Below are 113852 nucleotides of genomic sequence, written 5' to 3' on the forward strand. Positions count from 1 at the left end.
GGCCTGCCCCGCCCCGCCCCGGGGGGGGGGGGCGGCATCGCGGGCCCCCCCCCCCCCCCCCCCCGGCTCAGGAAGTCGGCCCCGCCGACTTTCCACTCCGGCTCGGCGAGGACGCGCCGTCGGGGCCCAGCGCGCGGGCCACCCCCGCGCGGGACGACAGGCCCGCCGAACGGATGGCAGATGGGATCGCCAACCACACTCCCGGAACAGGAAGTCGACCCCGCCGACTATTCACCCCAGCCGGGGCTCGACGGGTGGCATCACGGTGGAGATACGGCCCAGACCGGCAGCAGCACCCGGCCCAGACGTGGGAAGCCGACGCCGTCGAGCTCCCACTCCGGCTGCGGCAGTAGTGGATCCGACTTGCAGCAACAGGGCTCGCCCACCCTGGAGCAGGAAAGTTGGCCCCGCCGACTTTCCACTCCGGCCGGGAACGCGCTAGTAGGGCCCAAAAGCGCTAACCGCTCCCGCGCAGGATGTCAGGCCTGCCGAACGAACGGCAGACCGATCGCCGACTGCACTCCCGGCGCAGGAAGTCGGCCCCGCCGACTTTCCACTCCGGCCCGGCGGGGATGCGCCATCGGGGCCCAAGCATGCGGGCCGACCCCGTGCGGGATGGCAGGCCTGCCGAGTAGACGGCGAGTGGGATCGGCGCAGGAAGTCGACCCCGCCGGCTTTCCACTCCGGGGCGGCGGGGGCCCGGGCGCGTGGGCCACCTCCGCGCGGGATGGCAGGCCTGCCGAGTGGACGGCGGGTGGGATCGGCGCAGGATGTCGGGTCCGCCGACTTTCCGCTCCGGCGCGGCGGGGGCCCGGGCGTGCTGGGGGGCGTAGGAAGTCGATTCCGTCGGCGGCAGCGGGGGCCGGGGGGTGGCTAGGTGTGGGTGGGGGGCCAGGGGGTGGAGTGGTGGGGGTGGAGGGTGGTGAGGGATTCGCGGAGGCGGCGGACGGCGGGGTGGTGGGGGCCGTCGCGGCGTTCGCGTTCGAGGAGGAGTTGGAGGAGCCAGTGCCAGGCGTTCTGGGGGTCTCCGGTGGCGGCGAGGTGGAGGCCGATGCGTTCGCGGAGGTCGTAGGCGCGCTCGGGGTCGGTGTCGAGGCCGGATTCGAGGCGGGCGGTGTGGGCGGCGAGCAGGGCCTGGAACTCGGCGAGGGCTTCGGGGCCGTGGCCGAGGCGGTCGAGGCAGAGGGCTGCGCGGTAGCGGTGGTCGAGGCCCTGGGGGCCGTGTGGGCCGCCGTCCGCGGTGGCGGCGAGGCGCCGGTACTCGGGGAGGGCCTGTCCGGGGTGGCCCTCGTGGAGGAGGGTGCGGGCGTAGATGGAGCGGATGGTGCGCACGAGGGGCGCGTGCTCGCCGAGTTCGGCCTCGGCGCGGGGCAGGAGGTGGGCGGCCAGGCCGAGGACCTCCGGGTGGCGTCCGGCGTCGACCAGGTCGGAGAGGCGGGCGCACTCCGCGCCGAGGTCCGGGCCGGCGGGGACGGCGGGGGGTGCCGGTGGGGCGGGCGGTATGAGGAACGGCCTGGGCTCCGACCGGACCGCCGCCGCCACGGTCGGTGGCTGCGGCTGCGGCTGCGGCTGGTGCGGGTAGCGGAAGGGGCGCGCGGGGTCGGGCAGGGGCGTGAGGCGGGGCTGCGGCGCCTGTTCGGCCGCGGGCAGCAGCGGGAGCAGCCGCGCGTACACGGTCTGGGCGTCGGCGGGGCGGTCGGCGGGCTGCTTGGCGAGGAGGTCGAGGACCAGTCGTTCCAGCGGCTGCGGCACTTCGGGGCGCAACTCCCGCAGCGGGACGGGCGGTTCGTCGACGTGGCGGCGCAGGAGGCCGAGCGCGGTGGGCGCCCGGAAGGGTTCCTCGCCGGAGAGCATCTCGTGCAGCAGGCAGCCCAGCGAGTAGAGGTCGCTGCGCGGGTCGGCGGTGGCGGCGAGGGCCTGTTCGGGGGCCATGTAGGCGGGGCTGCCGATGGGCACGCCGGTGAGGGTCAGGCGGGTGGTCTCGGTGTCGAGGGCGGTGGCGATGCCGAGGTCGAGGAGCACGGTGCGGCCGTCGGCGCGGACCATGACGTTGCTCGGCTTGAGGTCACGGTGGACCACCGGGATGGCGTGGACGGCCGCCAGCGCCCCGCAGAGTTGGGCGGCGACGGCCACCGCGCGCTCGACCGGGAAGGGCGCGTCCTCGGCGATCAGGTCGGCGAGGCTGATGCCGGGGACGCGCTGCATGACGAGGTAGAGCTCGCCCTCGTCCTCGCCCGCGTCGAAGACGGTGACCAGCCCGGGGTGGTCGAGCGCGGCCGTCACCCGGCACTCGCGCAGGAAGCGGCGGCTCAACTCGTCGCCGTGGCGGCGCCGTTCGGTGCTCGTGGCGCCGGTGCCGAACCCGCTGCCGGAGCCGCCGGGCAGCAGGTGTTCGGGGCGGAGCAGTTTGACGGCGACCTCGCGGTGCAGCCGTTCGTCCTGGCCGGCCCAGACCTGGCCCATGCCGCCGTGGCCGATCTTCTCGGCGAGCCGGTAGCGGCCGGCGATCAGCCTGGTGGCGGTCACGAGCCGCCCTCGCGGGCCTGGCGGCGCAGCAGTTCACCGAGTTCGCGCAGGTCGTGGGAGGTCTCGACGGCTGGCGCGGGGGCCGGGGCGGGGATCGGATTCGGGGCCGGAACCGGCGCCGGGGCGCCGTACCCGGGCGCGGTGGGCGCGTACGGCGCGGCGGCCTGCGGTGCGTACGGCGGGCCGACCGGCGGCCCGTACGAGGGGACGACGGCCTGCGGGGCTACGGGTAGGGGGCGGGACTCCCAGACCGTGCGACTGTCCAGGGCCAGGAAGTGCAGGGTCGGCGTCAGCCACAGCACGGCGAGGGTGATCGAGCCGGTGAAGTCGGCGGTCGGGTCGTTGAGGGTGCCCGCGATCCCGAGGGAGACGAAGAGCGTCAGCAGCAGCCCGCAGTACACCACCGCGCCGAGGATGTCGTAGGCCCGTCGGCGCCGGACGGCCAGCAGCAGCGACGGGACGACGCCGAGCAGCCCGAAGGACAGCAGCGGGACGAGCGCGCACACCACCCGGGCGGGCACCCCGAACCGGCCCGGGATCGGGGCCGGGCGGTACGGCGGGCCACCGGGCGTCGGTCCGTACGGCCCGGGGTGCTGCCCTGACATGTGTGCTCCTGAGCTGGAGGGAACCGGCGCCGACCGTCGCGCGGACGGCCCAGCACACGGTACCGCCCGGCCCGGCGGCGCCGGAGGCCTTCGGTCCGCTCGCTGCCGCTCCGACACCGGGCCGATGCCGGAGCGGTATTGAACCGGTGTCAGTCCTCCGGCGGCGCCATGGCGCCCGTCGCCAGCGCGTCCGTCGCGGCCCGGGCGAGGGTGTGGCCGAGGGCGGCGGCCCGGGTGAGGGCGGTGTCGAAGGCGGCGAGGCGGGCGAAGGCCGCGCCGAGGCGCTGTTGGGCGGGGAGCGGGAGGCGGGGCAGTTCGACGCGGCGGATGTCGAGGCGGGCGGTGGTGGTGGCGTGGCTGGCGGCGCGCCGGGTGCCCGCGGTGGAGCGGAACTGGCCGGCCAGGAACTCCGGGTCGAGCGCGGCCGGGTCGGGCCGCAGCAGGTGGAGCTGGCGGCCGAGGGCCGCGCCGACCAGCGGGCCTTCGGCGGGGACGACCAGGGCGGCGCCGCCGCCGAGGGCGGGGACCAGGACGTCGCCCGGCCTGGTCCGGACCTCCCCCGCCACCCCGGTTCCCCCGGCGCCGGAGGCCGTGGCGAGGACGGCACCGGGCAGGGCCCCGGTGGCGAGGTCCTGGTCGGTGATCACCGGGACGCCGCCCGGGGCACCGCCCGCCGGACGGGTGGCGGTGCCGGTGCCGGAGGAGTACACCTCCAGCGCGCCGCTGCGGACCAGCTCGCCCACGGTGACCAGGCCGGCCGGCGCCGCGCCGGCGGCCGTTTGCCCGCCGGCCCCCGGGAGCAGCGTGAGCGGGTCGGCCAGCTCGGCCAGCAGCTCGGCCAACCGGGCGCCGAGGTGCGAGAGTTCGGCCACCCCGCCGAGCCGGACGCCGGGCGGGACGTGCCGGGCCGGGGAGAGGTCGGTCTCGTCGTCCAGCAGGTCGATGGCGGCCATGGTCCGGTGGACGCCGGCCCGGTCGGCGGGGACGGGCAGGCCCTCCCGGGCGGCGAGGTCGAACCCGCGCCAGGAGTCCAGGACGGTCCGGCGCAGCTCGGGCCAGTCCACCTTGTCCCGGCCGCCCTCCGCGGCCGCCGGGCCCGGCGCCCCGACCGACGACCCGGTCGGCGCCGCCCCGGCGTCGACCAGCAGGACCTGCCGGAAGTCGTCGCCCGGCCTGGGGGCGCGCAGCACCCACAGGTGCAGCGGGACGCCGTACGGCGGGGCGGCCCCGGCGGGCAGGGCGATGACGGCGCGCAGGGCGCCGGTGCGGAGCAGCTCGGCCCGGATCCGGCGGCCGGCCCGGCGGGAGGCGACGGTCGGCGGGAGGAGCAGGGCGGCGAGGCCGCCGGGGCGGGTGTGGGCCAGGCAGTGCAGCACCCAGGCCAGTTCGGACTCGCCGCGCGGCGGGACGAGGCCGCCGGGCCAGCGGGTATCGAACTGCAACTCGTCGTGGCCCCAGTCGCGTTCGTTGTACGGGGGCTGGCAGAGCACCGCGTCGAAGGTGTCCCCGGGGTAGCCGTCGGCGCGCAGGGCGTCGCCGGTGCGCAGGTCCAGCGGGAGCGGGCCGGGTTCGTCGGCGGGGGTGTGCAGGGCGAGCCGGAGCCGGGCGAGGGCGGCCGCGACCGGGTCCGCGTCCTGGCCGTAGCGGCCGGTGGTCGGCGGGTGGGCGAGCAGCACGGCGCCGAGGCCGACGGCCGGGTCCAGCACGGTGGCGGGGACTCCGGCGACGGCGGCGAGCAGTTCGGCGGCCTCCGGCGGGGTCGGGCTCAACTGGCGGGTGTTGGCCTCGGCGTGCCGGGTGAGCAGTTGCTCGTACGCGGCCGTCGGCCCGGACTCGGCCGCGAGGGCGGCGAGCAGTCGGGCGAGGTCCAGCTGGGTGCTGCCGAGCAGGACGGGCAGCCGCAGCTCGCGCGGGCCGTCCGGGCCGAAGGCGTGGACGGCGGTGTCGGCGACGGCGCGGGGCAGCGCGGTGGCGAGCCGGCTGTCGGGCTGGTCGGCGAGGTCGGCCCAGTGCCCGGGGGCGCGGTGCAGCAGCAGGAGCACGGCGCCGGCCTCGACCAGCGGGGCGGCGGGGTGGCCGGCCGGGTCGCGCAGGGTGTCGACGAGCTGCCAGACCCGCTCCAGCAGCGGGAGTTCGGCGATCTTGCCCTGGGCGCGCAGCCAGGACCCGACCTCGTCGAGGGCGAAGGTCGGGCTGGCGTCGGTGCCGCCGACCGGGCGGGGGAAGTCGGCGTGGCGGCGGCGCCAGTTGCTGACCGCGGCCCGGCCGACGCCGGCCAGCCGGGCGATCTCGACGGCGGTCACTTCGGGGCGGTCCGGCACGGGAGGGCTCCTTCGGCAGGGCTGTGACCGCACAGCATAGCGAGGAGGGTCCTATTCGGAGTTCACATGTGAACAGAGCTCTTTTGTGAAATGCCGTTGACATGGTTCACGCCCGAGTGGTGTGATCTCTTCGTCGCCACCGGACGGGGGCGACGCCCAGGAAGACCACCGAGCACGGGAGAACAGCCATGTCCGCCACCGCCCGCCGCACCACCACTCGCCGCACCGCCGCCCTGCTCCTGGGCGCCGCACTGGTCGCCCTCACCGCGACCGCCTGCAACTCCACCGGCGGCGCCTCCGTCTCGACCGAGGCGAAGCAGACCGCGGCCGCCACCACGGGGGCCGCCAAGGCCGCCGACGCCCCCAAGGCCCCGGCCAAGATCGGCGACACCATCGCGCTCAAGGGCACGGACAAGGGCAACACCGCCGACGTCACCGCGGTGAAGGTGGTCGACCCGGCCGAGAGCGCCAGCGAGTACCTCAAGCCGGCCGAGGGCAAGCACTACGTGGCGGTGCAGTTCCAGATCAAGGCCACCGGCGCCCAGGCGTACGGCGAGGTCCCGGCCAGCAGCGCCAAGGTCGTGGACACCCAGGGCCAGGCCTACGGCCCGAACCTGGAGGACACCAAGGCCGGCCCGTCCTTCCAGACCCCCACCAACATCGCTCCCGGCGAGACCGGCAAGGGCTTCGTCACCTTCGAGGTCCCGGACGGCACCAAGCTCGACAAGGTCCAGTTCGCCCTGGACAACGGCTTCGCCCCGCAGACCGGCCAGTGGAAGATCGGCTGACCCTGGGCGCACCGTGCACAAGGCGCACCGTGCACAAGCAGAACGGCGGCCCCGGGCAGAGCCCGAGACCGCCGTGAACCACCGCCGCCGTGAACGCCGGCCGACGCAGACCGTCCGCCGACCGGCAGGTGCTACTTCTTCGCCCCCGCCAGGTCGTCGAACATCGCCGACAGGAACTCGGTGCACCAGCCGAGCAGCTCCCGCCCGACCAGAGGCTTGCCGCCGATCCGGCCGGTGCTCGGCCGCGGCACCAGCAACTGCTGGGCCGCCGCCTTGACCTGGCTGCGCGGGTAGAGCCGGTTCAGCCGCAGCTGCTGGGACTCCCGCAGCTCCACCGGACCGAAGCGGACGTTCGAGCCCTGCAGCGTGATGTCCGAGATCCCGCAGCGGCGGGCGAACAGCCGCAGCCCGGCGACCATCAGCAGGTTCTCCACCGGCTCGGGCAGCTTCCCGTAGCGGTCCACCAGCTCGTCCCGGACCTGCTGGATGTCCTCCTCCGAGTTGACCGCCGCGATCGAGCGGTAGGCCTGCAGCCGCAGCCGCTCGCCGGGCGCGTAGTCGTGCGGCACGTGGGCGTCGACCGGCAGCTCGATCTTCACCTCCAGCGGCTCCTCCTCCGGCTCGCCGCCGTTCGCCAGCGACTCGCGGAACTCGGCCACCGCCTCGCCGACCATCCGCATGTAGAGGTCGAAGCCGACGCCCGCGATGTGCCCGGACTGCTCGCCGCCGAGCAGGTTGCCGGCGCCGCGGATCTCCAGGTCCTTCATGGCGACGTACATGCCGGCGCCCATCTCGGTGTGCTGGGCGATGGTGGCCAGCCGCTCGTGGGCCGTCTCGGTGAGCGGCTTCTCCGGCGGGTACAGCATGTACGCGTAGCCGCGCTCGCGCCCTCGCCCGACCCGGCCGCGCAGCTGGTGCAGCTGGGAGAGGCCGAAGGTGTCGCCGCGCTCGACGATCAGGGTGTTGGCGTTGGAGATGTCGATGCCGGACTCCACGATCGTGGTCGACACCAGGACGTCGAACTCCTTCTCCCAGAAGTCGACGACGACCTTCTCCAGCTGGGTCTCCCCCATCTGCCCGTGCGCGGTGGCGATCCGCGCCTCGGGCACCAGGTCCTTCAGTCGGGCGGCCGCCTTGTCGATCGACTCGACCCGGTTGTGGATGTAGAACACCTGGCCCTCGCGCAGGAGTTCGCGCCGGATCGCGGCCGAGATCTGCTTCTCGTCGTACGGCCCGACGAAGGTCAGAACCGGGTGCCGCTCCTCCGGCGGGGTGGTGATGGTGGACATCTCGCGGATGCCGGTGACGGCCATCTCCAGGGTGCGCGGGATCGGCGTCGCGGACATGGTGAGCACGTCCACGTTGGCGCGCAGCTTCTTCAGCTGCTCCTTGTGCTCGACGCCGAAGCGCTGCTCCTCGTCGACGATGACCAGGCCGAGGTCCTTGAACCTGGTCTCGGAGGAGAACAGCCGGTGGGTGCCGATGACGACGTCCACCGAGCCCTCGAACAGCCCCTCCAGGACGGCCTTGGCCTCGCTGTCGGTCTGGAAGCGGGACAGCGCCTTCACGGTGACCGGGAAGTTGGCGTACCGCTCGGCGAAGGTGGAGAAGTGCTGCTGCACCAGCAGGGTGGTCGGCACCAGCACCGCGACCTGCTTGCCGTCCTGCACCGCCTTGAACGCGGCCCGCACGGCGATCTCGGTCTTGCCGTAGCCGACGTCGCCGCAGATCAGCCGGTCCATCGGGACGGACTTCTCCATGTCCGACTTGACCTCGGCGATGGTGGTCAGCTGGTCCGGCGTCTCCGCGTACGGGAAGGCGTCCTCCAGCTCGCGCTGCCACGGGGTGTCCGGGCCGAAGGTGTGGCCGGGCGCGGCCATCCGCGCCGAGTACAGCTTGATCAGGTCGGCGGCGATCTCCTTGACCGCCTTCTTGGCCCGCTGCTTGGTCTTCGCCCAGTCCGCGCCGCCGAGCCGGTGCAGCGTCGGGGCTTCGCCGCCGACGTACTTGGTGACCTGGTCGAGCTGGTCGGTCGGCACGAACAGCCGGTCGCCGGGGTGGCCGCGCTTGGCGGGGGCGTACTCCAGCACCAGGTACTCGCGGGTGGCGCCCTGGACGGTGCGCTGCACCATCTCGACGTACCGGCCGACGCCGTGCGCCTCGTGCACGACGTAGTCGCCGGCGGCCAGGGCCAGCGGGTCGATCGCGTTGCGGCGCCGGGAGGGCATCCGGCGCATGTCCTTGGTGGAGGACTTCTGGCCGGACAGGTCGGTCTCGGTGATGACGGTGAGCTTCAGGTCCTCGTCGACGAAGCCGTGCTCGATGGAGCCGCAGGAGACGTAGACGACGTCCCGGGTGGGCGCCTCGGCGAGGTCGGCGACCAGCCGGGCCGGGATGCCCTCGTTGCCGAGCACCTCGGCCAGGCGGGAGGCTGGGCCGTGGCCCTCCGTCACCATGACGACCCGCCAGTCGGCGGCCAGCCGCTCCTTGGCGTCGGCGATCGCCCGGGCGGTGTCGCCCCGGTAGGCCTCGACGGCGTGCATGCCGAGGGTCAGCGTGTTGACGTCGAACTCCAGCATGCCGTCGACCGTCGACTCGCTGGTCGCGAACGGGCTGACGGACCACCAGGGCAGCCCGATCTCGTCGGCGTGCTCGCGCACCTCGGCGAGCGAGCGCAGCGAGGCGGCGGAGACGTCGATGGCCTCCAGGTCGATCGGCCGGTCGCCGCCGGCCGCCGCGGCCACCCAGGAGGCCTGGAGGAACTCCTGGCTGGTGGCCACCAGGTCGGCGGCCCTGGTCCGGACCCGCTCCGGGTCGCAGACCACGGTGACCGAACCGAGCGGCAGCACGTCGAGCAGCAGCTCCATGTCGTCCACCAGCACGGGGGCCAGCGACTCCATGCCCTCGACCGCGATGCCCTCCGCGATCTTGTCCAGGATCTCGGCCAACCCGGGCTGCTGGACGGCCAGTTCGGCGGCCCGGGCGCGCACCGCGTCGGTCAGCAGCAGCTCCCGGCAGGGCGGCGCCCACAGTCCGTGCTCGGCGATCTCCAACGAGCGCTGGTCGGCGACCTTGAAGTAGCGGATCTCCTCGACGTCGTCGCCCCAGAACTCCACCCGCAGCGGGTGTTCCTCGGTCGGCGGGAAGACGTCCAGGATGCCGCCGCGGACGGCGAACTCGCCGCGCTTCTCGACCAGTTCGACCCGCGCGTAGGCGGCCGCGGCGAGCCGGCGGGCCACCTCCTCCAGGTCGTGCGACTCACCGCGCTGAACGGCCACCGGCTCCAGCTCGGCCAGCCCCTTCACCTGCGGCTGCAGCACCGAACGGACCGGGGCGACGATCACCTGCACGGGCCCGGCCGCCGGGTCGTCCGCCCGCGGGTGCACGATCCGGCGCAGCACGGCCAGCCGGCGGCCGACGGTGTCCGAGCGGGGCGACAGTCGCTCGTGCGGCAGGGTCTCCCAGGCGGGGTACTCGGCGACCGCGTCGGCGGGCAGCAGCGAACGCAGCGAGGCGGCCAGGTCCTCGGCCTCCCGGCCGGTCGCGGTGACGGCCAGCACCGGGCGGCCCCGCTCGCCGGCCGCCTGACCGGCCAGGGCGCGGGCCAGCGCGGCGACGGCGAACGGCCGGGCGGCGGGCGGTCCGACCAGGTCCAGGTGGCGGCGGCCGCCGGCCGCGGCTCCGGTGGCGGTGGCCGCCTCGATGGCCTCGGCGAGCGCCGCGTCCCGCGCGACGACATCGAGCAGTCCGGTCAGACTCATCTGGGGTCTCTTCTTCGTGCCGTGGCTGGTGCTGCCTCCGGGCGGCGGGCAGCCCGCCGGGGCAACGCGAACGGCCCGGCGCGCCGAGCGGCCGGGGGTCTCCAGCCTACGCCGCGGCACCGACGGGCACGCGGCGTACGAGCCGGGCGGGGCCGCGCCGCCCGGGCGACGGACCGCGCGGGGACGAACCGGCGGCCGTACGCGTCGCGCGGCCGGGAGCACGACCGCGGACGAACCACTGGACGGAACACCGGACGGGCCGGTGGGCGAACCGCTCGGGCGCCGGTCCGGACCGGGCTCCGCATCCGCCACGAACTGGACATACTCCTGTCACTGGCCGTCCATGGAGATCGCGCACCATGGTGAATGTGCCCGCCGCACCCAACCGTGGGGGATGGCTGTGGCGGCACTGTCGCACCCCCGATGGGGGTCGGAGGTGCGAGGCCGGGCGACCCTGGGTGGGGGCGCCCGCCCAAGCGCCGGGAACCGTGGCGCCCTTTCCTGGAGGGCGCCACGGGTCTCGGCCTCTTCGCTTTCGCGCGCCGGTGCTCCGCCGCCCCGGACGTCCGCACCCGCCCGGAGCCGGCGCCCGGGCCTACCAGCGGGACAGGTTGATGTCGTACATCATCACCTGGTGCCCCTGGCTGGCGTTGAAGTCGTAGCGCTCCCAGGTGAAGACGGTCCAGGAGCCGAGCCCGCCGCCCAGGTAGGTGATGACCTTGTTGTTGCCCGCGTCGATCCGGTCCACGTTGTAGACGCGCAGGGACATCCAGCCGTCGTTGGCGAAGCAGAGCTGCCCGCTGTAGCCGTAGTTCCAGACCTTCGCGAAATCGTCCCGGTTCCCGCAGTCGACCCGGTCGACGGCCCGGGCCGCGGTCGTCGGCAGCAGGGTCGCGGCGGCGGCCGTCAGAACCGCCAGAACACCCATGCGACGGGCCTTGCCATTTCTGTTCCGGAGCGCGGATCGGGGATTAGTGCGGCGATTCATGTAACCCCTCCATCGATAGCGGCTGGGTTCCCGAGATTTGCATGGCGGGCCTGCACGGCACAGCTGTTTTCCAGCCAAGCCGGTCTTCGCCCAGCGCCCGGGGAACGTACCCGGACGAAATGAGCTATGGTCCCAACACGCTTGCCGCGCTTGAGGATCGGAGCAGAAGCTTGGCACGTCCCGCCCAATTCGGACGATTCACCGCCCTCACCCTCACGGCCGTTCTGTCGGTATTGTCCGCGGGTTGTTCGGACAACTCCGGGAAGGGCTCCGCGGAATCCGCGCCGACCCCGCCGGAGCTCGGTTCGACGGCCGCTCCGGAATCCGGTCGGGGCGGATTGACCGGACTTCCGCTCTCCGCTTATCAGGCCGACGACCGGTCCTCGGTCAAGGAGATCCAGGCCCGGAACGCGCTGATCGTCGGGTGCATGCACCGGGCCGGTTTCTCCGCGTTCACCGGGGACGGACTGCAGGCCGCGCAGCCGCCGGACAACGCGACCGCGCTACCGGCCGGCCCCTGGGGCTACCTCGGCCCCCAGGCCGCCGCGACCCTGGGCTTCCACCCGCCCAAGCGGACGGCCCCCCGGCCGGACCCCGCCCCGGCCGGCTCCGGCGAGGCCTACGACGGCGCCCGGGTGGACTGCGACCGACAGGCCGCCGAGCGGATCGGGTCGCCGCCCGCCGCGGGCAGCCGACTGGTCGACCAGCTGTTCGACGAGTCGACGAAGGCCACCGCCAAGGACGCCCGGGTGGTGGCGGCCACCGGGCGGTGGACCGCCTGCATGACGGCCGCCGGATTCACGGCCACCACCCCGGAGGAGCTGTCGCACCAGTACCAGACCACGCCGGAGGCCACCCCGGCCGAGCTGGCCGCCGCCCGCGCGGACGCCGACTGCACCGCCCGGTCCGGGCTGGCCGGCCTCTGGTTCGCCGTACTGGCCGGCTACCAGCGCCAGCTGATCGACCGCAACGCGCAGGCCCTGACCGCCCAGCAGGAGGCGGTCAGGGCCCAGGACGCGAAGCTCACCGGCCTGATCGCGGGTGAGGCCGGTGGCTGACGGCAAGGGCCTCTCTTTCGGATCTTGGCGGATCAGCGCGCGGCGTTGGGCGCCCGGCTGGGCGTGCCGGCGGATCGTCCTCGTACTGGGCGTACTTGGATGATTCGCCGGTGCGTCCAGGCGGGATGCCCGGCGTCGCGCGCCCGGCAAGATCCGAAAGAGAGGCCCTAGCGGCGGCGGTAGGACACCGTGTTCGGGGGCGCGTAGCCGACGCCGTCGTCCACGATGATGATCTTCGGGATGATCCGGGTCTCCTCGGCGCCCTCCGTGCCTTCCACGCTGGCCGCACCTTCCGCAGCGCCCGCACCGGCCGCGGCCGCCGCACCGTCCCGCCCGGCCACCGGCCCGGGCGGCGCGGCCGGCTTCGGCGGCACCGCGGCCGGGGCGACCGGACCGGTCACCACCGGGTCGGCGGCACCGTCGGCCGCGCCCTCGGCGCCCTTGGCCTCCGCGGCCCTGCCGCCGAGGGCCCGGGAACCGGCCCCGGCACCGCCGACCACCGGCTGCCGCAGCACCGCCGTCGCCCCGGCCTTCGCGCCGGACCCGGCGACGGCCGGACTGTCCGCCGGAACGTCGACCGGAACGTCGACCGGGACATCGGCCGGGCCGTCGACCGGAGCAGCGACCGGAGCAGCGGCGGCAGCCACGCCCGGGGTGCCGGCCGGCGCCGCGGTCCCGCGCAGGTCCGGCAGCGGGATCTCCCCGGTGTCCGCCTCCGAGTCGACCGGCGCCGCATCCGCGACCGCGTCCACCACCGCGTCCACCGGACCGGCCGCCGCGGCCTCGGCGGCCGCCCCGGCGGCGGCCGCGACCAGCCGCTCGGGCTCGATCTGGCCGACCGCCGCGCCGGTGAGCGAGGCCAGGGTGGCCTTGATGTGGTCCAGGTGCTGCTGCACCGTCTCCAGCCGGGCGTCGAACTCGCGCTGCTCGCGCTCGCTCTCCGCGTTGATCTTCTCGGCCTCGCGGCGCGCCTTGTCGACCAGCTGGTCGGCCTTGGCCTGGGCGTCGGTCTCCAGCTGCTTGATCCGGTTCAGCACCGTCTCCCGGTGCTGCTCGGCCTCCTTGACCCGGCGCTCGGCGGTCGCCGAGACGTCCGCGTCCTCGGCGTCGGCCTTGGCCTGGGCCTCGGCGAAGGTCTCGTCGGCCTTGCGGCGCTTGGCGGCCAGCTCGGCCTCGGCGTGCTCCTCGGCCTCGGCGGCGGCCACCCGGACCTTGGCGGCGTAGGCGGTGGCGCCGTCCCGGGCCGCCCGGCTCTCCCCGTCGGCGTCGGAGCGGATGCCCTCGGCCTCGGCCCGGGTGCGCTCGTCGGTGCGGCGGGCGGCGGCGTCGGCCTCGGAACGGGTGGCCGCGGCGTACTCCTTGGCGGCCCGGTCGGCCTCCTGCCCCGCCTCGTACACCTCGTCCCGCAGGTCCTCGGCGAAGCGCTCGGCCTTCTCCTTCACGGCGCCGGCCTCGTTCCGGGCCATCTCGGCCAGTCCGGCGGCCTGCTCGCTGAGCACCTGGTAGTCCGGTTCCGGGGCCTCCTCGGCGGCCTGGCGGATGGCGTCCAGCCTGGTCTCCATCTGCCGGATCCCGGCACCCAGGACGCTCAGCCGTTCCCAGGCCTCGTCGCGTTGCGCGGTCAGGGCGACCAGCGCCCGGTCGACCTGCTCGGGCGCGTAGCCGCGCCGGGCCTGGGTGAAGCCGTACTGGGGGACGGCGTCGCTCATGGGCTCTTCCCCTCGTTTCGCGGGCTGCGGAGCCCATGATCGGACGGACTGGGCGGATCCGGAACCGGTTGGGACACCGGGGCCGAATCCGGTCGTCGTGCGGACCGGAATGCGTCGAGGACGGGACGAATAGACCCATCCTCTTGACCTATTTTGCGCAGATCCGGACGAAACCCCAACGAGGCACAGCTGCCGGGGCATGCCGAAGGGGTCGTTCCGGACACCGGAACGACCCCTCCCACCTGCGGGGATCCGCGACGGTCCGCTACAGCAGGCCGTCCCAGAACTGCTCCAGCAGCACGGCCCACCAGGTGTCCGTGGTCTGCAGGGCCGCCGGGTCGATCGCGGCGAGCTGGGCCTGGAAGTCGGTCGTCCAGCGACCGGCCTGCTCCGGCGTCAGCCCGTACCGCAGCCGCCACATCCGGCCCAGCAGGGCCAGCGCGCGGACGAACTCCGGTACACCGCTGTTGACGAAGCGCGGCGGCTGGCCGGTTCCGTCGACATCCACGGCGACCACGTTCGCGGTGCCGTACTGGACGCACAGCTGACGGCCGTAGTCGTTGCCGAGCACCAGGTAGCCGCCGAAGTCCGCCGCCGCCGGCAGCCCGCGCTCGGCGGCCAGCTCGGCCAGCGTCGGGATCGGCCGGCCCTCCTGCGCCTGGGCCCAGAAGAACGGCCCGAAGTCGCGCGGCAGCCCGGCCCACATCAGCGTCTGCGACACCGGCTCCGGCACGCCCTGGCGGGAGACGGCGCGCTGCTCGTAGCGGAACAGGTTCTGCCCGAAGGCCGTCCCGAGCTCCTGGGCGAGCTCCTGGGGCGGCAGCGGGGGCAGCGCCTGGACCGTCCCCGGCGCGGGCAGCGGAACCCGGAACGGGCGGACCCGCTGGGCCCCGGAGGCCAGCTGGTGCAGCTCGTCCAGGTGGTCCAGCAGCTCGGCCATCCCGGCCTGCCGGGAGGCGTGGTCGCGGCCGTACGGGGCGGTGTGGGTCAGCCGCACGTTCGGCCAGGAGGCCGCGATCATGCGGTTGCAGTAGCCGCCGGGCAGATCACACGACTCCAGCTCGGTGTAGAGCTCCAGCACCTGCTCCGGCGGCACGTTCAGCCGCCGCAGGTCCTGGAGGATCTTCCACTCCGGGTGCGGGGTGCCGGGCTCGCTGCGGTGCAGCAGCTTCTGCTCCGAGCCGTCCGGACCCCGGTAGCTGAGCGCGGCGAAGTAGCCCGGGCCCACTGCGGGCACCCCGGGCGGCACCGGCGCGCCCGGCGGCGGGCCGGTGACCGGGGTCGGCGGGACGACGCCGGGCGCGGCACCCGCGTTCGGGTAGCCGTACCCGGCCGCGGGCGCGGCCGGAGCCGCCGGGCCACCGGGCGGCGGCGGGACGGCGGGGCCGCCGGACGGCGGGGTGCCCGGGTCCGCCGGGCCGCCGAGCAGCGCCGGGTCGATCGCGCTCGCGAGCTGGGTCGCCTCGTACGCCACCCCGGCGGCGGCCGGGGCGGGCGCGCCCTGCGGCGCGGGGGCCGGGGCGTCGCCGGAGCGCAGGCCGGCCGGCGGCGGGGGCGGCGGGGTCGAACCGCCCGACCGGCCACCCGGGCCGGCGGCGGGCGTGCCCTGGCCCGGGGTCTGCCGCAGCCCGGCGGGCGGGGGCGGCGGCGGGGCCGAACCGGAGTTGCGACCCAGCCCTCCCGCACCGGGCGCACCGGTACCGGACGAGCCGCCCGGACCACCGCGCAGCGCGGCCGGCGGGGGCGGCGGCGGAGCCGAACCCGGGCCGCGGCCGAGACCGCCCTGGGCCGCGGCGGCGGGCGGCGCGGCCGGACCGGGGGCGCCGGGCAGGCCGGCCAGCCCGCCGGGCGAGGCCAGCATGGTCGGGGCCTGCTCGACCGGCGCGCCCTGCGGGGCGGGGGCCGGGGCGCCGGGCAGGCCCATCAGGCCCGGCATGGCGCCCGGCGGCGCGAGCAGCGTCGGCGCCGGCTCGGCGGCCGGGGCGGGCACCGGGGCCGGCGGGGCGACGGGCGCCGCGGCCGCGGGCTGGGCGCCCGGAGTCTGGGCATGCGGAGTCTGGGCAAGCGAGGCCTGGGCGATCGGGGCCTGGGCACCGACCGGCGGGACCGGCGGCATGCCGTAGCCGCCGCTGCCCGGGGGCATCAGCACGGTCGCGGCCTCGGCACCGGCCGGGGCGGGCGCCTCGGGCAGGTCCGAACCGGAGGTGCGCAGGCCCTCGGGCATCAGCACGGTCGCCGCCTCGGCACCGACCGGAGCGGCCGGCGGCGTCGGGGCGACCGGCGGCACCGGCGCGGCCGGGGGCAGCGGGGCGGCGAACGGGTCCTCACCGGGCGGCGGCGCCAGCATGGTCGGCGCGTCCCCGGCGGGCCGGTCGGAGACCGGCGGCTCGGTCAGCACCGCGGGCCCCGGCGGCACCGGAACCGGCGCGGACGGCACCGCCGCGGGCGCGACCGGCACCGGCGCGGGCGGCAGGTCAGCGGGCGCAGCCACGGGCGCAGGCGCCGGGGCCTCGACAGGAGCCGGGGCCGGAGCCGCAGCCGCAGCGCCCCCCAGCTTCTCCGCCTCCGCGGCGAGCGCCGCCGCCCCCGCCTCCTGCAGCCACTGCGGCGGGCTGAGCAGGAAGGAGGTCGCCTCCACCGGCCCCGGCGCGGGCTTCGCCGCCCCGGCCGGGTTGGCCGCGACCGGCCGCCCGTACACCTCCTCGAACTGCCGGACCACCTCGTTGACGGGCAGCGCGGGCCACAGCGTGCTGGCGCCCGAGTCCCGGGCGATCACCAGCCGCGCCCCGCCCGCACCGGCGCCGCCGTCGGCACCGGCGCCGGGCCCGCCCGCCGCGTCCGCGGGCGACACCGCCCAGCAGACGAAGCCCAGGTCGAACTCCCGGACCCGCACCTCGCGCTGCTGCCCGTGCGGCACCCCGCCGTTGATCCACTCCTCGGCGAGCTCCTGCGCCTGCGCGTACGTCACCACGCCCGGTTCACCCCTGTCCCCGTCGTCCCCACTCGTTCCCTCAACGCCGTTCCCGCGGTCACGTCAGTCCACCGGGACGGCCCGGGCGAACCCGCCGTCCACCATCAGCTCCGCGACCGTCTCCAGCTCCGGCGGGCTGCCGGCCAGCCGGAGCAGGAAGGCGTCGAAGTCGTCCCCGCAGGGCAGCAGCAGCCGGGCGCAGCGGTCCTCGGGGGCCTCCGGCCCGCCGGCGTCCCGGGCGTCGTCGTACAGGTGGAACCAGACCGAGCCGACCTGGTCGCCGCGCACCTTGAGGGCGATGATGCCGCCCTGCGCGTAGGCGATGCCCAGGTAGTCCTTGGTGAGGTGGTCGCGCAGGCACTTGTTGGCGTAGACGACGTCCTCGGTGCCGTACTCCTCGGTGAGGGTCAGGAACGGCTGGTCGAGCAGCATGCCGAGCTCGGTGTCCAGCGCGACCCCGACCGGGCCGCGGCCGCCGCCCAGCTTGAGGAAGGTGCGGTAGGCGGCGGGGAGCCGGTAGCCGAGGCGCTCCTCGGCGCGCTGCACCAGGTCCTCGGGGACGCCGATCGGGTCGCCGCCGTCCTTGGCCAGCGAGAAGTGGACGGGCCGGCGCTCCTGCAGCGGGCGGGTGCCCCGGCGGGTGTGGTCGGCGGGCGAGGTGGCCAGGCCGCCGTGGTGCCGCAGCAGGGCCTTGACCTCGACCGGGACGAGCTCCATCCGGCGCCAGCCGGGGGCGGCCCGGCCGACCGCGTGGTGCCAGGTCCAGCCGGGCGGGGTGGCCACGGCGGTCTCCAGGTCGGCCCAGAGCGGGTGGCCCTGGGTGAACAGCGCGGCGTTGGCCGAGACGTAGTCGGTCAGGCGCAGTTCGTCCACGCCGAAGCCCTCCGGCGGGTCGGCGACCTCGGCGGCCGCGGCCGCGTACGGACCGAAGTCCGGGTAGCCGGCCTCGTCCACCCGGACCCCGGCCGGGTGCCGCTCGGCACGGACCGGGTCCGGGAACTGCACCACCTGACCTGCGTACGCCGCGTTCGGTGCGGCGGTGACGCCGGGCCGACCTGTCGTCATCTGGGAGCCCCCACTGGCTGCTGCAATTCTTCGGTGCGCTTGCTCGGCACCAAGAGTAGGGGGTCACCCGCCCGGCCGAGCCCCCGCACCCAGGGCCCGGCGCAACACCTCCACGACCCGTACCTGCTGGGCCTCCGTGAGGTGGGGGTGCAGCGGCAGGCTGAGCAGTTCGCCGGCCGCCCGTTCGGCGACCGGGAAGGCGCCCGCGCCGTACCCGAGCGGGCGGAACGCGGGCTGGAGGTGCACCGGGACGGGGTAGTGCACCCCGGCGCCGATGCCGGCGGCGTGCAGCGCGGCGAGCACGGCGTCGCGGCCGCGGGCGATCCGCACCGGGTAGAGGTGGCGGACGTGTTCGTTGCCCGGCGCGGTGCCCGGCGGGGTGACGCCCGGGAGGCCGTCGAGCAGCCGGTCGTAGCGGGCCGCGGCGGTGCGGCGGGCGGCGTTCCAGTCGGGCAGCCGGCGCAGTTTGGCCCGCAGGACGACGGCTTGCAGGGCGTCCATCCGGGAGTTGAAGCCGAAGCGCTCGTGTACGTACTTGTCGCGGGCGCCGTGGTCGCCGATCAGCCGTACGGCGGCGGCGAGTTCGTCGTCGTCGGTGAGCACCGCCCCGGCGTCGCCGTAGCCGCCGAGGTTCTTGCCCGGGTAGAAGCTGGTCGCCGCGATCCGCCCGTACCGGCCGCGGCCGTGCCGCCGGGCGCCCTGGGACTGCGCGGCGTCCTCCACCACCGGGCGGCCGTCGGCGAGTTCCAGCAGCGCCTCCATCGGCGCGCACTGGCCGAACAGGTGCACCGGCAGCAGGGCCGCCGCCCCGGGCAGCACGGCGGCGGCCCGGTCCGGGTCGATCAGCAGGTGCTCGGGGTCGACGTCGACCGGCACCGGGCGCAGCCCGGCCCGCTGCACGGCCTCGGCGGTGGCGACGAAGGTGTTGGCGGGCAGCACCACCCCGGCGCCGGGCGGCAGGTCGAGGGCGCGCAGGGCGAGTTCCAGGGCGTCGGTGCCGTTGGCGGCGCCCACGCAGTGCCGGACGCCCGCGAAGGCGGCGTACTCCCGCTCGAAGGCGGCCACTTCGGGGCCCTTGACGAAGGCGCCGCTCGCCAGCACCCGGTCGAAGCCGGCCCGCACCTCGGCCTCGATCTCGGCGTGCGCGGCGGCCAGGTCGACCAGGGGGATCTCCGCCGTCACCGGACCGCCTCCCGCTCCCCCGCGCCCACCGGCACGGTGACGCCGCCGAGTTCGAGGCTCAGCGAGGCCGCCTCCAGCAGTTCCAGCACCCGCACCCCGGCCCGCCCGTCGGTGAGCGGGGCCCGGCCCTCGACGACGGCGGCCGCGAACTCGGCCATCACGTTGCGCAGCGCCTCCTGCTCGACCAGCGCGGGCGCGACCATCTCGCCGACCCGGTAGGAGATCAGCGCCCGGCGCCGGATGGCCTCGGTGAGCTGGTCGGGCGGGGTGAGGTCCACCCCGCGGTCGTGCACGGCCAGCCGGGCCTGCGGGTTGAGGTCGTCCCAGACCAGGGTGCGCCGGGAGCCGCCGATCAGCGTGGTGCGGACCTTCGTCGGGGAGAGCCAGTTGACGTGGCAGTGCGCCAGCGCGCCGTTGCTGAGCCGCACCGTCAGGTAGGCGACGCAGGCCCGGCCGGCCCCGATCGGGTCGGCGCCCTGGGCGGAGACGCCGACCGGCACGACCCCGGGCGGCAGCACGAAGTCCAGGATGGACAGGTCGTGCGGGGCGAGGTCCCACAGCACGTCGACGTCCGGCTGGACCAGGCCGAGGTTGATCCGCACCGAGTCGAAGAACTGGACGTCGCCGATCTCCCCGCCGTGCACCAGCTCGCGGATCCGGCGGACCACCGGGGTGTAGCAGAAGGTGTGGTCGCACATCAGCACCAGCCCGGCGGCCTCGGCCAGTTCGACGAGTTCGACGGCCTGGGCGGCGGAGGTGGTGATCGGCTTCTCCACCAGCACGTGCTTGCCGGCCTCCAGCGCGGCCCGCACCAGCGGGTAGTGGGAGCCCGCCGGGGTGGCCACCGCGACGGCGTCGACCCGTTCGTCCGCCAGCACCCGCTCGTACCGGCCGGTCGCCCCGACGGTGCTGTACTCCCCCAGCACGGTACGGGCCTTGGCCTCGTCCAGGTCGCACAGCCAGTGCAGCCGCAGCGCCGGGGTGTGCTGGGCGTTGCGGACCAGCTTCGGCCCCCAGTAGCCGGCCCCGACCACCGCGAGGCCCACCGGCCGTTCCGGCACCGGCCGGGGCACCTCGCCCGGGGTGGGCAGGTGGCCGCCGGGCGCCTGGTTGGCGGTCGCGTCCGCCCACGGCTTCGACGTCATCGCTCGGGCCCCCTCAATGGAAGGCCCGGCTGGACCCTCCCTGGCTCCGGCGCCGGGGCGGGCCCGCGCCCGCCCCGGCGGCCTCAACGTCCGGTGCGGGCACCGGAGTCGGCCCGGCCGGTCGGTGTCCGCACGGCCGGGCCGGGGTCCTCCTCGGCTCGCTGCCGGAACCGTACCGGGCGGGGCCGGGGGGAGGGGGCGGTTTCGGTAGATCGGCGGACAAGTCAGGACGACGCTGTGCGGATCCGGCCCCGGTACGGCCAGGATTCGGGGTGGGACGGGCACCCGGCCCCGGCGACCGCACGGGTGTTCGGCCCGCGCCGCACCCCGGTTGTGCGGTTGTCGGTGTCAAATGACAGGCTTGCCCCGGGACCGACCGGAGCCAACGGGAACCGGACCGCCAGGAACGAGGAGGAGGACACCGCATGACCACCGGTGAGCCGGCGGGCCCGCCCGTGCTGCGCCACCACCGCGACAGCCTGCTGCCGGCCGTCGCCGCCGCGCTGTCGCTCAAGGGCGGCGAGGTGCACACCCTGGCGGGCGACAAGGACGACCGGCGCCCGGTCCTGCACGCGCTGGTCGGCGAGTTCCTGGACACCCTGCCGGTCGAGGCCCGCGAACGGTTCACCGGCCGCTGCCCGGAGGCCGTCCTGCTCTCCCAGTACCTGACCACGGTCGACGGGAAGCGCTCCAAGCGCGCCGCCCGCAAGCCGATGAGCCTGCACGAGGCCCGCAAGGCCCTCAAGGGCTCCCGGATGACGACGCTCCGGATCCGCGAGGAGGGCGACCCGGCGCACGGCACCCACGCCCCGCCGTGCCGCTCCTGCGGCCCGATGCTGGAGCACTTCACGGTGCTGAGCGTCGCCGTCGGGCCGCCCGCGCGCTGAACCGTCCGCACGCCGGGCGCCCGCACCCGGCCGCCCCTCGTACGCCCCCCTGTCCCCGAGCCCCGGAGCACGCCCTGAATCCGCCCAGCCCGCCCCCGCCCCCGCCGGCCACCCTCGCCCCGACCATCCTGCCCCCGACCGGCCCGCAACCGGCCGGCCCCGCCGGGCGGACCCGACCGCGCTTCCCCGCCGACGTCGCCGCCGAACTCAAGGCGGCCGGCTGGCACCCCGGCCGCTGGCAGATCCGGCAGGCCGAGGAGTGGGCCGACGCCCTGGTCGGGCACGGCGGCCCCGGCGGCGTGCCGCACGCGGTGTTCCCGGCGGCCGTGGAGGCCTGGGCCGAGTTCGGCGGCCTCGCCTTCGACCTGTCCGGGCCGGGCCGCCAGCTGGCCCGCACCCCGTTCCTGATCGACCCGATGTGCGGCGTGCACCAGCCGCGCACCCTGTTCGACCTCGGCCGGGCCCTGGGCTGCAAGCTCGCCCCGCTCGGCGAGGAGGCGTACGGGCAGGCGCTGCTGGCCGTCGACGAGGAGGGCCGGGTCTACAGCCTGGACCACACCGGCGAGTGGTTCCTCGGCCACGGCATCGACCAGGCGATCAGCGCGCTGGTCCTGGGCACCGCCCCGGAACGGCTGCGCACCGCCGAGGAGTACGGCGGGGAGTACGTCTAGCGGCCGGGCCGCGAGGGTCGGCCGCCGAGGACGGGCCCTAGCCGAGCCGGTCCCCGCGGACGGCCAGCCGGGACGGCAGCACCGCCTCGACCCGGAAGCCCCCGTCCGCCTCCGGCCCGGACGAGAAGGTGCCGCCCAGCGCGATCACCCGCTCCCGCATCCCGACCAGCCCGTTGCCCCCGCTGGGCAGTTGCGCGGAGCCCCGCTCCCCGCCCGGGCAGGCGTTCACCACGCTGACCCGCACCCCGTTCGGCGCGTACGCCAGCAGCACCGACACCTGCGCCCCGCCCGCGTGCTTGTGGGCGTTGGTCAGCCCCTCCTGGACGACCCGGTAGGCGGTCTGCTCGGCCTCGGCGGTGAACTCCTGCCGGCTGCCGCTGACCGTCAGGGTCACGGCCATCCCGGCCGCCCGGGACTGGTCCACCAGCCGGGGCAGCCCGACCAGCGAGTCCGGCTCCTGGGGGCGCTCGTCGTCCATCCGCAGCACGCCGAGGATCTCGCGCAGCTCGTTCAGCGCCTGACGTCCCACCTCGCCCATCAGCCTGGCGCTCTGCGCGGCCTTCTCCGGGTCCTTGACGGCTATTCGCTCCAGCGCCCCGGAGTGCACCACCATCAGCGAGACCCGGTGCGCGACCACGTCGTGCATCTCCCGGGCTATCCGGGTGCGCTCCTCCAGCCGGGCCCGGCGGGCGCGTTCCTGGGCCTGCTCGGCCAGCAGGTCCAGTTCGGTCTCCAGGCCGTGCGCGCGGTCCTTGAGCGACTCGATCAGCCGCCGCCGCGCCCCCACGTACAGGCCGGTCACCACCGGGGCGACGGTCAGTCCGACCGCGACCATCAGCGACAGCACGACCATGCCCCACAGCGGCGGCCGCTCCGCCGCCATCGAGTCGTCCGGGGTCATCAGCTGCAGCGCCATCACGGCGCTCGCCTCGGCGAAGGCCAGCCCGGACAGCGCCACCACCCGGCGGCGCCGGGAGGGCCACTCCCAGGTCGCCGCCAGCGTGTACATCGACACCACCAGCAGCACCACGCCCAGCATCCCGGGCATCACCAGCAGGGTCGCCACCACCGGGACGGCCGGGCACCGCCGGCGCACCACCAGCGAGCCGCCGGCCACCGTGCCGAGCACCGCGACCCCGATCGCGCCGAGCGTGGTCACGTGCATCCGGGCGGACAGGAAGGCGATCGTGCTGGCCGAGCACTCGACCGCGGCGAGCAGCGCCAGCCCGATGTCGAGGAGGGCGCTGCGCCGCCGCTCCCACCACCAGAACGACCGGACCGGCACGCGCTCCCCAGGCGACTTGCTCATGCCTGACAGATTAAGCGGCAACCCCTCCCCGTCCCCACCCGGATTACCCGGTACGCCCCCGACCCCCCTCAAGTGGTCCAGACCACAGGTGGTTTTCGGCAGCCCTGTCCGCCATCCGGCCACCTCGCGGACAGCGACCGCCCCGACACCTATGCTGGTCGCGTCGGACAGCGCGGTCCGCACGCGTCACACCCGCCACACTGCGCGTGGACCTGTGACGATGAGCCGTTGCCGAACCCCACCACCTCAGGGAGCCAGCCGTGACCGCTCCGGTCCCCGCCCCGGCGGACAGCCCCACCGCCGTCGCCGACAATGCCGCCCTGCGCGCGGACATCCGCCGCCTCGGCGACCTGCTCGGCGAGACGCTGGTCCGCCAGGAGGGCCCCCAGCTGCTGGGCCTGGTCGAACAGGTCCGCCTGCTCAGCCGCACCGACGGCGAGGCCACCGCCGAACTCCTCTCCGACATCGACCTGGACACGGCCGCCAAGCTGGTCCGCGCCTTCTCCACCTACTTCCACCTCGCCAACGTCACCGAGCAGGTGCACCGCGGCCGGGAGTTCGCCACCCGCCGGGCCCGCGAGGGCTCGCTGCTGGCCCAGACCGCCGACCAGCTGGCCGAGGCCGACCCCAAGCACCTCCAGGACACCCTGGCCCACCTCGCGGTCCGCCCGGTCTTCACCGCCCACCCCACCGAGGCCGCCCGCCGCAGCGTGCTCAACAAGCTGCGCCGGATCGGCGAACTCCTCGACCGCATCCACCGCGAGGAGCTCAGCAACGGCCTGGCCGCCGCCGACCCGGCCCGCACCAGCAGCGCCAAGCGCTCCGCCGACCGCCGCCTCGCCGAGGTCATCGACCTGCTCTGGCAGACCGACGAACTGCGCATCGCCCGCCCCGAGCCCACCGACGAGGCCCGCAACGCCGTCTACTACCTGGACGAGCTCTACCGCGAGGCCGTCCCCGTGGTGCTGGAGGAACTGCACGAGGAGCTCGCCCGGGTCGGCCTCAACCTGCCCGACGGCGTGCGCCCGCTGACCTTCGGCACCTGGATCGGCGGCGACCGCGACGGCAACCCCAACGTCACCCCGCAGGTCACCTGGGACGTCCTCAACCTCCAGCACGAGTACGGCATCAAGGACGCCCTCGCCGCGATCGACGACCTGCGCAACACCCTCTCCACCTCCGAGCGGCTGGCCGGCGCCTCGGTCGACCTGCTCGCCTCGCTCAACACCGACCTGCACCGGCTCCCCGAACTCAGCCCCCGCTACAAGCGGATGAACGCCGAGGAGCCCTACCGCCTCAAGGCCACCTGCATCCGGCTCAAGCTGGAGAACACCCGCGAGCGCCTGGCCGGCGGCACCCCGCACGTCGAGGGCCGCGACTACGTCGGCACCCGCGAACTGCTCACCGACCTGCGGCTGATCCAGGACTCGCTGCGCGCCCACCGCGGCGAGCTGATCGCCGACGGCCGCCTCGCCCGCGCCATCCGCACCATCGAGGCCTTCGGCCTCCAGCTCGCCACCATGGACGTGCGCGAGCACGCCGAGGCCCACCACCACGCGCTCGGCCAGCTCTTCGACCGCCTCGGCGAAGAGGCCTGGCGCTACGCCGACATGCCCCGCGAGTACCGGCAGAAGCTGCTCGCCAAGGAGCTGCGCTCGCGCCGCCCGCTGGCCCCCACCCCGGCCCCGCTGGACGAGGCCGGCACCAAGACCCTGGGCGTCTTCAACACCATCCGCCAGGGCTTCGAGCGCTTCGGCGACGAGATCGTCGAGAGCTACATCATCTCGATGTGCCAGGGCGCCGACGACGTCTTCGCCGCCACCGTGCTGGCCCGCGAGGCCGGTCTGATCGACCTGCACGCCGGCATCGCCAAGATCGGCATCGTGCCGCTGCTGGAGACCACCGACGAGCTCCAGCAGGCCGACCGCATCATGGACGAGATGCTGTCCGACCCCTCCTACCGGCTGCTCGTCTCGCTGCGCGGCGACGTCCAGGAGGTCATGCTCGGCTACTCCGACTCCTCCAAGTTCGGCGGCATCACCACCTCCCAGTGGGAGATCCACCGCGCCCAGCGCCGACTGCGCGACGTCGCCCACCGCTACGGCATCCGGCTGCGCCTGTTCCACGGCCGCGGCGGCACCGTCGGCCGCGGCGGCGGCCCCTCCCACGAGGCCATCCTGGCCCAGCCCTGGGGCACCCTGGAGGGCGAGATCAAGGTCACCGAGCAGGGCGAGGTCATCTCCGACAAGTACCTGCTCCCCTCCCTCGCCCGGGAGAACCTGGAGCTGACCATCTCCGCCACCCTCGCCGCCTCCGCGCTGCACACCTCCCCGCGCCAGGCCCCCGAGGAACTGGCCCGCTGGGACGCCGCGATGGACCGGGTCTCCGAGGCCGCCCACACCTCCTACCGCGCCCTGGTCGACCAGGAGGACCTGCCGAAGTACTTCTTCGCCTCCACCCCGGTCGACCAGCTCGCCTCGCTGCACCTGGGCTCCCGCCCGTCCCGCCGCCCCGACTCCGGCGCCGGCCTGGACGGCCTGCGCGCCATCCCGTGGGTGTTCGGCTGGACCCAGTCCCGCCAGATCGTCCCCGGCTGGTACGGCGTCGGCTCCGGCCTCGCCGCCGCCCGCGCGGCCGGACTCGGCGACGTGCTGGACGAGATGCACGGCCAGTGGCACTTCTTCCGCAACTTCCTGTCCAACGTCGCCATGACGCTGGCCAAGACCGACCTGCGGATCGCCCGCCACTACGTCGAGCAGCTGGTGCCCGGCGAGCTGCGGCACATCTTCGACCAGATCGTCGCCGAGCACGACCTCACCCTGCGCGAGGTGCTGCGGCTCACCGGAGAGAGCGAACTGCTGGAGCACAACCCGGTGTTGAAGCAGACCTTCACCGTCCGCGACGCCTACCTCGACCCGATCTCCTACCTCCAGGTCGCGCTGCTGCGCCGCCAGCGCGAGGAGGTGGCGACCGGCCGCCCGGAGGACCCGCTGCGCGCCCGCGCGCTGCTGCTCACCGTCAACGGCATCGCCGCCGGCCTGCGCAACACCGGCTGACCGGGAACGACGGAGGGCCGGTGTCCACCCCCGTGGGACACCGGCCCTCCGTCGTGCTCAACCGCGGTGGACGACCTCGGCCACCAGCGAGCCGTACCGGTCGGTGAACTCCGCCCGCACGCCGTCGGCCGGCTGGGCGACGTCCACCCGCACGCCGGCACCGTCGGTGCACACCGCGACCCCGACGACCGTCACGCCCCGGGACTTCCAGTACGTCGGGGCGTCCGCGGCGATCCGCGCGGCCAGCGCGTCCAGGGCGACCCGGCTCCCGGCGGCGTCCCGGAACTCGATCCGCACCTTCGCCGAGGTCACCCGCTCCCGGACAGCCTGTTCGAAGTCGCCCGCACCGAAGGTGCGCATCACGTAGAGCGTGTGGGCGGCTTCGTCGCTGCACATCCCGAAGTACTGGTCCCGGTACGGGCCGACGGCCAGGTCCGCGATGTCCCGGGAGGCCCGGTAGAGGTCGGGGTCGAACGGGAACCAGGCCCGCGGCTCGGCCGGCGTCACCTGCGGCGGGGGCATGCCCGGCATGCCCGGCTGCGCCAGCAGCGCGGACGGCCCGCCGGTGCCGCCCGGGCCCGAGGTCCCCGACGCCGGCGTTCCGCTCGACCGCACCGGCGGGTAGAAGCCCGGCGTCCGCAGCGAACTCGGGCCCGCCGAGCAGCCGTTCACCGGCCCGGCCGACCACCACGGCGCCGACCCGGTGGCCGCCCCGGCCGTCGGCGTCCCGACCGGCTGCCGCGCCCCGTCCGCGCCCCCACCCAGCTGCCCCACCTGCCCGAGCACCCCCGTCCCGGCCGCCAGCAGCGTCACCGCCGCCACCCCGCGCACCGCGGCCCGGCGCCGCAGCCGCCGCCGTCCGGCCTCGCGCAGCGCCGCCAGCGGCGGGGTGCCGCCCACCGAGCCCGCCCGGGCCCCGAGCCGGGCGACCAGCTCCTCCTCGAATCCGTCCGGTCGCTCAGCCGACATTGCTCATCAACTCCCTCTCGCCGGCCAGTTCCTGGCGAAGCGCCTTCATCGCCCGGGCGAGGTGGGTCTTGGCCGTCGGCAGCGAGCAGCCCAGCTCCTCGGCCACCCTGGCGACCGGGAGGTCCACGTAGTAGCGCAGCACCACCGCCGCCCGCTGGCGCCTGGGCAGCGCCCGCAGCGCCCCGGCCAGCCGCTCGTCCTCGACGTCCGCCGACTCACCAGGGGTATCCGGGAGTTCGGGGGTCAGCACCTCGCGCCGGGTCCGCCGCCAGCGGGACACGTGGGTGCGGACCATCGTGGTACGGACGTACCCCTCGGCGGCCTCCGGGTCGCGGATGGCCGAGCGCCTCGGGTAGACCCGCGCCAGGGCGTCGTGCAGCAGGTCCCGGGCGTCGTGCACGTCCCCGGTGATCAGGAAGGCGCTGCGCAGCAGCGCCCCGTACCGCGCCGCGACGAACTCGTCGAACGGATCGCCGCCGACGCCCTCCGGCCCCCTCGAATCGCGCTTCATACCCACAGGACGCACCGGCCGCCGGAAACGGATGACAAGACGGCGAGGGGCCGGCGCCCACTCCCGTGGACACCGGCCCCTCGCCGCACGTTCCTACTCCGCGGGCTCACCCGCGCGCCGGCGCTTCAACCACAGCGCCGCACCGCCGGCCGCGACCACCAGGCCGCCGCCGACCGCCAGCAGCCCCGCGTCGGGGCCGACCGAGTCGCCGAGCACCGGACCGAACTGCGCCGCCGCGGGCTCCGGCGAGACCACCGGGTCCGGCTCGGCCACCGGATCGGCGTGCGCCACCGCACCGCCGGACAGCAGCATCCCCGCCGCCCCCAGCGCACCGGCCGTGCCGACCCGCCGTCCGAACTGCTTCAGCCGGACCACCCGGAGCCGCCGAAGTCGGCGGACCGGACGCAATCTGCGCATCGAGAACTCCCCAGGACCCGTTCGCGTACCAGGCCGACGCTATCCGATCCCGCACAGGGTTCTCACATGGATTCAGGTTTGCCGGGCAAGCGTTGTACGACTGTTGTGTACCCGGCACACCGCGCACATGACACCGCGTCAGGAACGGTCGGGGTCAGGAGTTGTACGAACCCTGCGCGCGCTCCAGCCCCTCGGACAGCAGCGCCTCCACCGCGTCGGCCGAGCGGTCCACGAACCACTCCAGCTCCTTGCGCTCGGTCGAAGAGAAGTCCTTCAGGACGAAGTCCGCGACCTCCATCCGGCCCGGCGGACGGCCGATCCCGCAGCGCACCCGGTGGTAGTCCGGGCCCAGCGACTTGGTGATCGACTTCAGCCCGTTGTGGCCGTTGTCCCCACCGCCGAGCTTGAGCCGCAGCGCCGCGTAGTCGATGTCCAGCTCGTCGTGGACGGCGATCAGCGCCGAGGCGGGCGCCTTGTAGAAGTCCCGCAGCGCCGTCACCGGCCCGCCGGAGAGGTTCATGAAGGACATCGGCTTGGCGAGCACCACCCGCTTGCCCGCCAGCCGCCCCTCGGCCACCTGCGCCCGGCTCTTGTGCGCCTTGAACTTGGCGCCCATCCGCTGCGCCAGCAGGTCCACCACCATGAACCCGATGTTGTGCCGGTTCCGGGCGTACTGCTCGCCCGGGTTGCCCAGCCCCACCACCAGCCAGGGGCCCTCGTACTCGTCCGCCATCACGCCCTCACTCCTCGCCTGCACGCTCGACGTCATCATCCCGGACACACCACTGCCCCGGCCGCTCCGTCGGGAGCGGCCGGGGCAGCGGTCACAGCTACGGCTTCGTCAGCCGGCCAGGGGGGAGGCTCAGGCCTCGGTGCCCTCGGCCTCGGCGGCCTCGGCGTCGGCGTCGGCCTGCGAGGCCTGGGCGCCGATGACCTGCAGCACGACGGCGTCGGCCTCGACGGCCAGCGAGGTGCCCTTGGGCAGCTCGATGTCACCGGCGGTGATCGAGGCACCGGCCTCCAGGCCCTCGACCGAGACGGTGACCGACTCGGGCAGGTGGGTGGCCTCGGCCTCGATCGGCAGCGCGTTGAGGACGTGCTCCAGCAGGTTGCCGCCCGGGGCCAGCTCGCCCTCGGTGAGGACCGGGATCTCGACGGTGACCTTCTCGCCACGCTTGACCAGCAGCAGGTCGACGTGCTCGATGGTGCGCTTGATGGCCTCGCGCTGGACGGCCTTCGGCAGGACGTACTCGTCCTTGCCCTCGATCGGAACGACCAGCAGGGCGTTCGGGGTCTTGAGGGCCATCATCAGGTCGTGGCTCGGCAGGTTCAGGTGAACCGGGGTGTGGCCGTGGCCGTAGACGACACCGGGGACGAAGCCGGCGCGGCGGGCGCGACGGGCGGCACCCTTGCCGAACTCGGTACGGGTCTCAGCGGCAAGGCGGATCTCGGACACGACTGCACTCCTCGGGAAGACTGGCGCGGGGGTGCAGGCAACGCGAAAAACCGCCGGGACCACACCCTCAGTACGTTCGGGGGTCACTCGGCGGCAACGACTTCTGCCGGCGGACGGAATCCGCTACCGGCAGCGCGTCGATCACGGAGTCGGTGTCCGTCGAGCGGGCACACGACATCCCTCGCCGAGCAGTTTCACGAGTCTAACCGCACCGGCCCCCTCCCGCGAAATCGGCCCCGGCCGGACCCGCGGGAGGGGGCGGCGCCGACCGGCGAACCGCAGGCGGCCCCGGACCGAAGTGGTCCGGGGCCGCCTGTGCGGGCTTCGTCAGTGCACGCCCTCGAAGAGGCTGGTGACCGAGCCCTCCTCGAAGACCTCGCGGATCGCGGCGGCGATCGACGGGGCGATGGACAGCGTGGTGATCTTGTCCAGCTGGAGCTCGGCCGGGGTGGGCAGCGTGTTGGTGAACACGAACTCGCTCACCCGCGAGTTCTTCAGCCGGTCCGCGGCCGGGCCGGAGAGCACGCCGTGGGTGGCGGCCACCAGGACGTCCGCGGCACCGTTCTCGAACAGCGCGTCGGCGGCGGCGCAGATCGTGCCGGCCGTGTCGATCATGTCGTCGACCAGGACGCAGACCCGGTCCTTGACGTCACCGACGACCTCGGCCGACAGGATCGTGTTGGCCTGGGTCATGTCGCGGCGCTTGTGGATGATCGCCAGCGGCGCGTCCAGCCGGTCGCACCACTGGTCGGCCACCTTCACCCGGCCGGCGTCCGGCGAGACGATCGTCAGCTTGGCGCGGTCGACCCGCTCGCCCACGTAGTCGGCCAGCATCGGCAGCGCGAACAGGTGGTCCACCGGGCCGTCGAAGAAGCCCTGGATCTGCGCGGTGTGCAGGTCCACGGCCATCAGGCGGTCGGCACCGGCCTGGCGCAGCAGGTCGGCGATCAGCCGGGCCGAGATGGGCTCGCGGCCGAGGTGCTTCTTGTCCTGGCGGGCGTAGCCGTAGAACGGCAGGATCGCGGTGATGCTCTTGGCGGAGGCCCGCTTCAGAGCATCGATCATGATCAGCTGCTCCATGATCCACTGGTTGATGGGAGCCGTGTGGCTCTGCATCACGAAGCAGTCCGCGCCGCGCGCGGAGTCCAGGAAGCGGACGTAGATCTCGCCGTTGGCGAAGTCCAGGGCCTTGGTCGGGACCAGCTCGGTCCCCAGCGCCTCGGCCACCTCCCTCGCCAGCTCCGGGTGGGCACGGCCGGAGAAGAGCTTCAGCTTCTTCTCACCCGACGTCGTGATCCCGCTCACTGCACCGTCTCCTCGCGTCGCGAACGCTGAACCCCGTCCCCGAGGAGGGCAGGCCAAGCCCGCGCTCACGGGGGATCAGGGAAATGTCGGTACGCCTGGACACGGGCGGTAAGCCCAGTGGCGCACGTATGTCCCCAAGGTTACGCGCCCGCGCAGAAACCGTCCGCCCCGGGATCGACCCGGGGCCGCCCGGCCGGGCGGTCAGGCCTCCGCGGCACCGTCCGTCGCGGCCTGCGCGGCCTGGGCGGACACCGTTCCGGGGCGCTTGCGCTCGACCCAGCCCTCGATGTTGCGCTGCTGCGCGCGGTTCACGCCGAGTGCGCCGGGCGGGACATCGGTGGTGATCACCGAGCCCGCGCCGGTGTAAGCGCCGTCACCGATGGTGACCGGGGCGATGAACATGTTGTCCGAGCCGGTGCGGCAGTGCGCGCCGATCACGGTGCGGTGCTTCTTGACCCCGTCGTAGTTCACGGTGACCGAGGCCGCGCCGACGTTGGTGCCCTCGCCGATCGTGGCGTCGCCGATGTAGGAGAGGTGCGGCACCTTGGCGCCCTCGCCCAGCTCGGAGTTCTTGACCTCGACGTAGGTGCCGACCTTCGCCTTGCGGGCCAGCTTCGCCCCCGGCCGCAGGTAGGCGTACGGGCCGGTGGAGGCCAGCTCGCCGATCTCGGCGCGGTCGGCCGTGGTGTTGCTCACACGGGCGCCGGCGCCGACCAGGGTGTCCTTGAGGGTGGAGTTCGGTCCCACCTCGCAGTCCTCGCCCAGGTGGGTCGCGCCCTGCAGCTGGGTGTTCGGCAGCACGACCGCGTCCGGCTCGTACGTCACCTGGACGTCCAGCCAGGTGGTGGCCGGGTCGACCACGGTGACGCCCGCGCGCATCGCCCGCTCCAGCAGGCGGTCGTTCAGCAGCCGGCGGGCCTGCGCCAGCTGGACCCGGTCGTTGATGCCCAGGATGTCCCGGTGGTCCTCGGCGACCACGGCGCCGACCCGGTGCCCGGCCGTGCGCAGGATCTCCAGGGTGTCGGTCAGGTACTCCTCGCCCTGCGAGTTGTCCGTGGTGAGCTCGGCCAGCGCCTCGGTGAGCAGCTTGGCGTCGAAGGCGAAGACGCCGGAGTTGATCTCGGCGATGGCGCGCTGGGTGGCGGTGGCGTCCCGCTCCTCGACGATCGCCGCGACGGTGCCGTCCTCGTCGCGCAGGATCCGGCCGTAGCCGAAGGGCTCGGGGACGACGGCGGTCAGCACGGTGACGCCGTTCTGCTGCGCCTCGTGCGAGCGGGCCAGCCGGCGCAGGGTGTCGCCGGTCAGCAGCGGCGAGTCCCCGGCGGTGATGATCACGGTGCCGTCCAGGGTCACGCCGTCGGCGGCCAGCGCCTCCAGCGCGGTGCGGACCGCGTGGCCGGTGCCGTTCTGCTCCTCCTGCACGACCGGGCGCGCGACCGGGTAGTGCGCCGCCAGGTGCTCCTCGACCTGCTCGCGCTGGTGCCCGACCACCACGACGAGCTGCCCCGGCGTCAGTTCCCCGGCCGCCGACACCGCATGACCCACCAGCGAACGGCCGCACACCTCGTGCAGCACCTTGGGCAGCTTGTTCGACTTCATCCGGGTCCCGCCACCGGCGGCGAGCACGACAACGGCGGCAAGCGAATTGGCACCCATGCGGGGAGGCTCCTCATTAGGTTCACAGAGAGGCAGAGCAGGCCAGAACGCGGTCCGCACATGTGCTCTGGCAGTTCGAGGATAGTGCGGGGCAGCCGGCCGGAATGCCAGCGGCCCGGCCCGCGCATGCCCGCCCGCGGCCGTACTCAGTGCTCCCGGAGGAGGATTCGAACCCCCATAAGCTGGACCAAAACCAGCTGTCCTGCCCTTAGACGATCCGGGACCGGAGCTCCGCCGCCGGAGACCCGACGGCGCGCTGGGCCAAGACTACGGGGTAGCGCGCCTCACATCTACCACCAATGCCGACCCTCCTGGCCCGTCCGATCCCGGCACGGGAGGGGCTCGGGGTTCATCCATCCAGTCGGGTGAATTCACTCAAGCGCCGCGCGGCGGTGTGTTCCCCTGGACACGGAGCGCAACCTACGATGCCGTAGGTTACGCCAACGTAGGTCCGCTCTGTCCCGCTCCGGGACGCCGCGAAGGGACGCCCATGACCATCCAGGCCGGCGAGGCGAGCGCGGGGGCCGCCGCGCTCCCCGATCCCTCCTCCGATCCCTCCGCCGACGCGGCGACCCGGCTGTCCGCCACCCGCGGCGGGGAGAAGCAGGGCGCCGCCGAGCGGATCGCGCTCGGGCTCTTCATCCTCGTACCGTTCGCCGCCCTGGTCGCCGCCGTCCCGGTGGCCTGGGGGCGGGGGCTGGGGTGGACGGACGTGGCGGTCACCGTCGCCATGTACTTCCTCACCTGTCACGGCATCACCGTCGGCTACCACCGCTACTTCACCCACGGCGCCTTCAAGGCCCCCCGCCCGATGCGACTGGCCCTCGCCGTCGTCGGCAGCCTCGCGGTCGAGGGCCCGCTGGTGCGCTGGGTGGCCGACCACCGCAAGCACCACCGGTTCAGCGACAAGGACGGCGACCCGCACTCGCCGTGGCGCTACGGGGAGAGCGTCCCGGCGCTGATCAAGGGCCTGTGGTGGGCCCACATGGGCTGGATGTTCGACGAGGAGCAGACCCCGCAGCTCAAGTACGCCCCGGACCTGGTCCGCGACCCGGCCCTGCGGCGGATCTCCCGGCTGTTCTGGCTCTGGACCACCATCTCGCTGCTGCTGCCCGCGCTGGTCGGCGGCCTGGTGAGCCTCTCCTGGGAGGGCGCGCTGTCCGCCTTCTTCTGGGGCTCGCTGGTCCGGGTCGCCCTGCTGCACCACGTCACCTGGTCGATCAACTCGATCTGCCACGCCGTCGGCCGGCGCCCCTTCCGCTCCCGGGACCGCTCCGGCAACGTCTGGTGGCTCGCGGTGCTCTCCTGCGGCGAGTCCTGGCACAACCTGCACCACGCCGACCCGACCTCGGCCCGGCACGGCGTGCTGCGCGGGCAGATCGACTCCTCGGCCCGGCTGATCCGCTGGTTCGAGCTGGCCGGCTGGGTCCGGGACGTCCGCTGGCCGGACGCGGAGCGGATCGCCGCCCGCCGCGCCGCATGAGGCGGCGCTTCCAGCATGATGTAGGGGTGAACGGGAGCAGCGCAGACAGCACAGGCGGTCACCACAGCACGCGGACGGACGCGGCGCCCGGACCGGCGCCCGCCCGTCCGCGGGCCGCTGCGACGCCGGGCGCGGCCTCCGACGGCGGCGCCGAACGGGCGCCCGACACCGCCGCCGGCCGGTCCGCGGCCGCCCCGGCCCCGCGCCGCCGGGGCGGCCGGGTCCGGATGACCGGCAAGCAGCGCCGGGAGCAGCTGCTGGAGATCGGCCGGACGGTCTTCGCGGAACGCGGCTACGACGGCACCTCGGTGGAGGAGATCGCCGAGCGCGCCGGGGTGTCGAAGCCGGTGGTGTACGAGCACTTCGGGGGCAAGGAGGGGCTGTACGCGGTGGTGGTGGACCGCGAGATGCAGCTGCTGCTGGACATGGTGACCGGGGCGCTGACCGGCGGGCACTCCCGCGAGCTGCTGGAGCAGGCGGCGTTCGCGCTGATGGACTACATCGACACTTCGACGGACGGCTTCCGGATCCTGGTCCGGGACTCCCCGGTGGCCCAGTCGACCGGCACCTTCGCCTCGCTGATCAGCGACATCGCCACCCAGGTCGAGGACATCCTGGGCCTGGAGTTCAAGTCCCGGGGCTTCGACGCCCGGCTGGCCCCGATGTACTCGCAGATGCTGGTCGGGATGGTCGCGCTGACCGGCCAGTGGTGGCTGGAGGTCCGCAAGCCGGACAAGGCCACGGTGGCGGCGCACCTGGTGAACCTGGCCTGGCACGGACTGGAGGGCCTGGAGCGGCACCCGCGGCTGGTCGGCGAGCGCTCGGCCTGACCGCCCGGGTGCCGCTCGGTCCGGGCTAGCGCTTGACCCCGACGGCGAAGATCCGCCGGAACGGGAAGACCGTCCCGTGCGGCCCGGCCGGGTAGGCCTCGCGCAGCAGCAGCCCGTACTCGGCGAGGAAGGCGGCCCGGTCGGCCGGGTCGGTGAGCCGGCCGAGGACGGGCCGCAGCGCGGTGCCCTTGACCCACTCCAGCACCGGGTCCGGCCCGGGCAGCAGGGTGCTGTAGGTGGTCTCCCAGACATCAGCGGCGCAGCCGGCCGCGGCGAGGGCGTCCAGGTACCGCCCGGGCGGGTGGACGCCGCCCCGGACGGCGTCGGTGCCGAGGGCCTCGCGCCAGCGGGCGCTGCGGCGCAGGTCGGCGAGCAGGGTGTGGCTGGGGGCCTCGAAGTTGCCGGGCACCTGGACGGCGACGACCCCGCCGGGCCGCAGGGCGTCCGCCCAGCGCGCCAGCACCGCCAGGTGTCCGTCCACCCACTGGAGGGTCGCGTTCGAGGCGATCAGGTCGGGCGCGGCCGGGGCCGGGTCGTAGTCGCGGGCGTCGGCGAGCAGGTAGTCGGCGCCGGGCTCGCCCGCGGTGCGGGCGGCCTCCAGCATCGGGGCGGAGTTGTCGACGCCGGTGAGCCGGGCCTCGGGCCAGCGTTCGCGCAGCACGGCGGTGGAGTTGCCGGGGCCGCAGCCGATGTCGAGGACCGTCGGGGCGGGCTCGTTCGGCAGGGCGGGGACCCGGGCGAGCAGGTCGCGCAGCGGGCGGGTGCGTTCGTCGGCGAAGCGCAGGTACTGCGCCGGGTCCCAGACGGGGCTGGTCATGGTTCACCTCGCAGGTATCTCGACATCAAGATATCTCCGAAAAGCCTCGCTGGCACATTTCTCGATGTCAAGAGACTTCACATCGACACATCCACCGATACACTGATCGTCATGGAGGACGAGGTCGACAGGCTGGTCGCAGCGTGGCGCCGGGAGCGCCCCGACCTCGACGTGGAGCCGCTGGAGGTGCTCAGCCGGGTCAGCCGGCTCGCCCGCCACCTCGACCGCGCCCGCCGCACCGCCTTCGCCGAGCACGGCCTGGAGCCCTGGGAGTTCGACGTCCTGACCGCCCTGCGGCGGGCCGGCTCCCCGTACCAGCTCTCCCCCGGCCAGCTGCTCACCCAGACCCTGGTCACCTCCGGCACCATGACCAACCGGATCGACCGCCTCACCGGCAAGGGCCTGGTCAAGCGCCTGCCCGACCCCGACGACCGCCGCGGTGTGCTCGTCCGGCTCACCGACGACGGCCGCGACCGCGCCGACCAGGCCCTGGCCGGCCTGCTCGCCCACGAACGCGAACTGCTGGCCCAGCTCAGCTCCGGCCAGCAGGGCGAACTCGCCGCCCTGCTGCGGCTGCTGGTCGCCCCCTTCGACAACATCCCGGGCTGAACGGGCCGAACGGGCTGCGCTGGCTGCGCTGGCAGGACGTCCCCGACGGCGTCGCTACGGCGCGGAGGCGATCGACGGCGGCACGGCCGGCTCCGCCGGACTGACCCCGGCCCGCCGGGCCACCGCCACGGCGGCCAGCGTGGAGTGCACCCCCAACTTCCCCAGCACGTTCTGCATGTGGGTGCGGACGGTGTGCGGCGACAGGTACAGCCGCTCCGCCACCGCCTGCCGGCCCAGGCCCGCCACCATGCAGCGCAGGATCTGCTTCTCCCGCGGGGTCAGGGTGTCGACCAGCCGCTCGCTCTCGGTGCGGTCCCGCCGGGCGGTGGTGAGCTCGCGGATCACCCCGGTGAGCAGCGCCGGCGGCAGATGGGTCTCGTCCCGCAGCACGCCCCGGACCACCGCGAGCAGCCGGGCCAGCGAACTCTCCTTCGCCACCCAGCCGGTGGCGCCCGCGTGCAGCGCCCGGGCGGCCCGGTGCGGGTCGTCCGCGGTGGCCAGCACCACCGCGCGCAGCCCCGGATGGGCCCGGCGGAGCCGGCCCAGCAGGGCGATGCCGTCCGGCGGCGGGGCCGCGGGCCGCAGCTGCTCGGCGCGCGGCTGGTCGGCGGTGCGGGCCGGGACCGTCGGGACCGTCGGCACGATGCCCGTCCGGCGCGGCGGCGGCACCGCCGGGGCCGGGCGGCGCCGGGCCTCCTCGACCGCTTCCGGCCCGGGCCGGGCCCGGGCCGCCGGGGCGGCCGCCTCGGCCCCCAGGTCGGCGTCGATCAGCGCCACGTCGTAGCCCCGCCCCTCGGTCGCCGCGCGCTCCAGCGCCCGCTCGGCGGCGGCCGCGCTGCCCGCCGCGCCCACCTCCACGTCGGGCTCGGCGGCGAGGGCCGCGGCCAGTGCCTCGGCGAAGATCCGGTGGTCGTCGACCACCAGGACCCGGATCCGCCCCATCGTCACTACCCCCTGCTCAGAGCGCCCGAGCCCGGGAGCGGGGACCGGTCCGGCGTCCGCGTTCCGGACCCGCCGTTCCGCCCGCCCACCGGTGGCCGGTGAAGCCGAAAGGACGCCGGCCCCCACCGGTACCGCACTCAGCGTACGGGCCGGGAAACGCCCCCGTGGCGGTTCGGTGAAGTTTCGTCAGGAGGTACGTGAGGGGCCGGACCCGCCCGGCCGGACGGCCCCGGGACGCGTCGCCACGCCCCGGGGCCGTCCTTCGACCGCGTGCCTACCGGCCGCTCTTCTCCAGGGCGAACTTCCAGGCGTCGGCGACGATGTCGTCCAGCTCCGGGCGGCGCGGCGTCCAGCCCAGCTCCCGGTGGGCGCGCTCGGCGGAGGCCACCAGCACGGCCGGGTCGCCCGCGCGGCGACCGGCGACCTGCACCGGGATCTCCCGGCCGGTGACGCGCTTGACCGACTCGATCACCTCGTGCACCGAGAAGCCGCTGCCGTTGCCCAGGTTGCAGATCAGGTGCTCGCCCGGCTTGGCGGCGTCCAGCGCCAGCAGGTGCGCGTCGGCCAGGTCCGCGACGTGGATGTAGTCGCGGATGCAGGTGCCGTCCGGGGTCGGGTAGTCGTCGCCGAACACCGAGATGTGCGGACGCTGACCGAGCGCGGCCTGGAAGACCAGCGGGATCAGGTGCGACTCGGGGTCGTGCCGCTCGCCGTAGACGCCGTACGCGCCCGCCACGTTGAAGTAGCGCAGCGAGACGGCGGCCAGGCCGTGGGCGACGGCCTCGCTGGTGATCATGTGGTCCATGGCGAGCTTGCTGGCGCCGTAGGTGTTGGTCGGCGAGGTCCGGGCGGTCTCGGCGATCGGCACGACCTCCGGCTCGCCGTACACGGCCGCGGTGGAGGAGAACACCAGCTTGCGCACGCCCGCCGCGCGCATCGCGGTGATCAGCTCCAGCGAGCCGGCCACGTTGTTGCGCCAGTACTTCTCCGGGTCCACGACCGACTCGCCGACCTGCGAGGAGGCGGCGAAGTGCAGCACGCCGTCGAAGGAGCCGTCCAGCACCCGGCCGGCCTCCTGGATCCGGCCCTCGACGAACTCGGCTCCGGCCGGGACGCCCTCGCGGAAGCCGGTGGAGAGGTCGTCCAGGACGGTCACCTGGTGACCCGCCTCCAGCAGGTGAGCGGCCACCACGCTGCCGACGTAGCCGGCGCCACCCGTGACCAGGTACTTACTCATGATGAGACCTCCAGCGGGCGATGGTCCGCCCGGTCGGCGGCGCCATCGACGGAATGCGTACGACTGCGCTCAATTGTCCCTGCCCGTCGGGGTGCTCCCGACCACCGGGGCGCTCGCTCCCGCGCTTTCTCACCCACTCCTCAGCCGGGCTCCACGCCCTTCCTCAGCCGCCGGCCATCCGCTCCAGCAGACCGGTGCGCGCGGCCACCGCGGCCGCCTCCAGCCGGGTCCGCGCGCCGAGCTTCATCAACACCCGCTGCACGTGGGTACGGGCGGTGCTCGCGGCGATCCGCATCCCGGCGGCGATCGCCGCGGTGTCCTCGCCGTCCGCGATCCGGGCCAGCACCTGCACCTCACGGCGGGTCAGCAGCCGCAGCAGCCGGACCGCCTCGTCGTCCGGCTCCGCCACCGGGCGCAGCAACTGGTCGAAGGCCCCGCGCAGGACGTCCACCGCCACCGCGGCCTCACCCGCCCGGGCCCGCCCGATCGCCCGCTCGACCACCTCGATCCGCTCGTCGCTGGGCACGTAGCCCGCCGCCCCGGCCGCGAACGCACAAGCCACGCCCCGGAGTTCACCGACCGGCCCGAGCACGATCACGGCCACCTCGGGGCGCTCCCGGCGGATCCGGCGCAGCCCGTCGAAGGCCCCCGGCTCGCCCGGCGCGGTCACCCCCAGCAGACACACCTCGGGCCGCCGCCCAGCCACCAGATCGGCCGCGACACCGGCCGGCGAGCCGACCGCGAGCACCCGGTGGCCGCGCAGTTGCAGCGCGGTGGCCAGCGCCTCGGCCAGCAGCCGGTGGTCGTCGACCACCACGAGTCGAACACCCATGACGCCCTCCCGGTCGGGGTCCGGCTCGCGCCCGCACCCCTCGGGCGGGCGGCCGATGACGCACCATCACAGCGCATTCCGTGCCCGACCCGCTAGGTCACCGCGTGTCGCGGGCCCGCACCGCATCCGTTGCGCAGAACGCGAAAGACCCCCGCCGCGAGGCGAGGGTCTTTCAGTGGAGCCCCCATGCGGAATCGAACCGCAGACCTTCTCCTTACCATGGAGACGCTCTACCGACTGAGCTATAGGGGCTTGGCCTTGCGTTTCCGCCTGGCCGGTCGAACAAGGAAGACATTACACGGCCGTCGGCCCGGAAGGGAAATCGGCTCCGCACCGGGCGCGCGCTGCGGCCGGCCCTCGGCGTGGGCCGCGGTCAGCCCCGACGTGCACGGCGGTCAGCCCTCGGTGTGCGCGGCGCTCAGCCCTCGGCGTGCGCGGCGCTCAGCCCTCGGCGTGCGCCGCGTCGAACTCCTCGCGGGCCGCGAGCATCTGCCGGGCGCGCCGCTCCGTCCAGTGCCCGAGCGGGGCGACCAGCTCGGCCAGCTCCCGACCGAGCGGCCGCAGGTCGTAGACCACCCGCGGCGGCGTCTCCGGGAAGACCGTGCGCAGCACCAGGCCGCTGCGCTCCAGGTTGCGCAGCGACTGGGTGAGCATCTTGCGGCTGACCCCGCCGACCCCGCGCTGGAGTTCGGAGAAGCGCTGCGGCCCGCAGGCGGACAGGCTCATCAGGATCAGCATCGACCACTTGTCGGCGAGCTCCGCGAACAGCTCGCGGCTGGGGCAGAGCTGGGCGAAGACGTCGAGCTCCAGCCTCCCGCACTGTTCGGCCCCGGTTTGGACCGTTTCCTCCGTCGTCATACGCCCAGGGTAGACCCGTGGTCTCCGATCCGCACCTGGTCTCCAGCAGAGACCTGGTCTATATTAGAGACTGTTCGACGGACCGGGTCCGCCCCGATCCGTCACCTTTGCCCCTCGCCCTCACGCCTTCCGCCCACAGGAGTGCCCGCATGACCGCCGTCCGCCCGACCGTCGCCCTCGCCTACCACTCCGGCTACGGCCACACCGCCGTGATCGCCGAGGCCGTCGCCCGCGGCGCCGCCGCCGCTGGTGCCGAGGTCATCACGATCGCCGTCGACACCATCACCGACGAGCAGTGGGCCCAGCTGGACGCCGCCGACGCGATCGTCTTCGGCTCCCCCACCTACATGGGCACCGCCTCCGGCGCCTTCCACGTCTTCGCCGAGGCCACCAGCAAGCGCTGGTTCACCTACGCCTGGAAGGACAAGGTCGCGGCCGGCTTCACCAACTCCGCCTCCAAGAGCGGCGACAAGGCCGGCACCCTCGGCTTCTTCCAGACCCTCGCCGCCCAGCACGCCATGACCTGGGTCAACCTCGGCCTCAAGCCCGGCTGGAACGCCACCACCGCCTCCGAGGACGACCTCAACCGCCTCGGCTTCTTCAACGGCGCCGCCGCCTCCTCGCCGTCCGACGCCGGCGCCGAGGGCGTCCACAAGGCCGACATCGCGACCGCCGAGCACCTGGGCGAGCGCGTCGCCCAGCACACCGCCATCGTGCTGGCCGGCCGCGCCGCCCTGGCCGGCTGACCCCACCCCCGCACGGCTACGCCGCCGGGTCCGTCCCCAGGACGGGCACCCGGCGGCGTCCGCCGTCCACCGCCGCCAACTCGGCGCCCGTGGTGTCCGGCAACAGCCACAGACACCCCAGGGCCAGCAGCCCCAACACCGCCAGGTACCAGCCGACCGGCTGCGCCGTCCCGTACTCCTCCGTCAGCCGCGTCGCCACCAGCGGCGTCATCCCCCCGCCGAGCACACCGCCCAGGTTGTACGTCAACGCGGCGCCCGTGTAGCGCACCCGGGTCGGGAACAGCTCCGGCAGGAACGCCGCCACCGGGCCCATCAGGCACCCCAGCACCACCAGCGCCCCCGCCAACGCCAGGAACATCAACGGCCGGCGCACCGTCTCCAACAGCGGGAACAGCACCAGCGACCACCCCGCCACCAGGCCCGTCGCCCACCGCATCGTCCGCCGCCGCCCCCACCGGTCACTGTGCGAGGCGCTCAGCCACACCGTCGCGGCACCACCCACCGAGCCGACCAGCAGCATCGCCAACACCAGCGTGCTCGCCACCCCCAGACCGGACGTCGCGTACGCCAACGCGTAGGTGGTGGTCAGGTAGAACAACGCGTACCCGACCGTGATCGCCCCGCCACCCGCCAACACCGGCCGCCAGTGCTCCCGCAGCAGCTCCACCACCGGCGGACGCTCCCGCCGCTCGTCCGCCCGGAACAACGGCGTCTCCGCCAGGCGCAGCCGCACGAACAGCCCCACCGCCACCAGCGCCAGCGAGGCCACGAACGGCACCCGCCACCCCCACGCCCGGAACGACCCCTCGTCCAGCCCCAGTTGCAGCGCCAGGAACGCCCCGTTCGCCAACACGAACCCGCCCGACGGCCCCAACTGCAGGAACCCGCCGTACCGCCCGCGCCGCCCGGGCGGCGCGTTCTCCGCGATCAACAGCGCCGCCCCGCCCCACTCCCCGCCCAACCCGACGCCCTGGCACACCCGCAACACCACCAGCAGCGCCGGCGACCACCACCCCCACACCGCGAACCCCGGCAACAACCCCACCGCCGCCGTCGCCAAGCCCATCAGCAGCAGCGACACCACCAACGTCGCCTTCCGCCCCACCCGGTCCCCGAAGTGCCCGAACACCACCGCCCCCAACGGCCGGGCCAGGAACGCCACCGCGTACACCGAGAAGGCCGCCAACAGCGACCCCACCCCACCCAGCCCGGGAAAGAACACCGGCCCGAACACCAGGGCCGCCGCCGTCCCGTACAGGAAGAAGTCGTAGAACTCGATCGCCGTCCCGATCAACGCCGCAGCCGCGGCCCGCCGCAACTGCCCTGCCCGCCAAGCACCCTCCGCATCCATACCGCCACCCTCACCGCCACCCAGGCCCCCCCACCAGCCCCCACCCGAGTGACTCCGGCGCACACCCCAACCCCCCACGCCCACCAAAAAGCCCGGGCGCCGCCCCCGCGACACCCGGGCCCATCCGCCCCCAACCCGCCTACCGCGCGTACGGGTTGTCCCCCGGCGGCACCGGCGGCTGGTACGCCGGCGGCACGGCCGCCTTCCGCCGCCTCAACACCGCGAACACCACCCCGGCCACCACCAACAGCCCGGCCACCACCCCACCCACGAGCGGCAGCGAACCACCCGACCCGGACGACGCCTCACCCTTCGGCTGCACCGTCGGCGCACCCACCGCCACATCGGATGGACTTCCGACGGGGCTCGGCGCCGACGACGGGGCCGAGGAAGCAGCAGACGCAGACGGGCTCGCCGAGGGCGCAGGATCCGTCACCGGCACCGGAGACACATCCGCCGGGCCGGGATCGCCCGGATTCGTCAGAGCAACCCGGGGCCGCACGGAACCGTAGCCCCCGAGATCGTTACGGACAGACCCGTCCTGAGCCTTCCCCGCCGTATTGATAAGAACCCGAAGAATCTGATTCGCAGTCCAGTCCTTGTGAACCGACCAGACCAAAGCAGCGGAAGCAGATACCAGGGCTGCCGAGTCGGATGTGCCGTGACTCTTGCAGTATCCGGTATCGGCAGCGCAAGCGGCAACAATATCCATACCGGGCGCCGTGAGAATAACCTGCGGCCCCTGCTCCGATTCGGAGGTCACCATCGCATCGTGATCAACTGCCCCGACGCCGACCACATTCGGCAGGCCCCCGGGGTAGGAGACCGGGTTCCCCGACTGCGCCTCATTCCCCACACTTGCCACGACCAACGCCCCCCGGGCCCTCGCCTGCGCGAGAATCCGGCTCAGTTTCGCCACGTCGTCCGGAGAAAACCTGACCTCATCCATTCCTTGCGAGATATTGATGACTTTTGCGCCCTGGTCCACCGCATAAGTCACCGCCTGGCCGATCTGGTCAAGAAAATCGGTCGGAGATGCCCCTCCAACCGAACCGTTATTAATCTTGAGCGGAAGGATCTTTGCCCCTGGAGCCAGGCCATAGGCGCCTGTTCCTCCCACACTCCTACCGGTGCCGGCGATCAGGCTCGCCATCTCCGTACCATGCCCGTCAGCATAGGAGCCCACACCACCAGAGCTGCCGCTGAAGTCCTTGCCGGGCAGGAACTGACCCACCAGGTCCGGGTGATCCAGCTTGAATCCCCCGTCGATCACCGCAACGGTGATCCCCTGCCCGGTGGAAATCCTCCACATGTCGGGAGCCTTCATGGCATCCAGGTGCCACTGCCGCGCGCGCACCGTATCGTCTGCGACGGCCGGCCCAGCTGCACTCCCCACCACGCACAGGCCCGCGATCCCGACAGCCCCAAGCCGCCGAGCCCACATCCAGCGACTCCCCACCCGATCCCCCCACATACCAGCCTGAACTACCTCGCGTACGGGTTGTCCCCCGGCGGAACCGGCGGCTGATGCGACGGCGGAGGCGGCAGAGTCGGCGTGCCCATCGGCGCCTGCGGAACCACCGGCGGCAGGGCCGCTTTCCGCCGCCGCACCACGGCGAACACCACCCCGGCCACCACCAACAGCCCGGCCACCACCCCGCCCACGATCGGCAGCGAACTGCCCGACCCGGACGACGCCTCCGCCTTCGGCTGCACCGTCGGCGCAGCGGCCGCAGCTCCAGCCGAACTCGGCGACGAAGACGGCGGGACAGACGCACTCGCCGACGCCGACGGCGACGGCGACGGCGACGGCGCAGCCGAAGGCGTCACCGCATCAGCCGGAAGCGGCGACACATCCGCAGGCCCGGGATCCCCCGGATCCGTCAACGCGATCCGCGGCCGAACCGCACCCCAACCCGCACCGTCCGTACGGCTGGTCCCGCCGTTGGCCCTACCCGCAGTGTTGATGAGCACCCGCAGGATCTGGTTCGCCGACCAGTCCTTGTGCACCGACCACACCAACGCCGCCGAAGCGGACGCCAGAGCGGTCGCGTCGGACGTGCCGTGGCCCTGGCAGTATCCAGACGGCTCCGTACAGGCCGCGAGTGTGTCCACGCCCGGCGCGACGAGCGCGACTTGCGGCCCATGTTCCGACTCGTCCGTCACGGTCCCGGTCCGATCCACCGCCCCGACTCCGACGACGTTGGGGAGGCCGCCGGGATAGTCGACCGGATTCCCCGACTGCGCCTCATTCCCCACAGCCGCGAACACCAGAGCGCCCTTCGCCCTCGCAGCCGCAAGGATCCTGTTCAGCTTGACCACGTCATCCTGGGAGGCTGTCACCGCAGCCGCGCCTTGCGAGATGCTGATCACCTTGGCGCCCTGATCGACGGCATAGTTGACAGCCTGTCCGATCTGGTCGAGGAAGTCGCTCGTTTCGGACGTTCCCACAGACCCGTTGTTGATCTTCAACGGAAGGAGCCTCACACCGGGCGCAAGGCCGTAAGCTCCATTCCCCCCACGGCTCTTCCCTGTTCCGGCAATGAGGCTGGCCATCATCGTGCCGTGCCCATCGCCGTAGGAACCCACGCCGCCCGAGCCGCCGCTGAAGTCCTTGCCGGGCAGGAACTGACCCACCAGGTCCGGGTGATCCAGCTTGAATCCCCCGTCGATCACCGCAACGGTGATTCCCGTTCCCTTCGAAACCTGCCACATCTCCGGGGCATGCATGCCATCCAGATGCCATTGCGCGGCACGGATCGATTCATCGGCGACCGCAGGTGCAGCAACCGGGCCAATCACAGCTCCGGCAGCTAGGAGCGCCGCCGCGAAAACTCGTCGACGCCCTTGCACATGCCCCATCACAACTCCTCGTCGATCGTTCCGCCGGCTGAAATCCGCGCCGGTGACAGAGCTGCCCGGCCACCAGCAGGGCGAAGTGGCCGGGCAGTCATTTGTTACCTACTCAATCACGTCCGGGTTGCTGTCCGGCGTACCGCTGGTCCAGGTCTCCTCGTCCTCGTGGAGGTAGTCCGCGCGGTTGCGGCGGTCGCGTTCCTTCCGGTTTCCGTGACCGCCCGCGCCCGGGGCCATCATGCCGTTCTGTCCGGACCGGGCACCGCCCTCGGCGGCTCCCGCCGCGGCCGCACGGATGCGCAGGCCCGTACCGCCCGGGGTGAACTCCCCACCGGCAGCGGGGCCCTTGCGGCCGCCGACCGTACCGCCGGGGGTCGAGGTCAGCCCGCGACCACGCGAGCCGCCGACACCGCCGCCGCCGACACCGTGGCCGCCGCCCATACCCGGGTGCATGCCACCCATGCCGCCGCCCGGAGTCGTTCCTCCGACCCGACCTCCACCGATCGCGCCCTCACGGCCGAAGACCGCTCCGTTCGGGAGACCGGGGGTACCGGCCTTGCCGGGAACCGAGCCACCGCTGAACGGGCCGGTACGGAGGGGAACCGAGCCGCCGCCCTTACCGGGAATGCTGCCGATGCCCCTGGTCGGGACGGAACCGCCGCCGGTCCCGCCGGGGAAGCCCGCGATCGGCCCGCTGCCCGGCAGGCCGGGCAAGCTGCCGGGGCCACCGGGCCCACCCGGGTAGGTGGGAGTTCCGCTCGGGCCGCTCGGCAGCACGGGGCCGCTACCGGGGCCGACCGGGGTGGTCTGGTCCGGCAGGGTCGGGATGCTGTCGAGGCCGGTACCCGGGCGCGTGACCGGGTCCGACGGGTGGGACGGCGGGGTGGGGGTGCCCGGGTCCTGCGGCGGCGGAGGCAGCTGGCCACGGTCGTACGGGGGAACCGGTCCGGGGTGGGTCGGGTTGGACGGGTCCTGCCAGCTCGTTGCCGGATCGCGGGGCCTCATGGTGGCGCCACCGTAGCTGCCACCGGACGGGCTGTAGCTCCCACCGGCGCTGCCGCCGTTCGTACGGGGGCTGCGGAGGGCGCCTCTCGAGCCAGAACCGTAGCCACCACCGCCCGTGTATTCCGATTCCCCGCCCTTGTTCCGCTCTGCATCGGGCGTCCCCGGCAACGTCACGTCGGCGGGAATCCCGTTCAGCGTCGTCGTCGCCGCGCTGTACGCCTGGGCCAGGTTCCCGACCTGCTTGGCGGCCTCCTGCTGCTCCGTCTGGATCGTCGCCTTGAACGCCTTGTACTCGCCGTCGCTGACCCAAGCGTCCTTGAGCTTCGCCTTCATGTACTCGTCGGCGGTGCCCCCGACCGCCGAGACCTTCGCCTGCACGTCCGGGGGAATCGTCTGCTTCTCGTAAGCGGCGACCTTGTCCATCGCCTGCTGGGGAATCTGGGGCATCGCGACCTTGGCCGTGCTGAGCGCTTCACCCGCCTGAGTCATCGCCCCGCCGGCGGTCGTGGAGTGTTCACCGATGATCGCCGCGGACTTGTACAGGTTCCCGACCCAGGTCTTGAAGTTCTCGCCGGCCTGCCCCTCCCAGGTGACCGTGCCGAGGTGGGCCTGGAGGGCCGTACTGAGTTCCGTCAGAACCCGACCGGCGTCCTGGAGCTTGCCGGCTCGCTTCAGCAGCACGTCAGGCGTGGTGCGGTCGACCAGCGCCTTGAGTTCGGCGTGCTTCATGTCGTTGTATTCGTCTGCCATGACCTGTTCCCCGTTTCCCCGTGAGCCTCTCCCGCGCCGCCGTCAGAGGTTCGTCTTTTCCTTCGGCCCCGTGACGCCCGCGCTCCTCGCCACTGCGTTCTGGTCGGCGGCCGCGTTCTCGTCGCTGGTCCCGTAGGAGCCCGCCGACTGGACGACGGCCTTCTGCATCGCCTGGATCTGCGCCTTGAAGTCCTTGTGGAGCTGGACGAGCTGGCGGTGGACCTTGTTGTAGGCGGAATTCAGGGCCACTGCCTCCGAGAGCGCCCCGGGGTTCTCCCCGCTGACGAAGTTCGCCTGGGTCAGCTTCTGCGCTTCGAGCTTGTACGGCGCGGCTTCCGAGCCTTCCATGGCGGCGAGCAGGGCCTCGACCTTCGTGGCGAACGCCGTGAGCGTCTGAAGCTCGACCTGGACGTCGTTCTTCCCGAAGGCCGCCACCAAGTCGCCCGCGCTGACGCTCGTCTGCACGGTGCTGACCACAGGGGCGATCTTGATCCCGTGCCCCCAGGGCAGCGGGATCGTCGGCCCGTCCAGCATGAACGGCGTCGCGTCCGGCGTCCCCGGCGCTGGCGTCCCCGGTGCCGGCGTCGTACCCGCGCCCGGCGTGGTCGTCGGCTCTCCCACAGCAATCCACCTCTCCCCCGTACGGCCGGCCGCTCCGGGCGTCTCCCGGGCTTCCGTACCGCAACACACCGTCAACTTCTGGCTGGTGCCGTCCTGGTCGGTGCGACCGCCCGCCCTGGGGTCGGCCCCCGCCTCTGTCATGGTAGCCATCGCCTCTGTCGGCCCGGCAGGGCCCATGGTCCGCGCGGGCGCGATCGGTACGAACTTGACACGTACAACCCGGGGTCGGGCCGCTGGATAGACTGCCCCGGTACGCCCCATCTGCCGTGCAATGTCGCTCAGCAGCGAGCCGTGGCCGCAGAACGGACGTGTGACGACATGCCTGAACACAAGCCGAATCCAGATGCGACCCCCTGGTGGGCCCGGGCCGTACGGCCCGCGCGGCCGCCGGTGCCGGTGGTGTTGATGGTGCGGGCGGCGGTCGGGATGGCGGTGCCGCTGGCGGTGGGGCTGGGGGCGCACCGGCTGGATCTGGGGGTGTTCGCCGGGCTGGGGGCGATGCACGCGACGATGAACGACCGCGTGGAGCCGGTACGGCTGCGGACGGCGCGGATCGGGTCGGCGGTGTCGGCTTCGGCCTTGGGGATGCTGATCGGTACGGCCTTGCAGCACGCCCACGCGGGGGCGGTGGCACTCGGGGTCGGGCTGACGCTGACGGCGTTCGTGTCGGGCGCGCTGAGTGCGACGGGCCCGCGCGGGTCGGCGGCGGGGATGCTGCTGCTGGTGTCGGCGGCGTTGGGCAGTGGGATGCCGTTGCCGGGGCCGTGGTGGGCGGCGGCGCCGATGCTGCTGGCGGGGGCGGCGTTGGTCGTGCTGCTGGGGCTGCCCGGTCGCGCGGGCGATCCGCGCACCCGGGCGTTGGCGGCGGTGTACGAGGCGCTCGGCCGGGTGCTCGTCGATCTGGGTACGGCGCGGGGTGCGGAGTCCCGCCGGGTGTTGACGGCCCGCCTGGACCAGTGGCAGGACCTGCTCCCCGGGCACGGCAGGACGGCCCTGCGCCCGGTGTACGAGGCGGCGCTGACCGCGACCGAGGCGGCGACGGGCCTGTTGTGGGCGCGGCGGCCGGTGCCGCCGGAGGTGGCGGCGGTCCCGGACCGGCTGGCGCAGGCGGTGCGGCGCGGCGGTGGCGAGGTGGTGGTGCCCGAGTGGCGGCCGGACACCCCGGCGCGGCAGGCCCTGGACGTGGCGCTGCGGGCCGCCGCGGACGCCGTCGCGGGCCGGCCGGCCCGGATCGCCGCGGCTCCCGCGCCGCCGCCGGACCCGTGGCGGCTGCGGGGGAGGTTGTGGTCCGGCCCGTCGGTCCGGTACGGGCTGCGGGTGGCGCTGTGCATCGCGGCGGGTTCGGCGGTGACGGCCAACTACCCGCTGAGCAAGAGCTACTGGGTGCCGATGACGATCGCGTTCGTGCTGAAGCCGGATCTGGGTTCGGTGTTCCTGCGGGCGGTGAGCCGGGCGGTCGGCACGGCGCTGGGCGTGGCGGTGACGGCGGCGCTGCTGGCGTGGACCACCGAGGAGTGGGCGCTGACGGCGGTGGCGGCGCTGTGCGTGGCCCTGCTGCCGTACGTGACGGCGGCGCACTACGGGCTGAACACGGTGGCGATGACGCCGATGGCGCTGGTGCTGCTCCAACTCGGCGGGCAGAGCAGCGCGGCCGAGTTCCGGCCGCGGGTGCTGGACACGGTCCTGGCGAGCGCGATCGTGCTGCTGTTCGGCTACCTGTTGTGGCCGGAGCGTCCTCGGCACCGGATCGAGCCGCGGCTGGTGACGGCGACGACCGCCCTGCGCGCCTACCTGGACGCGGTGACGGAGCACCGGACCGGCGAGGTGTGGCTGCGCCGTACGGCCTACCGGTCGTTGGCGGACGCCCGGCAGGAGGTGCGGCGGGGGCTGGCCGAGCCGCCGCCCGCGGGCCGGTCGGCCGAGCAGTGGCTGCCGGCCACGGCGGCACTGGAGCGGCTGGGCGGGGCGGTGGCGGCGTTCGCCGCGCAGATCCGGTACGGCGGCCGGGTGCCGGATCCGGCGGAGACCGAGCGGGTCCGCCGGGCCTTGGACGAGTTGGCGGCCGCCGCCCGGGAGCACCGACCGCCGACGAGGCCGCCGGCCAGGCCGGTGTCCGGTGCTCCCGACGCGCCGCACGACCCGGCGCTCAGTGCGCTGGGCCGTGCGGCGGATGAGTTGGAACTCCTGCTCAGGCAGCGGTAGTTCGGGAACGTCGAGCAGGTCAGACCTGCTCGGCCAGCTCCAGCCAGGTCATCTCCAGCTCCTCCTTCTCCTCCCGGACGGTGCGCAGCTTCCCGTCCAGTTCGGCGACCTTGGAGAAGTCGGCGGCGTGCTCGGCGAGTTGGGCGTGCAGCTTGGACTCCTTCTCGTCCAGCTTGGCGATCTGCCGCTCGATCTTCTGCATCTCCTTCTTGGCCGCCCGGAGGTCCCCGCCGGACAGCCCGGCGGCGGCGTCGACGGCCGGGGCCGCGGCGGCGGGGGCGGCCTGCGCCGCGGCGGCGGCCATCCGGGCCCGCCGCTCCAGGTACTCGTCGACGCCGCCGGGCAGCATCCGCATCTTCTTGTCGCCGAGCAGCGCGTGGACGACGTCCGTGGTCCGCTCGATGAAGAACCGGTCGTGGCTGATGACGACCATCGAGCCGGGCCAGCCGTCGAGCAGGTCCTCCAGCTGGTTGAGGGTCTCGATGTCCAGGTCGTTGGTCGGCTCGTCGAGGAACAGCACGTTGGGCTCGTCCATCAGCAGCCGCAGCAGCTGGAGCCGGCGCCGCTCGCCGCCGGACAGGTCGCCGACCGGCGTCCACTGCTTGTCCTTGCCGAAGCCGAACTGCTCGCACAGCTGGCCGGCGCTCATCTCCCGGCCCTTGCCGAGGTCGACCCGGGAGCGGACCTGCTCGACGGCCTGCAGCACCCGGGTCGTCGGCTCCAGTTCGGCGACCTCCTGGGACAGGTAGGCCAGCCGCACGGTCTTGCCGACCTTGATCACACCGGAGGTGGGCTGCACGTCGCCCTCGCTGGCGAAGGCGTCGCGCATGGCGCGCAGCAGCGAGGTCTTGCCGGCGCCGTTGACGCCGAGCAGGCCGATCCGGTCGCCGGGGCCGAGCTGCCAGGTGAGGTTCTCCAGCAGCAGCTTGGGGCCGGCCTTGACGGTGACGTCCTCCAGCTCGAAGACGGTCTTCCCGAGCCGGGCGTTGGCGAACTTCATCAGCTCGCTCTTGTCCCGGGGGTCCGGCACGTCGGCGATCAGGGCGTTGGCTGCCTCGATCCGGTAGCGCGGCTTGGAGGTGCGGGCGGGGGCGCCGCGGCGCAGCCAGGCCAGCTCCTTGCGGGCGAGGTTCTGGCGCTTCTGCTCCTCGACGGCCTCGATCCGGGAGCGCTCGGCGCGGGCGAAGACGTAGTCGGAGTAGCCGCCCTCGTACTCGTGCACCTCGCCGTGCTGGACGTCCCACATCCGGGTGCAGACCTGGTCGAGGAACCAGCGGTCGTGGGTGACGCAGACCAGCGCGGAGCGGCGCTTCTGCAGGTGCTGGGCGAGCCAGTTGATGCCCTCGACGTCGAGGTGGTTGGTGGGCTCGTCGAGGATGATCAGCTCGGGGGAGCCGAGCAGCAGCTTGGCGAGGGCGATCCGGCGGCGCTCGCCGCCGGAGAGCGGGCCGATGACGGTGTCGAGGCCGTCGGCGAAGCCGGGCAGGTCGAGGCCGCCGAAGAGGCCTTCGATGATGTCGCGGATCCGGGCGTCGCCGAGCCACTCGTGGTCGGCGCGGCCGGCGATCACCTCGTGCCGGATGGTGGCCTCGGGGTCGAGCGAGTCGTGCTGGGTGAGGACGGCCGGTTCGAGGCCGCCGTTCCAGGTGATCCGGCCGCCGTCGGGCTCCTCCAGCTTGGCGAGCATCCGGATCAGGGTGGTCTTGCCGTCGCCGTTGCGGCCGACGACGCCGATCCGGTCGCCCTCACTCACGCCCAGGCTCACACCGTCCAGCAGGGCGCGGGTGCCGTAGACCTTCGTGACGGACTCGATGGTGGCGAGGTTGACGGCCACGTGTGCTGCGCTCCTGGGTTCGGCGGTCGGGGGCGGGCCCAGCCCGCCCCGCTCTCGGGGACGCCCCGATCACCCCAGCCTAATGGGCGGGCCGCCGCACCTTCACCGCCCCGAGGCGGCACCCGCACCACCCCTGGGCGGCATCCTCGCCGCCCCGAGGCGGCGCCCGCACCGCCGCACGACCGCCTTACGGCAGCACCGACGCCCCCGGCACCGGCCCGTACGTGGCGTGCGCGGCCCGGCAGGTGCCGGAGGCCAGCAGCGCCTCGGCGACGGCGGCGGCCGCCTCGGCGTCCTTGACCAGGAAGGCGCAGGTCGGCCCGGAGCCGGAGACCAGGGCGCCGAGCGCACCGGCCTCGGTGCCGGCTCGCAGGGTGGCGGCCAGCGCGGGGCGCAGCGAGAGCGCGGCGGGCTGGAGGTCGTTGGTGAGCGCGGTGGCCAGGGCGACGGCGTCGCCGTCGGCGAGGGCGGCGAGCAGCGCCGGGTCGGCGTCGGGCGTGGGCACCTGGACGTCGCTGGAGCCGGTGCCGGCCTCCTCGCGCAGCCGGTCGCACTCGCGGAAGACGGCGGGGGTGGACAGGCCGCCGTCGGCGACCGCGAAGACCCAGTGGAAGGTGCCGGAGACGGTGACCGGCTCCAGGATCTCGCCCCGGCCGCGGCCCAGCGCGACGCCGCCGAGCAGGGCGAACGGCACGTCGGAGCCCAGTTCGGCGGCCAGGTCCAGCAGCGTGGCGAGGGGGGTGTCGAGCTTCCACAGCGCGTCGCAGGCGATCAGCGCGGCGGCGCAGTCGGCGCTGCCGCCGGCCATGCCGCCGGCGACCGGGATGGCCTTGGCGATGTGCAGGTGCACGCCCGGGTCGGCGATCCCGTGGTGGGCGGCGAGCAGCCGGGCGGCGCGGGCGGCGAGGTTGCCGTCGTCGAGCGGGACGGCGCCGGCGTCGGGTCCGGAGCAGCTGAGCGTGACGCCCTCGCCCCGGCTGGCCGTGACCTCGTCGCCCAGGGCGACCGCGAAGAACACGTTGGCCAGGTCGTGGAACCCGTCGGCGCGCAGTCCGCCGACCCCGAGCTGGACGTTGACCTTGGCCGGTACCCGTACGGTGATCACTCGTCGTCCTCAGCAGATGCGGCAGACGTGGCGGGCGCAGCCGGAGCCACCGGCCCGACGGGCTTGTGCTCGGCGATCGCGGCGAACTGCTCCACCGTCAGCATCTCGCCCCGCAGCTTGTGGTCGATCCCGGCGGCCGCGAGCGCCTGCTCGGCCCCGGCGGCGGAGCCGGCCCAGCCGGCCAGCGCGGCGCGCAGGGTCTTGCGGCGCTGGGCGAACGCGGCGTCGACCACCGCGAACACCTCCGTGCGGCTGGCGGTGGTCTTCGGCGGGTCGCGGCGGATCAGCGAGACCAGCCCGGAGTCGACGTTGGGGGCGGGCCAGAACACGTTCCGCCCGATCGCGCCGGCCCGCTTCACCTCGGCGTACCAGTTGGCCTTGACCGACGGGACGCCGTACACCTTGTTGCCGGGCTTGGCGGCGAGCCGGTCGGCGACCTCGCTCTGCACCATCACCAGGGTCCGCTCGATGCTGGGGAAGGTCGCCAGCATGTGCAGCAGGACGGGCACGGCCACGTTGTACGGCAGGTTGGCGACCAGCGCGGTGGGCGCCGGGCCGGGCAGCTCGGTGACCTCCATCGCGTCGCTGAACACCAGGTCGAAGGAGTCCGCCTTGCGGGGCATCCGGGCCGCGACGGTGTCCGGCAGGTGCTGGGCGAGCACCGGGTCGATCTCGACCGCGGTGACGTGCCGGGCGACCTCCAGCAGCGCCAGCGTGAGCGAGCCGAGCCCGGGCCCGACCTCCACCACCGCGTCCTGCTCCGTCACCTCGGCGGCACGGACGATCCGCCGCACGGTGTTGCCGTCGATGACGAAGTTCTGCCCGCGCTGCTTGGTCGGCTTCACGCCGAACGCGGCCGCCAGCTCCCGGATGTCGGCGGCGCCCAGCAGGTGGCTGTCAGGGGTGGGGTCGGTGGTGCTCACGCGCCAAGGATACGGGCGCGGGCGGCGCCGTCCGGACGCGCCGGACCGCGCCGCCCCGCCCGGCCGGGGCTCGGCCGGGCAGGGGACGGTCAGCGGACGGCCAGCGGACGGCTCAGTACCCGAAGGCCCGCGCCGTGTTCGCCGCGATGGCCGTCGACAGCTCGTCCTCGTGCAGCCCCAGGGTGGCGGCCATCGAGCGGACCGTGACCGGGATGAGGTACGGCGCGTTCGGCCGCCCCCGGTACGGGTGCGGGGTGAGGAAGGGGGCGTCGGTCTCGACCAGGATCCGGTCGAGCGGGGTGGCGAGGAGGGCGTCGCGCAGCGGCTGGTTGGCCTTGAAGGTGACCGGGCCGGCGAAGGAGAGGTACCAGCCGTGCTCGGCGCAGGTCTTCGCCATCCCGGCGTCGCCGGAGTAGCAGTGGAAGACGGTGCGCTCCGGGGCGCCCTCGGCCAGCAGGACGGCGATGACGTCCTCGTGGGCGTCGCGGTCGTGGATGACCAGCGCCTTGCCGTGCCGCTTGGCCATCTCGATGTGGCGGCGGAACGACTCCTTCTGGATCTCCACGCCCTCCGGCCCGGTGCGGAAATAATCCAGGCCGGTCTCGCCGACGGCGCGGACCTGCGGCAGCGCGGCCAGCGCGTCGATCTCGGCGAGCGCCTCGTCCAGCGCCGCCTGCCCGCCCGCGAGCCGCTGCTGTCCGGACCACCCGTCGGCGTCGCCGAGGAAGATCCGCGGCGCCTCGTTGGGGTGCAGGGCGACGGCCGCGTGCACCTGCTCGTACCGGGCCGCCAGTTCGGCGGCCCAGCGCGAGCCGGGCACGTCGCAGCCCACCTGCACGACCGTGGTGACGCCGACCGAGGCGGCCCGGGCGAGCCCCTCGGCCGGGGTGCCGGCCTGCATGTCGAGGTGGGTGTGCGAGTCGGCCACCGCCACGGCCAGGGGTTCCGGCAGCGGCGGCGGGGTCGACCGGTCGTCGTCCTTGGCGGGCATCAGGCGGTCGGCTTCTCTTCGAGGCGCGGGAACAGGATGTCGCCCTTGGTGACGGTGGCACCGGCGGGCAGCCGGCCCCAGTCGCCGGCGGTGGCGACGCGCTGGTCGGCGAGCGCGCCGAGGCCCTCGGCGGCACCGAGCGAGGCCCACAGCTTCTCGGCGGTGGACGGCATCACCGGGTTGAGCAGCACGGCGGTGCCGCGCAGCGACTCGGCGGCGGTGTAGAGGATGGTGGCCAGTCGGGCCTGCCCCTCGGCCGACTCGTCCTTGGCGACCTTCCACGGCTCCTGGGTGGTGAGGTAGCCGTTGACCTGCTTGACGAACTCGAAGATCGCCGCGAGGCCGCCGGCGAAGTCCAGCTCCTCGCCGATCTTGGCGTCGGCGGCGGCGACGGCCGCGGCCAGCCCGTCCGCGACGGCCTGCTCGGCCTCGCCCGCAGCGGTGGCGGCCGGCAGCGCCCCGCCGAAGTACTTGCCGACCATCGCGGCGACCCGGGAGGCCAGGTTGCCGAAGTCGTTGGCGAGCTCGGAGGTGTAGCGGGCGGTGAAGTCCTCCCAGGAGAACGAGCCGTCCGTGCCGAACGGGATCGCCCGCAGGAAGTAGTAGCGGTACGCGTCGACGCCGAAGTGCGAGGTCAGGTCGGTGGGCGCGATGCCGGTCAGGTTGGACTTGGACATCTTCTCGCCGCCGACCATCAGCCAGCCGTTGGCGACGACCCGCTTGGGCAGCGGCAGGCCCGCGGCCATCAGCATGGCCGGCCAGATCACCGCGTGGAAGCGCAGGATGTCCTTGCCGACCAGGTGGACGGAGGCCGGCCAGAGCTCGGCGAAGCGCTCCGGGTCGCTGCCGTAGCCGGCCGCGGTGATGTAGTTCAGCAGCGCGTCGACCCAGACGTAGAGGACGTGCTTCTCGTCCCAGGGCAGCGGGATGCCCCAGCTGAAGGTGGAGCGGGAGATCGAGAGGTCCTTGAGGTCCTGCTCGACGAAGCGCAGCACCTCGTTGCGGGCCGAGGCCGGCTGGATGAAGTCGGGGTTGGCGGCGTAGAACTCCAGCAGCCGCTCGCCGTAGGCGGAGAGCCGGAAGAAGTAGTTCTCCTCCTCCAGCCACTCGACCGGCTTCTTGTGGACCGGGCAGAGCTTCTCGTCCTCGGTGGCGCCGTCGAGCAGCTCGTTCGGGAGCTTGTACTCCTCGCAGCCGACGCAGTACGGGCCGGAGTAGCCGCCCTTGTAGATCTCGCCCTTGTCGAACAGCTCCTGGACGAACTCCTGCACCCGGTCGGTGTGCCGCTCCTGGGTGGTGCGGATGAAGTCGTCGTTGGCGATCTCCAGGTGCTGCCAGAGCGGCTTCCAGGCCTCCTCGACCAGCTTGTCGCACCACTCCTGCGGGCTGACGCCGTTGGCCTCGGCGGTCCGCATGATCTTCTGACCGTGCTCGTCGGTGCCGGTCAGGTACCACACCTTCTCGCCGCGCTGGCGGTGCCAGCGGGTGAGGACGTCGCCCGCCACGGTGGTGTACGCGTGGCCCAGGTGGGGACGGTCGTTGACGTAGTAGATCGGGGTGGAAACGTAGTACGCCGGGGTGCTCGCCCCGGTGGTGCTGTGGTCTGCAGTGGCCGCCATGGTCGGAAAGCTTAGTCGGGCCCGAACGCACCCCTCGACCGCATTACCCCGGCGCCGTGCCGGGCCCCGGCGCCCCCGCGCCCCGCCGGGCCCTCAGCACCTCCACGTACTGCGGGGCCGCCCGCCGCACTGCTCGCGGCGGGCGGCCCCGGTCGCGCTCCCCGGGCCCGTCGGCCCGGTCAGCCCAGGAGCCGCGACCAGAACCGGGCCCAGCGTCCCTGCGGCTCGGCCGCCCCGGACGCCGGGGTCGCCCCGGCCGGCTCGGCGTGCGCCGGGTAGCCGGGGGCGTGCTGCCAGGGCTGGTCGGCGACGGCCACCCGGCCCTCGCGCATGATCCGGACGGTGTGTCCACCGCATCCCGGGCAGGTCGGCTTGAGCAGCGGGGACGGCACCCGGACACCGTTGGCGTGGTACTCGAACACGGTGTGGCCGTCCCGGGCCACGTGGTGCTCGATGTCGTACGCCTGCTCCCAGCCGTACCCGCAGCGCAGGCAGGCGAAGGAGTAGGCCTCCCGCACGGTCTCGACGGGAGTGTGCGCCCGCCCCGCCAGGCCGGGGGCGCTCAGCGCGTTGCCACTGCGGGGGCTACCGATCGTGTCGCTCATAGCCAACTCCCAGTGCCCGTCGGGCCCTCGCCCGGCTGGGTCTTTCCGTTCAAGGAAATGCCCGTACCGCCCTGGCTGACGCCCTTCTTGTGAAGACTTGGAAGCGGGTTGGCGAGCCCTATACAAAGGGCGCGTCGCGAACCGGAATCCGGGGTCGAACCTTCAGCTCAGCGGGCGTTTAGCCGGGCCTTCACTCCAAGGTACGACTCCCCGCCCGCCACGCAACCCCCGGAATTCACCCCTTTTTCGGCGCCCCGTCGGGGCCGTCCTTCGGTCCGTCCTTCGGTCCGTCCTTCTTCGCCGCGACCACCGCGTCGAAGACCTCCCGCTTGGGCACGGACAGTTCGACCGCGACCGCCGCGATGGCCTCCTTGCGGTGTTCCCCGGCCTCCTCCCGGACGGCCACCAGCCGGGCCAGCTCGGCCGGGGTCAGTTCCCGGGGCGCGGCCGGCGGGGCGCCCGCGACCACGACGGTGATCTCGCCCTTGACGCCGTCCGCCGCCCAGGCCGCCAGCTCGCCGATCGGCCCGCGCTTGACCTCCTCGTAGGTCTTGGTGAGCTCGCGGCACACGGCGGCCGGGCGCTCCGGCCCGAAGGCCCCGGCCATCGCGGCCAGCGCCTCGGCGATCCGGTGCGGCGCCTCGAAGAAGACCATGGTGCGCGGTTCGGCGGCGATCGAGGCCAGCTGCCGGGCCCGGTCGCCGGTCTTGCGCGGCAGGAAGCCCTCGAAGGTGAAGCGGTCGACCGGCAGGCCGGACAGCGCGAGCGCGGTGAGCACCGCGGACGGCCCGGGCACCGCGGTGACCTTCACGTCCGCCTCGACGGCGGCCGCCACCAGCCGGTAGCCGGGGTCGGAGACGGAGGGCATCCCGGCGTCGGTGACCAGCAGCACCCGGGCGCCGCCGAGCAGCGCCTCGACCAGCTCGGGGGTGCGGCCGACCTCGTTGCCCTCGAAGTACGAGACGACCCGCCCTGCCGGGGTCACCCCGAGCGCCTGGGTGAGCCGGCGCAGCCGACGGGTGTCCTCGGCGGCGATGACGTCCGCCGTCGCCAGTTCGTTGACCAGCCGGGGCGGGGCGTCCGAGACGTCGCCGATGGGGGTGCCTGCGAGAACCAGTACTCCTGTCACGGACCCCATCTTCGCAGCTCCATCGCCCCCGGAGCTTTGGTGACGATTCGGGCAGCTTCCGAGGGACCGCTCACCCGTACGAGGAGCGCCCCTACGATGTGGCGGATGAACGGCGACACGGCGGCGCAGACGCCCACTGGTACGGACCACTCCGCGCAGGGCGGTGTCGGCCTGCCGTCCCCCCGCTCACCCGAGTCCCCCGTCGGCTGGCGGGAGCGCCTGGCCGGGTACGGCTACCGGGCCCGCCCGACCGGCACGCTCACCGAGCGCCTCGTCCCGCCGATGCCGGACGGCCCCCGGGTGACGGCGCCCGACGTCGCGCAGTCCCCGCTGCTGCTGCGCCTGGGCCTGCGGCTGCCGCAGGGCCTCTGGTACTTCCTGTGCCGCTGGTCCGGCTGGCTGGGCCCGGTCGCGGTGGCGGTGTTCGCCGGGCTGCTGCGGTTCACGGACCTCGGCCAGCCGCACGCGATCATCTTCGACGAGACGTACTACGCCAAGGACGCCTACGCGCTCTGGCACGGCGGCTACGAGATCAACTGGCCGGAGGACGCCAACACGACGATCATGACGCCGGGCGCGGCCGTGCCGTACCGCCCGACGCCGTCGTACGTGGTGCACCCGCCGGTCGGCAAGTGGATCATCGGCGCGGGCGAGCAGCTGTTCGGCATGAACCCCTTCGGCTGGCGGTTCGCGGTGGCCCTGCTCGGCACCCTGTCGGTGCTGATGCTGGCCCGGATCGCCCGCCGGATGTTCCGCTCCACCCTGCTGGGCTGCGTGGCCGGGCTGCTGCTCTCGGTGGACGGCCTGCACCTGGTGCTCAGCCGGACCGCCCTGCTCGACCTCGTCGTGATGTTCTGGATGCTCGCCGCCTTCGGCTTCCTGCTGCTGGACCGCGACCACACCCGGGCCCGGTTCGCCGCGAAGCTCGGGGGGACCGAGAACCCGCTGCTCGCCCAGCGGCTCAACCTGGGCTGGCGCCCGTACCGGATCGCGGCCGGCGTCTGCGTCGGCCTGACCTGCGCCACCAAGTGGAGCGGCCTGTACGTCGCGGCGGCCTTCGGCGTGCTGACGGTGCTCTGGGACGTCGGCGCCCGCCGGCTGGCCGGCGCCCCCCGCCCGTACCTGGCGGTGCTGGCCCGGGACGTGGTGCCGGCCTTCGTGTCGGTCGTCGTGGTGTCGGTGGCCGTCTACCTGGCCTCCTGGTGGGGCTGGTTCGCCAGCAGCAACGCCCCCGGCCAGGGCGGCTGGGGCCGGGACTGGGCGGTCGGCCGTTCCACCGACTACCCGTGGATACCCGAGGGGCTGCGCGCCCTGTGGCACTACCACTCGACGGTCTACGAGTTCCACACCCACCTGACCGACCCGCACACCTACCAGTCGAACCCGTGGTCCTGGCTGGTGCTGGGCCGGCCGGTCTCCTTCTACTACGAGTCCCCCAAGCTCGGCCAGAACGGCTGCACCGTCACCGACTGCGCCCGCGAGGTGCTGGGCATCGGCACCCCGCTGCTGTGGTGGACGGCCGTGCTGGCGCTGGTCTACTGCCTGTGGCGGTGGGCGTTCCGCCGGGACTGGCGGGCCGGCGCGCTGCTGTGCGGCCTGGCCGCCGGCTACCTGCCGTGGTTCCTCTACCAGCAGCGGACGATCTTCCTCTTCTACGCGGTGGTCTTCGTCCCGTTCCTGGTGCTCGCCGTGACGATGCTGATCGGCGCGCTGATCGGGCCGGCCGGCGCCTCCCGGGACCGCCGGATCATCGGCTCGGCCGCGGCCGGGCTGCTGGTGCTGCTGATCATCTGGAACTTCCTCTACTTCTTCCCGCTGTTCACCGGGCAGACCATCCCGCTGGAGCAGTGGCGCAACCGGATGTGGTTCACCAGCTGGATCTGAGCGGCCCGCACACGGTCCCCCCGAACCGTCCGTACGCGGTCCACGACACGTACCAGATCCGTCACAAGTCCCCGGCCTTTCGTCGGCGCACCGATCCCGCCTGCCTAGGGTGGGGGACGTACCGCGTTTCCGGCCCCGCCGGTTGCGCCCGGCCGCGAGACCCCTGGGGGATTTGCACCATGCGCAGTGGCGCGAAGATCGGCATCATCACCGGCGTGTCCATCGCCGTCCTCGCGGGCGGCGGCTACGGGGCCTACAGCCTGGTCGGCGGCTCGGACTCCGGGTCCTCGGGCGACAAGAAGCCCCGTACGGTGGTCGCCGAGCCGCCCTCGGCCGATCAGGCGGCGAACGGTGCGAAGGACTTCCTGGCGGCCTGGGCCTCCGGCGACATCGCCAAGGCGGCCTCGCTGACCGACGACCCGGCGACGGCCACCACGGCGCTGACGGCCTTCAAGGACCAGGTGAAGCCGAGCGCGCTGACCCTGACCCCGGCCGGCCCGGCCACCCCGCAGGCCTTCGCCTCGGCGACCGGCACCCCGACCCCGGCCAAGCCCACCGGCGCGGCCTCCGCGACCCCGACCGCGGGCGCCACCCCCGGCGCCACCGACTCGCCGTCCGCCGCCGCCCCGACCGGGCCCACCGGCGTGCTGATGGGCTTCAAGGCCCGGGCCGAGTTCGCCGGCACCAGCCGGGTCTGGGACTACAACGGCTTCCTCGGCGTCGTGAAGATGAGCGACAACACCCCGGCCGTGCACTGGGCGCCCTCGGTGATCCACCCGCACCTGTCCGGCAACGAGACCATCGCCACCCAGCAGGTCTTCGCCCCGCCGTCCTCCGTGGTGGACCGCAACGGCAAGGCGCTGCAGGGCGCCTCGCTCACCCCGGCGCTGATGGCCACCCTCCAGGACAACGCCCACAAGCTGCTGCCGCCGGACCCGAACAAGGACCAGGACGCGGGCACCGCGGTGGTGATCAGCGACCCGGCCGGCAAGACCGCCGCGGACAAGCTGTTCACCATCGTCGAGCCCAAGCCCGGCAAGCCCTTCAAGGTGACCATCGACAACACCCTCCAGGCCGCCGCCGAGAAGGCGATGACCGACCTGGGCGGCAAGTCGGGCTCCATCGTCGCCATCGAGCCGAGCACCGGCCAGGTGCTGGCCTTCGCCAACGCCCCGGCCACCGGCCAGAACCGGGCCTTCACCGGCCTGCTCGCCCCGGGCTCGACGATGAAGATCGTCACCTCGACGGCCCTGCTGGAGGCCGGCCTCGGCCCGGACTCCCCGGTGGCCTGCCCGGAGAAGAGCAGCAACCCGGTGGCGATCCCGAACGACTTCCCCGGCGCCTTCCCGGACTACACGCTCCAGAAGGACTTCATGGTGTCCTGCAACACCGCCTTCATCAACCAGGGCCTGACCAGCCTCAAGCCCGAGACGCTGTCCGGCACCGCCAAGGACGTGTACGGCATCGGCCTGGAGTGGAAGACCGGCCTGCCGAACGCCGACGGCAAGATCCCGGCGACCCCGGGCAGCAAGGACGAGCAGGCGATGAACTACATCGGCCAGGGCAAGGTCCAGATGAACCCGCTGGCCATCGCCTCGATCACGGCGACCGTCCAGAGCGGCGCCTTCAAGCAGCCCGTCCTGGTCGCCGGCCTGCCGCAGCAGCAGGCGGCCCGGCAGATCTCGCCGGACGTCGCCGCCAAGCTGCGCGCGATGATGAACGCCACCGCCGTCGGCGGCACGGCCAGTCAGGTGATGGCCGGGATCACCGACAACGCGGGGGCCAAGACCGGCTCCGCCGAGGTCCAGGGCGCCTCCACCACCAACAGCTGGTTCACCGCCTTCCGCGGCAACCTCGCGGTCGCTGCCGAGGTCCAGGGCGGCGGCCACGGCGTGGACGCGGCCGGCCCGGCCGTCGCCTCGCTGCTCAAGACCGGCAACAAGTGACCGCCTAGCGCCTGGCCGGTACGCCCGGACAGCCGGCCGGTACGCGGGGAGCCCGCCACGACGTCGTGGCGGGCTCCCGTGCGTCCGGGCGCGGTCAGCCCCGCGGCAGGACAGACCCCTAGGCGGGCCAGGGCGTCGCCGGGCGCCGGCTGCTCCAGCGCCGGGCCGCCAGCCGGGGCCAGATCACCAGCACGGCGGGCAGCGCCAGGTACCCGAACCGCCCGGCCGGGGCGAGCATGAAGGCGATCGCGAGCCCGGCCGCCAGCAGGTCGGCGGCGGCGATCGCGGAGACCGGCGGCCGGGCCACCAGCCAGATCGCCACCCCGATCAGGGCGAGGGTCATCAGCGCCAGCGAGACGGTGTGCCCGGTCGGCCCGAAGCCGGCCAGCACCTTGCCGGGCAGCGGGCTGCCCGCGGGGGTGCGGATCGCGGTCATCCCGAGCGGGAAGCGCACCACCTGGTCGCGCAGCGCCTCCGGCTGGGTCAGTACGGACGGCAGCAGCACCGCCGCGCTCACCCCGACCCCGATCAGCGCGGTGCGGGCGGCGGGCCGGCGCCCGTACAGCCGCCACAGCAGCAGGACGGCCACCGGCAGGGCGGGCCAGGCGGTCCACTTGAGGCTGCAGGCGAGGGCGAGCACCAGCCCGGCGGCGACGGTGCGGTCCCGCTCGGCGAGCGCCATGGCCAGGCAGCAGACCCCGATCAGCGGCAGGTCGACGCCGCCGACCACCAGGGCGAGCGCTATCAGCGGCGAGGCGGTGAGGACGGCCAGCGGCAGCAGCGGCGCCCGGTCCCGGTCGGGCCGGAGCAGCCGCCAGGCGGCCAGCAGGCAGACCACGAAGGTGAGGGCGAACCAGATCCGGGCGTCCCCCGCGACCCGGGCGAAGGCCGTGGAGCTGCCGAGCAGCTGGCGCGGCAGCCCGAACAGGGACATCGCCGGCAGGTAGGGGTTGTAGTCGGTGACCACCACGGGGTGCGCGAGGTAGACGTCGCCGGTGGTGAGCATCAGGTGGGCCGAGCGTTCGACCACCATCACCTCGGACTGGTGGCGGCCGGTCACCGCGAGCAGTCCGAGCGGCGCCAGCACGGCCCCGAGCAGGGCGACCACGGCGGCGGCCTCGGCCGCGAAGCGGCGCGGCAGGGTGAGGCAGAGCAGGCCGGCCACGACGTAGGCGGGGGCGGCGACGAGGCCCCACAGCCGCTGGTTGGCCAGGTCGGAGACGAGCGGGAAGGCCGCGGCCCAGCCGGCCGCGATCAGACAGCCGAGCAGCTGTACCCAGCGCAGCGAGGCGATCCGGGCGGGATTCCACCGATCGGGCGTGGGCGGAAAGGTGTTCTCACCACGCTGACGGGGGAACGGCCGGGTCGAGGAGCCGGCCGGGGGCCGTCCGGATCTGGCCGGCAGTTCGGCTCCGATGGACTGGGCCGGCGTTCTGGCGCGGCCGGTGAAGCGGCCGCGCGGGCGGGAGAAGCCGGGCGTGCGGGTGCTCACCATGGTGGAAGGTTATGGCGGCGAACCGGGCCCTGTCGCCACTGCCTCGGGTGCCGATCGGGACGCTACGCGCGTAGGGCCGCCGGGTGTCGTACCACGCGGCGGCCCTTCACGATTGGGTAACGGCCCGACGGCCGACGCCCCGGTCAGCCGGCGTCGGTGCCGGCCGGGACGCCCTGGCGCTCGGCGCGCTCCAGCCGGGAGTGCTTGATGCTGTACCCGAAGTAGACGGCCACCGCCACGACCAGGGCGATCGCGCCGGCCCGGAAGGTGTCGGCGTGCAGGCCGGTGATCAGGTAGGCGCAGAAGCCCACGCTGACCAGCGGGACGACCGGGTAGCCGGGGACCTTGAAGCCGCGCGGCAGGTCGGGCTGGGTGCGGCGCAGGACGATCACACCGATCGAGACCACGGAGAAGGCGATCAGGGTGCCGAGGCTGGTGATGTCGGCCAGCACGTCCAGCGGGATGAACGCGGCCAGCGCGCCCACGCCGACCCCGACCACCAGGGTGTTCCAGACCGGGGTGCCGGTGCGCGGGGAGAGCTGGGCGAAGCGCTTGGGCAGCATGCCGTCGCGGCCCATCGAGTACAGGATGCGGGTCTGGCCGTAGATCACCACGAGGGTGACGCTGAAGATCGAGATGATCGCGCCGACCGCGAAGATCATCGCGGGCCAGCTCTGGCCGGTGATGTCCTGCATGATCTGGGCGAGTCCGGCCTCCTGGTCCTTGAAGCCGGTCCACGGCTGGGCTCCGATGCCGGCCAGCGCGACCAGGACGTACAGCAGGGTCACCACGACCAGCGAGACGATGATCGCCATCGGCATGGTGCGGCGCGGGTTCTTGACCTCCTCGCCGGCAGTGGACACGGCGTCCAGGCCGATGAAGGAGAAGAAGATGCTGGAGGCGGCCATCTGCACGCCGCCGATGCCGAGCGGCATGAACGGGGTCAGGTTGCCGGAGTGGAAGCCGGTCAGGGCGACGCCGACGAACAGCAGCAGGATGAGGATCTTGATCCCGACCATGGCCGCATTGACCTTCACCGACTCGCTGACGCCGCGGATCAGCAGGAAGCAGATCATCGCGACCAGCAGCAGCGCCGGCAGGTTGAACCAGTGGGTGCTGTCGGGCGCGCCGGACAGCTGCTGGGGGATCTTGAACCCGAAGGCCAGGTCGAGGAACTTGTTCAGGTACTCGGCCCAGCTGACCGCGATCGCGGAGGCGGAGACGCCGTACTCCATCAGCAGGCAGATGCCGACGCCGAAGGCGACGCCCTCGCCGAGGGTGGCGTAGGCGTACGAGTACGAGGAGCCGGAGACCGGGATCGCGGAGGCCATCTCGGCGTAGCAGAGCGCGGTGAGCCCGGCGGTGACCGCGGCGATCACGAAGGACAGGATCACGGCCGGCCCGGCCTGCGGCACCGCACTGCCGAGGACGAAGAAGATGCCGGTGCCGATGGTGGCGCCGATGCCGATCGCGGACAGCTGCCAGAGGCCGATCGAGCGGCGCAGGTGGATGCCGGAGCGGCCGCCCTCCCCGGGTGCGCCGGCCGGGAGGTCCCGGCCCTCGCTCTCCGCGATCAGGGTCGAGACGGGCTTGCGGCGCAGCAGACGCGCACCGAGGGTGTTGCTGGCCAAAACTGCGGTCCTTCTGGGCGGGGGGAGGGTGTCCTGACGGCCGGTCACCCTGTGTGCACTGGGGGGTGCCTTCGGGGACCAACCGAACAAACATGGGACAGTACCCGGCAAAGGCACCAGTGTCGCAAACAAACAATATTGATCAGCGCATTGTACGAATCGGCGCATCAGAGCTCACAAACCGGACACTCCGCACGCGGCGGATCTTCCGGACATCGGATAGAAGAGCAGGTCGGCGGCCCTGTCCGGGTCAGCCGCCGAGCACCGCCCGCATCACCGAACGGGCGATCGGGGCGGCCAGCGCGCCACCGGTGACGTCCGTGGCGTCACTGTCCGCGACCACCACGGCCACCGCGACCGGCGGCACCGCGTCCGAGCCGGCCGGCTTGGCCCAGGAGATGAACCAGGCGTACGGCGTCCCGCTGTTGTCCACCCCGTGCTGGGCCGTCCCGGTCTTGCCGCCGACCACCGCCCCGGGGATCCGGGCGTTGCCGCCGGTGCCGTTCTCCACCACGTCCGTCATCAGCTTCCGCACCTGCCCGGCCACCGCCGGGGTCAGCGCCCGCCGGTAGACGGCCGGCTTCATCACCTCGACCTCGGTGCCGTCGCCCCTGGTCAGCCGGTCCACGAGCTGCGGCCGCATCACCGTCCCGTCGTTGGCCACCCCGGCCGCGACCATCGCCATCACCAGCGGGGTGGCCGCGGTGTCGAACTGCCCGATCGAGGAGAGCGCCAGCTGGGACGGGTCCATCGCGGTGTCGACGTTGGACCGGGCCGGGCGCACCGGCAGGTCCAGCCTCGGGTCGTTGAAGCCGAACCCCTCGGCCGTCGCCACCAGCTTCGACAGCCCGGTCCGCACCCCGAGGTAGCCCAGCACGCTGTTGCAGCTGGCGGTCATCGCCGCGTCCAGCGAGAGCCCCGGCCGGTCGCAGGCCGCGCTGTCGTTGACCAGCGGCGTGGTCGTCCCCGGCAGCACGTACGGGAAGGGCGCCCCGGTCGGCGCGTCCGGGTCGGTGACCGCCCCGGCCGCCAGCGCCGCGGCCGCGGTGACCACCTTGAAGGTCGAGCCCGGCGGGTAGGTCTGGCGCAGCGCCCGGTTGAGCATCGGCTGGTCGGTGTCGGCCTGCAGCCGGTTCCAGGCCGTCTGGTCGGCGGCGGCCGAGCCGGCGAAGCCGCCCGGGTCGTAGGAGGGGGTGCTGGCCAGCGCCAGGATCCGCCCGGTGGCCGGTTCGATCGCGGCGACCGCGCCCTTCTGGCCGCCGAGCCCGCGCATCGCGGCCTGCTGGGCCGCCGGGGAGATCGTGGTGTACACGTCCCCGCCGGGGTTGCGCCGGCGGGTGATCGCGTCCCGGAGCGACCAGCCGGTCAGCCGCCCGTCGGTGCCGGTCAGCAGGTCGTCCTCGGTGCCCTCCAGCTGGCTGTTGCCGTACGCCTGGGAGGCGAAGCCGGTCACGGCGGCGTAGGTCGGGCCGTCGGTGTAGGTGCGCTTGTAGGCGTACCGGCCGCCGGTGGGGCTGGAGCCGGTCACCGGACGGCCGCCGACCAGGAGGTCCCCGCGCGGCTGGGCGTACCGCTCGACGGTGAGCCGCTGGTTGGCGCTGTTGCGGTCGAGGTCCCGGGCCTCGAAGACCTGCACCCGGGTGGCCTGCACGCACAGCGCCCCGACCAGCAGCAGGCAGAAGGTGGCCGCCCGGCGCCCGGTCACCGAGATCCCGGGCAGCCCCTGCGGGCCGTTGCCCCGCGGCCGGAGCCCCACCATCACGGCACCTCCGGCACGGGCGCGGTCACCGGTGCGAGTACGGGCACCGGCCGCCGGGCGTCATCACTCATCCGCACCAGCAGCGCCACGATGATCCAGTTGGTGACGACGGAGGAACCGCCCTGGGCGATGAACGGCATCGTCATCCCGGTCAGCGGGATCAGCGCCAGCACCCCGCCCGCCACCACGAACACCTGGAGGCCGACGATCGCGGCCAGCCCGATCGCCAGCAGCCGGCCGAACGGGTCGCGCAGCGCGATGCCGGTCCGGAAGCCGCGCGAGACCAGCACCGCGTACAGCAGCAGCACCGCGATCAGCCCGGTCAGGCCGAGCTCCTCACCGATGGTCGCGAGGATGAAGTCCGACTTGGCGGCGAAGCCGATCAGCACCGAGTGCCCGTCGCCCAGCCCGGTGCCCAGCTCGCCGCCCCAGGCGAAGGCGAACAGCGACTGGGCGATCTGGTTGGCGCCCCTGCCCGCCGTGATCGAGCCCAGCGGGTCCAGCCAGTCCACCACCCGGCTGTGCACGTGCGGCGAGAGCCAGCCCACCGTCACCGCGCCGACCGCCGCCAGGCCCAGGCCGATCGCGATCCAGCCGGTGCGGGCGGTGGCCACGTAGAGCATCACCACGAACAGGCCGAAGTACAGCAGGGCCGTCCCGAGGTCGGTCTCCAGCACCAGCACCCCGACGAAGGCCGCCCAGATCAGCAGCACCGGCCCGAGCACCCGCCCGCGCGGCAGCTGCCAGCGCCAGACCCGGCGGCCGGTCAGCGCCAGCGCGTCCCGGTGCACCGCCAGGTAGGCGGCGAAGAAGACCGCGAGCAGGATCTTGGCGAACTCCCCCGGCTGGAAGGAGAGCGGCCCGACCACGATCCAGATCCGGGAGCCGTACACCGGCGGGAAGAAGATCGGCACCACCAGCAGGACCAGCGCCAGCAGCGCCCCGAGGTAGGCGTAGCGGCGCAGCCGCCGGTGGTCGCGCACCAGCAGCAGCACGGCGGTGAACAGCCCCACCCCCAGGGCCGACCAGAGCAGCTGGGTGGGGGCGGCCTCGCGGCCCGTGGTGGCCCGGTCCAGGCGGTAGATCACCACCAGTCCGATCCCGTTGAGCAGCACCGCGATCGGCAGCAGCAGCGGGTCCGCGTACCGGGCCCGCCACCGGACCACGCCGTGCGCCGCCAGGGCGAGCACGCCGAGCGCGGCCCCGTACTGGGCAACGTCGGCCGGCGCCTCGCCGTCGAGGTTCACACCGACCTCGACGTAGCCGAACACGGCGGTCAGGACGGCCGCCAGCACCAGCACCAGCTCGGTGGTGCGCCGAGTCCGCACCGGCCGGTCCGGCCGGGCGGCGGATCTCGTCACGGCGGAGGGTGTCGCCACGGACCGTCCTGGGGGGAGGCGGGAGTCGGGGAGGCCGGCCGGGTCCGGGCGCCGGTGCGGCGGGATCCGTGCCCCGGTTCGTCACCCTAACGAGCGCTATCCATATTTATTGGCTCTTCGCTGCGGTATGTCCGCTGGTGTCGCGATACCCCTCACTGCGGCCGCCGCCCGGCCAACGCCGCCACCCCGGCCCCGACCACGGCCAACAGGACGACGGACCACGGCAGTTCGCCCCAGTTCACGACGACCTCCCCGGTCCGGTCCGCGAGCACCAGCCCGCGCACCGCCGCGTTGGCCGGCGAGCCCGGCACCACCAGCACCGCCGCGGCCAGGCCCAGCGCGGTCAGGATGCCGTACGGCGAGCGGACCAGCACCGGCCGACCGGCCAGCGCCCCGACCAGCACCCCCAGCAGCACCGAGACCGCCGCGGCGAGCACCCCGGCCTGCAGCGCCTCCCCGGCCCCCGGCTGCCGCGGCGCCCCCGGACTGGCCACCGGCCCGTGGGTCCACCACACCAACGCCACCTCGCCCGCCGCCAGCAGCCCGGACACCGTCAGCGCCGCCAGCAGCGCGCCCAGGTGCACCCGCGCCGGGCCCGCCACCGCGACCAGGCAGGCCCGCGAGGCCGGCGGCTCGGCGTTCAGCGCGCCGCGCACGTACCAGGCGCTCACCGGCACCAGCGCCCCCGCGCCGAAACCGAGCCCGCCCAGCAGCGGATCGCCCGGCGCCACCCCGACCACCAGCAGCAGCGCGAGGGCCAGGAACGGCGGCAGCCAGGCGTGCGAGCGCACCAGCAGCTCCAGGTGGTACCGGGTCAGCGCCCCGACCTGCCTCACCGCTCCCCCTCCCGCCGACGCACCGCCAGCACCCGCAGCGCCGGGCGGCTCAGCAGCAGGCCGCGCAGCAGGGCGTCCGAGTGCCCGGCCGGCACCGTCAGCCGCACCGCCGTCCCGCCCAGCGCGGCCACCGCCGGCGCGCCGGGCAGCCGCTCCGGCAGCGGGGCGCCGTCCGGGAGGTCCACCTCCACCTCCACCACCGGCCCGCCCCCGTCGACCGCCGGCGCCTCCTCGGCCTCCGGCCGCAGCCCGCCGTCCGCACCGACCCGGTAGGCGGCGCTGGTCCGCCCGGCCAGCCGGGCCGGGTCGTGGTCCACGAACAGCACCGCGCCGCCCGCCGCCGCCCGCTCGGCGGCCGCGTCGTCCAGCACCGCCCGGGCCACCGGGTCCAGCCCGGTCCAGGCCTCGTCCAGCAGCAGCACCGGGGCCTCGGCGATCAGCGCCTGCGCCACCGCCACCTTCTGACAGGTGCCCTTGGACAACCGGCTCAACGGGGTGCCCGCCCGGTCCGCGACACCGAACCGCTCCAGCCACTCCCCGGACCGCCGCCGCGCCGCCTCCGCCGACAGCCCGTGCACCCGGCCCACCCGCAGCAGGTACGAGGCCGCGTCGAACGGCAGCGCCGGCGGGAAGCGCTCCGGCACGTACGCCGCGGCCCCCGGCCGCACCACCCGGCCGGTGCTCGGCCGCTCGATCCCGGCCACCAGCCGCAGCAGGGTCGACTTGCCGCTCCCGTTGGCCCCGGCGATCCGCACCAACTCCCCCGGCCCGACGGCCAGTCCGACGTCCCGCAGGATCCACCGGCCGCCCCGCCCGTACCGCTTGCCGACCGCGGTCAGCTCCATCCGCCCCCGCCTCCCTCCGATCCCCCGAAGGCTATCCGGCGCGGGTAAGGCCGCCGTGAGGACCGCACCGGGCAACCCCGTTACCGCGCACCGGAGTTCACCCCGGACGGGCGGGTGCACCGTCCGGTCCCGTTTGGCCTTGACGAACTGATGATCCCTAGGATCGGCCGGGTGAATACCGGACGACGACCGAAGACCAGGCTCGGCAGCCTGCTGGCCGCCCTGGCGATAACGGGCGCCTCGCTGCTCCTCGGCCTGCCCGCCCACGCCGACGAACCATCAGCCGGCGCCTCCCCCGCCCCGAAGGAGGCCCCCAAGGTCGACCTGATCCTGGACGTCAGCGGCTCCATGAACACCGCCGACATCCAGGGCAAGAGCCGCATCTCGGTGGCCCAGAACTCGCTGAACGAGGTGATCGACGCCCTGCCCGCGGAAGCCGACTTCGGCATCCGCACCCTCGGCGCCACCTACCCCGGCAACGACAAGACCGTCGGCTGCCAGGACACCAAGCAGCTCTTCCCGGTCGGAAAGACCAACAAGGTCGAGGCCAAGACCGCGGTCGCCACCCTGCGCCCCACCGGCTGGACCCCGATCGGCCTGGCCCTGCGCGGCGCCGCCCAGGACCTCGGCAAGGGCGACGCCACCCGCCGGATCGTCCTGATCACCGACGGCGAGGACGACTGCGCCCCGCCGGACCCCTGCGACGTGGCCCGCGAACTCGCCGCCCAGGGCATCCACCTGGTGGTCGACACCCTCGGCCTGGCCCACGACGACAAGACCCGCCAGCAGCTGCTCTGCATCGCCAACGCGACCGGCGGCACCTACACCGACGTCCGCACCGGCCAGCAGCTCACCGACAAGGTGAAGCAGCTGATCGACCGCAACGACGACACCTACACCGTCAACCCGGTCAAGACCGCCGGCACCGACAAGTGCGAGAGCGCCCCGGTGCTCACCCCCGGCGTCTACAGCGACCGGGAGAAGTTCTCCGAGCACCGCGTCTACAAGGTCCCGGTCAAGTCCGGCCAGGAACTGCGCGCCTCGGTCAGCGTGGGGCTCGACCGCGCGGTGAACCGCGACTACGGCGTCCTGCTCCAGGCCACCAGCGCCACCGGCCAGGAGCTGGTCCGCGGCACCGACGCCGGCAGCACCCGAACCGACGTCATCTCCACCGGCCTGCGCTGGTCCACCAACGACTCCAAGGGCTACGTCACCGCGAGCCCGACCGCCACGGCCAAGGACAAGCCCGACACCACCGTCTGCCTGGTGGTCAGCAACTCGCTCGCCCCGCAGGCCGGCGTCCACGTCGACCCCGGCATGCCGCTGGAGCTGACCGTCGACCTCGCCTCCGCCTCGCCCGCCCCCGAGGGCGCCGCCATGGGCCTCGGCCGCGGCTGGATCCTGCTGCTCACCCTCACCCTGGCCGGCCTGGCCTTCGGCCTGGTCTCGGGCTGGATCGCACGCTGGCGGATCGCCGTCTGGCGGGAGAACTGACCATGCGCACCACGATCCGCGGCGCCCTCGCCGCCCTCGCCCTGCTGCCCGCGCTCGCGCTGGGCGCCCCGGCCGCCTCCGCCGCCGCGCCGTCCCCGACGGCGACCGCGAGCGGAACCCCGGCCCCGGCCACCAAGGCCGGCACCTCCTTCCTGACCGCGGTCAACCTCTCCCCCGGCCAGGACGCCAACGTGGCCGTCTCCACCGGCGACTACCTGTACTGGGCCTTCGGCGCCTCCGAGGGCCAGACCCCGACGGTCAGCCTGACCGTCAACCTGGCCCCGGCCGCCGACCGGCACGGCCCGCAGACCTGGACCGTCGAGGTCTTCGACGGGCTGCGCCGCCGCCAGGCCTGCACGGCCGGCACCCAGAACGCCACCGGCGACCAGAACACCGCCTCGCTGACCCTGAACTGCACCCTGCGCGAGGTCCGCACCTGGGCCGAGCCGTGGTCCGGCGACCCGCTGCCCGGCACCTACTACGTCCGGCTCTCGGTCACCGACGCCCCGCAGCCCGACCTGGGCCTGGCCGCCACGACCCAGCTGCACGTCGCCGCCAAGGGCAACGCCGACAACGCCCAGCCCGAGGGCGGCGAGCTCAAGGCCCCGCTGGTCCCGCCGGTCGGCGGCGGCGCGAGCACGGCCAAGGCCGCGGCCCCGGTCGCGGCGCAGGAGCACTGGTACACCGGCTGGTTCTCCGGCTGGAACAGCCGCTGGTACTGGACCATCGGCGGCGGCTTCCTGGCGGCCCTGGCCGGCGTCCTCGGCTTCCACCTGACCCGCCACCCGCGCGGTCACCGCCCCGGCCACCACGGCCCCGTCCCGCCCCAGGGCTCGCACCACCAGCACGGCTCCTACGCCGAGCGCCCCTGACCGTCCACCCGCACGACGGTCCCGAGGGCCGGCCGGACACCTCCCGGCCGGCCCTCCGGCGTATCCGCACCCCGGCACCGCGCCTACCCTCGAACCATGCAGCCCGGCCGGATCGTGGTCGGCGTGGACGGCTCCGCCCCCGCCCGCGCCGCCGTCCGCTGGGCGGCCGGGCTGGCCGGCCGCACCGGCGCCCCGCTGGAGGCGGTGGCGGTCTGGGACTTCCCCTGCCTCTTCGGCGAGCACGGCCTCGTCCCACCCGCCCTGGACGGCTTCGAGCCGGAGCGCCGCGCCGCCGAGATCCTCGACGAGGCGGCGGCCGACTGCGCGCTCCCGCTGCGCCGCCGGCTGAAGGCCGGGCCGCCCGGCCCCGCCCTGGTCGCCGCCGCCGACGGCGCCGCCCTGCTCGTCCTCGGCAACCGCGGCCGGGGGAGCCCGCCGGACGCCCCGCTGGGCACCGTCGCCCAGTACTGCCTGCACCACGCGGCCTGCCCGGTGGCCATCGTCCGGACGGGCCCGGAGCGGCTCAGCCCTTGAACAGGTTGTGCCCCACGTCGGAGGGCACCTCGTCCTGGACCGGCTTGCTGCCCGGCCCCGGCACGTGCTCGCCCGGGATCGGCTCGTCGCCCTCCCGGTGCAGCAGCACCACCCCGTCCTCGGCCCAGACCTGCCGGTAGCCGTGCGCCAGCAGCAGCTGGATCCGGTCGGCCTGCTCCTTGTCCGTCTTGAACGGGAAGGACCGCTTGTCGGAGCGGGTCAGCACGTACGCGCGTCCGCGCGGCGTCCCGTCCACCAGCACCACGTCCGTGCGGGCGGTCAGCCGGGGCGCGATCTGGTTGTCCGCCTCCACCGAGGCGCCGTCCGGGATCAGCGCGGCCGCCCGGACCAGCGCGGCCTCGCTCGCCCGGGGCTCCCAGGAGGACGGCACCGCCAGCTGCAGCAGCCCGATCGGCACCGCCGCCACCAGCGCCACCCCGACCGTGCCCAGGCCCAGCAGCCGGGCCCGACGGCGGGTCCGTTCGGGCCGCCCGGTGCTGCTCAGCCGCCCCAGCACCTCGACCGTGGCGGTCAGCAGGACCGGCCAGAGCATCGAGTCGTAGTGCCGGGCGATCGACCAGTGGTTGGGGTTGCTGGAGAGGATCCGCTCGGCCAGCAGCGGCACCATGCACAGCACGGTGGCCGAGCGCAGCGGCAGCAGGAACAGGGTGCCGAACAGCCAGAGCAGCAGCAGCGGCTTCAACGGCTGGTCGAAGGCGGTCTGCACCAGCAGGAACGGGTTGTGCAGCAGGTTGCTGAGCGCCTGGCCGCCGTCGTCGCCGAGCGCCTTGTAGTTCCAGTAGTAGCCCGGCTCGCCGCCCATCGCCGGGATCAGCCACTTGATGGCCACCGCCGAGGCGAGCGGGCCGCCGAGCAGCAGGCCCAGCCCGGTGAAGCGCCCGGCCCGGTCCTCGGCCCGGTCTCCAGTACCGCGGGTGCGCAGCAGCAGCACCAGGCCGTACGCGCCGACCAGCAGGCCGAGGTCCTCCTTGGTGCAGCACAGCAGCACCGCGGCGAGCACCACCGTGCCGTAGCGGCGGGCCAGGCCGCGCTCCAGCATCAGCAGGGTCAGCGGGACGGCGAAGGCGACCTCGTGGAACCCGACCCGGGAGGCGACCAGCAGCGGCCAGCCGAGCGCGTAGACCAGCCCGGCCAGGTCGGCGGCCCGGCGGGCGGTGCGCGGTTCGGCGGCGGCGAAGGAGTGGGCGGCGATCCGGCGGATCAGCGGCACCCCGAGCGCGAACAGCAGCGCCTGTCCGATGATCAGCGAGCGCGGGTCGTCCCAGATCCAGTACAGCGGCGCGAGCAGCGCCAGGACCGGGGAGAAGTGGTCGCCGAGCAGCGAGAACCCGGGCGGGAACTCGTGGTGGTAGTACTTCAGCGTCGAGACCGGCAGGCCGAAGTGGGCGTAGCCGCGCACGCCCTGGTCGAAGATGCCGAGGTCGAAGCCGCCGAGCGAGACGGAGGCCCAGCCCTGCATGCCGATGGCGCACATCACCGCGAAGCACAGCAGGCTGAGCAGCACGGTGCGCCGGGCGGGCGTGCCCAGGACGGCCGCGGCCCTGCGGGCGGCGGCGGGTACGGCGGCCCGGGTCGTCGGCGGGATCGCGGTCTGGGTGGTCACGTCGGCTCTGGTCCGTCTCTGGTCCGTCAGGTCCGGTCCGTCAGGTCCGGTTGCTCAGGGCGGGGTCGCGGTCGCGGTCGTCGTCGCCGTGGTCGCGGTCGTGCTCGTGCTCGTGGTCGAGCTTGGCGCCGAGCAGCGCCCAGGCGCCGGCCGAGGCGGCCACGGCCTGCCGCCGGGCCCGGTACAGCCGCAGGCCGATCACGACCAGGACGGCGACGGCCATCGGCGGGTAGATCGAGCCGGGCAGCTGCCAGAACCAGTCGACGCCGCGGCCCCAGCGGTGCGGCACGGCCCACATCACGTGGGAGAGGAACACCACCGCGGTCACGCCGAGCAGCACCCGGCGCCCGGTGCTCCTGGCCTCCGCGGCCAGCAGGGCGAGCAGCGGGATGCACCAGACCCAGTGGTGGGTCCAGCTGATCGGCGAGACCAGCAGCGCGGTGAGGGCGGCGCAGACGCCGCCCCAGGCGTCGGCCCGGCGCAGCACCCGGGCGGAGCGCCCGGCGAGCACGGCCACCCCGAGGCCGAGCGCGGCGACCAGCGCGGAGGCGGTCAGCCCGACCAGGCCGGGGTCGTTGACGTCGAGCAGCCGGCAGACGGCCCCGCGCAGCGACTGGTTGTCGACCAGCACGGTGACGCCGACCCGGCTCGGGTCCCACAGGTACTTGGTCCAGAAGCCGAACGTGGCGTCCGGCAGCACGATCCAGCCGATCAGGCCGGCCGCCAGGAAGGTGCCGATGGAGACGAACGCGGCCCGGATCCGGCCGGTCAGGAAGAGGTAGACCGTGAACAGGCCCGGGGTGATCTTGATCGCGGTGGCCAGGCCGATGCCCACGCCCTTGAACCGGCTGCGGTCGGGGCGGGTGAGGTCCCACAGCACCAGGCACAGGATGCCGAGGTTGACCTGGCCGTACTGGAAGGTGGTGTACACCGGCTCCAGCCAGACCGCGAGGCCGGCGCCGAGGACGGTCGCGGCCGTCCGGTACCGCCGGGCGGGCCAGCCCGCCAGCTTGAGCGACAGGTGCACGGCCAGGCCGAGCAGCGCGTAGTTGCCGAGCGTCACCAGGACCCGCAGCGGGCTCACGTCGAACCAGGTGCTCGGCACGAACAGCATCGCGGCGAACGGCGGGTAGGTGGCCGGGAGGTCCCAGCCGGGCAGTCGCATCGCGTACAGGTCGTCACCGTTGACGACGGCCTGGCCCTCCGCCCGGTAGACGAGCATGTCGACCATGTTCGCCCCGTGCAGGTGCCGCTGGAGGACGAAGGCCGCCACCGACACCGCCGCGACGCAAGCCGCCGCGATGGTCCAGGAATTCGGTCTTCCGCTTGCCGGGCCGCCGCCGGGCCCCTCCGGGTCCGCCTGCCGCCCCCACCGTTTCAGACCGAACTCGCGCACCGCGATGGCACCCCGTTGAGATAGACCAGATCGTTCCCTCGTCACCGTCTGGGCCCAACCACCATAACCGACCCCCCTGAGACTCCCCTGAGTCCCAAAGCGCAACGAATTCCGCCCACCTGAGGGCGCTGTGACCTCCGTCACGACCGGGCGGACGACCCCCGGGAAGCACAAAACGCGAAATCCCGCCGGGAGTTGACTCCCGGCGGGATTTCGCCGTACCGGTCGGAACCGGTCCGTTGGGTGGAGCTGAGGGGATTCGAACCCCTGACCCCCTCGATGCGAACGAGGTGCGCTACCGGACTGCGCCACAGCCCCAACGAGAAGAAACTCTAGCACCTTTCGGAGGGGGTCCGTGACCACCCCCTGGTCGGGGTGGCCACGGCGGTCATTCGTTGGCCGCGCGGGGGCGGGACTCCGGGGCCGGAGCTTCGGCGTACTGGTCGAACAGCGGGGTGGTGCGGGACTCGGTGGGCCGTCCGGCGGTCCAGGTGCCGGGGGCCGACAGGTCCAGGCCGCGGGACACCCGGGGGGCGACCGGCGCGGTGACGTAGGTCGGCAGCGGGACGGGCACCGGCTCCCAGGAGTCGGGGCCGGCCGCACCGCGCTCGCGCATGCCGTCGACCCACTCCTCGTGCTCGGTCGCCTCGGCCACCGCGGAGGCCGAGGGCACCGCGACGGTGGGCTGTTCCGGGTCGGCGGCCAGCCGCAGGTGCGGGCGGCGGCCGGGCCGGTGCCCGGCGGGCGCGTCCGGGGCCGGCTCGGCCTCGGCGGGCGCCTCGACCGTCGGCCGGTCGTCCGCCGGGGCCTCGACGCGCTGCCGCTCGCGCTGGCGCAGCCGCTCGGCCGCCTGGGCGGCCCGGTTGCGGTCCAGCTTCACCTCGTACCGCTGGCGCTCCAGCTTGCGCAGGTGGCCGATGTAGAAGGTGAGGAGGAGCGCCGGGACAGCCGGGACCCAGAGGAAGGCGAGGCCCGCCACCGCGGCGACCACCGCGCCGAGCGCGAAGGCCAGGAACAGGGCGGTGACCATCCGGCGCCGGCGGGCCAGCAGCCGCGCCCGGCGCTCGGGACCGCCCTGCCGCACGGGGGCCGGCCGTTCGGCCGGACGCTCCGCCGGGGGTTCGGGCTCCCGCGTCGCGGGATCGCCGGAGGCGGCCCCGTCCCGCTCGGGAGGACCGTCGTCGCTGTGCTCGTCGTCACGCGGTTCGTCACCCAGGGCCCGGGCTGCCCGTCGCTCCAGCGCCGAACGCCCGGCCAGCAGGCGGATGGCGGTGCTGAAGCGTTCCGTCGGGCGCGCCTCGTTGAGTTCGTCCTGCCTGCGGAGCCACATGGGCACCAGATAGGCGGCCCAGGCCCCTACGATGACGGCGTAGATAAGGCCGCTACTGCTCACGATTCACACCGTACGGGCGCCGGGGAAGGCCTGGCAGCAATTTGGCGCGGCGTGTCGTGTGATCAAGCTGATTCTCCGACTATTTTGCCGGTGTTTGTGACGGTCCGCCACCGCGCCGATGCCATATCGATATTTATTTCGAACAAATATTCAATTACGCGGCTCACGGCCCGAACTGAGCGCCCGCCAGCGCTCCAGCATCCCCTCCGGGACCTCCTCGGCGGTCAGGGCGTAGACCAAGTGGTCCCGCCAGTCGCCGTCGATGTGGAGATAGCGCGGGCGCATTCCCTCCGCGCGGAAGCCGAGCTTTTCCACCACCCGTCGACTCGGGCCGTTCTCCGGGCGGATGCAGACCTCGATCCGGTGCAGCCCGAGGGTGTGGAAGCAGTAGTCCACCGAAAGCGCCACGGCCGTCGGCATGATGCCCCGGCCGGCCACCGCCTCGTCGATCCAGTAGCCGACGTTGGCCGAGCACATCGAGCCCCAGGTGATCCCGCCGACGGTCAACTGGCCGACCAGCTGGCCCTTGTGGAGCACCACGAAGGGCAGCATCCGGCCCGCCGAGGCCTCGCCGCGCAGGAACCGGACCATCTGCCGGTAGGTCGGACGGGGCCCCGCGGCCTGGCCCGCCGGGCCGGGCGGCACGGTGGCCTCCCAGCGCCGCAGCCAGTCCCGGTTGCGGCGGCTCACCTCCTGCCACTCGCGCTGGTCGCGCGCCCGGATCGGGCGCAGCACGACCTCCCCCTCGTGGAGCTCTACCGGCCAGCCGGCGTTCAGTGCCCTCTCCTCGATGTTGCGGTCCCGGAAGCCGGTGCGTCGGGCCGGGGGTGGTCCCCGCCGCCGAGCTGGTCGACGGCGTGGGCCAGCAGCGGCTCCAGGACGGCCAGGCCGTCCTTGACGCCGCCGGTCGAGCCCGGCAGGTTGACGATCAGGGTACGTCCGGCGAGCCCGGAGAGCCCGCGAGAGAGCGCCGCGGTCGGCACCTTGTCGCGGCCGTACGCGCGGACGGCCTCGGCGATGCCGGGGATCTGCCGGTCGATCACCCGGGCGGTCATCTCGGGGGTGAGGTCCATCGGCGAGATGCCGGTGCCGCCGGTGGTCAGCACCACGTCGTAGCCGGCCGCGACGGCCTCGCGCAGGACGGCCTCGACCGGCTCGCCGTCCGGGACGACCCGCGGGCCGTCGACGGTGAAGCCCATCGCGGTCAGGCCGGCCACCAGCAGCGGGCCGCCCTTGTCCTCGTACACCCCGGCCGAGGCCCGGTTGGAGACGGTGACGGCGAGCGCCTTCATGCGCCCACCTCCGGCGCGAACCAGTCGCCGCTCTTGCCGCCGGTCTTGCTGAGCACCCGGACGGACTCGATGGCGGCGGCCTTGTCGACCGCCTTGACCATGTCGATCACGGTCAGCGCGGCGACCGTCACCGAGGTCAGCGCCTCCATCTCGACGCCGGTGCGGTCGGCGGTCCGCACGGTGGCGGTGATCTCGACCGCGTCGTCCGCGACGGTGAGGTCGACCTTGACGCCGGAGACCGCGATCGGGTGGCAGAGCGGGATCAGGTCGGGCGTCCGCTTGGCGCCCATGATCCCGGCGATCCGGGCCACCGCGAGGGCGTCGCCCTTGGGCACGCCCTCGCCGCGCAGCAGTTCCACCACCTTCGGGGAGACCGTGACCCGCCCGGCCGCGACGGCGGTGCGCGCGGTGGTGGCCTTCTCGGAGACGTCGACCATCCGGGCGGCGCCCTGGTCGTCGACGTGGGTGAGGCGGTCGCCGGGATTCGGTGTCGTCACGGGTAACTCCAGGGGCGCGCAGGTCGAATACCGCGCTACCGTACCGCTCTGCTACTCGCCCCTCGCCTCCGGGCGCTCTTGACCCGCCGCCGGCGGTCGGCGCTCCGGCGCTCCTGACCCGCCGCCGGCGGTCGGCGCTCAGGAGTCCAGCAGCACCACGTCGACCTCGCTGCCGGCGGGCAGCTCGGTGACGTCCTCGGGGACGGTGATCAGGCAGTTGGCCCGGGCCAGCGCCCCGACCAGGTGCGAGTCGGCGCCGCCCACCGGCTGCACCGTGCCGTCCGCGGCGTAGCGGCCGCGCAGGAACTGCCGACGGCCCGCCGGGGAGCGCAGCGCGGACGGGCAGAGCGCGCGCACCACCGGGCGGTGGACGTCGGCCGCGCCCAGCATGGTGCGGATCACTGGGCGGACGAAGAGCTCGAAGGAGATGTAGGCGCTCACCGGGTTGCCCGGCAGGGCGAGCAGCGGCACCCCGGCCGCGCCGCCGATCCGGCCGAAGCCCTGCGGCTTGCCGGGCTGCATCTTCAGCTTCCGGAAGTCCACGCCCCCGTAGGACTCGAAGACCTCCTTGACCACGTCGTACGCGCCGACGCTGACCCCGCCGCTGGTGACGATCAGGTCGGCCCGGCCGAGCTGGTCCTCCAGGACGGCGCGCAGCCGGTCGGCGTCGTCGGGGACGGCCCCGACCCGGTAGGCGACGGCGCCGGCCTCCTGGGCGGCCGCGGTGAGGGTGAAGCTGTTGGAGTCGGCGATCTGCCCGGGCCCGACCGGCTCGCCGGGCTGGACCAGCTCGCTGCCGGTGGAGAGCACCACGACCCGGGGGCGCGGGCGGACCTTCACGGTGGCCCGGCCGATCGCGGCGAGCAGGCCGATCTGGGTGGGGCCGAGCCGGGTGCCGGCCTCCAGGACCGTGGTGCCGGCCGCGACGTCGCTGCCCCGGCGGCGGATGTGGGCGCCCTCGGCGACCGGGCGCAGCACCCGAACCTCCTCGTCCGCCACCGGCGCGGTCATCGCGGCGGCGGCGAGCCCGCTGCCGGTGCCGCCGTCCGTCCACTCGACCGGGGCGACGGCCTGGGCGCCGAGCGGCACCGGGGCGCCGGTCATGATCCGGGCGGCCTGGCCGGGGCCGACCTTGGGCAGCTCACCCGCGCCAGCGGCGATGTCGCCGACCACGGTGAGCACCGAGGGGTAGGCGTCGGTGGCGCCCCGGGTGTCGGCGGTGCGGACCGCGTAGCCGTCCATCGAGCTGTTGTCGAAGGGCGGCAGGTCGCCGGCGGCGACCACGTCCTCCTCCAGCCGGCAGCCCTGGGCGTCGAGCAGCCCGAGCTCGATCGCGGGCAGCGGGCCGACCGCGGCCAGCACGTCGGCGCGGTGCTCGTCGACCGTCCAGAAGCGAGGAGCCGCCGGTACCCGGTCCGCGGACCCGTCGCAGCAGGCTGCGGGGGTGGTGGTGTGCTCCGTGGACCGGGTCATCGGCGGCTCGCTCTCTGTGTCGTGAGATCAGTCCTGCAGCTCGGTACCGACGAACTCCCGCAGCCAGGAGCGGAACTCCGGGCCCAGGTCCTCGCGTTCGGCGGCCAGTCGGACGATAGCGCGCAGGTAGTCGGCGCGGTCGCCGGTGTCGTAGCGGCGGCCCTTGAAGAGCACGCCGTGCACCTGGCCGCCGGCCTCGGCGTCGCGGGTGGTCAGCTCTCGCAGGGCGTCGGTGAGCTGGATCTCGCCGCCGCGGCCGGGCGGGGTCTCGCGCAGCACGTCGAAGACCAGCGGGTCGAGGACGTAGCGGCCGATGACGGCGTAGTTGGACGGGGCCTCGCCGGGCTCGGGCTTCTCGACCAGGTCGGTCACCTGGAAGACGTCCTCGCCGAAGCCGTTGGCCTTGACGGCCGCGCAGCCGTAGAGGTGGATCTGGGAGGGGTCGACCTCCATGAGGGCGACGACCGAGCCGCCGAGCTCCTGCTGCACCTCGATCATGCGGGAGAGCAGCGGGTCGCGCGGGTCGATCAGGTCGTCGCCGAGCAGGACGGCGAAGGGCTGGCCGGCGACGTGCTGCTCCGCGACGGAGACGGCGTGGCCGAGGCCCTTCGGGTCGCCCTGGCGGACGTAGTGCATGTTGGCCAGCTCGACGGACTCGCGGACCCGGCGCAGGCGGTCCTCGTCGCCCTTGCGGACGAGCAGCTCCTCCAGCTCGTAGGCGCGGTCGAAGTGGTCCTCCAGCGCGCGCTTGTTGCGGCCGGTGACCATCAGTATGTCGGAGAGGCCTGCGGCGGAGGCCTCCTCGACGACGTACTGGATGGCCGGCTTGTCGACGACGGGCAGCATCTCCTTCGGGGTGGCCTTGGTCGCCGGGAGGAAGCGGGTGCCCAGTCCGGCCGCGGGTACCACGGCCTTGGTTACCGGAATACGGGAGGTGGTCGTCGTCATGCGTTTACCTTACTCAGGCACGTTTCCGCCTGGCCGAGCGCGCACGGACGGCTAGGACAGCACGTCCCGGGGCACGGCCACGGTGGCAGGCGTATGGGAAGCGACCGGCTGGGGAAGGGGGTCCCCTCCGGTACAGGCCGACAGACTACCCGGCTTTCCCGAACGGTCACGTTCGGCAGTCGGCGCCCGCTGCGGCGCGGAACCGGGCTGTTCACGGGGCCCGGCGGCGGACTGTCCGGAGCGCGGCGCGATCCGCCAGCAGTCGCCGCCGGACGCCCTGGCCGCGGCCAGCGCCCCGTCGGCGGAGCGCAGCAGGACGGCCGCGTGGGTGCCGTCCTCGGGGAGCACGGCGATGCCGACGGCGGCGGTCAGGCCGTTGCCCCCGGCCGGGCGGGGCGCCCGGGTGCCGGAGGACCAGTCGAGCAGCAGGTGCCGGCGGACCGACCAGACCAGCCGCTCGGCGACCTGCACGGCGCCCTCGGCGCCGGTGTCCGGCAGCACCACCAGGAACTCCTCGCCGCTGTAGCGGCCCAGGGTGTCGGCGCGGCGGATCTCCATCGCGAGCCGCTGGGCGAGGTCGCGCAGGACCGCGTTGCCGCGGGCGCGGCCGTGCTCGGCGAGGACCGCGTCGAAGCCGGCGATCTCCAGCAGCAGGACGGCCAGCGGGCGCGGGCCGTCGGCCTGGTCGGTGTGCTCGGCACGGCGGGACCGTTCGATCTCCCGGTCCAGGGTGAGCTGCAGGTGGCGGTAGTTCCAGACGCCGGTGAGCGGGTCGCAGGAGGCGGTGCGCTCCAGTTCGGCGCAGCGCTCCTCCAGTTCGGCGATCCGGCCGGTCAGCCGCTCCCGGTCCGCGGCGGCCCCGGCCCGCTCCCGGCGCACCCGCAGTCCGAGCACGGTGGCGCCGGCCAGTGCGGGGGCGCTCAGCGCGGCCAGGGCCTGGACCAGCAACGGGGTGGACAATCGGGGCGCCCTTTCGCGTGTCAGGCTCTGCGCGTCACGGTTTTCGGACGTGGAGGATCCGGTGCACAACGAGAAGAGCGACCTGAGGTCACGGCTGTTGACGCGGCGCCGCGCACTCACCGCCGAGGGGCGCGCGGAGGCGGCCCTCGCGCTGGCCGGACACGCCTGGGAGCTGGCCGCGCCCGGCAGCACGGTGGCCGCGTACGTCTCGGTGGGCGCGGAGCCCGGGACGCGGCCGCTGCTGGACGCGCTGCGGGAGAGCGGCGTACGGGTGCTGCTGCCGGTGCTGCTGCCCGACAACGACCTGGACTGGGCCGAGTACACGGGGCCCGGGGAGCTGGCGGCGGCCGGGCGCGGGCTGCTGGAGCCGGTCGGGCCGCGGCTCGGGCCGGAGGCCGTCACGGGGGCCTCGGTGGTGCTGCTGCCGGGCCTGGCGGTGGACCGGGGCGGGCTGCGGCTGGGCCGCGGCGGCGGCAGCTACGACCGGGTGCTGGCCCGGCTGGAGCGGGCCGGGGCGCGGCCGGTGCTGGCGGTGCTGCTGTACGAGCACGAGCTGCTGGAGCGGGTGCCGGCCGAGCCGCACGACCTGCCGGTGGACCTGGCGGTCACGCCCTCGGGGGTGCGGGCGCTCGGCTGAGGGCGCGACGGCCGGGACGGCGGCGGATGGAACGGCGGCGGCCCCGCTCTCCCCAGGAGGAGGGCGGGGCCGCTCGGGCTCGGGCCGGGCGTCAGCCGGTGGTGAGCACCAGCTTGTGCTTGGTGGCCTTCTCGACCGCGTCCGGCGTGTAGGCCCAGGTCAGCAGCTTGCCCTTGAGCCAGAGGTCGGTCTGGTCGTTGTAGTTCTGGTGGAAGGCGTGGCCGGAGGCGCCGCCGACGTTGACCCAGCGCGAGGAGTCCAGGTCGTTCAGGTCGACCACCATCCGCATCGACGGGATCCAGTCCACCTGGTAGCCCGCCGCCGCGTTCCAGCCCGCCGCGTCGACCGCCGCCGAGCCGCCGGAGAGGCGGTACGGGCCGCGGTTGAGCAGCTTGTGGACGACGCCGGAGGCGATCGAGGAGTCGTCGGTGCCGAGGGTCTGCTCGCGCAGCTCCAGCTTGTGCAGACGGCCCCAGCTCCAGGTGGAGATGTCCTTGCCGAGCTGCGAGGTCAGGTCCTGCCGGGCGTTCTTCATCGCCTCCTTGAGCAGGTTGTCCAGGCCCTTCTGCTCCTTGTGGTCGGAGTCGATGTACGTCCACCACGAGCTGTCGGGCTTGTCCAGCTGGGCGCGCACGACCTCGGTCCAGCGGTCGCCGCCGTCCGGCTGGGCCTTGCTGGGGTCACGGGTGCCGCACTGGGTGACGATCTTGGTGGAGCTGTCCGGCTTGGTCGGGTCGTCCTGCTGGCGCACCAGCAGGCAGCTGTCCTTGGCCCGGATGTCGACCGGGAACTTCTGGCCGAAGGCGAGACTGAGCAGGTTGCGCCAGACGCCGTTGTAGTAGGCGGCGGCGGCCGAGTCGGCGTCCTGGTGGAAGTTCCAGTCCTTCAGCAGGTCCTGGGCCTCGCGCACGTAGGGGTCGTCGATCTGCTGCTTGAGCAGCAGCGGGACGAGCGTCTTGGCCATGATGCTGGTGTTGTCCAGCTGCAGGGTCTGCATGTCGTCCGGCGAGATCTTGCCGTTGTTCTTGAGCAGGCCCTCGATCTGGTCGGTGATCTCCTTGGCCCGGGTGCCGTACTCCCAGTCCTTGGTGAGGGTGTACTTGTAGCTCGGGTCCACCACGGCCTGGTTGGCGGTGACGATGTAGCCGACCGCCGGGTTGAAGCTGTACGGCAGGGCGGTGAAGGGGACCGGGTCCGGCTTCCACTGGTAGGAGGAGTCCCAGCCCGGGGCGGGCATCGAGCCGTCGCCCTTGCCGCGCACCGGGATGACGCCCGGAGCCTGGTAGCCGATGTTCTTGCTGTCGGCGTAGATCAGGTTCTGCGCGGGGACGGCGAAGTCCTTGGCGGCGGCGCGGAAGTCGTCCCAGTTGCGGGCCTTGTCCAGCTCGAAGACGGCGTCCATGGTCTTGCCCGGGCTGAGCGCCGTCCACTGCAGCGCGACGCCGTAGCCGCCGGTGCCGCGGTCGGGGGCGGAGCTGCCGTTGGGGGCGTACTTGCCGACGTTCTGCTGCTCGGTGCTCTGGTCGGAGATGAGCGGGGCGCCGGTCTGGGTGGTCCGGACGGTGATGGTGCGGTCCTCGCCGCCGGCGACCTTGATGGTCTCCTTGCGGAGGTCGAACTTCACGTCCTTGCCGTCCACCTGGTAGGTGTCCGGGCCGGTGACCTTCTCCAGGTAGAGGTCGGTGACGTCGGCGCCGAGGTTGGTGAAGCCCCAGGCGACGTCCTTGTTGTGGCCGATCACCACGCCGGGCATGCCGGCGAAGGTGAAGCCGGAGACGTCGAAATTGCAGGCCGGCGAGGTGGTCCGGCAGTGCAGGCCCATCTGGTACCAGACCGAGGGCAGGCCGGGGCCGAGGTGCGGGTCGTTGGCCAGCAGCGGCTTGCCGGTGGTGGTGTGCGAGCCCGCGACCACCCAGGAGTTGGAACCGATGCCCTGGCCGGGGCGGCCGAGCAGCTGCGGCATCGCGTCGATCCGGTCGGTGAGGCCCTGCAGCAGCGCCTTGGTGGTGGCCGCGCCCTGGGCGGTGCCGCCGCCGGGGGTGGTGCCGGGCTGGGACGAGCCGTCGGCCGGACGGTAGGTGTCCCCGTTCACGGTGCCGGTCTTCACGATCGTGCCGTTGCGGGAGTACGGGTAGTCCGGGTACAGCTCGGCGATCTTGTCCGGGCCGAAGTCCTGGGCCAGCAGCGAGCGGTCGATCTCCTCCTGGAGGTTCCCGGAGAGGTTCCAGGCCATCGCCTTGAGCCAGGCCACCGAGTCGACCGGGGTCCACTGCTCGGGCTTGTAGCCGCTGTTGACCACGCCGAGCAGGGCGTACTCCAGCGACGCCTTCTCCCCGCCGGGGTGCTCGGCGAGCCAGGCGTTCACGCCGTCCGAGTAGGCCTGGAGGTACTTCTTGGTCTCCGGCGAGAGCTTGGTGTCGTACTCCTTCTGCGCCACCTGCCGCCAGCCCATGGTGCGGATGAAGGCGTCGGTGTCGACCTGGCCGTCGCCGAACATCTCGGAGAGCCGGCCCGCGGTGATGTGCCGCCGGACGTCCATCTCCCAGAAGCGGTCCTGGGCCTGGACGTAGCCCTGGGCGCGGAACAGGTCCTCGCTGGTGTCCGCGTACAGCTGCGGGATGCCGTTGGCGTCCCGCTTGACGTCGACCGGCGCGCTCAGGCCCGCCACCTTGACCGTGCCGTCCACCTCCGGGAAGGAGGCGCGGACCGCGGTGACCCCGCGGTAGCCGCCGTAGCCGACGCCGGCCACCAGCAGCACGACCAGCATCATCACGATCAGACGGGCGCGCCGGAACTTCTTCGAGCGGGGCATCTGGGTCCTTGCGGTCCTGACTTCGGGGCGGGCGGGCGTGTCCAGGGCCTGGGGCCGTGACAGGGCACCACATTAGGCCGAGTCCGGCGACCGGCGTGCACGGGGGACGCTCCGGGCGGGATCGGAGGAGGTCAACGGGCGGCCGGGAAGGGGCTGGTGGGCCTACCCGGCGGCAATGAAACTAAAGATATGGCAAAATGTTAGACTGAGTAACGATCCGCAAGAGGAGCATTGACGGCTTCTTAACGGGTCGTACACCCAGCACCACGTGACACACCGCACCACCCGACTTCCAGCACCACCTGACAGCCAGCACCACCTGACACCCCGCCCGCCCATGCCTGCCCGAGGTGCCACTGCGTGAACGTCGCCCACCTGAACCAGCTCCTGCTCGAAGCCTCCGTGATCCTGCTCTTCGCAGTGGTCGCCGTCCGGTTCTCGACCCGATCAGGACTGCCCAGTCTGCTGATCTACCTCGGGATCGGCGTGGCACTGGGCCAGAACGGGATCGGCGTCACCTTCAACAACGCCGAACTGACCCAGGTGCTCGGCTACGCGGCCCTCGTGGTGATCCTGGCCGAGGGCGGCCTCAAGACCAGCTGGCGCGAGGTCAAGCCGGCGATGCCGGCGGCCACCGTGCTGGCCACCGTCGGCGTCGGCGTCAGCGTCTTCGTCACCGCCGCCGGCGCCCACTGGCTGGTCGGCCTGGACTGGCGCACCTCGCTGCTGCTCGGCGCGATCGTCTCCTCCACCGACGCGGCGGCCGTCTTCTCGGTGCTGCGGATGGTCCCGCTGCCGCACCGGCTCACCGGTCTGCTGGAGGCCGAATCCGGCTTCAACGACGCGCCCGTGGTCATCCTGGTCGTCGCCTTCGCCTCGACCGGCGAGCTGGACTCCTGGTACGTGCTGCTCGGCACCATCGCCGCCGAACTGGCGATCGGCGCGGCGGTCGGCCTGGCCGTCGGCAAGCTCGGCGCCTTCGCGGTCAAGCACGTCGCCCTGCCCTCCTCCGGCCTGTACCCGATCGCCGTGGTCGCCCTGACCGTGCTCGCCTACGCCGGCGGTGCGCTGCTGCACGGTTCCGGCTTCCTCGCCGTCTACATCAGCGCGGTGATCCTCGGGAACTCCAAGCTGCCGCACGGACCGGCCGTCCGCGGCTTCGCCGACGGACTCGCCTGGATCGGGCAGATCGGCATGTTCGTCCTGCTCGGGCTGCTCGCCGCGCCCGAGAGCATGGGCGACGCGGTGGTCCCCGCGCTGGTGATCGGCGGGGTGCTGGTCTTCCTGGCCCGACCGCTGTCCGTGGTGCTCACACTCACCGCGTTCAAGGTGCCCGTCCGCGAGCAGGCGCTGCTGAGCTGGGCCGGGCTGCGCGGGGCGGTGCCCATCGTGCTCGCCACCATCCCGGTGGTCTCCGGCGCGCACCGGGCCGAGGACGTGTTCAACATCGTCTTCATCCTGGTCGTCGTCTTCACCCTGCTCCAGGGGCCGACCCTGCCCTGGATGGCCAAGCGGCTGCGGATCGGCGAGGGCGCGATGGGCCAGGACCTCGACATCGAGTCCGCGCCGCTGGAGAAGCTGCACGGACACCTGCTGTCGGTCACGCTCTCGCCGACCTCGCGGATGTCCGGCGTGGAGGTCAGCGAACTGCGGCTGCCCAAGGGGGCGGCGGTCACCCTGGTCGTGCGGGACGGCAGCTCCTTCGTGCCGGACAAGGCGACGATGCTGCGCGGCGGGGACGAGCTGCTGGTGGTCACCACGGACGAGGTCGGCGAGGCGACGGAGCGTCGGCTGCGGGCCGTGGACAAGGGCGGCAAGCTGGCGGGGTGGCTGAACGGGCGGTGAGGGCGCCGGGGCCGGCCCGGTGGGCGGGCCGGGCGGGCGCGGGCCCGGCCGGGTGGGCGGGCGCGGGCCTGGCCGGGTGGGGCCTGAGGTGACGTGGGCGTTGTGGGTGGTCTGGCGGTATCTACGCGCGTAACTGTATGCTGGTGGGACCACGCCGTATAACTACCGCAAGACCACCCCCAGCATCTGCCTGAAGCAGAGTTGGCGCGACCGCTCGGCGGCCGCGGTACGGCCCCGGCCCACCAGGCCCGGCCGGCCCGGTATCTACCCCGGTCGACGCGCGAGAGGACGACTCTCGGCGCCGTCGGGGCCACCCCATGCCCTGCCGCGCTACCAGGCAGCAGGAAGGACCGACCGTGACGGCCCGCCGAACGGTCGAGATCACCGCGGACACCACGTCGCCCACCGCGGACAGCACCCCGAACAACGCGACCGCCGACGCCGCGGCACCGGCCAAGGTCGGGTACGGCGCACTACTGCGCACGCCCGGCGCCTGGACCTTCCTGTCCCCCGCCTTCATCGCGCGACTGCCCTACGCGATGCTCAGCATGGGCATCCTGCTCCTCGTCAAGGACACCCACGGCTCCTACGGCACCGCGGGCACCGTCACGGCCATCGCCGCCGTCGCCCAGGCCCTGATCGGCCCGCAGACCGGACGGCTCGCCGACCGGTACGGGCAGGCCGCCGTCCTCGTCCCGACCGTCGTGGTGCACGCGGCCTCGGTCGGCCTGCTGATCGCGCTGGCGCTCGGCCACGCGCCGGCCTGGAGCCTGTTCCTGGCCGCCGTCCCGGCCGGCGCGAGCGTTCCGCAGATCGGCGCGATGGTCCGGGCCCGCTGGATCGCCACGATCGGCGCCGAGGGCGCGTCCGCCTCCTCGGCGGCCAAGGTGAGCACCGCCTTCGCCTTCGAGTCCGTGACGGACGAGTTCACCTTCGTCATCGGCCCGATCCTGGCCGCCAACATCGCCACCTCGGTGAACCCGGCCACCGCCCTGGTCGTCGAGGCCGCGCTGACCTTCGTCGGCGGCCTGGCCTTCGCCGCCCAGCGCCGCACCGCGCCCACCCGGATCACCCCCCAGCCCGGCGCGCGACGCGCCTCCGCGCTGGCCTCCCCCGGCGTCCGACTGCTGGCCGGGGCGATCCTCGGGGTCGGCGCCGTGTTCGGCGGGATGCAGGTCTCGGTGAACGCCTTCGCCGACTCGGTCGGCCAGCACGACGCGGCCGGCACCGTGTACGGGATCTTCGCCGGCGGCTCGATGGTCGCGGGCGTGCTCTACGGCGTCATCGCCTGGCGGCGGGCCGTCCAGCAGCGGATGGTCATCAGCTACGCGCTGCTGGTGGCGGGCTGCTCCACCCTGTGGGCGATGCCCAACCTGGTCACCCTCTCGATCGCCGGGCTGGTCTGCGGCCTGGCCATCGCGCCGACCCTGATCAGCGGCTACACCCTGGTCGAGACCCTGGTCGAGGACGGGGCCAAGACCGAGGCGTTCACCTGGCTGACCGGCGCCATCGGCCTGGGCCTGGCGATCGGCTCGATGGTGGCCGGGCGGCTGATCGACGGCCACGGACCGTCCGCCGGATTCCTGGTGCCGGCCGTCGGCGCCGGGCTGGGGCTGATCGCGCTGGTGTCGATGCGGCACCTGCTGGTGGCCCCGGGCGGGGCGAGCCGGGTGGTGGCCTCATCGGCCGACCGCGGCGGCGCGGCGCAGCTCGTCGGTGCCGCGAAGGGCTGAGCGCGCGGTCGGCGGTGATTCGGTACCGGCTCATCTCACACCGGATTCGCTGGACTGATCCAACGGAATACCGCATCATTGACCATCGTTAGCACTCATCAGGCGAGAGTGCCAGGAGGAAGACAAGTGCCCACGTACCAGTACCAGTGCACCGAGTGCGGCAACGGCCTGGAGGCGGTGCAGAAGTTCACCGACGAGGCGCTGACCACGTGCCCCGACTGCCAGGGACGGCTCCGCAAGGTCTTCTCGGCCGTGGGCGTCGTGTTCAAGGGCTCGGGCTTCTACCGGACCGACAGCCGCTCGTCCTCCAGCAGCTCGGTGGGCGCGGGTTCGTCCGCCGGCTCCTCGACGTCGTCGACCTCGGGTTCGGGTTCGGGCTCGGGTTCGTCCGGTGCGTCGAGCTCTTCCGGCTCGTCGACCGGCTCGTCGACCGGCTCGTCGAGCTCCACGAGCTCGTCCAGCAGCCCGGCTCCGGCCGCAGGCTGACCTCGGCTTCACGGGAAGGCCCGTCGGCCCCGCTTCGCGCGGGGGCGGCGGGCCTTTTCGCATGCCGCGGCGGGCCTTTTTCGCGCGCCGCGGTCAACTTCCGGGATCGGAAATAGCTCGTACGGGTGTACGAAGTTATCCACAGGGGCGGGTTTTTCCACAGGCTGTGGGAATCGGTTTCCGGGCCGCCGCCGGAGCACGCATGGTGGGGGCACCGAGCAAGACCCGACCGAGTCCGGAGGTGTCCGATGACCGCCATGAGCCTGTCCGTCCCCCTGCCCGCGCCCACCGTGCCGCCCCGCCGGGAGGTGCCCAGCTTCCCGCCGATCCGGCGTGGCTGCGGCGGGTGGCACCGCTGGCGCCGGGCCGTCCGGCGGCGGGGCGGGGTGCCCGCGCTGGTGCTGCTCGCGGTGGCCGCGGCGCTCGCCTCCGGGCCCGCGCGGGCCGGGCTGCCGCCGCCCCCGGGCGGCGCGGTGGGCCGTCCGGGTTGTCAATCAGGGCTCCCGGAGGATCACCCGTAACCCGGCGACGACTTCGTCGTTCGAGGCGGCATGAAAGGCTTCAAGGAATTCCTGCTGCGTGGAAATGTCGTCGAACTCGCCGTCGCCGTGGTCATCGGCGCGGCCTTCACCAACATCGTCAACGCCTTCGTCAAGGGCGTGATCAATCCGATCGTCGGCGTGTTCGGGACGAAGGACCTGGCGTCCTACAGTTCCTGCCTCAAGGGGCCCTGCGAGGTGAGCGCCACCGGTGAGGTCACGTCCGGGATCCTCATCCTGTGGGGGTCGGTGCTCAGCGCCGTCCTGCAGTTCCTGATCACGGCGGCCGTCGTCTACTTCGTGCTCATCGTGCCGATGAACCGGATGGCGGCCAAGCGCAAGAGTGCCGCCGAGGTGGCGGCCGAGGCCGAGGCCAAGGAGGTCCTCCTGCTGACCGAGATCCGCGACGCGCTCGTCGCGGCGCGTTAGAGCACGCCCTCAGTCCCCGTGGTGCGGCGGGCGCTGGCTCAGGTACCAGTCCAGCCCCCGCCCACCGCCGGCACCCGCCCCGGGGCGGTCGCCCCAGCCGGCGTCGGTGTCGTCCTGGGACTGCTGGTCCAGCGGGTCACGGAAGACCAGCCGGGCCTTGGCGGGGGTGGTGGTGGTGGAGGTGGTGGTGGAGGTGGTGGAAGGGGTGGAGGAGGAGGGAGGGAGGGGGAGGGGGGAGGGGGGAGGGGCGGGGGTGCCCCCCAGGTCGCCCTGCGTCCCGTTCTGGCCCTGTTCGCGCCCCGGCTCCTGTGCCTGCGCTTGTTCCTGCTCGCTCACCTTGTCCACTCCCCTGCTCGCGGTCCGACCTGTCCTTTCAGCGTAGAAGCCTCGCGAGGCTCCCGACCACACGCGCCGGCCCGGGTGCGGAGCGCTCCGCACCCGGGCCCGGGTGGTCGACCTCGGCCGTCGGCCGTCAGGCGGCTTCGAAGCCCGCGTGGTCGGCGATCTTCTTCAGCTCCGCCAGGGCGTGCTTCTCGATCTGCCGGATCCGCTCCCGGGTGAGCCCGTGCTGCTTGCCCACCTCGGTGAGGGTGCGCTCCCGGCCGTCCTCCATGCCGTAGCGGGAGCGGATGATCGAGGCGGTGCGGTCGTCCAGCCGCCCGATCAGGCCGTCCAGCTCCTCGCGGCGGAGCATGACCATCACGGCGTCCTCGGGGGACGTCGCCCCCGTGTCCTCCACCAGGTCGCCGAACTGGGTCTCGCCCTCGTCGTCGACCGACATGTTGAGGCTCACCGGGTCGCGCGCCCAGTCCAGCACGTCCTTGATCCGGGCCTCGGTGGTGTCCAGCTCGGCCGCGATCTCGGCCGGCTCCGCCTCGCGGCCCAGCTCCTTGGACTTCTCGCGCTGCACCCGGCGGATCCGGCCGAGCTCCTCGACCAGGTGCACGGGCAACCGGATGGTGCGGGACTGGTCGGCGATCGAGCGGGTGATCGCCTGCCGGATCCACCACGTCGCGTAGGTGGAGAACTTGAAGCCCTTGGCGTAGTCGAACTTCTCGACGGCACGCACCAGACCGGCGTTGCCCTCCTGGATGAGGTCCAGCAGGGGCAGGCCGCTGCGCGGGTACCGCCGGGCGACGGCCACCACCAGGCGCAGGTTCGAGCGGATGAAGACGTCCTTGGCGCGCTCGGCGTCGGCCGCTATCGCCTCCAGCTCCTCGCGCGTGACGCCGTCGGGGAGCTGGCCGTCGGGGAGTTCGCTCTCCTCCAGCAGGTGCTGGGCGTACACACCGGCCTCGATCCGCAGCGAGAGCTCGACCTCCTCGGCGGCATCGAGCAGGGGCGTCCTGGCGATCTCGTCGAGGTACATACCGACCAGGTCGCGGTCGGCCTCAAGGTTGGTCGGGCGGGCCGCGCGAGTCCGGTCGGCCCTGTCGCGAACGACGGCACGGGTGGCCATGCTTGCTCCCTTTGCTGGTGTTGCCGAGGTCTGCCTGCCTGCCCCCCAGGAGGGCAAGAAGTGCGGGCCCCGGGGGGCTCACACGTAACGATCCAACGAACAGATTCCGGACAACATTCCCAAGTCGTTCAGATTCTTCCTCGCGATGCAGTATCCTGCCGGTTTTCACCCCGGTTCTGGACGCTCGGTGACCGCTCGGGCACCTCTGGTGCCCGTTCGCGACCGTTCCCGGAACGTTTCTTCACCCACCGCACACGCAACCGTCGCCCCTCGGTTGAACAGGCGAACGATCGCGGACGTTCCCGGGCGCCCCCGGAATCCGCCCGCGCCCACCCCCCGGCGCACGCAGGTCCTCCGCACAAATGATGCCGAATCGCTATCACTCCGGCTCCTGATCGGCGTGGCGCGCTGGGAAGGTGTCAGGCATGCACCTGACCAACAGCACGACACCCGTCACCGTGCGTCATCGCCGTCTCCTCCGGGACGCGTCGGTCGCGCTGGGCTGCGCCGCGCTGTTCGGCCTCCTGGCGATGCTGGTGACGGGCCGCTGGTACCCCCTGCACCAGTTCGACCAGGAGTGGATCGGCGAACTCCACACCTACGCACGGGAACACCGAATCTGGACCGCCGCGGTGCAGACCCTCTCCGACATCGGCGGCCCCGTCACTATGCGTATCCTCCTCGGCCTCGCGGCCGCCTGGCTCCTGCTGATCGGCGCCCGGGTGCTGGCCGGCTGGGTGGCCGCCCAGGCGCTGGTCGGCTGGGGCGCCCAGTGGGCGCTCAAGCTGGCCGTCGACCGGCAACGGCCCGCCTTCGCCGACCCGGTGTCGCACGCCGGCGGTCCGGCCTTCCCCTCCGGGCACGCCATGGCCTCGGCGATCACCTGTGCCGTCCTGGTCGGCCTGGTCTGGTACCGGGTCGACCGGCGCGGCCGGACCGCCGCCTGCGCCGTGGCCGCGGCGACGGTGCTGACCATCGGCTGGACCAGGACCGCCCTCGGGGTGCACTGGCCCAGCGACGTGGTGGCCGGCTGGCTGGCGGCCGGCGCCGTGCTGGGCGTCGTGACGGCCGTGATCGAACTCTGGCGGCCGGGCGCGCTGGCCCGCGACGTACGGCGGGTCAACTGGCGCACCAGGCCCCGGGTCCAGCGGGTCATCGTGGCGCCCGTCCGGGTGCCGCAGACCGACGGGCCGCTGGACGAGGGCGAGTTGGACGGTCCGGTCCGCTGACCCGACCCGGCTTGACCCGACCCGTTTCCGCTGCCCCGGCCCGTCCGGGCCCGGAACACCGAAGGCCCCCCGCCGGATTCGGCGGAGGGCCAAGGAGCACGCGACGTCCGTCAAGCCTTGCCCGGGAGGGTCTGCACCGTGCGCCAGGCGTAGGCGAGCAGGGCGGCGGTCAGCACCAGGAAGGCGGCGCCGGCGACCAGTTGGGCCTCCCAGAAGTAGCTGTTCGGCTGGTACTCCACCGACACCCCGCCGTCCGCGAGCCGGGTCAGCGAGGTCTGGTGCCCGTCCAGGACGGCGATCTGGTACTCGGTCACCCCGCGCCCGAAGGTCGCGGTCGCGGTGGGCGCGACCATGGTCGCCAGCTTCGGCATCACCAGGGTCAGCGCGATCTGCGCGATCAGGCTGATGCCGATCGCCGGGACGGCCCGCCGGGTGGCGGCCGCGGCGGCCAGGCCGGTGGCGATCGCGCAGAGCGCGCTCAGCACCAGGTAGGGCCCGTGGGTGCTGAGGTAGTTCTCGCTCATGTGGTCGTGGGCGACGAAGACCGGCCGGTGCATCCCGCTGATCATCACGGCGCCGGTCAGGGCCAGCCCGGAGGCCATCGCGGCCAGGATCGGCAGGGCCGCCCGGCTGAGGAACCAGCGCGAGCGGCTGGTGCCCTGGGTCCAGGCCCAGACGCTGGTGCCGGTCTCGAACTCGCGGGCCAGCATGGGCGCGGCCCACACCACGGCGAGCAGGATGGCGAGGCAGGGTCCGTCTTCGAACTCCCGTCGTCCGCCCGGAGGGCGGGCGGGGCGGCGTTGGGGTGCGTGCATCGCAAGGCGGAGGAGGGAGTCCATGCGGAGCATCGGCGACCGACGACAACGCGGCGAGGTGCGTGCCCCGGCGTCGGCCCGCAGGCGGGAGTTCGAAGACGGACCCTATGGCGCCAGGCCCTCGGTCATGCCGCTGCCCGGCCGGCTGGACACCTCGTAGAGGCTGGACGGCAGGTAGAGCGCCAGCGCGACGACGGTGACCGCCAGGGGCAACCGGTCGAGCCGGACGGTGTGCCGGAACATGGGAGCGCTGCCTTTCGGAAGTCGGTCGACCGTACGGGGGTCAGTCGGCATGCCGCGGCGCGAACGCCCCGGCCTGGGCACCGCGGAGGGTGCCGAGCACGATCTCGGTGAGCGTGGCCGTCGCCGGCACGGTGCCGCCCTCGGCCCGCACCCGGTCGGCGAGGCCGTCGACCGGCCCGTCCAGCACGATCCGCCCGTGGGCGAGCACCAACAGCCGGTCGCAGACCGGTTCCAGGTCGCCGATCACGTGGGAGGAGAGCAGGAAGGAGCGCCCGGTGGTGGCGGCGATCTCCCGCAACCGTCGCGAGACGTCCTCCCGGGCGAGCGGGTCCAGGTCGGCCATCGGCTCGTCGAGCACCACGAGCGGCGACCGCTTGGCCAGCGCCACCGCGAGCGCGACCTGGGTGTGCTGCCCGCCGGAGAGGTCCTGGCAGCGCCGGGCCAACGGGATCCCGAAGGCGTCCAGCCACTCCCGGGCCAGCTTGGCGTCGAAGCCCTCGTTCAGCGCGGCCGCGTACCCGAGGATCTCCCGCACCCGCAGCGCCCGGTACAGCGGCCGCTCCTGCGACAGGTACGACACCGCCGGCGGCTCGCCGAAGACCACTTCCCGCCCGGCGATCTCGATGCCGCCCGCACTGCTCCGGTCCAGCCCCGCGATCAGCCGCAGCAACGTGGACTTTCCGGCCCCGTTCAACCCGACCAGCGCCGTGACGGACCCCTCCGGCAATGCGAACCCGCAGTCCTGGAGGACCCACGTGCCGCCGTAGTTCTTCCCCACGCCTTCGGCCCGAAGAACAGCCATTCCAACATCCACCCCCATGGCCTTCACCATATTGCGGCGCCAAATCGCAATTCCACTGCGGCGACCGGAGGTTTCCCCTACCCTCCGAGCACAAACGAAGGCGGGTATTCCGAAACGGAACCCGGCTGAACGCCTCGTTCGGTCGGAGCGTCGGCGACCGGGGCACGGCGGGTCGGGTACAGGGGCTGGGGGCGGGAATGCCGCAGGCCCTCCGCCCCGGGGTGGGGGGAGGGCCTGTGAGCTGCGGTGCTGTTGTGCCCCAGGCAGGATTCGAACCTGCGACACCGGCTTTAGGAGCACAGTTGTCGCTTACGTGCCCTGACCTGCGCCGAAGCGGTGCTGGGGCTCCACCCCGAGTTCTCACCGCCGCCGTCCGTGATTCCCCGTGGTTCCCCGCCCGTCCTGGCACGACTGTGGCACGGGGGGCAGGTGCGCGGCGTCGCGTGCCTGTCCCACGGTCGATAGGGTCGCCGCCATGGGCAGGCTCGTTCTCATGGACCTCGACGACACGCTGATCAACCGGCGCGATGCGGTGACCGCGTGGGCTGCGGACTTCAGTGTCGATCGGCACCTGGCACCAGCGGCCGCGCAGGCGTTGACCGATTCGCTACGGGACCGGGCACTGCCGGAGACCTTCGAGGCGTTGCGCACAACCCTCGGTCTGGCCGAGTCCGCGGCAGAACTGTGGGAGGCCTACGTGGTCGGGCTGGCCGCGAAGGTCACGTGCGACTCGGAGATCCTGGTCCGCCTCGACCTGCTCCGGGCCGCCGGGTGGACGGTGGGCGTGCTGACCAACGGCGCGACGGACATTCAGCGGGCCAAGCTCACTGCGGCAGGCATCCTGGACCACGTAGATGCGGTGTGCATCTCCGAGGAAGCCGGAGCCCGTAAGCCAGATCCCAAGGCGTTCCGGACGGCCGCCTCGCGCTGCGGCTTCGAGCCTCATACCGCCGCGTGGATGGTCGGGGACAACCCGGTGACGGACATCGGCGGGGCCAGTGCCGCCGGGCTGCGAACGGTCTGGGTCTCGGCCGGCGCCGCCTGGGCCACGCCCGGACTCACCCCCGACCACATCGCACCCACCGTCGCCGATGCGGCGGACTTTCTGCTCGGACTCCCGGAGAATCCACGATGACCATCAAGCCGATCGTTGGCATCGTCCACCCCGGAAGCATGGGTGCTGCGGTGGCCGCTTGCGCACGGCCGAACGCCGCACGGGTGCTTTGGTGCCCGACAGGTCGCAGTGCGGCCACCACAGCCCGGGCCGAGCGGGCCGAGCTGGAGCCCGTCAGCAGTTTGGACGAGCTGGTGGAGCAGGCACACGTCATCCTCAGCCTCTGCCCGCCGGCTGCTGCCGAGCAGGTGGCGCATTCCGTCGCCGAGCGTCGGTACGCCGGCGTCTACGTGGAGGCCAATGCCATCAACCCTGAACGGATGGCTCGCATCGCCGTGCTGTTGGGCAAGTCCGCCCAAGCCGTAGTTGATGGCGCGGTCATCGGATCCCCGCCCATCAACGGGAAGCGGACCCGGTTGTACCTCTCCGGCCCATCCGACGCCGTCTCGATGGTGGAAGGGCTGTTCGCCGGAGGCGCGGTGGCAACTCCCCTCCTAGGGAGGGAGATCGGGCAGGCGTCAGCTCTGAAGCTGGCGTACAGCTCGTACCAGAAGGCGTCCCGCGTGCTCGCCGCGATCGCCTTCGGCGCGGCACGCGCTCACGGCGTGGACGACGCGCTGCTCGACGTCGCGGGCAAGCGGCAGGGCAGCTACCTGGTGGAGACCGAGTACATCGCCAAGACCGCTGCCCGAGCGTGGCGTTGGGGTCCAGAGCTGGACGAGGCTGCCGACATGCTGTCCGCCGTTGGGCTGCCTGACGAGGTGCTGCGTGCCGTGTCGGAGACGCTCGCCCGGTGGGAGGACAGTAAAGACCTCGCCGAGCTGACGCCCGGCGAGGCCCTTGACCGCCTTGCCCGCCCGTAGAAGCTGTCGTCCCGGCCGCTACCGGCCACCGCCCGAGAGAAGCGCATCGACCAGCCGGGCAGTCTCCACCGGGTCCACTGCACTGGTGTCCACCGACAGATCCCACACCTGGTCAGGGTGCGCCTCAACATCAGCCTGAGTCGCGTCCCAGGCACTCAGGCGAGCCTCGGTGTCTTGGTCCCCCCGGCTGGCCGAGCGAGCCGCGGTCACCTCTCGTCCGCACCAGAGGAGTACAACGGCCCAGTCCGCCGGATAGCCCCTGACCAGGGCGGCGATGCCGTCGATCTGCCCCAGGTGCACGACCGGAGTCCCAGCCCCGAACGCGGCATCCATGCCTGGGCGGTCGATGACGTAGGTGTTCCCGTACCGGCAGTTCTGGTAGATGACGTCACCCGCCGACTCCAGCTCGGCCAGCTGCCCGGGAGTGCCCATCCGGTACCCCTCGGACTTCCCGGCGCCGACCTTGAGCCTGGAGAACAGCTGGTAGTCCCCGACCTCTTGGAGTGCCCGCGTCACCGTGTCTTTCCCAGCTGCCGGCGGCCCGTAGAGGATGAGGCCTCGGGCGGTCACAGCCCGCCCCCGCTCAGCGCGTCGCGGGCCTGGTCGGCAGCGGCGACGGCCGCGCCGAGGCGGTTGTCCACGACGAAGTGGGGACCGGCCGGCCTGAGCTTCAGATCGACCGTGGCCAGATAGTCCTCCCACGCCTCCATCTTCCACATGTCCCGCGCCGCACCCCGGAACTCGATGTACTCCCTCATCGACTCGGGGTCACATTCGACCCATATCGCCGCCACGGCGACCCGCTTCGCCTTGCACCGGTTGTAGAAGCGCTGCATCCAGTCCGCTTGCGAGAACTCCGCGAGGAACGGCGCGTCAAGAATTACGGAAGTCCCACAATTCAGGTTGTCCCAGGCAGCCTCCATGAGGCAGCGATATTCGAGCGGCCTCACCTTCTCGCGATAGAGGTCGGAACTCCGATCGTTTGCCTCGCCGCCGAGAGCCAGCAGGAGCTGGTCAACCAGCGGCCGGGTCAGCGAATCCTTGTCGAGAATTGGCCATCCAGTGAGGCGGCCGATGAATTTGGCATACTCCGACTTTCCGGAACCGGCATATCCGCCAACCAGAAGGACGACCGGCCCGGCGTCATCGCCACCCGCCCGGCGCTTCCACTCTTCCACGATGCGGCTGCGGAACGCCTCGGCATCGACCCCGTCCGCGCCCTCGCGCAAGCTACCAAGGGCCTCGCGGATGGTCTCGGCCAAGTCGGGGGCGGACTCTACTGAACGCTGACTGGGCACCGTAGCGACCTCTCCGGGGAGAGCCCGGCGGAAGCCCAGTTCCGCCTCATTCAGGCGGTAGAGAATGCAGTAGGCCCGGCGATAGTCGGGGCGCGGGAACGCTGTCCCCTTCTCGTGCGCCCAGACCGTCTGAAAGTTGGCCGCAAGGCTGAACTTGTGCCGCTCGCCGATTTCCCGCAATTTCTCACCGACTTCCTCAAGAGTCAGGGTGTGAGACTCCCTGACCTCTTTTAGAACTGCCGGATTCCAATCTGGGCGCTGCCGAGCCATATTCCCCTCCTAGGAAACTGCTCGTGCCGCGAGTGTAGCGGCTCGTTGAGTCACCTGAAAATCGTGATAGAAGTCGTGATAGTACTCGTGTAAAGGCATGTAGCCGAATACCGGTAAGGCTCCGTGATACCGATCCCCTGGCGGCAGGTGTGAACTGATCTCAGTTCGCATCACCGAGGAGGAAACAATGCGGAGCCAACCGCCCCGATATGCAGTGAGGGGACCGCGGCGAACCCGCGATCCCCTGATCCCCCCGCCTGGCCATCACTTGGCCTCAAGCTCCACTACTCGGGCAACCAGCGCGCGGAGCTCCTCTCGAACCTCCGCCAGTTCCCGCCGCAGCCCCTCGGCATCCCCGGCCATCACGCCGGCCCTGGTCGCGGCATCCGGCGCCAGGAACGCCGCCTTGCCCTGGTGACTCACCACCAGCCCTGCCTCTTTCAGGTGCGTCACAGCCGCCCGCGCGACGGTCTGCGTCACCTCGTACTCCGTTCGGATCGCCGCCAGCGACGGGATCCGCCCGCTGGTGGCGAACTCACCGGCAGCGATTCGCGCGCAAAGGTCGTCCGCCACCTGCCGATAGGCGGACTTCTCTCCGGTCCACTCGACCATCAACTCTCCACATCCCTCTGCGTCTCTGCCTCATAGTGCCGCACTCACCGGCCGGAACCAATGCTTCCGTATGTCGCTCGGCCGATGGACTTGCCAACTCTGCCCTCTCTGCCTCACAGTTGAACTGTGCGACAGAGAGAGCAAAGTTCTCTGGCCTCGCTATTCCTGCATGACCTGTGCAAATGCGACCCGCAGATGTCGGGGGAAGGCGGCTCAGCCGCGCGCCCTGCGAGCTGCTCGGATCGCAGTTCCTTGAGAACTCAACAGTGTGCTGATCAAGAACGAGTGTCTTTGGTCCCCGATCCGTGCCGCCTGTGGCGGGTCGGGGGCCATGGCTGCTCGTGACATCACGAGTGGCTGGGCCCGAAGAACGGGCCGCCGCGCATTCCTTGGCCGGGCGCGCGGCGGCCCTACCGGGTCCACTCACCCAACGATGAAGAGGTGAACCCGTGAGTTCGATTGTTGCAGGTCAACGGGCCGGTTCGGCCCTGGAGTTCGTTGAGCTGGCGCTCGGCGTCGACAACGACCCGTTCGGGTCGCTGTTCGGCGGCGTGGTCGGCGAGAGCTCGGACGGCTACCGGGCCCGCACGGACGTGGCCCGTGAGGTGCTGGCGGAGCTGTGGGAGACGGACGTGGAGTCGGCCGAGATCGCGGCCGAGCTGCTGCGGACCGCCCCCGTCCCGCTGCACCGCAACCGCCCCGCCGGGCGCCGTCCGCGTTCGGGGGTGGCGGCGTGACCACCACCCTCAACACCGCCTGGCACGTCAACTACGAGTTCGGGCTGACCACGCGCCAGCCCAAGCCGCTGCTGGACCGGCCGACGACCGCCTACCGCATCCTCGACCTGCCGGACCCGCTGCTGAGGAAGGCCGTCGCGATCCACGAGGCTGGCCACGCCGTCCTGGCGCTCCACCTCGGCACGCGGCTCACGTCAGTCTCCGTCGCCGACAACCTCGGTCGCGAGGAGGGCACCGCCGCCGGCCGCACCTCCTACGAGCCGGGCCAGATCACGCCGATGCGCAACGTCCTGTTGGTCAGCGCCGCCGGGGAGCGGGCTCAGGATCGCTGGCTGCGCGAGAAGGGGCTGTGGAGCCCGGAGCGCGCGTGGGTGGTCGAGATCCTCGCCGCCCAGGATCGGTCCGTCATCGATCAGTGCGTGCGCCCCGCTCGCCCCGGCGGCTTGACCTACGGGGTCAGCTGCGACCCGACCGCCGACCTGGCGGCCCTGCACGACCACGTCGACATGTGGCTGCACGGCCTCTGGGAGCAGGTGACGGCCCTCGCCGACGCCCTGAACCAGCGCGGGACGCTCACCGGAGCGCAGGCCGCCGCCGTCACCGGGCTCGCCCTGGGCGAGGGCGCGTGATGGGGTTCCTGCGCAAGGCCGCCGACCGCGTCGCGCTGGCGATGCCCGACGACCGCAAGCTCTCCACCGCGATCGGGCTCGCGTCCTCGATCGCCCACGACGCGGACCTGACCACGGCCGCCGCCGTGACCTCCGGGCTCGGGGTGGCCGCGATCGTCGCCCAGACCCTCTACGGCCCGGTCGACCCGCCGGAGGACGGATACGCCGGGTTCACCACCGACGGCGACAAACCGAAGCGGGGGTGGCGCAGGTGAGCCGGGCCGGGAAGTTCTGGCTCATCGTCGGCCTGCTGGCCGTCGCCGCGATGGCGTTCCGGGTCTCCTGGAACGCACTGCGCGACATCGCGTCGGCGATCGGCGCCGACCCGACTGCCGCGACCGTCTACCCGCTGGTGGTGGACGGGCTGATGGCGCTGGCCCTGGTCGTCGCCCTGGTGCTAACCGATGCCGACCGACGGTTCGCGCTGCGGGTGCTGGCCGGCTACACGGCCGCCTCGCTGGTGCTCAACTACGTCCACGGCCTGGTGCCGACTCTGCACGGCGGCGGCCGGACCCGACTGGCCGAGTGGGCGCCCGCGCACTGGGCCCTGGTCCTGCTCGCCAGCAGCCTTCCGGTCGGGTCGATCTACTTCGGGTCGGACCTGGTCGCCAAGGTCCTGCACGCCAAGCCCAAGACCGACAAAACGCCCGAGAGCATGACGAATCGGTCGGTGTCTGACCTGCACGAACCCGGCAACGCCGAGCAGACCGAGTCGGTATGGCAGTCGCCCGACCCGGCGCTCACCCCCGCGCCGACGGTGCCGGTCGCCGAGCCGACCGCCATCCCGGCCGAGCAGGCGCCCGCCGAGCCGACCCGCAAGCCGACCGCTCCGGCGGCGGCCCGGCCGCGCCGGTCGACCGGCACCGTCCCGACGGCCGCCCGGACCACCCGACCCAAGCGCACGGCCGACGAACTGCTCAACCAGGCGCGGTCGGCCACCGCCGACTGGCCGGACGCCGAGCTGACCGCCGACCGGATCCGCACCACGGTCCGCACCTCGGCCAAGAACGCCCGACTCCTGCGCGCCACCCTCACCGCCGAGCGCGCCGCCCCGACCGCCGTCACCGACGAGGCGGAGCGCCCCGCACTGCACGCCGTGCCCGACCCGGCCCCGGCCGCCGAAGCCACGGACGACACCACCCCCGACATCCCCAACTCCCCCGAGGAGCAGGCATCGTGAGCATCGAAAAGACCGCCACCGGCCAGATCGGCGCCGCCAGTGCCCTGCTGGCCATCCTCACCCGGCACGCCGACCGGCCCGCGCCGGGCGTCATGCTGCAGGAACTGCAGGCGCCCGACGCGTCCTACCAGTGGGGCGTGCACCTGACCATGTACGGCGACCTCAGCGGGTTCGAGCAGTGGCGCGCCGCCCTCGACCTGAACCCCGCCGACGTCGACCACAAGCACAGCCTCGGAGGCACCACGGCCTGGCTCGTCGTCACCGGCACGGCCTACGGCGTGCCCGTCGCGCTGTACGGCTTCTACGACCTGCCCGAACCCGCCACCACCTGGGCCTGACCGGTGGCCCGGCCCCGGTTCTGGGACCCGCAGGGCGAGCGGTTCGGGGGCATCCCCACCTACCCGTGGAGGATGGCCCCGGCCGGCCTGCTCACCCGCCGACAGCTCCGCGCACGCGGCCTGCGCCCGAACGGGCAGGACATCGCCGCACAGATCATGTGGCGCTCCCGCCGCTCGAAGGCGGGCCCCCGGGTCGCCTATCTCTACCGCCTCACCCTCGCCGCGCCCGTCCGCCCCATGACCGAGGGGCGCCGCCGGGCGCTTGCCGCCGCGAACACCGCCCGCCGTGCCTGCCCCGCCTGCGGCAGGGACGCCGGCTACGTCCTGCCCGCGCACCTGGGCACCTGCCTGCCCTGCGCCGACGTCATGCCCATCGCGGCCTGAAATCCCCCAACTCCCCTGCGCTGCAGCTTTCTTGGAGCCTGTCATGACCAGCGTCCGCGCTGCCCGTTTCGCCGCCTCCTACGCCCTGCTCCGCGCCGCCGGCGACGTCGCGGACCACTTCGTCCAGACCTGTCACCAGGCCGCCACCAAGGGCCACCACGACCACAACCCCGGGCAGTCCAGCGCCGCCGGGCGCCGCGCCTGCGCCGCACACGTCGCCACCTACACCGCCACCCAGGCCGCCGTCCTGCTGGCCGGCACCCGCCTGCTCGGCGTCCGCCTGCGGCCTGCCCCGGTGACCGCCGCCCTCGCCCTCAGTGCCGTCACCCACTACGTCGCCGACCGGCGCGAGCCCCTGCGCCGCCTGGCCGACGCCGTCGGGATCGGCGACTTCTACGCCCTCGGCACCCCGGGCCACCCCGCCTACCCCACCACCAGGAACGGCAAGTACGCGCCGACGCTCGGCACCGGCGCCTACGCCCTCGACCAGGCCTGGCACCACGCCTTCGAGACCATCGCCGCCCTCATCGCCTCCGCCTGACCGACACCCACGGGAGACCACCGTGACCTTCAACGCCGGTGACGAAGTGCTGATCCTGTCCTGCGAGGACGACCCCCGGGCCGCCGGCCGGACCGGGCGGATCGTGGACGAGGTGCAGCCGGGCCCGCTCACGAACGGCCGCTGGACCGTCGACCGGATCGGCTGGCTGATCGCCCCCGTCCTGTGCCACGCGCACGAGCTGCGGCCGACGGGCCGCTGACACCAACCCCCTTCCACCCGAACCACCACCCACAGGAGTCCCGCCATGCCCCTGCCCAAGCTGCCCGCCTACCGCTCCGCCGGCGGCGCCATCGTCCAGTGCAAGTCCGGCCTGATCACCGACCGGTGGGAGTGCGGCGGCTGCCTCACCCGCAGCCGCGAGATCCGGTCCCGTGAGGTGCTGCTCGCCGAGGCCAGCGCCCACGCTGCCACCTGCAACGCCCTGCCCATGCGCCGCCCCTGACCGAGCCCCTCAACTCGCAGGCTCGGCAGGTCTCTTGCCCGCCGAGGCCTTGCCGGACCTCTGACACCAGGGAGACACCGCCCGTGACCGACCGCCAGCCCGAGACCGAGCCGGACGGCATCACCTTCCGCGAGGGGGTGCGCATCCTGCGCCGCGAGCTGCTGCCCGCCTGGGCCGCCGTCCTCAAGACGATCTGGACCGGCCGCCCCGACCCCCGCCTGTTCGACCAGAACGGCGACAAGCGCGACGAGACGCGCTGACACCGCCACATCACCCGGGACGGCCGACCAGGTCGCCAAACTCAACCGGCCGCCCCGGGCCCCTTTCCGCACCACCACCGCAGTGAGGAAGGAACCCCAGTGAACCAGCACCACAACCCCGGCGGCGACGGCGCCGACGAGCTGTTCGAGCGCCTGGCGGCGGAGATGGCCGCCGAGGGCGGCGCCGCCGTGGTCGACCTGGACAAGGTCCGCGACCAGCGCCGCCCCCACATCCCCGCCCCGGCCACCGAGAGCGCCGACGACGACAGCCCGTCCGTCTACGTCGACCAGGCCGCGCCGAAGGGCGACGCGCTCGCCGAGCGGTGGGCGACCGCCCGCGGCTCCAAGCGCCGCCCGATCATCCCCGCCTGGGCCAAGTCCAAGGACGAACTCGCCACCGGGGCCCGCTGGCTGGGCGCGCACATCGCCCACACCGCCGGCTACCACGCCGTGCGCTCCCCGCTGTACGGGGCGAAGCTGCTCGGCCGGGCGCCGCGCGGCACGGTGCGCCTGGTCGGCGGCGCCTACCGGTGGGTGACCGACGCCGAGGCCAAGCCGCTGCGGGTCGCGGCGGTGCGCGCCGAGGACGTCGGCCAGTACCTGATCCTCGCCCGCCGCCGGGACGCCCGGGTCCGCGCCCGGGGCGCGATCCTGCTGCTCGCCTCCCTGATCGGCGCCGCGTTCACCGCGGTGCTGCTGGTCGCCACCCCCGGCTGGACCGCCCTGGCCGTCGCCACCGCCCTGGCCATGGCCCTCGGCGTGGCTGGCGGGCAGGCCGACCAGCCGCTCATCGACCGCGCGGTGGTCGCCACCAAGGTCCAGCGCCTGACCTCGGACATCGTGGTGCGGGCGCTCGGCGCGATGGGCATCGCCGAGGTCAACAAGGCCCTGGCCAAGGGCGGGCAGGGCATCACCTTCCCCGCCCCGATCACCCGCGACGGCCCCGGCTGGCGAGCCGACGTCGACCTGCCCTACGGCGTGACCGCGATCGACATCATCGAGCGCCGCGACCGCCTCGCCTCCGGCCTGCGCCGCCCGCTCGGGTGTGTGTGGCCCGAGCCGGTCCACGACCAGCACGCCGGACGCCTGATGCTGTGGGTCGGCGACCAGGACATGTCCCAGACCAAGCCCCCCGCCTGGCCCCTGGCCAAGGGCGGCACCACCTCGCTGTTCAAGCCGCTGCCGTTCGGCACCGACCAGCGCGGGCGCACCGTCGACATGACGCTGATGTTCGCGAACGTGCTGATCGGAGCCATGCCCCGCTTCGGCAAGACCTTCGCCCTGCGGGTGCTGATGCTCGCCGCCGCCCTCGACCCCACCGCCGAGCTGCACGTGTGGGAACTCAAGGGCACCGGTGACCTGGAGGACGCCGCGAAGGTGGCCGTCGACTACGGCTCCGGCCCGGACGACGAGACCATCGAAGGCACGGTCAACTCCCTGCGCTACGTCCACAAGGAGCTGGAGCGCCGCTCCAAGGTGATCCGCTCGCTGCCCAAGGAGCGCCGCCCCGAGAACAAGGTCACCCCCGAACTCGCCGCCGACCGCAGCCTGGGGCTGCACCCGCTGGTGCTCATCATCGACGAGTGCCAGGAGCTGTACTCCCACTCCGAGTACGGCAAGGAGGCCGGGGAGCTGTCCGAGGCCATCATCAAGCGCGGCCCCGCCATGGGCGTCATCCTGCTGCTGGCCACCCAGCGCCCGGACGTGAAGTCCCTGCCCGGCGGCGTCTCCGCCAACGTCGGCATCCGGTTCTGCCTGCGCGTCATGGGCCAGACCGAGAACGACATGGTGCTCGGCACCTCCGCCTACAAGAACGGGCTGCGGGCGACCACCTTCACCGCCAACGACAAGGGCATCGGCTACCTGGTCGGCGCCGCCACCGACCCGCAGATCGTCCGCTCCTTCTACATCGACGGCCCCGCCGCCGGCCGCATCATGGACCGCGCCCGCGCCGCCCGCATCGCCGCCGGCACCCTCGCCGGGATCGCCGCCGGCGAGGCCCCGCAGCGCGAGCAGAGCACCAGCGGCATCCTGGACGACCTGCTGGACATCTGGCCCGCCGCCGAGCCGAAGGTGTGGTCCGAGACCCTGGCCGCAGCCCTCGCCGCGCTCGACCCCGCCCGCTACGACGGCTGGGAGCCCGACCAGCTCGCCGCGGCCCTCAAGCCCTACGGCATCGACACCGTCCAGATCTCGCGCCGCATCGACGGCAAGCAGACCAACCGGCGCGGCGTCGAACTCGCCGCGATCCGCGACGCCATCACCCGGCGTGACGACAAGCGGTCCGCCTGACGCCCATCGGGGGTGCTACCGGTAGCGGGAGCCCCTGCTACCGGTAGCACCCCCGATAGCACCCCATCACCGCCCTGACCAGGACGCTAGCGGATAGCGCCCTGACCTCGCGAAACCCCGAAACCGCCGTCAGGAGCCCCTTTCATGACCCCCCTCGCCGCCGCTGCCGCCTGCCTCATGCTCGTCACTCTCTGCTATGCCGTGTTGTGTGCGGTCAGCCCGTTCACGACCTGCCGCAAGTGCTCCGGCTTCGGCGCCACCGCGCCCGGGCGCCTGCGCCGCCGCCCCCAGGCCTGCCGCCGATGCCACGGAAGCGGCCTTCGCCTGCGCCTCGGGCGGCGCCTGCACAACCACTCCCTGCGCGCCACCGAAGGCGCCCGCCGCCTGCGCGACGACGCCCGCCACTGACCCGCCCCGTCCCGTACGCCACCCCGGAAGGACCCCGCATGCTCATCACCGCGTCGCTGGCCGGCCTGCTCGGCCTGGCCACCGTCACCCTGGTCTACCTCAAGCGCGTCACCCTCGGCGCCGCCATCGTCCTGTGGGTCGGCGGCTTCACCGCCGCCTCCACCGGCCTGGCCGGACCCGTCAACGACCTCCTCGGCGCGCTCCTGAGCGCCGTCAACCACCACTGACGGCCCGCACCGTGACCGCCCCCGCCGCGATCCGGCCCCTCGCCGCCGTCCACCTGCGCGAAGCCCTCACCGCCGCCGCCGACCAGCGCCCGGCCGCGGCCCTCGCCGCCCTCATGCACATCGACCCCCAGTCCTGGACCGCGATCGAGCAGCGCGCCGCGCTGCTCGGCGCCGACCTGGTCGACCTGCTCGCCCACGCCGCCCGCACCGGAGGTACCCCGTGAGCACCACCGCCGCCGCCATCACCGCCGCCGTCCTCTTCGGCCCCGGCACCGTCCTCGGGGCCGCCGCCCTCATCACCCAGCGCGGCTCCCGCACCGACACCGCCGCCGTGATGCAGGTCCTCGCCGAGTCCGCCGCCGAACGCGCCCACCGGGCTGTGGCCGGAGCGGACACCGCCCCGCCCGACGGCGGCGAGGGCGCCCCCGCCCCCGCCGCCGAGCAGCCCGCCCCGCTCGCCACCGTCCACCAGTTCCCCGAAGGGCGGGTGCGGCGTGCGGCCTGATCACCAGCACGCCACCGTGCTGCGGGCGGTCGACCTGTTCGCCGGTGTCGGCGGCCTCGACCTGCCCGCCCGGGAGTTGGGCGTCCACGTGACCGGGATCGAGAAGAACCCGGACGCGTGCGCCACCCGCCGCGCCGCCGGGCTCGACACGATCGAGGACGACGTACGCCACCACGGGCCCGGCGACTTCCCCGACGCCCGCCTGCTGTTCGGCGGGCCGCCGTGCCAGCCGTTCAGCGCGGCCGGCACCGGAGCCGGACGCCGGGCCCTGGGCGACATCGTCGCCCTCGCCCACCGGCTCGCCGCCCGGCAGCCCGTCGCCCGCCACGGCCACACCCCGGTGGACGACCTGATCCGGCTCGTCCTCGAACCGCTGAGGTGGGCCCTCGACGCGTTGGACACCAGGCGGCCGTTCGAGGCGATCGTGCTGGAGCAGGTCCCGGCCGTCCTGCCCGTCTGGCAGACCTACGCCACCATCCTGCGGGCCGAGGGCTACAGCGCCGCCACCGGAACCGTGCGGGCCGAGCAGTACGGCGTCCCCCAGACCCGCAAACGCGCCGTCCTCATCGCCCGCCGAACCGGCACCGCAGCCCTGCCCGCGCCCACCCACCGGCCCTACACCAAGGGCACGCCCCGCACGGCCGGTGATCCCCGCCTGCTGCCCTGGGCCGCGATGGGCGGCGTCCTGCCCGAGCGCGGCCCGTTCACCGTCGTCTCCAACTACGGCACCGGCGGCGACCCCAAGGCCCGGGGACGACGCAGCAGCGCCGAGCCGTCCGCCACCGTCACCGGCAAGGTCTCCCGCGTCCGGGTGCTCGCCGACGACGGCACCGAGTCCCGCTTCACCTGGGCCGAGGCCGGCGCCCTGCAGTCCTTCCCCGCCGACCACCCGTGGACCGCCCGCGACATCGGCCAGCAGATCGGCAACGCCGTCCCGCCCCGCCTCGCCCACCACCTCATCACCGCCGCCCTCGACCACGCCTGACCAGCCAAGGAGGCACCCATGGGCTACGCCCACTACCTCATCGTCCGCAACGGTCAGGCGGTGGAAGCCGGGTACGCGGTCGCCGCCGAGTGCGACCAGTCGGGCTGCACCGTCGAGATCCGGCGTGGCCTGGACGCCCTGTGCGGCGAGACGCCCGGCGGCGACGAGCACGGCTGCGGCGGCTACTTCTGCGACGACCACCTGCACATCCCCCTGGTCGACCAGGACGGGTACCTGTGCGGCGGGTGCATGCCCGACGACGAGGACGACCCCGACGAGGACGGCGAGGACTGGCAGCCCGGCCGGTGCGACCGCTGCACCGGCGGCGACCCCATCGAAACCCCGATCGGGCTCGTCTACTGCGCCTGCCGGATCGGTCAGGGCGCCGACCCCGAGAACTGCGCCTGCGGCCCCGCCGAGGACTGAGCGGCCTGTGCCGACCACCGCGCCGCCCGCCCCTCGCCGCTCGGCGGGGTGCGGGCGGTGCGGGGGACGGACAGCCCGCCCCGCCGAAGCCCCGGAGGCTCGCATGGCCAAGCGCACCTACCTCGACCCGCGCCAGATGGGCGCCGACAACATCGGCGACGCCGCCCGCCTCTTCCTGCTCGGCGTGCGCATCGTCCGCGCCGAGAACCGCGGCAAGTCCACCAAGCGCCTGGAGAACAAGGCCGACCGCCTCCAGCAGGAGGCGTTCGACCGCTGGGACGCCAAGTACGGCGCCCCCGACGAGGCCTGACCCGCGGTGGGCGGCCCGCTCGACTGGCGCGACGCCCGCCACTTCGACCGCACCGGCGACCGCCCCTGCCGCTGGTGCGGCCGCCCCACACCGCTCCGGGACGACCACCGCAGGCCCTCACACAAGGTCTGCGCCGAGAACGCGCTGAACAACGACGGCGGCGGCCCCCTTCCACCAAGAACCGGGACCGCCGCCAATCCAGCACAGAACTGGAGGCATCCAGCATGACCCACCCGACCCCGATCCGGGGAGAGCACTTGCCCACCGCCCTCTCCCTGGCCGCCGCCGGCGTGCCCGCGCTCCCCCTGCGCGCCGGGAAGAAGACGTTCGGCAACTGCCGCCGCTGCACCAACAGCACCTGCGGCGGCCGGCCGAACATGAAGACCCCCGGCCCCTGCACCTGCCCGAAGCCGTGCCACGGCTGGGCCGCCGCCACCACCGACCCCGACATCCTCACCTCGCCCGCATGGGCTCAGGCGTGGGACGAGGCGGCCGCGGTGGCCTACCACCCCGGCGGCGCCGGGCTGACCGTCGTCGACCTCGACAACGCGGAAGCCATCGCGTGGGCGCGCGAGACCCTGCCCGCCACCCGGACCGTGTCCACCACCCGGGGCGAGCACTGGCTCTACCAAGGCACCATGCCTTCGCGGAACGGGGTGCGGCCCGACGTGGACATCAAATCGTCGATGCAGTACGCCCGTTGGCTCGGCCCCGGCACCGGCACCCTCGCGGCCCTGCCGGACGTCGTCCGCGCCCTGATCGTGAAAGCGCCCGCACCGGTCCGGCCGGCGGCCGCCGCCGTGCCGGCCGGGGGCGGGACGTGCCCCCACCGCACGCCGGCCTTCCTGGCCCGGGGCATCGCCATGGCCGAGCAGCGCATCACCGAGGCCGCCAGCGCGGTGCACGCCACCGTGTTCGCGACGTTCCTCGCCGTGCTGGCCACGCACGGCCGGTGCGGGTGCATGACCGAAGCGCACACCGCCCGGCTGTTCACCGCAGCACAGGCCAAGGGCGAATCGCCCCGGCACTGCGCCGACGCCTGGGCCAACGCCCGCACCAGGCTGGGGATGTAGCCGTGGCCGAGGACGAGAAGAACCCGGCGCGCGTGGTCGTCGCCGACTACGCCCGCCAGCACTTCCGGTACTTCCGCACCGCCGACGGCGCCGTGTACGCGCAGCGCACCGGCCACCCCGTGGCCCGGCCGATCCGCTCCCAGGGAACCACCGGCAGCCACCGCCAGGAACTCATGGCCGGCCTGTTCAAGGACGGGCGCGGCGTCTTCAACGGCACCGCCATCAAGGAGGCGTTGGACTTGATCGAAGCACTCGCACTGACCGAGGACGTCCAGCCCGTCCACATCCGGGTCGCCCCCGGGTTCGACGGAGCGACCTGGCTCGACCTCGGGCGCGCCGACGGGCAGTCCGTGCGCATCCACCCCACCGGCTGGGACATCACCGTCCCGGACCTGCGTGAGGTCTGCTGGAAGCGCACCCAGCTCACCGGCGAACTCCCACTGCCCGCCCGGGACACCGACGGCAAGGGCATCGACCTGCTGCTGAGGCTGACCAACTTCGCCGACGCCGCGACCGAGTGCCTCGCCATCGCGTGGCTGATCGGGTGCCTGGGGCCGTCCGTGCCCGTCCCGGCCCCGTTCCTCACCGGCCCGCAGGGCGCTGGCAAGTCCACCGGCGGCCGGATGCTGGTGCGGATCGTGGAGGGGATGAGCGGGGACCTGCGCCGGGCCCCGAAGGGCGAGGAAGACCTGATCGCGGCGGTCGCGGCCGGGTGGGTCACCGCCCTGGACAACCTGAGCCACATGGGCCCGGACCTGTCCGACGCCATGTGCTGCATCGTCACCGGCGCCGAGTCCGTCAAGCGTGCCCTGTTCACCGACGGGGACGTCCACCGCTCCGCCTACCGCCGGCCGCTGCTGCTGACCGGCATCGACGTCGGCGTCATCCGGCCCGACCTCGCCGAACGCCTGCTGCCCCTGCGGCTGGAGCGCCCCCGTATCCGGCGCACCGAGGCGGAGCTGTGGGCGGAGTACGCCGAGGTGCTGCCCGTCGTCCTCGGGTCCCTGCTCGACCTGACGGTCAAGGTCCGCGCCGCCGAGGCCGAGACCCCGACCGACCTGCGCATGGCCGACTTCGCGCACCTGTGCGCGCAGCTCGACGCCGCGACCGGCTTCGGATCGCTGGCCGCCTACCGGGCCAGCCTGGACGACCTGAACGACGACGTCATCGAGGGCGACCTGTTGGCGCAGACCGTCCTCCAGCACGCCGAGACCATCGCCCCGGGACAGGCGCAGCGCATGTCGTCCACGGAGTGGCTGCAGTGCCTGGGTCGGCTCTACAGCGGGGACGAGCTGCGTCCCGTGCCCAAGGGCTGGCCGACCACCGGCAAGGTGCTGTCCGACCGGCTCAAGCGCCTCCAGCCCACCCTTGCGGCCCGGGGCGTCCTCATCGACTCCGGCCGTACGAAGGAGCGCCGCTACCTCGAAATGGCCCGACCGGCGGCCCCTGTCGAGCACGAGCAGACCCGGCTGCTCTGACCGCTCCGGACAAGCAAGAAGAGCACCCGGCTCCGTCCCGGGCGGGTGCTCTTCTTGCTGTTCGGCGAAGCCGCCCAAAGGTCGTGCCGCGCAGCGGCTCCTTCTTCACGCTCTGAGGCGCGCCTAACTACAGCAACAGCCCCCATTCTTTTCCTAAGTAGGAAGACGCTGCGTCACCTGCGTCACACGGCCTCGGAAATGGCCTCTGACCTGCGCCGAAGAGGGTGACGCAGACGACGGCCGCTGCGTCATCCTGCGTCACCTGCGTCATCGCATGACGCGGCCGGTGACGCACCGGTGACGCAGACCCCGCCCGCTGCGTCACACAAAACCGCAGGTCACAGACCTGAATGACGCAGATGACGCGATGACGCAGAAATCCCCACCTCGGACAAACACGCCCCGCGAAGCCCCCTTCGGCCCCCTGAATCCGGGCCCGTTCTCCAACCCGCAGAGGAGTACGCCTTGGCCAACCACCGCACGCCGCCCGCACCGGCTCTGCCGGAGCAGCTGCTGAACGTCGCCCAGGTCGCAAAGCTGCTCGGCACCTGGGAGACCAGCGGCGAACGCTTCCCTCGCCGGCTGATCGAGGAACGCCGGATCACCTTCGTCAAGGTCGGGCGCCTCGTTCGAATCCCGGCCTCCGCCGTCGCCGAACTCATTGCCGCCAACACCGTGCAGCCCATCAACGCCCGCCGCACCGCCACGAACAGGAACGCCGCCTGATGGCCAACAAGAAGAACAGCCGCCGCCGCTTCGGCGCCGTCCGCCAGCTCCCCTCCGGCCGCTGGCAGGTTCGCTACCGCGACCCGCTCACGGGCGCGCTGCGGCCCGATGAGAAGACGTACGCCACCAAGACCGACGCCGAGGTGAGGCTGAGTCAGCTCGAAGCCGACATCAGCCGCGAGAAGTGGGTCGACCCGGACGCCGGGAACGTGAACTTCGGCGAGTACGCGACCCGGTGGCTCAAGGAGCGCAAGCTGGAGGAGACCACGCGGGAGCGGTACGAGACGGCTCTTCGGCTGCACATCCTGCCCACGCTCGGCCCGCGATTCATCGTGCAGATCACCCCGCAGCGGGTACGGAGCTGGCGGACCCGCCTGCTGGAGTCCGGGGTTGGTGAGCCGACCGTGGTCAAGGCGTACCAGATGCTGCGGGCCATCATGAACACCGCCCTCGACGACGAGTTGATCAAGCGCAACCCGTGCCGGATCAAGGGCGCCGACACGTACGACGTCCCCGAGCGACCGGTCCTCTCGGTGCCCGAGGTCTTCGCCGCGGCAGATGCCATCGCGCCCCGGTGGCGTGCCCTGGTCCTGATCACCGCGTTCACCACGCTGCGGTTCGGCGAGCTGGCCGCCCTCCGCCGGCGGGACGTCGACCTCGATGCCCGGCTCCTCCGGGTCCGCCGCAACCAGGCCGAGCTGTACAACGGGAGGCTCTACGACAAGGCCCCGAAGAGCCGCGCCGGGTTCCGCCCGGTGGCCTTCCCCGCCTCGATCGTGGACGCCCTGCGGCACCACCTTGAGCACTACGCGGGGCAGGGCGCGAACGGCCACATGTTCATCGGACCGCGCGGTGGCCGGCTGCGCCGGAGCAACTTCCGGGACGACTGGACCGCCGCGAAGGCGAAGGCGAAGATCTCGACGGACGTGCACTTCCATGATCTGCGTCACACCGGAAACACTCTCGCCTCGCAGAGCGGAGCGAGCACCCGGGAGCTCATGACCCGCATGGGTCACAGCACCGCACGGGCCGCGCTGATCTACCAGCACATGACCAGCGACCGCGACCGGGCCATCGCCGACCGGATGGGCGAGATGGTCGAAAAGGAGCTGGAGAAGGGGGCCCCGCCGGACGGATCTGGCACGGACGTGGCACAGGACGACTAGCGGTCCAGAACGACGAAGGCCCGGGCCGGAGGGATTGCCCCTCTGGCCTGGGCCTTTTTCGTCTTCTGTGGTGTGCCCCAGGCAGGATTCGAACCTGCGACACCGGCTTTAGGAGAGCCGTGCTCTATCCCCTGAGCTACTGAGGCGGGCCGGTCGGTGACCAGGCGGTTCACAGCGTACCGGATCGGGGGTGGGCCGGGGGTGGCGGATCGGGGTGGGAGGGGTGGGGCGGGGGTCTGACGGGGGGACAGCGGAGGGGGCGCCGGGCGGGCCGGGCTCCCCCTCCGCCGGGAGGGTCAGAGGACGCGCAGCAGGCGGGACTGGATGGACGGCGGGTCCAGGTCGGACTGGAGGGCCACCCGGACCTCCGTCTTGCTGTCGCCCGCGCCGACCCGCAGCGTGCCGACCTCCTTGCCCGCCACCTCGTGGTGCTGCAGGGCGAAGGGGTCCATGGTGATGGTGCCGTTGACGCCCGGGAAGCCGGGCACCACGAGGTCGTTGGTCGCGACGACCGAGACCTTGCCGCCGAGCCCGTCGTCC

Annotated in this window: 106 protein-coding genes and 4 tRNA genes (1 of these 110 running past the window's edge); 46 read left to right on the forward strand and 64 right to left on the reverse strand. The window is 73.4% G+C overall.

What is annotated here, in order from left to right; translation table 11 throughout:
• Positions 1-873: 873 nt before the first annotated feature.
• The 3 genes from ACFVXG_RS07235 to ACFVXG_RS07245 form a co-directional block, all read right to left on the reverse strand.
• A complete protein-coding gene (locus tag ACFVXG_RS07235) occupies positions 874-2526 on the reverse strand; it encodes a protein kinase (RefSeq protein WP_387925158.1) in 1653 nt (550 codons plus the stop codon).
• Entirely contained in the window at positions 2523-3131 is a 609-nt protein-coding gene (locus tag ACFVXG_RS07240; protein ID WP_387925159.1) for a hypothetical protein, read from the reverse strand. The genes ACFVXG_RS07235 and ACFVXG_RS07240 overlap by 4 nt, the downstream gene beginning before the upstream one ends.
• A 149-nt stretch (positions 3132-3280) precedes the next feature.
• Entirely contained in the window at positions 3281-5452 is a 2172-nt protein-coding gene (locus tag ACFVXG_RS07245) for an N-6 DNA methylase (protein ID WP_387925161.1), read from the reverse strand.
• Between the two features lie 188 nt (positions 5453-5640).
• Between ACFVXG_RS07245 and ACFVXG_RS07250 the strand changes: the two genes are divergently transcribed.
• A complete protein-coding gene (locus tag ACFVXG_RS07250) occupies positions 5641-6240 on the forward strand; it encodes a DUF4352 domain-containing protein (RefSeq protein WP_387925163.1) in 600 nt (199 codons plus the stop codon).
• 131 nt (positions 6241-6371) lie between these two features.
• Here the strand turns inward: ACFVXG_RS07250 and mfd are convergent, their stop codons facing one another.
• Both mfd and ACFVXG_RS07260 read right to left on the reverse strand, forming a co-directional pair.
• Complete coding sequence (gene mfd / locus ACFVXG_RS07255; RefSeq protein WP_387925164.1) at positions 6372-10001, reverse strand: transcription-repair coupling factor; 3630 nt, start codon at positions 9999-10001, stop codon at positions 6372-6374.
• A gap of 595 nt (positions 10002-10596) precedes the next feature.
• Complete coding sequence (locus ACFVXG_RS07260) at positions 10597-10929, reverse strand: beta/gamma crystallin domain-containing protein (protein ID WP_387925166.1); 333 nt, start codon at positions 10927-10929, stop codon at positions 10597-10599.
• Between the two features lie 398 nt (positions 10930-11327).
• Between ACFVXG_RS07260 and ACFVXG_RS07265 the strand changes: the two genes are divergently transcribed.
• A complete protein-coding gene (locus ACFVXG_RS07265) occupies positions 11328-12047 on the forward strand; it encodes a hypothetical protein (RefSeq protein ID WP_387925168.1) in 720 nt (239 codons plus the stop codon).
• A 167-nt stretch (positions 12048-12214) separates the two neighbouring features.
• On the opposite strand, the gene ACFVXG_RS07270 is transcribed toward ACFVXG_RS07265, so the two are convergent.
• From ACFVXG_RS07270 to ACFVXG_RS07290, 5 genes are all read right to left on the reverse strand, one after another.
• The gene (locus tag ACFVXG_RS07270) at positions 12215-13756 is read right to left on the reverse strand and encodes a hypothetical protein (protein WP_387925170.1); all 1542 of its coding nucleotides are present in this window, start codon (positions 13754-13756) and stop codon (positions 12215-12217) included.
• A gap of 265 nt (positions 13757-14021) precedes the next feature.
• Positions 14022-16727, reverse strand: a complete 2706-nt coding sequence (locus ACFVXG_RS07275) for an SUKH-4 family immunity protein (RefSeq protein ID WP_387925172.1) — start codon at positions 16725-16727, stop codon at positions 14022-14024.
• Positions 16728-16790: 63 nt separating this feature from the next.
• Entirely contained in the window at positions 16791-17792 is a 1002-nt protein-coding gene (locus ACFVXG_RS07280; RefSeq protein WP_387925173.1) for an SMI1/KNR4 family protein, read from the reverse strand.
• 63 nt (positions 17793-17855) lie between these two features.
• A complete protein-coding gene (locus ACFVXG_RS07285) occupies positions 17856-18974 on the reverse strand; it encodes a DegT/DnrJ/EryC1/StrS family aminotransferase (protein WP_387925175.1) in 1119 nt (372 codons plus the stop codon).
• Positions 18971-20119 carry a Gfo/Idh/MocA family protein gene (locus ACFVXG_RS07290; protein ID WP_387925177.1) on the reverse strand — a complete coding sequence of 383 codons (1149 nt, stop codon included), beginning with the start codon at positions 20117-20119 and terminating at the stop codon, positions 18971-18973. The genes ACFVXG_RS07285 and ACFVXG_RS07290 overlap by 4 nt, the downstream gene beginning before the upstream one ends.
• 425 nt (positions 20120-20544) lie before the next feature.
• On the opposite strand from ACFVXG_RS07290, the gene ACFVXG_RS07295 reads away from it, so the two are divergent.
• Both ACFVXG_RS07295 and ACFVXG_RS07300 read left to right on the forward strand, forming a co-directional pair.
• Positions 20545-21006 (forward strand): YwqJ-related putative deaminase, encoded by a 462-nt coding sequence (locus ACFVXG_RS07295; RefSeq protein ID WP_387925179.1) that lies wholly within the window; start codon positions 20545-20547, stop codon positions 21004-21006.
• Positions 21007-21134: 128 nt separating this feature from the next.
• The gene (locus ACFVXG_RS07300; protein ID WP_387925750.1) at positions 21135-21677 is read left to right on the forward strand and encodes an SUKH-3 domain-containing protein; all 543 of its coding nucleotides are present in this window, start codon (positions 21135-21137) and stop codon (positions 21675-21677) included.
• Between the two features lie 37 nt (positions 21678-21714).
• Here ACFVXG_RS07300 and ACFVXG_RS07305 read toward each other — a convergent pair whose 3' ends face one another.
• On the reverse strand, positions 21715-22986 hold the full coding sequence (locus tag ACFVXG_RS07305) for a sensor histidine kinase (protein ID WP_387925181.1): 1272 nt from the start codon (positions 22984-22986) through the stop codon (positions 21715-21717).
• A 260-nt stretch (positions 22987-23246) separates the two neighbouring features.
• Here ACFVXG_RS07305 and ppc point away from each other — a divergent pair, with 260 nt between their 5' ends.
• Positions 23247-26042, forward strand: coding sequence for a phosphoenolpyruvate carboxylase (ppc, locus tag ACFVXG_RS07310; RefSeq protein ID WP_387925183.1), 2796 nt, complete (start codon positions 23247-23249; stop codon positions 26040-26042).
• A gap of 57 nt (positions 26043-26099) precedes the next feature.
• Here ppc and ACFVXG_RS07315 read toward each other — a convergent pair whose 3' ends face one another.
• From ACFVXG_RS07315 to ACFVXG_RS07350, 8 genes are all read right to left on the reverse strand, one after another.
• Entirely contained in the window at positions 26100-27011 is a 912-nt protein-coding gene (locus tag ACFVXG_RS07315) for a hypothetical protein (protein WP_387925185.1), read from the reverse strand.
• Positions 27001-27522 (reverse strand): SigE family RNA polymerase sigma factor, encoded by a 522-nt coding sequence (locus ACFVXG_RS07320; RefSeq protein WP_387925187.1) that lies wholly within the window; start codon positions 27520-27522, stop codon positions 27001-27003. The genes ACFVXG_RS07315 and ACFVXG_RS07320 overlap by 11 nt, the downstream gene beginning before the upstream one ends.
• A gap of 93 nt (positions 27523-27615) precedes the next feature.
• Positions 27616-27939: a hypothetical protein gene (locus ACFVXG_RS07325; protein WP_387925189.1), complete on the reverse strand. Its 324-nt coding sequence runs from the start codon at positions 27937-27939 to the stop codon at positions 27616-27618.
• A gap of 154 nt (positions 27940-28093) precedes the next feature.
• A complete protein-coding gene (gene pth, locus ACFVXG_RS07330; protein ID WP_387925191.1) occupies positions 28094-28672 on the reverse strand; it encodes an aminoacyl-tRNA hydrolase in 579 nt (192 codons plus the stop codon).
• Positions 28673-28801: 129 nt separating this feature from the next.
• Positions 28802-29395, reverse strand: coding sequence for a 50S ribosomal protein L25/general stress protein Ctc (locus ACFVXG_RS07335; protein WP_387925193.1), 594 nt, complete (start codon positions 29393-29395; stop codon positions 28802-28804).
• Between the two features lie 327 nt (positions 29396-29722).
• Complete coding sequence (locus tag ACFVXG_RS07340; RefSeq protein WP_387925195.1) at positions 29723-30700, reverse strand: ribose-phosphate diphosphokinase; 978 nt, start codon at positions 30698-30700, stop codon at positions 29723-29725.
• A gap of 201 nt (positions 30701-30901) precedes the next feature.
• Entirely contained in the window at positions 30902-32356 is a 1455-nt protein-coding gene (gene glmU, locus ACFVXG_RS07345) for a bifunctional UDP-N-acetylglucosamine diphosphorylase/glucosamine-1-phosphate N-acetyltransferase GlmU (protein ID WP_387925197.1), read from the reverse strand.
• 152 nt (positions 32357-32508) lie between these two features.
• Positions 32509-32579 (reverse strand) — tRNA-Gln (locus ACFVXG_RS07350).
• 267 nt (positions 32580-32846) lie between these two features.
• Between ACFVXG_RS07350 and ACFVXG_RS07355 the strand changes: the two genes are divergently transcribed.
• Entirely contained in the window at positions 32847-33839 is a 993-nt protein-coding gene (locus ACFVXG_RS07355; protein ID WP_387925199.1) for an acyl-CoA desaturase, read from the forward strand.
• A gap of 227 nt (positions 33840-34066) precedes the next feature.
• Positions 34067-34669, forward strand: coding sequence for a TetR/AcrR family transcriptional regulator (locus tag ACFVXG_RS07360; protein ID WP_387925752.1), 603 nt, complete (start codon positions 34067-34069; stop codon positions 34667-34669).
• Between the two features lie 25 nt (positions 34670-34694).
• Here ACFVXG_RS07360 and ACFVXG_RS07365 read toward each other — a convergent pair whose 3' ends face one another.
• A complete protein-coding gene (locus ACFVXG_RS07365; protein WP_387925201.1) occupies positions 34695-35486 on the reverse strand; it encodes a methyltransferase domain-containing protein in 792 nt (263 codons plus the stop codon).
• A 111-nt stretch (positions 35487-35597) separates the two neighbouring features.
• On the opposite strand from ACFVXG_RS07365, the gene ACFVXG_RS07370 reads away from it, so the two are divergent.
• Positions 35598-36095, forward strand: coding sequence for a MarR family winged helix-turn-helix transcriptional regulator (locus tag ACFVXG_RS07370; protein ID WP_380411794.1), 498 nt, complete (start codon positions 35598-35600; stop codon positions 36093-36095).
• 54 nt (positions 36096-36149) lie between these two features.
• On the opposite strand, the gene ACFVXG_RS07375 is transcribed toward ACFVXG_RS07370, so the two are convergent.
• From ACFVXG_RS07375 to ACFVXG_RS07395, 5 genes are all read right to left on the reverse strand, one after another.
• The gene (locus tag ACFVXG_RS07375; protein WP_387925203.1) at positions 36150-37037 is read right to left on the reverse strand and encodes a LuxR C-terminal-related transcriptional regulator; all 888 of its coding nucleotides are present in this window, start codon (positions 37035-37037) and stop codon (positions 36150-36152) included.
• 274 nt (positions 37038-37311) lie between these two features.
• Complete coding sequence (gene galE, locus ACFVXG_RS07380) at positions 37312-38277, reverse strand: UDP-glucose 4-epimerase GalE (RefSeq protein ID WP_387925754.1); 966 nt, start codon at positions 38275-38277, stop codon at positions 37312-37314.
• A gap of 160 nt (positions 38278-38437) precedes the next feature.
• On the reverse strand, positions 38438-39106 hold the full coding sequence (locus ACFVXG_RS07385) for a response regulator transcription factor (RefSeq protein WP_350509078.1): 669 nt from the start codon (positions 39104-39106) through the stop codon (positions 38438-38440).
• Positions 39107-39282: 176 nt separating this feature from the next.
• Positions 39283-39358 (reverse strand) — tRNA-Thr (locus ACFVXG_RS07390).
• A 189-nt stretch (positions 39359-39547) separates the two neighbouring features.
• Positions 39548-39964 carry a winged helix-turn-helix transcriptional regulator gene (locus ACFVXG_RS07395; RefSeq protein ID WP_387925205.1) on the reverse strand — a complete coding sequence of 139 codons (417 nt, stop codon included), beginning with the start codon at positions 39962-39964 and terminating at the stop codon, positions 39548-39550.
• Between the two features lie 149 nt (positions 39965-40113).
• Here ACFVXG_RS07395 and ACFVXG_RS07400 point away from each other — a divergent pair, with 149 nt between their 5' ends.
• Complete coding sequence (locus ACFVXG_RS07400; RefSeq protein WP_387925207.1) at positions 40114-40710, forward strand: flavodoxin family protein; 597 nt, start codon at positions 40114-40116, stop codon at positions 40708-40710.
• A gap of 16 nt (positions 40711-40726) precedes the next feature.
• On the opposite strand, the gene ACFVXG_RS07405 is transcribed toward ACFVXG_RS07400, so the two are convergent.
• From ACFVXG_RS07405 to ACFVXG_RS07425, 5 genes are all read right to left on the reverse strand, one after another.
• Positions 40727-42061 carry an MFS transporter gene (locus tag ACFVXG_RS07405; RefSeq protein ID WP_387925209.1) on the reverse strand — a complete coding sequence of 445 codons (1335 nt, stop codon included), beginning with the start codon at positions 42059-42061 and terminating at the stop codon, positions 40727-40729.
• Between the two features lie 139 nt (positions 42062-42200).
• Positions 42201-43388, reverse strand: a complete 1188-nt coding sequence (locus ACFVXG_RS07410) for a S8 family serine peptidase (RefSeq protein ID WP_387925211.1) — start codon at positions 43386-43388, stop codon at positions 42201-42203.
• A gap of 158 nt (positions 43389-43546) precedes the next feature.
• The gene (locus ACFVXG_RS07415) at positions 43547-44923 is read right to left on the reverse strand and encodes a S8 family serine peptidase (protein ID WP_387925213.1); all 1377 of its coding nucleotides are present in this window, start codon (positions 44921-44923) and stop codon (positions 43547-43549) included.
• A 99-nt stretch (positions 44924-45022) separates the two neighbouring features.
• Entirely contained in the window at positions 45023-46672 is a 1650-nt protein-coding gene (locus ACFVXG_RS07420; RefSeq protein ID WP_387925215.1) for a WXG100 family type VII secretion target, read from the reverse strand.
• 42 nt (positions 46673-46714) lie between these two features.
• Positions 46715-47293, reverse strand: coding sequence for a hypothetical protein (locus ACFVXG_RS07425; RefSeq protein ID WP_387925216.1), 579 nt, complete (start codon positions 47291-47293; stop codon positions 46715-46717).
• Positions 47294-47611: 318 nt separating this feature from the next.
• Here ACFVXG_RS07425 and ACFVXG_RS07430 point away from each other — a divergent pair, with 318 nt between their 5' ends.
• The gene (locus ACFVXG_RS07430; protein ID WP_387925217.1) at positions 47612-49495 is read left to right on the forward strand and encodes an FUSC family protein; all 1884 of its coding nucleotides are present in this window, start codon (positions 47612-47614) and stop codon (positions 49493-49495) included.
• A 19-nt stretch (positions 49496-49514) separates the two neighbouring features.
• Here the strand turns inward: ACFVXG_RS07430 and ACFVXG_RS07435 are convergent, their stop codons facing one another.
• The 7 genes from ACFVXG_RS07435 to rsmI all read right to left on the reverse strand — a co-directional run bounded on the left by ACFVXG_RS07435 (position 49515) and on the right by rsmI (position 57701).
• Entirely contained in the window at positions 49515-51329 is a 1815-nt protein-coding gene (locus tag ACFVXG_RS07435) for an ABC-F family ATP-binding cassette domain-containing protein (protein WP_387925219.1), read from the reverse strand.
• Positions 51330-51516: 187 nt separating this feature from the next.
• Positions 51517-52434 (reverse strand): 4-(cytidine 5'-diphospho)-2-C-methyl-D-erythritol kinase, encoded by a 918-nt coding sequence (locus tag ACFVXG_RS07440; protein WP_387925221.1) that lies wholly within the window; start codon positions 52432-52434, stop codon positions 51517-51519.
• The gene (gene rsmA, locus ACFVXG_RS07445) at positions 52431-53357 is read right to left on the reverse strand and encodes a 16S rRNA (adenine(1518)-N(6)/adenine(1519)-N(6))-dimethyltransferase RsmA (protein WP_387925223.1); all 927 of its coding nucleotides are present in this window, start codon (positions 53355-53357) and stop codon (positions 52431-52433) included. The genes ACFVXG_RS07440 and rsmA overlap by 4 nt, the downstream gene beginning before the upstream one ends.
• Positions 53358-53469: 112 nt before the next feature.
• Positions 53470-54348: a TatD family hydrolase gene (locus ACFVXG_RS07450; RefSeq protein WP_387925225.1), complete on the reverse strand. Its 879-nt coding sequence runs from the start codon at positions 54346-54348 to the stop codon at positions 53470-53472.
• Positions 54348-55967 carry a methionine--tRNA ligase gene (metG, locus tag ACFVXG_RS07455; RefSeq protein ID WP_387925227.1) on the reverse strand — a complete coding sequence of 540 codons (1620 nt, stop codon included), beginning with the start codon at positions 55965-55967 and terminating at the stop codon, positions 54348-54350. Before metG ends, ACFVXG_RS07450 begins: the two co-directional genes overlap by 1 nt.
• Positions 55968-56146: 179 nt before the next feature.
• Entirely contained in the window at positions 56147-56578 is a 432-nt protein-coding gene (locus ACFVXG_RS07460) for a hypothetical protein (RefSeq protein ID WP_387925229.1), read from the reverse strand.
• 229 nt (positions 56579-56807) lie between these two features.
• Positions 56808-57701 (reverse strand): 16S rRNA (cytidine(1402)-2'-O)-methyltransferase, encoded by an 894-nt coding sequence (gene rsmI / locus ACFVXG_RS07465; RefSeq protein ID WP_387925230.1) that lies wholly within the window; start codon positions 57699-57701, stop codon positions 56808-56810.
• Positions 57702-57797: 96 nt separating this feature from the next.
• Here rsmI and ACFVXG_RS07470 point away from each other — a divergent pair, with 96 nt between their 5' ends.
• Together ACFVXG_RS07470 and ACFVXG_RS07475 are read left to right on the forward strand one after the other, a co-directional pair.
• On the forward strand, positions 57798-59585 hold the full coding sequence (locus tag ACFVXG_RS07470) for a dolichyl-phosphate-mannose--protein mannosyltransferase (RefSeq protein ID WP_387925232.1): 1788 nt from the start codon (positions 57798-57800) through the stop codon (positions 59583-59585).
• Positions 59586-59764: 179 nt separating this feature from the next.
• Positions 59765-61531 (forward strand): penicillin-binding transpeptidase domain-containing protein, encoded by a 1767-nt coding sequence (locus ACFVXG_RS07475; RefSeq protein WP_387925234.1) that lies wholly within the window; start codon positions 59765-59767, stop codon positions 61529-61531.
• A 118-nt stretch (positions 61532-61649) separates the two neighbouring features.
• Here the strand turns inward: ACFVXG_RS07475 and ACFVXG_RS07480 are convergent, their stop codons facing one another.
• The 6 genes from ACFVXG_RS07480 to ACFVXG_RS07505 form a co-directional block, all read right to left on the reverse strand.
• Positions 61650-63026 (reverse strand): glycosyltransferase 87 family protein, encoded by a 1377-nt coding sequence (locus tag ACFVXG_RS07480; protein WP_387925236.1) that lies wholly within the window; start codon positions 63024-63026, stop codon positions 61650-61652.
• A 143-nt stretch (positions 63027-63169) separates the two neighbouring features.
• The gene (locus tag ACFVXG_RS07485; protein ID WP_387925238.1) at positions 63170-64825 is read right to left on the reverse strand and encodes an amino acid permease; all 1656 of its coding nucleotides are present in this window, start codon (positions 64823-64825) and stop codon (positions 63170-63172) included.
• A gap of 82 nt (positions 64826-64907) precedes the next feature.
• Positions 64908-66416: a penicillin-binding transpeptidase domain-containing protein gene (locus ACFVXG_RS07490; protein WP_387925240.1), complete on the reverse strand. Its 1509-nt coding sequence runs from the start codon at positions 66414-66416 to the stop codon at positions 64908-64910.
• Positions 66416-67777 (reverse strand): FtsW/RodA/SpoVE family cell cycle protein, encoded by a 1362-nt coding sequence (locus tag ACFVXG_RS07495; RefSeq protein WP_387925242.1) that lies wholly within the window; start codon positions 67775-67777, stop codon positions 66416-66418. Before ACFVXG_RS07495 ends, ACFVXG_RS07490 begins: the two co-directional genes overlap by 1 nt.
• A gap of 170 nt (positions 67778-67947) precedes the next feature.
• Positions 67948-68631, reverse strand: a complete 684-nt coding sequence (locus tag ACFVXG_RS07500) for an ABC transporter (RefSeq protein WP_387925243.1) — start codon at positions 68629-68631, stop codon at positions 67948-67950.
• A complete protein-coding gene (locus ACFVXG_RS07505; protein WP_387925245.1) occupies positions 68628-69476 on the reverse strand; it encodes an ATP-binding cassette domain-containing protein in 849 nt (282 codons plus the stop codon). The genes ACFVXG_RS07500 and ACFVXG_RS07505 overlap by 4 nt, the downstream gene beginning before the upstream one ends.
• A 171-nt stretch (positions 69477-69647) precedes the next feature.
• Between ACFVXG_RS07505 and ACFVXG_RS07510 the strand changes: the two genes are divergently transcribed.
• The 3 genes from ACFVXG_RS07510 (at position 69648) to ACFVXG_RS07520 (ending at position 72376) form a co-directional block, all read left to right on the forward strand.
• Positions 69648-70970: a VWA domain-containing protein gene (locus ACFVXG_RS07510; RefSeq protein ID WP_387925247.1), complete on the forward strand. Its 1323-nt coding sequence runs from the start codon at positions 69648-69650 to the stop codon at positions 70968-70970.
• A gap of 2 nt (positions 70971-70972) precedes the next feature.
• Positions 70973-71842: a peptidase gene (locus ACFVXG_RS07515; RefSeq protein WP_387925249.1), complete on the forward strand. Its 870-nt coding sequence runs from the start codon at positions 70973-70975 to the stop codon at positions 71840-71842.
• Positions 71843-71938: 96 nt separating this feature from the next.
• Positions 71939-72376 (forward strand): universal stress protein, encoded by a 438-nt coding sequence (locus tag ACFVXG_RS07520; protein WP_387925250.1) that lies wholly within the window; start codon positions 71939-71941, stop codon positions 72374-72376.
• Here ACFVXG_RS07520 and ACFVXG_RS07525 read toward each other — a convergent pair.
• From ACFVXG_RS07525 to ACFVXG_RS07570, 10 genes are all read right to left on the reverse strand, one after another.
• Positions 72366-74000: a DUF2079 domain-containing protein gene (locus ACFVXG_RS07525; RefSeq protein ID WP_387925252.1), complete on the reverse strand. Its 1635-nt coding sequence runs from the start codon at positions 73998-74000 to the stop codon at positions 72366-72368. The genes ACFVXG_RS07520 and ACFVXG_RS07525 overlap by 11 nt on opposite strands.
• A gap of 40 nt (positions 74001-74040) precedes the next feature.
• Positions 74041-75279: a glycosyltransferase 87 family protein gene (locus ACFVXG_RS07530; RefSeq protein ID WP_387925254.1), complete on the reverse strand. Its 1239-nt coding sequence runs from the start codon at positions 75277-75279 to the stop codon at positions 74041-74043.
• A gap of 361 nt (positions 75280-75640) precedes the next feature.
• A tRNA-Ala gene (locus ACFVXG_RS07535) sits at positions 75641-75714 on the reverse strand.
• Between the two features lie 70 nt (positions 75715-75784).
• Entirely contained in the window at positions 75785-76789 is a 1005-nt protein-coding gene (locus ACFVXG_RS07540; RefSeq protein WP_387925255.1) for a hypothetical protein, read from the reverse strand.
• Positions 76790-76939: 150 nt separating this feature from the next.
• Positions 76940-77524, reverse strand: coding sequence for a GNAT family N-acetyltransferase (locus tag ACFVXG_RS07545; protein WP_387925256.1), 585 nt, complete (start codon positions 77522-77524; stop codon positions 76940-76942).
• A 38-nt stretch (positions 77525-77562) separates the two neighbouring features.
• Positions 77563-78081, reverse strand: a complete 519-nt coding sequence (locus tag ACFVXG_RS07550) for a molybdenum cofactor biosynthesis protein B (protein WP_387925258.1) — start codon at positions 78079-78081, stop codon at positions 77563-77565.
• Complete coding sequence (moaC, locus tag ACFVXG_RS07555; protein WP_387925755.1) at positions 78078-78518, reverse strand: cyclic pyranopterin monophosphate synthase MoaC; 441 nt, start codon at positions 78516-78518, stop codon at positions 78078-78080. Before moaC ends, ACFVXG_RS07550 begins: the two co-directional genes overlap by 4 nt.
• Positions 78519-78716: 198 nt before the next feature.
• Positions 78717-80051, reverse strand: a complete 1335-nt coding sequence (gene glp / locus ACFVXG_RS07560) for a gephyrin-like molybdotransferase Glp (protein ID WP_387925260.1) — start codon at positions 80049-80051, stop codon at positions 78717-78719.
• Between the two features lie 27 nt (positions 80052-80078).
• Positions 80079-80999: a UTP--glucose-1-phosphate uridylyltransferase GalU gene (galU, locus tag ACFVXG_RS07565; RefSeq protein WP_350505113.1), complete on the reverse strand. Its 921-nt coding sequence runs from the start codon at positions 80997-80999 to the stop codon at positions 80079-80081.
• A 51-nt stretch (positions 81000-81050) separates the two neighbouring features.
• Entirely contained in the window at positions 81051-81959 is a 909-nt protein-coding gene (locus ACFVXG_RS07570; RefSeq protein ID WP_387925262.1) for a GGDEF domain-containing protein, read from the reverse strand.
• A gap of 61 nt (positions 81960-82020) precedes the next feature.
• Here ACFVXG_RS07570 and ACFVXG_RS07575 point away from each other — a divergent pair, with 61 nt between their 5' ends.
• Positions 82021-82596 (forward strand): 5-formyltetrahydrofolate cyclo-ligase, encoded by a 576-nt coding sequence (locus tag ACFVXG_RS07575; protein WP_387925264.1) that lies wholly within the window; start codon positions 82021-82023, stop codon positions 82594-82596.
• 91 nt (positions 82597-82687) lie between these two features.
• Here ACFVXG_RS07575 and ACFVXG_RS07580 read toward each other — a convergent pair whose 3' ends face one another.
• Complete coding sequence (locus ACFVXG_RS07580; RefSeq protein ID WP_387925266.1) at positions 82688-85408, reverse strand: penicillin acylase family protein; 2721 nt, start codon at positions 85406-85408, stop codon at positions 82688-82690.
• 360 nt (positions 85409-85768) lie between these two features.
• Here ACFVXG_RS07580 and ACFVXG_RS07585 point away from each other — a divergent pair, with 360 nt between their 5' ends.
• The 5 genes from ACFVXG_RS07585 (at position 85769) to mscL (ending at position 90440) form a co-directional block, all read left to right on the forward strand.
• Complete coding sequence (locus ACFVXG_RS07585; protein ID WP_387925268.1) at positions 85769-87253, forward strand: potassium/proton antiporter; 1485 nt, start codon at positions 85769-85771, stop codon at positions 87251-87253.
• 356 nt (positions 87254-87609) lie between these two features.
• Positions 87610-88986, forward strand: coding sequence for an MFS transporter (locus ACFVXG_RS07590; protein WP_387925270.1), 1377 nt, complete (start codon positions 87610-87612; stop codon positions 88984-88986).
• 126 nt (positions 88987-89112) lie between these two features.
• A complete protein-coding gene (locus ACFVXG_RS07595; protein WP_387925272.1) occupies positions 89113-89472 on the forward strand; it encodes an FmdB family zinc ribbon protein in 360 nt (119 codons plus the stop codon).
• Between the two features lie 248 nt (positions 89473-89720).
• Positions 89721-89993 carry a hypothetical protein gene (locus ACFVXG_RS07600; RefSeq protein ID WP_387925273.1) on the forward strand — a complete coding sequence of 91 codons (273 nt, stop codon included), beginning with the start codon at positions 89721-89723 and terminating at the stop codon, positions 89991-89993.
• 30 nt (positions 89994-90023) lie between these two features.
• Positions 90024-90440, forward strand: coding sequence for a large conductance mechanosensitive channel protein MscL (gene mscL / locus ACFVXG_RS07605; protein ID WP_387925275.1), 417 nt, complete (start codon positions 90024-90026; stop codon positions 90438-90440).
• A gap of 9 nt (positions 90441-90449) precedes the next feature.
• Here mscL and ACFVXG_RS07610 read toward each other — a convergent pair whose 3' ends face one another.
• Together ACFVXG_RS07610 and ACFVXG_RS07615 are read right to left on the reverse strand one after the other, a co-directional pair.
• Positions 90450-90776 (reverse strand): hypothetical protein, encoded by a 327-nt coding sequence (locus ACFVXG_RS07610; protein WP_387925276.1) that lies wholly within the window; start codon positions 90774-90776, stop codon positions 90450-90452.
• A gap of 136 nt (positions 90777-90912) precedes the next feature.
• Positions 90913-91899 carry a sigma-70 family RNA polymerase sigma factor gene (locus ACFVXG_RS07615; RefSeq protein WP_350515391.1) on the reverse strand — a complete coding sequence of 329 codons (987 nt, stop codon included), beginning with the start codon at positions 91897-91899 and terminating at the stop codon, positions 90913-90915.
• A gap of 425 nt (positions 91900-92324) precedes the next feature.
• On the opposite strand from ACFVXG_RS07615, the gene ACFVXG_RS07620 reads away from it, so the two are divergent.
• Positions 92325-93128 carry a phosphatase PAP2 family protein gene (locus ACFVXG_RS07620; protein WP_387925277.1) on the forward strand — a complete coding sequence of 268 codons (804 nt, stop codon included), beginning with the start codon at positions 92325-92327 and terminating at the stop codon, positions 93126-93128.
• A 110-nt stretch (positions 93129-93238) separates the two neighbouring features.
• Here the strand turns inward: ACFVXG_RS07620 and ACFVXG_RS07625 are convergent, their stop codons facing one another.
• From ACFVXG_RS07625 to ACFVXG_RS07635, 3 genes are all read right to left on the reverse strand, one after another.
• Entirely contained in the window at positions 93239-93967 is a 729-nt protein-coding gene (locus ACFVXG_RS07625) for a hypothetical protein (protein WP_387925279.1), read from the reverse strand.
• An 81-nt stretch (positions 93968-94048) separates the two neighbouring features.
• A complete protein-coding gene (locus ACFVXG_RS07630) occupies positions 94049-94186 on the reverse strand; it encodes a hypothetical protein (protein WP_387925281.1) in 138 nt (45 codons plus the stop codon).
• Between the two features lie 40 nt (positions 94187-94226).
• On the reverse strand, positions 94227-94988 hold the full coding sequence (locus ACFVXG_RS07635; RefSeq protein WP_387925283.1) for an ABC transporter ATP-binding protein: 762 nt from the start codon (positions 94986-94988) through the stop codon (positions 94227-94229).
• Between the two features lie 493 nt (positions 94989-95481).
• Between ACFVXG_RS07635 and ACFVXG_RS07640 the strand changes: the two genes are divergently transcribed.
• Positions 95482-96123, forward strand: coding sequence for an HAD family hydrolase (locus tag ACFVXG_RS07640; RefSeq protein ID WP_387925285.1), 642 nt, complete (start codon positions 95482-95484; stop codon positions 96121-96123).
• Entirely contained in the window at positions 96120-96965 is an 846-nt protein-coding gene (locus ACFVXG_RS07645) for a DUF1932 domain-containing protein (RefSeq protein WP_387925286.1), read from the forward strand. The genes ACFVXG_RS07640 and ACFVXG_RS07645 overlap by 4 nt, the downstream gene beginning before the upstream one ends.
• Positions 96966-96983: 18 nt before the next feature.
• Here the strand turns inward: ACFVXG_RS07645 and ACFVXG_RS07650 are convergent, their stop codons facing one another.
• From ACFVXG_RS07650 to ACFVXG_RS07660, 3 genes are all read right to left on the reverse strand, one after another.
• The gene (locus ACFVXG_RS07650; RefSeq protein ID WP_387925288.1) at positions 96984-97481 is read right to left on the reverse strand and encodes a guanylate kinase; all 498 of its coding nucleotides are present in this window, start codon (positions 97479-97481) and stop codon (positions 96984-96986) included.
• 50 nt (positions 97482-97531) lie between these two features.
• Positions 97532-98533, reverse strand: a complete 1002-nt coding sequence (locus ACFVXG_RS07655; protein ID WP_387925289.1) for an AAA family ATPase — start codon at positions 98531-98533, stop codon at positions 97532-97534.
• Positions 98534-98797: 264 nt separating this feature from the next.
• A complete protein-coding gene (locus ACFVXG_RS07660; protein WP_387718198.1) occupies positions 98798-99145 on the reverse strand; it encodes a GntR family transcriptional regulator in 348 nt (115 codons plus the stop codon).
• A gap of 449 nt (positions 99146-99594) precedes the next feature.
• On the opposite strand from ACFVXG_RS07660, the gene ACFVXG_RS07665 reads away from it, so the two are divergent.
• The 22 genes from ACFVXG_RS07665 to ACFVXG_RS07770 all read left to right on the forward strand — a co-directional run bounded on the left by ACFVXG_RS07665 (position 99595) and on the right by ACFVXG_RS07770 (position 113312).
• On the forward strand, positions 99595-99882 hold the full coding sequence (locus tag ACFVXG_RS07665) for a hypothetical protein (protein WP_387925291.1): 288 nt from the start codon (positions 99595-99597) through the stop codon (positions 99880-99882).
• Positions 99879-100511: a hypothetical protein gene (locus tag ACFVXG_RS07670; protein WP_387925293.1), complete on the forward strand. Its 633-nt coding sequence runs from the start codon at positions 99879-99881 to the stop codon at positions 100509-100511. Before ACFVXG_RS07665 ends, ACFVXG_RS07670 begins: the two co-directional genes overlap by 4 nt.
• A complete protein-coding gene (locus tag ACFVXG_RS07675) occupies positions 100511-100765 on the forward strand; it encodes a hypothetical protein (protein ID WP_387925295.1) in 255 nt (84 codons plus the stop codon). The genes ACFVXG_RS07670 and ACFVXG_RS07675 overlap by 1 nt, the downstream gene beginning before the upstream one ends.
• Positions 100762-101730 (forward strand): DUF2637 domain-containing protein, encoded by a 969-nt coding sequence (locus ACFVXG_RS07680; protein ID WP_387925757.1) that lies wholly within the window; start codon positions 100762-100764, stop codon positions 101728-101730. The genes ACFVXG_RS07675 and ACFVXG_RS07680 overlap by 4 nt, the downstream gene beginning before the upstream one ends.
• The gene (locus ACFVXG_RS07685; protein WP_387925296.1) at positions 101727-102068 is read left to right on the forward strand and encodes a hypothetical protein; all 342 of its coding nucleotides are present in this window, start codon (positions 101727-101729) and stop codon (positions 102066-102068) included. Before ACFVXG_RS07680 ends, ACFVXG_RS07685 begins: the two co-directional genes overlap by 4 nt.
• Before the next feature lie 3 nt (positions 102069-102071).
• Positions 102072-102452 carry an RRQRL motif-containing zinc-binding protein gene (locus ACFVXG_RS07690; RefSeq protein WP_387925298.1) on the forward strand — a complete coding sequence of 127 codons (381 nt, stop codon included), beginning with the start codon at positions 102072-102074 and terminating at the stop codon, positions 102450-102452.
• 43 nt (positions 102453-102495) lie between these two features.
• A complete protein-coding gene (locus ACFVXG_RS07695) occupies positions 102496-102993 on the forward strand; it encodes a transcriptional regulator (RefSeq protein WP_387925300.1) in 498 nt (165 codons plus the stop codon).
• A gap of 22 nt (positions 102994-103015) precedes the next feature.
• Positions 103016-103213, forward strand: coding sequence for a hypothetical protein (locus ACFVXG_RS07700; protein WP_387925301.1), 198 nt, complete (start codon positions 103016-103018; stop codon positions 103211-103213).
• 45 nt (positions 103214-103258) lie between these two features.
• Positions 103259-103456, forward strand: a complete 198-nt coding sequence (locus tag ACFVXG_RS07705; protein ID WP_387925302.1) for a hypothetical protein — start codon at positions 103259-103261, stop codon at positions 103454-103456.
• 83 nt (positions 103457-103539) lie between these two features.
• Complete coding sequence (locus tag ACFVXG_RS07710; RefSeq protein ID WP_387925304.1) at positions 103540-103716, forward strand: hypothetical protein; 177 nt, start codon at positions 103540-103542, stop codon at positions 103714-103716.
• A gap of 99 nt (positions 103717-103815) precedes the next feature.
• Positions 103816-106008: a cell division protein FtsK gene (locus ACFVXG_RS07715; protein ID WP_387925305.1), complete on the forward strand. Its 2193-nt coding sequence runs from the start codon at positions 103816-103818 to the stop codon at positions 106006-106008.
• Between the two features lie 144 nt (positions 106009-106152).
• Entirely contained in the window at positions 106153-106416 is a 264-nt protein-coding gene (locus tag ACFVXG_RS07720) for a hypothetical protein (RefSeq protein ID WP_387925307.1), read from the forward strand.
• A 38-nt stretch (positions 106417-106454) separates the two neighbouring features.
• A complete protein-coding gene (locus tag ACFVXG_RS07725; protein ID WP_387925308.1) occupies positions 106455-106643 on the forward strand; it encodes a hypothetical protein in 189 nt (62 codons plus the stop codon).
• 11 nt (positions 106644-106654) lie between these two features.
• The gene (locus ACFVXG_RS07730) at positions 106655-106867 is read left to right on the forward strand and encodes a hypothetical protein (protein WP_387925310.1); all 213 of its coding nucleotides are present in this window, start codon (positions 106655-106657) and stop codon (positions 106865-106867) included.
• Positions 106864-107148 carry a hypothetical protein gene (locus ACFVXG_RS07735; protein ID WP_387925312.1) on the forward strand — a complete coding sequence of 95 codons (285 nt, stop codon included), beginning with the start codon at positions 106864-106866 and terminating at the stop codon, positions 107146-107148. Before ACFVXG_RS07730 ends, ACFVXG_RS07735 begins: the two co-directional genes overlap by 4 nt.
• Positions 107138-108133 carry a DNA cytosine methyltransferase gene (locus ACFVXG_RS07740; RefSeq protein WP_387925314.1) on the forward strand — a complete coding sequence of 332 codons (996 nt, stop codon included), beginning with the start codon at positions 107138-107140 and terminating at the stop codon, positions 108131-108133. Before ACFVXG_RS07735 ends, ACFVXG_RS07740 begins: the two co-directional genes overlap by 11 nt.
• Before the next feature lie 18 nt (positions 108134-108151).
• Positions 108152-108559, forward strand: a complete 408-nt coding sequence (locus ACFVXG_RS07745) for a hypothetical protein (protein WP_387925316.1) — start codon at positions 108152-108154, stop codon at positions 108557-108559.
• A 103-nt stretch (positions 108560-108662) separates the two neighbouring features.
• A complete protein-coding gene (locus ACFVXG_RS07750; protein ID WP_387925318.1) occupies positions 108663-108869 on the forward strand; it encodes a hypothetical protein in 207 nt (68 codons plus the stop codon).
• A gap of 224 nt (positions 108870-109093) precedes the next feature.
• Positions 109094-109942 (forward strand): bifunctional DNA primase/polymerase, encoded by an 849-nt coding sequence (locus ACFVXG_RS07755; protein WP_387925319.1) that lies wholly within the window; start codon positions 109094-109096, stop codon positions 109940-109942.
• A 2-nt stretch (positions 109943-109944) separates the two neighbouring features.
• Positions 109945-111420 (forward strand): ATP-binding protein, encoded by a 1476-nt coding sequence (locus ACFVXG_RS07760; RefSeq protein WP_387925321.1) that lies wholly within the window; start codon positions 109945-109947, stop codon positions 111418-111420.
• 498 nt (positions 111421-111918) lie between these two features.
• Positions 111919-112146, forward strand: coding sequence for an excisionase family DNA-binding protein (locus ACFVXG_RS07765; RefSeq protein ID WP_387925759.1), 228 nt, complete (start codon positions 111919-111921; stop codon positions 112144-112146).
• Positions 112146-113312 (forward strand): tyrosine-type recombinase/integrase, encoded by a 1167-nt coding sequence (locus tag ACFVXG_RS07770; protein ID WP_387925323.1) that lies wholly within the window; start codon positions 112146-112148, stop codon positions 113310-113312. The genes ACFVXG_RS07765 and ACFVXG_RS07770 overlap by 1 nt, the downstream gene beginning before the upstream one ends.
• A 73-nt stretch (positions 113313-113385) precedes the next feature.
• On the opposite strand, the gene ACFVXG_RS07775 is transcribed toward ACFVXG_RS07770, so the two are convergent.
• Positions 113386-113458: transfer RNA gene (locus ACFVXG_RS07775), tRNA-Arg, on the reverse strand.
• Between the two features lie 150 nt (positions 113459-113608).
• A protein-coding gene (locus ACFVXG_RS07780) for a D-alanyl-D-alanine carboxypeptidase (protein ID WP_387925325.1) crosses the window boundary here: on the reverse strand, positions 113609-113852 show its 3' end. The gene runs 2099 nt beyond the window's last position; 244 of the gene's 2343 nt are visible here — the last part of the coding sequence; the start codon falls outside the window, past its right edge; its stop codon occupies positions 113609-113611.

This window comes from Kitasatospora sp. NPDC058162, assembly GCF_042884005.1.
In the GTDB taxonomy this organism is placed as follows: Bacteria; Actinomycetota; Actinomycetes; order Streptomycetales; family Streptomycetaceae; genus Kitasatospora.

Excerpts from the sequence above, each read along its gene's own strand:
- glp (WP_387925260.1), bottom strand. The coding sequence starts at position 80,051 with ATGACCCGGTCCACGGAGCACACCACCACCCCCGCAGCCTGCTGCGAC.
- ACFVXG_RS07515 (WP_387925249.1), top strand. The coding sequence starts at position 70,973 with ATGCGCACCACGATCCGCGGCGCCCTCGCCGCCCTCGCCCTGCTGCCC.
- ACFVXG_RS07520 (WP_387925250.1), top strand. The coding sequence starts at position 71,939 with ATGCAGCCCGGCCGGATCGTGGTCGGCGTGGACGGCTCCGCCCCCGCC.
- ACFVXG_RS07580 (WP_387925266.1), bottom strand. The coding sequence starts at position 85,408 with ATGCCCCGCTCGAAGAAGTTCCGGCGCGCCCGTCTGATCGTGATGATG.
- ACFVXG_RS07305 (WP_387925181.1), bottom strand. The coding sequence starts at position 22,986 with ATGAGCAAGTCGCCTGGGGAGCGCGTGCCGGTCCGGTCGTTCTGGTGG.
- ACFVXG_RS07395 (WP_387925205.1), bottom strand. The coding sequence starts at position 39,964 with ATGACGACGGAGGAAACGGTCCAAACCGGGGCCGAACAGTGCGGGAGG.
- ACFVXG_RS07240 (WP_387925159.1), bottom strand. The coding sequence starts at position 3,131 with ATGTCAGGGCAGCACCCCGGGCCGTACGGACCGACGCCCGGTGGCCCG.
- ACFVXG_RS07600 (WP_387925273.1), top strand. The coding sequence starts at position 89,721 with ATGACCGCCATGAGCCTGTCCGTCCCCCTGCCCGCGCCCACCGTGCCG.
- ACFVXG_RS07375 (WP_387925203.1), bottom strand. The coding sequence starts at position 37,037 with ATGGGGCGGATCCGGGTCCTGGTGGTCGACGACCACCGGATCTTCGCC.
- ACFVXG_RS07695 (WP_387925300.1), top strand. The coding sequence starts at position 102,496 with ATGACCAGCGTCCGCGCTGCCCGTTTCGCCGCCTCCTACGCCCTGCTC.
- ACFVXG_RS07355 (WP_387925199.1), top strand. The coding sequence starts at position 32,847 with ATGACCATCCAGGCCGGCGAGGCGAGCGCGGGGGCCGCCGCGCTCCCC.
- ACFVXG_RS07745 (WP_387925316.1), top strand. The coding sequence starts at position 108,152 with ATGGGCTACGCCCACTACCTCATCGTCCGCAACGGTCAGGCGGTGGAA.
- ACFVXG_RS07485 (WP_387925238.1), bottom strand. The coding sequence starts at position 64,825 with ATGCGCCGATTCGTACAATGCGCTGATCAATATTGTTTGTTTGCGACA.
- ACFVXG_RS07505 (WP_387925245.1), bottom strand. The coding sequence starts at position 69,476 with ATGGAGCTGACCGCGGTCGGCAAGCGGTACGGGCGGGGCGGCCGGTGG.
- ACFVXG_RS07755 (WP_387925319.1), top strand. The coding sequence starts at position 109,094 with ATGACCCACCCGACCCCGATCCGGGGAGAGCACTTGCCCACCGCCCTC.
- ACFVXG_RS07400 (WP_387925207.1), top strand. The coding sequence starts at position 40,114 with ATGACCGCCGTCCGCCCGACCGTCGCCCTCGCCTACCACTCCGGCTAC.
- mscL (WP_387925275.1), top strand. The coding sequence starts at position 90,024 with ATGAAAGGCTTCAAGGAATTCCTGCTGCGTGGAAATGTCGTCGAACTC.
- ACFVXG_RS07655 (WP_387925289.1), bottom strand. The coding sequence starts at position 98,533 with ATGGCTCGGCAGCGCCCAGATTGGAATCCGGCAGTTCTAAAAGAGGTC.
- ACFVXG_RS07405 (WP_387925209.1), bottom strand. The coding sequence starts at position 42,061 with ATGGATGCGGAGGGTGCTTGGCGGGCAGGGCAGTTGCGGCGGGCCGCG.
- ACFVXG_RS07635 (WP_387925283.1), bottom strand. The coding sequence starts at position 94,988 with ATGGCTGTTCTTCGGGCCGAAGGCGTGGGGAAGAACTACGGCGGCACG.
- ACFVXG_RS07470 (WP_387925232.1), top strand. The coding sequence starts at position 57,798 with ATGTGGCGGATGAACGGCGACACGGCGGCGCAGACGCCCACTGGTACG.
- ACFVXG_RS07675 (WP_387925295.1), top strand. The coding sequence starts at position 100,511 with ATGGGGTTCCTGCGCAAGGCCGCCGACCGCGTCGCGCTGGCGATGCCC.
- ACFVXG_RS07260 (WP_387925166.1), bottom strand. The coding sequence starts at position 10,929 with ATGGGTGTTCTGGCGGTTCTGACGGCCGCCGCCGCGACCCTGCTGCCG.
- ACFVXG_RS07325 (WP_387925189.1), bottom strand. The coding sequence starts at position 27,939 with ATGCGCAGATTGCGTCCGGTCCGCCGACTTCGGCGGCTCCGGGTGGTC.
- ACFVXG_RS07720 (WP_387925307.1), top strand. The coding sequence starts at position 106,153 with ATGACCCCCCTCGCCGCCGCTGCCGCCTGCCTCATGCTCGTCACTCTC.
- mfd (WP_387925164.1), bottom strand. The coding sequence starts at position 10,001 with ATGAGTCTGACCGGACTGCTCGATGTCGTCGCGCGGGACGCGGCGCTC.
- ACFVXG_RS07640 (WP_387925285.1), top strand. The coding sequence starts at position 95,482 with ATGGACCTCGACGACACGCTGATCAACCGGCGCGATGCGGTGACCGCG.
- ACFVXG_RS07550 (WP_387925258.1), bottom strand. The coding sequence starts at position 78,081 with ATGAAGGCGCTCGCCGTCACCGTCTCCAACCGGGCCTCGGCCGGGGTG.
- ACFVXG_RS07620 (WP_387925277.1), top strand. The coding sequence starts at position 92,325 with ATGCACCTGACCAACAGCACGACACCCGTCACCGTGCGTCATCGCCGT.
- ACFVXG_RS07315 (WP_387925185.1), bottom strand. The coding sequence starts at position 27,011 with ATGTCGGCTGAGCGACCGGACGGATTCGAGGAGGAGCTGGTCGCCCGG.
- ACFVXG_RS07360 (WP_387925752.1), top strand. The coding sequence starts at position 34,067 with ATGACCGGCAAGCAGCGCCGGGAGCAGCTGCTGGAGATCGGCCGGACG.
- ACFVXG_RS07420 (WP_387925215.1), bottom strand. The coding sequence starts at position 46,672 with ATGGCAGACGAATACAACGACATGAAGCACGCCGAACTCAAGGCGCTG.
- ACFVXG_RS07630 (WP_387925281.1), bottom strand. The coding sequence starts at position 94,186 with ATGTTCCGGCACACCGTCCGGCTCGACCGGTTGCCCCTGGCGGTCACC.
- ACFVXG_RS07410 (WP_387925211.1), bottom strand. The coding sequence starts at position 43,388 with ATGAAGGCTCCCGACATGTGGAGGATTTCCACCGGGCAGGGGATCACC.
- ACFVXG_RS07770 (WP_387925323.1), top strand. The coding sequence starts at position 112,146 with ATGGCCAACAAGAAGAACAGCCGCCGCCGCTTCGGCGCCGTCCGCCAG.
- ACFVXG_RS07295 (WP_387925179.1), top strand. The coding sequence starts at position 20,545 with ATGACCACCGGTGAGCCGGCGGGCCCGCCCGTGCTGCGCCACCACCGC.
- moaC (WP_387925755.1), bottom strand. The coding sequence starts at position 78,518 with ATGGTCGACGTCTCCGAGAAGGCCACCACCGCGCGCACCGCCGTCGCG.
- ACFVXG_RS07705 (WP_387925302.1), top strand. The coding sequence starts at position 103,259 with ATGCCCCTGCCCAAGCTGCCCGCCTACCGCTCCGCCGGCGGCGCCATC.
- galU (WP_350505113.1), bottom strand. The coding sequence starts at position 80,999 with ATGACGACGACCACCTCCCGTATTCCGGTAACCAAGGCCGTGGTACCC.
- ACFVXG_RS07480 (WP_387925236.1), bottom strand. The coding sequence starts at position 63,026 with ATGGTGAGCACCCGCACGCCCGGCTTCTCCCGCCCGCGCGGCCGCTTC.
- ACFVXG_RS07645 (WP_387925286.1), top strand. The coding sequence starts at position 96,120 with ATGACCATCAAGCCGATCGTTGGCATCGTCCACCCCGGAAGCATGGGT.
- ACFVXG_RS07490 (WP_387925240.1), bottom strand. The coding sequence starts at position 66,416 with ATGGTGGGGCTCCGGCCGCGGGGCAACGGCCCGCAGGGGCTGCCCGGG.
- ACFVXG_RS07250 (WP_387925163.1), top strand. The coding sequence starts at position 5,641 with ATGTCCGCCACCGCCCGCCGCACCACCACTCGCCGCACCGCCGCCCTG.
- ACFVXG_RS07625 (WP_387925279.1), bottom strand. The coding sequence starts at position 93,967 with ATGGACTCCCTCCTCCGCCTTGCGATGCACGCACCCCAACGCCGCCCC.
- glmU (WP_387925197.1), bottom strand. The coding sequence starts at position 32,356 with ATGGGTGCCAATTCGCTTGCCGCCGTTGTCGTGCTCGCCGCCGGTGGC.
- ACFVXG_RS07290 (WP_387925177.1), bottom strand. The coding sequence starts at position 20,119 with ATGACGTCGAAGCCGTGGGCGGACGCGACCGCCAACCAGGCGCCCGGC.
- ACFVXG_RS07725 (WP_387925308.1), top strand. The coding sequence starts at position 106,455 with ATGCTCATCACCGCGTCGCTGGCCGGCCTGCTCGGCCTGGCCACCGTC.
- ACFVXG_RS07615 (WP_350515391.1), bottom strand. The coding sequence starts at position 91,899 with ATGGCCACCCGTGCCGTCGTTCGCGACAGGGCCGACCGGACTCGCGCG.
- pth (WP_387925191.1), bottom strand. The coding sequence starts at position 28,672 with ATGGCGGACGAGTACGAGGGCCCCTGGCTGGTGGTGGGGCTGGGCAAC.
- ACFVXG_RS07430 (WP_387925217.1), top strand. The coding sequence starts at position 47,612 with ATGCCTGAACACAAGCCGAATCCAGATGCGACCCCCTGGTGGGCCCGG.
- ACFVXG_RS07320 (WP_387925187.1), bottom strand. The coding sequence starts at position 27,522 with ATGAAGCGCGATTCGAGGGGGCCGGAGGGCGTCGGCGGCGATCCGTTC.
- ACFVXG_RS07385 (WP_350509078.1), bottom strand. The coding sequence starts at position 39,106 with ATGGGTGTTCGACTCGTGGTGGTCGACGACCACCGGCTGCTGGCCGAG.
- ACFVXG_RS07450 (WP_387925225.1), bottom strand. The coding sequence starts at position 54,348 with ATGCCCGCCAAGGACGACGACCGGTCGACCCCGCCGCCGCTGCCGGAA.
- ACFVXG_RS07660 (WP_387718198.1), bottom strand. The coding sequence starts at position 99,145 with ATGGTCGAGTGGACCGGAGAGAAGTCCGCCTATCGGCAGGTGGCGGAC.
- ACFVXG_RS07370 (WP_380411794.1), top strand. The coding sequence starts at position 35,598 with ATGGAGGACGAGGTCGACAGGCTGGTCGCAGCGTGGCGCCGGGAGCGC.
- ACFVXG_RS07415 (WP_387925213.1), bottom strand. The coding sequence starts at position 44,923 with ATGGGGCATGTGCAAGGGCGTCGACGAGTTTTCGCGGCGGCGCTCCTA.
- ACFVXG_RS07475 (WP_387925234.1), top strand. The coding sequence starts at position 59,765 with ATGCGCAGTGGCGCGAAGATCGGCATCATCACCGGCGTGTCCATCGCC.
- ACFVXG_RS07750 (WP_387925318.1), top strand. The coding sequence starts at position 108,663 with ATGGCCAAGCGCACCTACCTCGACCCGCGCCAGATGGGCGCCGACAAC.
- ACFVXG_RS07365 (WP_387925201.1), bottom strand. The coding sequence starts at position 35,486 with ATGACCAGCCCCGTCTGGGACCCGGCGCAGTACCTGCGCTTCGCCGAC.
- ACFVXG_RS07270 (WP_387925170.1), bottom strand. The coding sequence starts at position 13,756 with ATGAGCGACGCCGTCCCCCAGTACGGCTTCACCCAGGCCCGGCGCGGC.
- metG (WP_387925227.1), bottom strand. The coding sequence starts at position 55,967 with ATGGCGGCCACTGCAGACCACAGCACCACCGGGGCGAGCACCCCGGCG.
- ACFVXG_RS07280 (WP_387925173.1), bottom strand. The coding sequence starts at position 17,792 with ATGACGACAGGTCGGCCCGGCGTCACCGCCGCACCGAACGCGGCGTAC.